Raw genomic sequence first — 111,678 nt, forward strand, 5'->3', positions numbered from 1 at the left:
CCACGGGCGTCGATCAGCTCCTCCACGATCACCACGCCGCCCAGCAGGCGGCCCGCAGCGCGGAAGCCTTCGCGCGCGCCGCGGCGGCGGAAGCCCGGGCCGCGGCCGAGCGCCACGCGGCGGCGGAAGCCGAAGCGCAGGCCGCCGCGCAGCGCCACACGGCCGCTGCCGCCGATGCCGAAGCCGCGCAGCGGCGCCACGCCGACGCCACCGCCGCCGCCGAAGCGGCTGCCCAACGTCATACGGATGCAGCCGCGCAAGCCGAAGCCGCTTCCCAGCGCCATGCGGAAGCCACCGCGCTGACCGAAGCGCTCGCGCAACGTCACGCGGATGCCGAAGCCGCATCGCAGCGCCACGCGGCGGCGATCGCCGAAGCCGAGGCCGCCGCGCAGCGCCATCACGCCGCCGCGACCGAAGCCGAAGCGGCTGCGCAACGCCATGCCGCGGCGACCGCCGAAGCCGAATCCGCCGCGAAGCGCCACGCGGAAGCGACCGCCGAAGCCGAGGCCGCCGCGCAACGCCACGCGGCCGCGATCGCCGAGGCCGAGGCGCTCGCCCAGCGTCACGCGCAGGCGCTCGCCGACACGCAGGCGGCCGCCCAGCGCCACGCCGAAGCCACCGCCGAGGCCGAAGCGATCACGCGGCGTCACGCCGAAGCGATCGCGCAGGCCGAAGCCGCCGCGCAACGCCACGCCGAAGCAACCGCCGAAGCCGAAGCCATCACGCGGCGCCATACCGAAGCGATCGCCCAGGCCGAAGCGGCCGCGCAGCACCACGCGAAGGCCATCGCCGACGCCGAAGCGCTGGTCGAGGCCGTCGTCACGGAAGCCGCGACGAGCGCGGTTACCGCCTCGGCCGCGACAGCCGACGTCGTCGAGCCGGCAGCGGCGGCACAAGCGCCCGTGAGCCCGGCCGCGCCGGCTGTGGTTGATGCGGTCGAAACGGTCGAAGCAGCCGACGCCCCCGCCGATACCGAGACCGCACCGATCCCGGCTGCACAAGCCGAAACCGCGGTTGAAGCCGGCGCTGCTGAGCCCGCCGACAAGGCGACGCTGCAAGTCGCGCGCCCGTCCCAGAATGAACTCACGCTGACCATCAACGGCGAATCGATCACGCTGCATCCGGAGCAACTGGGCCAATTGATTGAGGAACTCGCGCACGCGCGCGCGTCGATGCAGCCGGAGCCGCCGCCCGGCATCCCGGCCGGCTGGCGTTTCGTGACGACGAAGAACCCGATGATGGCCGTGCAGAAGCAGTCGAACGGCGACCGCCTGCTGGTCGCCCGCCATACGGGCTACGGTTGGGTGCCGTTCACGTTCTCGCCGGACGTCGTGATCCAGATGTACATGATGCTGACGCAGCGGTAAGCGCGCGCATCGGCCGGAAGCCGGCCGGAAAGCAAACAGCCCGAATCGGCTTGCGTCGATCCGGGCTGTGTGTTTTCAGGGTTCCGGTTGATCGGGACGGCCGGTATCCGTCGGCGTAACTCAGCGCTCCACCGGCGCCTGCACGCGCGCCTTCCACTGGCCGCCCTTGCCGCGCCAGTAACGCCACGCGGACGCGAACGTCGCGCCGACGTAGAACAGCGCGACGAGCGGCAGCGCGGGCGCCCACAGCGGCGAGCGACGGTAATAGCGTAGCATCGGCGCATACGCGGCGCACATCGACGCCCACGCGAGCCACGCCGGCCACGCGCGCGCGCCGTAGGCGAGCGCGGCGACGGGCGGCACCAGGTAGATGATCGTCATCCCGAGCAGCGTGCCGGCCAGCAGCAGCGGCGAATAGTGGAGCTGCGTGAACGCGGTGCGCGCGATCATGTTCCAGATGTCGCGCCAGCTGTCGTACGGGCGCAGCGACACGCTGCGATCGGCGAGATCGAGCCGGATCGGATGGTGGCCGCTGCCGCGATGCTTGATCTGCGCGGCGAGGCTGCAGTCGTCGATCAGCGCGCCGCGAATCGATTCGATGCCGCCCGCTTCCTCGAGCGCCGTGCGCTTCACGAGCATGCAGCCGCCGGCCGCGCCGGCCGTCCGATTGCGCGGGTTGTTGATCCACGAGAACGGATACAGCTTCGCGAAGAAGAACACGAACGCCGGGATCAGCGCCTTTTCCCAGAACGAGTCGCAGCGCAGCCGCACCATCAGCGACACGAGATCGCGATTCTCGGCCTGCGCGCGCGTAACGAGCTGCGCGACGGCATCGGCCGGATGGCCGATGTCGGCATCCGTCAGCAGCAGGTAGTCGGCCGGCAGGCCGAGCGTCTGCACCGCCGCGATCCCCTGCGACTGCGCCCACACCTTGCCCGACCAGCCGGCCGGCAGCGGCTTCGCGCTCAGCACCGTCAGCCGGTCGGCGCGGTTGATCGCGAGCGCGGCCGCGCGTGCCGCATCGGCGGTGCCGTCGTCGCTGTGGTCGTCGACGATGATCAGATGGAACGCGCCCGGATAATCCTGCTCGAGCAGCGAAGTCGCCGCGCGGGCAATCACGTCGGCTTCGTTGCGTGCCGGCACGACCGCCACGACGGCCGGCCAGCCGGCTTCGGCCGCGGCGCCGCGGGCGTCGGGCGGCAGCGGCCGCGCGGGCTGCGCGCGCCAGAAGCCGCCGCGCGCGACGAGCAGCACGATCCAGATCGCCAGCGACAGGCCGGACACCAGGAAAGCGATCGCCAGCATCATCGGCCTGCCTCCTGCCGGGCGCCGGCTTCGGCGGCGCGAATAAGGGTCGGAAACGAAACACCCAAATCCGCATGGGCGGACGGGCAATACGCGTAAGAATCGACGGTCATCGAATGGCCTTGAAATGAGCGCGATGGCGGGCAGCCGGAGCGGCCGACCGCGAAACCGCGCAGTTTACCGGGTTCCGCGCGGGCCAGCGCCGACGCCGCTCTCCCGCAATTGCAACGGTTCGACACGGCACCAAAGCAAGGACGGCGCGATAGGGTTAAAATGCGCGATTAATTCGGGGTTCCGGGGCCTGGCCGGCCGGTTCGTTCCTGCCTTCATAACACCAAGCCGGGGCGAGCAAGCGTGTGCCAGCGCCTCGACCCCGGCGTCTGTCGTCGGAGTTCGCTCACTTATGCGAGTCATCCTTGCCCAGCCCCGCGGCTTCTGTGCGGGGGTTGTCCGTGCGATCGAGATCGTCGATCGCGCGCTGCAACAGCACGGTGCGCCGGTCTATGTGCGTCACGAGATCGTGCATAACCGGCATGTCGTCGAAAATCTGCGTAATAAAGGGGCACGATTCGTTGAGGAACTCGACGAGGTGCCGCACGGCGCCGTCGCGATCTTCAGCGCGCACGGTGTCGCCCAGACGGTCGAGCACGACGCGCAAGCGCGCGGGCTCGACGTGCTCGACGCGACCTGCCCGCTCGTCACGAAAGTGCACGTGCAGGGCCGCCAGTACGTCGCGGCGGGCCGCCGGCTGATCCTGATCGGCCACGCGGGCCACCCGGAAGTCGAGGGTACGATCGGCCAGATTCCGGCCGAGGTGATCCTCGTGCAGAGCGAAGCCGAAGTCGATACGCTGACGCTGCCCGTCGATACGCCGGTCGCGTACATCACGCAGACCACGCTGTCGGTCGACGACACGCGCGGCATCATCGAAGCGCTGCAGCGTCGGTTCACCGACCTCGTCGGCCCGGACACGCGCGACATCTGCTACGCCACGCAGAATCGCCAGGCCGCCGTGCGCGAGCTGAGCGAACAGGTTGACGTGCTGCTCGTCGTCGGTGCGACGAACAGCTCGAACTCGAACCGCCTGCGCGAGATCGGCACCGAAAGCGGTGTGCCGAGCTATCTCGTCGCCGACGGCTCGGAAGTGAAGCCCGAATGGTTCGCGGGCGTGCAGACGGTCGGCCTGACCGCCGGTGCGTCGGCGCCCGAGGAAATGGTCGAGGATGTAATCGGCGCGCTGCGCGCGCTGGGGCCCGTCGATGTCGCGACGATGGCGGGCCGTGAAGAAAAAGTCGAATTCAAGTTGCCGGCGAAGCTCACGCAAGCTGTCGCCCGCGAAGTTTAAGGAGGACATCCCTTGTCTATTCCGCTGCTCCAGCAAGTCCGTGTCGGCGCCTACATCGTGCGCCAGCACCTGTCCGGCAACAAACGCTATCCGCTCGCGCTGATGCTCGAGCCGCTGTTCCGCTGCAACCTCGCGTGCAACGGCTGCGGCAAGATCGACTATCCGGATCCGATCCTGAACCAGCGCCTGTCCGTCGAGGAATGCCTGCAGGCCGTCGACGAGTGCGGCGCGCCCGTCGTGTCGATCGCCGGCGGCGAGCCGCTGCTCCACAAGGAGATGCCGGAAATCGTCAAGGGCATCATGAAGCGCAAGAAGTTCGTGTACCTGTGCACGAACGCGCTCCTGATGGAAAAGAAGATGGACGACTACCAGCCGAGCCCGTATTTCGTCTGGTCGGTCCACCTCGACGGCGACAAGGACATGCACGACCATTCCGTGTCGCAGGAAGGCGTGTACGACAAGGCGGTCGCGGCGATCAAGGAAGCGAAGCGCCGCGGCTTCCGCGTGAACATCAACTGCACGCTGTTCAACGATGCGATCCCCGAGCGCGTCGCGAAGTTCTTCGACACGCTGGGCCCGATCGGCGTCGACGGCATTACCGTGTCGCCGGGCTATGCATACGAGCGCGCGCCGGATCAGCAGCACTTCCTGAACCGCGACAAGACGAAGAACCTGTTCCGCGAAATCCTGAAGCGCGGCGAAGGCGGCAAGCGCTGGTCGTTCAGCCAGTCGTCGCTGTTCCTCGACTTCCTGGCCGGCAACCAGACGTACAAGTGCACGCCGTGGGGCAACCCGGCGCGTACGGTGTTCGGCTGGCAGAAGCCGTGCTATCTGGTCGGCGAAGGTTACGTGAAGACCTTCAAGGAACTGATGGAAACGACCGAGTGGGACAACTACGGCGTCGGCAACTACGAGAAGTGCGCGGACTGCATGGTCCACTGCGGCTTCGAGGCCACGGCCGTGATGGACACGATCTCCAACCCGCTGAAGGCGCTGCGCGTGAGCCGCAAGGGCATCAAGACCGACGGCCCGTTCGCACCGGACATCTCGATCGCGAAGCAGCGTCCGGCCGAGTACGTGTTCTCGCGCCACGTCGAGATCAAGCTCGAGGAAATCCAGCGCGCCGGCAAGGGCAAGCTGCAGAAGCCGGCGAAGTCGGCGACGGCCGCTTAAGCGCGCCGCGCCGTGCGAAGGTTCGCGCCTTCGCAGCGGCCACGCATCGAAAAGCGCCACGGAGTTCGCTCCGTGGCGCTTTTTGTTTTGACGGACGCCGAGTGACGCATTTGCGCTGGCGCGCCTGCGCGGAGGCGACCGTCGATTGCCTAGCTTCGCGACTCCGCTGCGGCGATCAGTTGCCACGCGGTCGGCCCCGGATCGAGCAGCGGGTCGGACGGCGGATCGAGATCGTGCGGATGCGCCTCCTCGGACGGCAACGTCTGCGCTTTCGCAATACCGATCTCGTCGCCGCACACGGTGCATCGATAGATGCCCGCCACCGTCACCTTGCTGCCCGGCGGCAGGTTCTCGCTGAATGCGCGGCCACTTCCGCACGTGAAGTAGCCGCCGCTCCTGTATAGCGCCATCGCTCCTCCTGACTGAAACGAATGCGTTCGCGTCGACACGCACGTTCGTCGCCAACGCGAGGATGGATCGTCATCGCCCGGCTCGCCGGGGTTCCAGTCATGTCATTAAACGGCGCGCGGCCGCGCGAAGGAATCAGACGCGTATGAAACACGGCCCGCGGGCCGCCACTCAATGCAGAACGGCCGGTTCCCGCATCTTCGCCGCGGCCTGCGCGACCAGCCCCGGCTGTTCGGCCGTAGCGAACGTGCAGACATGACGCCACAGCTCCGCCAGCCGATGCCGCGTGAGCGTCGCGACGCATGCGTCGTTCGCGGCGAGCACGCGTTCGAGCACCGCGCATTCGTCGTCGTGCAGCGTCCACGCCCCGCTTTGCGCGGCGCGCGCCACGCTCGCGTCCAGCGCGCGCTCCGCGTCGACGCACAGGTCGACGGTCGCATCGGGACAGACTGCATCGTCGAGCGCGAGGAACACCAGATACACGCTCGTGCGCAGCCGCATCAGCAACGTTTCGCTACCGTGCTCGCCGCGCAGCGCGACCAGCGCCATGTGGCACTTCAGCGAGATGTCGCGTGCATGCGCGGGCGGCAGCGGCAGCAGCCATTCGCGCGTCAACGGCGGATGGCGGCGGCCTTTTCGGGCAGCTTTCATGATTCGCCCTCGCGCGCGGACGCGCCGTCCTCCGCCGCCCCGGGCCACGCGCTGCGGCACGCGACGGCGCTGCGGCCCGCGTCGCGCAGGGCGTTCGCCCGGCGTCGCATGCCGTGCACATCGGCGCGCCGTCGCGTCGCGCACGCTTGCGGCAGCCTGCGTATCGCCGACGCACGCAACACGCCGCACCATCGGTCGGGGCATGCCATGTTCGTCTCCTGCGTCAAAACGTGTTCTCGCCCTTCAGGTAGTACGCGGTTTTCACGAAGAACGCCTTCACCGGATGGCCGCTCTGCGCGTCGCGGGCCGCCCGCGCTTCCATCGCGGCCTTTTCGTCGCGCCACCGGTCGGGCATCGGGTTGTTCACGCGCTCGAGCGCCCGCTGCATCGCGAGCGGATAGTTCTGGTTGCCGACCGTCGTCGCGCGATAGCCGGCACGCGTCATCTGCATCAGTTGCACATCGGTTTCGGCACGTGCCGCCGACCAGGTCAACGGCGCGGCATGCGGCGTGTCGCCGGCGCCGATCGACTGCGCGAAGCCGACGGCCGGCAGCGCAGCGAGTGCGCAGGAAAGAACGGTAACGGGAACGAGGGATCGCATAGTGGCCTCCAGATGGTTGTCCCCGCATCGATCCATCATCGATGCGTTGAAATCATCGTATGTCGGGGCGCATGTCGCTTGAATAGCCGAATCCGCAATTGTTATTTTCAGCCGCGCATTCGGCGTGCGGACGGCGTCGCTCGCGAATCCCGTCGAAATGGAATTTCTTTATTTCATTCAACGATCTGATCGGATCTTTACCGGCGATTCGGTAGGTGCTCATTCCGCTCTTTCGATTTCGGAAATGACGTGTTGCCGGTGCGATTCCGGCCGGCGCGCCTGCCCGCAAGGCTGCGGCGTGCTATCGCGCACACGGATACCGCGGAGACGACCTCATCGGATCAACCGATTCTTCGATATAGGACAAATCATCCGCATCGGCTTGCCGGATCGAGACGCGACGCAATCGACTAGGACGCGCGATAATCACGCATCGGCCGTTTCGCACGGCATCTCCGGCATTTCCCTTTTTAATCGAGTCTCTCCATGGCCGCCCTCGACACTACCGCCATCGACAGCTGGCACGCGCACGTCTATTTCGATGCGGCGAGCCGCGACGCGGCCTGGGCGTTTCGCCAGGTCGTCGACGCGCGGTTCGGCGCGGTCATCGAACTCGGCCGCTTTCATGAACGCCTCGTCGGCCCGCATCCGGCCTGGTCGTACCAGATCGCGTTCGGCGCCGCGCGATTCGACGACATCGTGCCGTGGCTCGTGCTGAACCACGGCGCGCTCGACATCTTCCTGCATCCGAATACCGGCGACGACCTGCGCGATCATCGCGATTGCGCGGTGTGGATCGGCAAGTCGCATGAGCTGAACCTCGGCGCGCTGGGCGGCTGACGTCCGGACCGAGCTGCCTTGGGCGCGAGGGGCTTGCGGGCGGCACGATCGTGTCCGGCACATGCGGCATCCACGTTTCGGCCCGCGCTGAAACGTCTGGCGGCATCGCGCCGATACAGTGGTTCCGTTATCCACGCGTGCCGCCACCGCCATGACCCTCGCCGACCACACCGATGCGCACCGCATTCATCAGAACTGGCACGCCGCCGTCGTCGCGCGCGATCTCGACGCGCTGATGTCGCTCTACACGGACGACGCGATACTCGAAACGCCGCTGATCGTCGTCGCGCTGCCCGGCCACGGCTCCGGCATGCTGCGCGGCAAGCCCGCGATCGGCGAATTCTTCGCGGCCGGCCTGCGCAATCCGGGAAACCGGCTCGGACGCTGGTACCGCACCGGCGTGTTCTTTTCGAACGGACGGCAACTGACGTGGGAATATCCGCGCGCAACGCCGGACGGCGATCAGGTGGATCTCGTCGAGGTGATGGATCTGCGCGACGGGTTGATCGCGCATCATCGCGTGTACTGGGGATGGGTCGGGTTCAACGTGCTGCGCGGCGCAGCATCGACGGCCGAGCGCGCATGACCGCCGCCGCGCCGAAGCGCTCGCCCATGCGGCACCGCGCGCTGCTCACGCGACATACATCGCGACGCTGACGAACTGGCACAGGCTGCCGGCCAGCACGAACAGATGCCAGATGCCGTGCCCGTGGCGAATGCGTTCGTCGTTGATGAAGAAGTAGATCCCCGCGCTGTAGATCACGCCGCCGGCCACGAGCCACGCGGTGCCGATCGGCGGCAGCGCATGGATCAGCGGCCGCACGGCGACGAGCGCGAGCCAGCCCATCAGCACGTACAGGATCATCGACAGCAGGCGCGTGCGACGCCCGAGCGTGAGTTCCTGCACGATGCCGAACACGGCAAGCCCCCAGCTCACGCCGAACAGCGACCAGCCCCACGGGCCGCGCAGCGTGACCAGCGTGAACGGCGTGTAGCTGCCGGCGATCAGCAGGTAGATCGCCGAATGGTCGCATTTCTGCAGGATCGCCTTCAGGCGCGGGTTGCGCACGCTGTGATACGCCGTCGAGATCGCGTAGAGCAGGATCAGCATCGCGCCGTACACGCTGAAGCTCACCACCTTGTACGGATCGCCTTCGAGCGCGCCCATCGTCACGAGCGCGACGAGACCTGCCACCGACAGCACCGCGCCGACGAGATGGGAAATGCTGTTGAAACGCTCACCGACATGCACGACGTGTTCTCCTGCGGGGGCCATCGGGAAAAAAAGAAGCCCTATGATACCGGCGGCCGGATATCGCCGTGCTGCGCCCCGGCAAACGGCTGGCGTGCGCCGTGTGATGCGCGGCCGGCCCGCCCCCCCAAAAAAAACGCCGCGATAGCCATCGCGGCGCTTTCCGTTTCGATACCGAACCGATTCGTCAGTTCATTGCAACATTGCAACGACCCGGTTCAGCAACACTTCCCCGCCCCCGACCCGTACCGCGCATTCTGACGCTCGCGGAAGAATTCCTCGTACGTCATCGGCTCGCGGTCCGGATGGGTGTCGCGCATGTGCGCGACGTAGGTATCGTAGTCGGGCAGGCCGACCATCAGCCGCAACGCCTGCCCGAGGTAACGCCCCGCGCTGCGCAGGTCGCTGCCAAGATCGGTGAACATCGCGGCCTCCCGTTATCGTCCGCTGCCGAGCGCCTGCGCGGCCGGCATCGCTTCGTACGGCGTCTCGCGCACGGTCGGCTTCGCTTCGCGGCGCGCGCGCAGCACGGCGATCAGCCCGTATACCGCGATGCTGACCACGACGAAGATGAACAGCCCGGCCAGCGCCGCATCGATGTAGTCGTTGAAGATGATGCGCTTCATCTGCGCGATCGACTTCGCCGGCGCGAGCACCTTGCCTTCGTCCACCGCGGCCTGCAGCTTCGCGGCGTGCGCGAGGAAGCTGACCTTCGGGTTCGCGTCGAAAATCTTCTGCCAGCCTGCCGTCAGCGTGCAGATCAGCAGCCACGCGGTCGGCACGATCGTCACCCACGCATAGCGCTCGCGCTTCATCTTGAACAGCACGACGGTGCCGAGCACCAGCGCGATCGCGGCGAGCATCTGGTTCGAGATGCCGAACAGCGGCCACAGCGTGTTGATGCCGCCGAGCGGATCGACCACGCCCTGGTACAGGAAGTAGCCCCACGCAGCCACGCACAGCGCGGTGGCGACGAGGTTCGCCGGCAGCGATTCGGTGCGCTTGAGCGCCGGGTGGAACGTGCCGAGCAGATCCTGCAGCATGAAGCGTCCCGCACGCGTGCCCGCATCGACGGCCGTCAGGATGAACAGCGCCTCGAACAGGATCGCGAAGTGATACCAGAACGCCATCATCGCTTCGCCGCCGATCACCTGGTGCAGGATGTGCGCCATGCCGACGGCCAGCGTCGGCGCGCCGCCCGCGCGCGCGATGATCGTCGTTTCGCCGACGGCCTTCGCGGTCTGCGTGAGCATGTCGGGCGTCAGCACGAAGCCCCATTGCGTGACGGTGTTCGCGACGGCTTCCGGCGTCGAGCCGAGCACGGCGGCCGGTGCGTTCATCGCGAAGTAGATGCCCGGCTCGATCACGCACGCGGCCACCAGCGCCATGATCGCGACGAACGATTCCATCAGCATCGCGCCATAACCGATGAAGCGCGCGTTGGTTTCGTTGTCGATCAGCTTCGGCGTCGTGCCCGACGAGATCAGCGCGTGGAAGCCCGACACCGCGCCGCACGCGATCGTGATGAACAGGAACGGAAACAGGTTGCCCGACCACACGGGGCCGGTGCCGTCGACGAACTTCGTCAGCGCGGGCATCTTCAGCTCCGGTGCGACGACCAGGATGCCGATCGCAAGGCCGAGGATCGTGCCGATCTTCAGGAACGTCGACAGGTAGTCGCGCGGCGCGAGCAGCAGCCACACCGGCAGCACCGACGCGACGAAGCCGTAGCCGATCAGGATCCACGTGAGCTGCGTGCCGCTGAACGTGAACCACGCGGCGAGGGTCGGCGAATCGTGCACGTGCTGACCGAACGCGATCGACGCCATCAGCAGCACGAAGCCGATGATCGACACTTCGCCGATGCGGCCCGGACGGATGAAGCGCGTATAGACGCCCATGAACAGCGCGATCGGAATCGTCGCGGCGACGGTGAACGTACCCCACGGCGAATTGGTCAGCGCCTTCACGACGATCAGCGCGAGCACCGCGAGGATGATCACCATGATCAGGAACGCGCCGAACAGCGCGATCACGCCGGGCACCGTGCCGAGTTCCATCTTGACGAGGTCGCCGAGCGAGCGGCCGTCGCGGCGCGTCGAGATGAACAGCACGATGAAGTCCTGCACCGCGCCGGCGAACACGACGCCGGCCAGGATCCACAGCATGCCGGGCGTGTAGCCCATCTGCGCGGCGAGCACGGGGCCGACCAGCGGCCCGGCGCCGGCGATCGCGGCGAAGTGATGGCCGAACAACACGTACTTGTTGGTCGGCACGTAGTCGAGGCCGTCGTTGTACTTGACCGCCGGCGTCATCCGCAGCCCGTCGAGCTGCATGACCTTGCTGGCGATGAAACGGCTGTAGAAGCGATACGCGATCAGATACACGCAGACTGCGGCGATCACGATCCAGAGGGCACTGACGCGCTCGCCGTGTGCAAGCGCGATCGTGCCGAATGCGAACGCGCCGAGCAGCGCGACCGCGATCCAGAGCAGGGTACTGGAAGCCCGATTCATGGCGTCTCCTGGTCTCCAATGTGTTTTTGAGTGGATGCGGCGAGAGGCCGAACCCGCGTGACGTCGATGCGTCGTGCCGCGGCCTCGCAGAGACCGCGGCGATGGGCCGTAGTATTCCGCGCGACGGGGGCCCCTTACAAGCGGATAACTACGTATGAGGATCTACGTAGAATTACGTAGATGCGTGGCGCCTGCATGCCGTCAGGCCGCGATTGCCCGCGACCGGCGAGCCACGTACAGTATTTGCCTGCCTCCATTCCGGAACCGCCATGCCGATCGGATTTCAGAAGATGAACGCGAATGGCGATGACTTCGTCATCGTCGACCTGCGCGGCCGGGAACACGATCCCGCGCAGCGCATCGATCGCGACCTCGTGCGGCGCATGGGCGACCGGCGTCGCGGCATCGGCTTCAACCAGCTCGCGGCGATCTCGAACGACGACGACGCAGCCGCGCGCGTCGCGTTCTGGAATCCCGACGGCTCGGCGCTCGATACCTGCGGCAGCGCGACGCGCGGCGTCGCATGGAAGCTGATGCGGGAAACCGGCGCGGCGTCGGTCGTGCTGCGCACGAATCGCGGGCGCCTGCACTGTGCGCAGGCGGCGGATGGGCTGATCGAGGTCGAAATGGGCGCGCCGCGGCTCGGCTGGCAGGACGTGCCGCTCTCGGAAGCCGTCGACACGCTCGCGCTGCCGCTGCCCGGTGCGCCGGCCGCCTGCAGCATGGGCAATCCGCACTGCACGTTCTTCGTCGACGACGTCGCTGCGCTCGACATCGAAGCGCTCGGCCCGCCGATCGAAGCGCATCCGCTGTTTCCGCTGAAGACCAACGTCCATTTCGTGCAGGTCCTCAGCCGCACGCATGTCCGTCTACGTATCTGGGAACGCGGCGGCGGCGTGCCGCTCGGCTCCGGCTCGTGTTCGTGCGGCGCGGTGGTCAACGGCGTCCGGCGCGGGCTGCTCGACGACACCGTGCGGGTGACGTGCGACGGCGGCGACGTCACCGTTCGATGGGACGGCGCAGGCAGCGCGTTCCTGAGCGGGCCGGTGACGTTCGGGTTCGACGGAGTGTGGCTGTGACGCCCGACGACGCACGAACTTTCCACGCGCTGCGCCCGCGCCTGCAGAAGATCGCGTACCGGATGCTCGGTTCCGTCGCGGATGCCGAGGACATCGTGCAGGACGTGTGGCTGCGCTGGCACGACGCGGCGCGCGACAGCATCGAGAACGCCGAGGCGTGGCTCGTCGCGGTCACGACGCGGACGTCGATCGATCGCCTGCGCGCGGCGAAGCTCCGGCGCGAGCACTATACGGGTATCTGGCTGCCCGAACCGGAGCTCGGCGAATCGCCCGCGACGCCCGAGGAAATGACGGAGCGCGCGAACGACGTGTCGGTGGCGTACCTGCTGTTGCTCGAACGGCTGACGCCGGAAGCGCGCGCGGCGTTCCTGCTGCACGAAGTCTTCGAGTTCGACTATGACCGGATCGCCGACGCGATCGGCAAGACCGAAGCCGCGTGCCGGCAGCTCGTCAGCCGGGCCCGGGCGCGGCTGCGCGACGATACCCTGCCGCGGCATGCGGTGCCGCACGAAACGCATCGCCGGCTCCTGAAGACGTTCACGCAGGCGCTCGCGCAAGGCGACTTCCCGTCGATCCAGGCACTGCTCGCCGAAGATGCGATGCTGATCGGCGACGGCGGCGGTCACGTCCAGAGCTTCCCGAAACCGATGGTCGGCGGCCGGCGCATCGCTCAACTGTTCTATGCGACGTGGTTGCGCTGCGGCAGCGGTGTCGAGATGCGGCCGGTCGTGCTCAACGGCCAGTGGGCGCTGCTGCGCTTCATCGACGGGCGGCTCGAAGCGGCGATGGCGTTCGAGACCGACGGTACGCGCATCGGCCGGATTCTCGTGCAGCGCAACCCCGACAAGCTCGCCCGGATCGCGGCTGCCTCCGCCGCCGGCTGACGCGTGCATCGCGCGCCGGCCGCGGTCGAGCGCGGATTGGTGCAGCGCGCGCAACACGATGCGTCCCCGTGCGTGGCTACCGCCCGCTAGCGCACACTCCTAAGATGATTTCGCGCGGCGCCCTGCCGCCCACGACACCCGCGCAGCGCGGGCCAGCCTCTTCGTCGCCAGGAGAAATCATGACGCAGCGTATCAACTACATTCAACAGTCGCCCGAGCTGTTCAAGAAATTCCTCGAACTCAGCAATCAGCTGCGCAACAGCGCGATCGAGGAATCGATCCGGGATCTCGTGTCGCTCCGCGCATCCCAGATCAACGGCTGCGCGTTCTGCGTCGACATGCACGTGAAGGAAGCGCGCATCCACGGCGAGCGCGAGCTGCGTCTGCACCATCTGACGACGTGGCGCGAATCGACGCTCTTCTCGCCGCGCGAGCGGGCCGCGCTCGCATGGACCGAAGTCCTGACGACACTGCCCGAGCACGGCGTACCGGACGACCTTTACGATCGCGTGCGCGGCCAGTTCTCCGAGAAGGAATTGTCGGACCTGACCTTCGAAGTGATGGCGATCAACGGCTGGAACCGCGCGAACGTCGCGTTCCGGACCGTGCCGGGCTCGTCCGACAAGGCGTTCGGCCTCGACAAGGCGAATCTCGCCTGACGGCCGCCCACCGCCCTCCTTCGCTGCCGGCCGTCGGCCGGCGGCCCACCGGAAGCCACCACCATGATTCGCAAGACACACGTGATCGCGTCCGCGCTCGTCGTCGCGAGCGCCGCGACCGACGCCGCTCGCGCGGCGCCCTCGGCCATCGTCACGCCGCTGATGACGAAGCCGCTCGACGCGTACCCGGGCAAGGAAGCGCTGATGATCTCAGTCGAGTATCCGCCCGGCGCGGTCGATCCCGTCCACCGCCACCACGCCGACGCGTTCGTCTATGTGGTCGAGGGTTCGATCGTGATGCAGGTGAAGGGCAGCGAGCCCGTCACGCTGAAGCCGGGCGACACCTTCTACGAGGGCCCGAACGACTTGCACACGGTCGGACGCAACGCGAGCCGGACCCGGCCCGCGAAGTTCATCGTGCTGCTGTTGAAGGACAAGGGCGCACCCGTGCTCGTGCCGGAAAAATAGCCGGCTCGCACGTCGCCCGCACCCTGTTTGAAAAAATGCGGCGGGCGGTGTCACAGGCAGCAGCGCTGAAACGTCTAGTCGCATACGGACACCACGATTCCAGCGCCTCCATGCCCGACACCTCCATTCGCCGCCCCGATGCCGACGATCCGTTCGCGCGCAGCTTCTCGACCTGCTATGCCGGCGTGGTCACCTTTCTGGCCGTCGTCACCGAAGGCAGCTTCGCGCGCGCCGCCGATCGCCTCGGCGTCGGCCGCTCGTCCGTCAGCCGCCACGTGCAACGGCTCGAGGACCGGCTCGACGCACGCCTGTTCCAGCGCACGACCCGCAGCGTGTCGCTGACGCGCGAAGGCGAGCTCTTCTACGAAAACTGCCGGCCCGGCATCGAGCGTCTGGCGCAGGCGCTCGAGGACATGCGCGAGCTGCGCAGCGGGCCGCCGAGCGGGCACCTGCGCATCGGCTCGACGCCGGGTTTCGGCCGCAAGGTCGTCGCGCCGCTGCTGCGCGATTTCCATGCGCGGTATCCGGACATCACGCTCGACCTGCTGCTGAACGACCGGCCGGCCGATTTCTCCGCCGACCGCATCGACGTCGCGTTTCGCGACGGCCGCATGGAGGACAGCGCGATCGTCGCGCGCCGGCTGATTCCGATGCAGATGATCGTCTGTGCGTCGCCGGCTTACGCGCACCGGCACGGCTTGCCGCGCCACGTCGACGATCTCGCCCGGCATCGCTGCATCAACCTGTGCACCGCGTCGGGCCGCGTGACGGAATGGGAATTCAGGATCGACGGACTGACGCAGCAGCGTCAGGTCGCCGCGCATCACACGTTCAACGACATCGACCTCGTCGTGCGCGCGGCGCTCGACGGGCTCGGCATCGCGCAACTGCCGGCGTATCAGGTGTGCGACCTGCTCGCCGACGGCCGGCTGGTAAGCTGTCTCGGCCAGCATGCGCCGGACGACGGCGGACACTACCTCTGCTACCTGAGCCGCAAGCACCTGCCCACGCGCATCCGCGTGTTCATCGACTACATGATCGAACAGACGCGTGCGCGCGACCTGCAGTGCCCGGCCACGATGACGACGATGGCGCCGCTGGAGACGATCGATTGATGCATTCGCAGCAACACGGTGAGGGCTTGCAGGCCTCTACCGGATCACGCGGCGCATGCCTACGATGCGGGCTGTTCGACACGCACGCGAGTACGGCGCTGCGCCGTTCGGCAAGATACCGGCCCGGTCGCGCGAGCGCGACGGTCGCCGGTTTCGGCAGGTTCAAGCGGCGTGCATGTCGCGCGCCCGTTCAAGGAGAGCAATCGTGAAAATCGTCGTGATTGGCGGTACCGGCCTCATCGGCAGCAAGGTCGTCAGGAACCTCATCGCACGCGGCCACGACGCGGTGGCGGCCGCGCCGTCGACCGGCGTCGATACGATCACGGGTACGGGACTGGACGACGCGCTCGCCGGCGCGGAAGTCGTCGTCGATCTCGCGAATTCGCCGTCGTTCGAAGAAGCGGCCGTGAAGGCCTTCTTCGAGGCGTCGGGGCGCAACCTGTTCGCCGCGGAGCGCGCGGCCGGCGTGCGCCATCACGTCGCGCTGTCGGTGGTCGGCACCGACCGGCTGCAGCAGAGCGCGTATTTCCGCGGCAAGATCATTCAGGAAAACCTGATCCGCGATGCAGGCGTGCCGTACACGATCGTGCGCTCGACGCAGTTCTTCGAATTCGTCGGGGCGATCGCGCAGGCTGGCACGCAAGGCGACACGGTCCGGTTGACCACCGCGCACTTCCAGCCGATCGCATCGGACGACGTCGCGGCCGCCGTGACCGACTTCGCGCTCGACGCGCCGCGCAACGGCATCGCCGAGATCGGCGGCCCCGAGCGCGTGCGGATCGCGGATCTGGTCGAGCGTTTCCTGGCGGCCACGCACGACGCGCGGACGGTGACGCGCGATGCGGGCGCCGACTACTTCGGCGCGATGCTGCAGGACGACACGCTCGTGCCGGCGCCCGGCGCACGCCTCGGCGCGACGACCTTCGACGCATGGTTCCGGCAGAACGCGCTCGTACGCTGAACGCCGCAGCCGGATCACGCACGCCATGACGCCGCTGCGCCCGCCGCCGCTGTCGCTGCTCGACCGGTATCGCGGACGGGAACCGCAGACGCTGTACTCGACGACGGTGACCGTCACGGGCGGGGCGGCCGAGCACGGCCGCGCATCGGGCGTCGCCCGTTCCGACGACGGGCGCCTGGACATCGAGCTGCGCCTGCCGTCCGCGCTGGGCGGGCCCGGCGACGGCCCGAACCCGGAACAGTTGTTCGCCGCCAGCTATGCGGCGTGCTTTCACGGCGCGCTGAGCCTGCTGGCTGCACGGGCGGGCGTGTCGATCGCCGGCGCATCGGTATCCGCATCGATCGACTTCTGTCGCGATCCGATGGACGGGCTGTTCATGCTGAACGCGAACATTCGCGTGCGGCTGCCAGGCGTCGAGCGCGCGGTGGCGGAAGAACTCGTCCGCAATACGGAGCGTTTCTGTCCGTACACGAAGATGGCGCACGAGGGAATCAGCCACGTCGTGGCGCTCGCGCCGGCGGACGATGCGCCCGAACGCTAAACGGCGCGCACATTCAACCCATCGTCTTCACGAGAAAGTCATGCAGTCATTCGACAACAAGGTGGTCCTCATTACCGGCGGCGGTGCCGGCATCGGGCTGGCAGCGGCCGTCGCGTTCGCACGCGAAGGCGCGCGCGTCGTCATCACGGGCCGCCGCGAAGATGCGCTGTCCGCGGCCGCGCGCAGCGCGCCGGGCATCGACTACGTGGTCGCGGATGCCGGCGATCCGGCCGACGCCGCGCGCACGATCGACGAAGCGGTCGCCCTGGCGGGGCGGCTCGACGTGCTGGTCAACAATGCGGGCGCGGGTGCAATCCTGCCGCTCGAGTCGGCTACCTTCGAAGCGATCAGTGCGATCTTCTCGGTCAATACGCTCGGACCGTCGATGCTCGCGACCGCCGCGTTGCCGCACCTGAAAGCAGCCCGCGGCAGCATCGTCAACGTGTCGAGCACGTTCGGACACAAGGCCGCGGCGCTGTTGTCGCACTATGCGGCGAGCAAGGCCGCGCTCGAGCATCTGACGCGCTGCTGGGCGCTCGAGCTCGCATCGGCGGGCGTACGCGTGAACGCCGTCGCGGCGGGTCCGACGGAAACGGATTTCCTGTCGGAACGGATGAAGCTGTCGGCACCCGAGATCGAAGCGATCAAGGCGCAGGAGCGCGCGCGCATTCCGCTTGGCCGGCGCGGCGAGCCCGCGGACGTCGCGAACTGGATCGTGTCGCTCGCGTCGCCACAGGCGGCATGGATGACGGGGCAGGTGATCACGGTCGACGGCGGACTCGACGCAACCTGACCGTCGCGAGAACGCGCGGCACGCGACGGACGACGCGTGCCGCGCGAGGTGGCAGATCAGTGCTTTTCGTCGAGCTTCTTCGGCTTCGGCGGCGACGGCACCTTCGCGTACTGGAACGCCGGCGTGGCCTTCAGCGCCTCCTTGGTCGCACCGGGCAGGTAGATGTTGCCGTTGCGCACGTCGAGCGACGCGATCGGCACCGCGACGTCGTGCGCGGCCACGCCGAGGAAGCCGCCGGCCGACACGATCGCGGCCGACACCGAGCCGTCCGGCGCGACGATCAGGTCGCGGACCTTGCCTACTTTCTGGTTCTCGTCGTTGTACACGGTCTTGCCGAGCACGCTCTTCTTCACGCTCCAGCCTTCGAGCAGCGCCTGCGATTGCTCGACGGTCACGCTGATCGGCTGCGCGCCCGCGATCTGCGCGTGCGCGCCGACGCTCGACGCGAGGACGGTTGCTGCGAGGAGGGTCTTGTAGAACTTCATATGCGTTGCACTCCGGTTCGGTTGTTGTGGATTCCGGGAACGAAGCGACGCGGGTGCAAAGGCCGATCGGTGAGCACCCTGCGGGTGGCCGCCCCGCGGGTGACCGCCCCGCGGATGGCCGCCCCGCGGATGGCCGCCCCGCGGATGGCCGCCCCGCGGATGGCCGCCCCGCGCTTCGTCAGTCGCGTGGCGGCCGACCGCGCCGCCACGGCGTGTGTGCGTGGCGGACCGACATGGCCGGGCCGCAGCGTGCAACACGGCGTTCATGGTAGCGGCAAACGACGGATCGTGCGTTCGGAGTGCGATGCAGCAGGTAGGGCGAACCGGATCGGGATCAAAGATCACGCAGAACAGACGGGCGCGCGGCACGAAAAAATGACGCCGCGGCCCGTCGATCAGGACAACCTCGCAGACGGCCACCCGATCTTCGCGGCGCGCCGAACGACGCGGTGGCCGGCACGCCGCCGCCCCGCTGCGTCACGCATTGCGCGAATACACCCTGCGATGCCGCACCGCCTCCGCCAGCACGTCGAGCACCGGCTCGGTCTGCGTCCAGCTCAGGCACGCATCGGTGATCGACACGCCGTACTGCAACGGCACGCCCGGCTTCAGATCCTGGCGGCCGGCCTCGAGATGGCTCTCCACCATCACGCCGACGATCCGGTGCTCGCCCTGCGACAGTTGCCGCGCGAGATCCTGCGCCACCTCGATCTGCCGCTCGTGCGACTTGTTCGAGTTCGCATGCGAGCAGTCGACCATCACCTGCTCGCGCAGGCCGGCCTTGCGCAGCACCGCGCAGCTCGCTTCGACGTGCGCCGCATCGTAGTTCGGCCCGTTCTTGCCGCCGCGCAGGATCACGTGCGCATCGTCGTTGCCGCGCGTCTCGAAGATCGCGGCCATCCCCATCTTCGTCATCCCCATGAACGCATGGCTCGCGGCTGCGGCGACGATCGCGTCCGACGCGACCTGCACGCCGCCGTCGGTGCCGTTCTTGAAGCCGATCGGGCAGCTCAGGCCAGACGCGAGCTGGCGATGGCTCTGGCTCTCGGTCGTGCGCGCGCCGATCGCGCCCCACGCGATCAGGTCGGCGATGTACTGCGGGCTCAGCAGATCGAGGAATTCGGTCGACGCCGGCAGGCCGAGCGCGTTGATGTCGAGCAGCAGTTGCCGCGCGGCGCGCAGCCCTTCGTTGATGCGGAAGCTGCCGTCGAGACGCGGATCGTTGATGTACCCCTTCCAGCCGACCGTCGTGCGCGGCTTCTCGAAGTAGACGCGCATCGTGATCAGCAGGTCGTCCTTTAACGCGTCGGCGGCGACCTTCAGGCGGCGCGCGTAATCGAGCGCCTGTTCGTGATCGTGGATCGAGCACGGGCCGACGACGAGCAGCAGCCGGTCGTCGCGGCCGTGCAGGATATCGCCGATCGCGCGGCGCGTATCCTCGACGAGCGTCTGCGTGGCGGCCGGCACCGGCAGTTCGTCGAGCAACAGCGCCGGGGAAATCAGCGGACGCACGGCGCCGATGCGGACGTCGTCGATGCGCGTGGTGTCCTGCGTCGCGTCGGCGCTGCCTACCTCGCGATCGTGGGAAGGATTGTCGAGGTTCTGCATGGCGATTCTCCGGGGACGTCTATCTGGAATGATGGGCAGGCTCGATTATGGCACCCGGGAGAGGCAGCAGCCGACACGCCGGCCGAAGACGCGCTGCATGGCATCGTCCACGACCTGTCGGAACAAGTTCGCACGGAACAGGGGTGGCGCGTCAACGCAGACTCGGCTCCACGCCCGAGACGGCCGCCGACGACATCGCGCTGAAGTAACGCGATGGTGCGCGCGCACCATCGCCATTGCGTCAGGAAGGGATCAGCCCGCGTCGCCCTGCGCGCCGACGTCGATCCCCAGTTCGCCGGCCATCCGCTGCACCAGCGCATTCAGCCGCGCCACTTCGTCCGCGAGGCGTTTCTGTTCGGCCTTCAGCGCTTCGAATTCGGAAGGCGGCACCGCCTCCGCACCGCCGGCATCCGTGCTCGCGAAATCGGCCACGTTCACCGCGCCGCACATCAGGTGCATCCAGCGGTTCTCACGCGCGCCCGGTGCACGCGGCAGCCGGACGACGAGGGGTTGCGCGCGCGCCGCGAGTTCGTCGAGGAACGCCTCGACCGACGAGATATCCGCGAAGCCGTGCAGGCGCGCGCTGTTCAGGCGCAACTCGGCGGCCGTCTGCGGGCCGCGCAGCAACAGGATCGTCAACAGCGCGATCGCCTGGCTCGGAATGCCGAGTACGCGGTTCATGTTGTGCTCGAAACGCGGCACGCGGCTGCTGCTGCCCTCCATCACGAGGCTCAAGTGCTTCAGCCCGTCGAGCGCGGTCGTGACTTCGTCCTCGCTGACGTTCATCACCGGCGAGCGCGCGGTTTTCTGGTTGCAGCCCGCGGTCAGCGCGTTCAGCGACAGCGGGTAGGTATCCGGCACCGTGTGCTGTTTCTCGACGAGCACGCCGAGAATGCGGGCCTCGAGAGGCGTGAGTTCGCGAAGAGCGCGGGGCGTGGGCGTATCCGGCGTGGTGTTCATGAGTGGCGTCGCAGCGTGCAGCAGGTGAAGGGAAACGGTCGCGGCCCGTCCGGCGTCGCGCACGGGCGAGCCATATGATAGCTCGCGACGCGCGGCCCGGCGCCACTCGCCGCACCGGCGCGCGCACGCGCCGCAGCGGGCTTTCGTCGGACGTAGCGGCGCGCCCGATAGCGGGCGACGACGCGGCGACCCATGTGCACGGCGCCGCAGATTCGTCCTTCGCGCACGCCCGGGCGTTTGCGCGATGCGCATGCCGGCGCTACGATAGACGTTCATCCCGATATCAGCGGCGCCGCGCGCGGCCTTCACACGTCGATACCACGCATCGCTCGCGTTGAACGCGCTGCACCATACCGCGCGCCGCTCGCCAAACCCGTTCACGTCCTCACCGGTTCACCACCATGACTGCATCTTCTCCCGCACCCGTGCGCGCCATCGTCACCGGACACACGCGCGGCGTCGGCGCGGCGCTCGCCGAACAACTACTGCAGGAAGGCATCGCCGTGCTCGGCGTGTCGCGCAGCCGTCATCCGTCGCTCGCGTCGCAGGCCGGCGAGCGCTTCGCCGAAGTCGAACTCGACCTGTCGGACTCGAAGACCATCGCGACCTGGCTGGCCGGCGACACCCTGCGCCACTTCGTCGACGGCGCGTCGCTCGTGCTGCTGTTCAACAACGCGGGCATCGTCGATCCGATCGGCCCGCTCGCCGCGCAGGACCCGGCGATCGTCGCCCGCGCGGTCGGCCTGAACGTCGCCGCGCCGCTGATGTTGTCGGCCGCGCTCGCACAGGCCGCGTCGGCCGCGACCGAATGCCGGATCGTGCACTTGTCGAGCGGTGCGGCCCGCAACGCGTATGCGGGCTGGAGCGTCTACTGCGCGACCAAGGCCGCGCTCGATCACCATGCGCGCGCCGTCGCGCTCGACACGAACGGCGCGCTGCGCATCTGCAGCGTCGCGCCGGGCGTCGTCGACACGGGCATGCAGGCCACGATCCGCGCGACCGGCAAAGACGATTTCCCGATGCGCGAGAAATTCGACGCGCTGAAGTCGAGCGGCGCGCTCGCGACGCCCGAGGCAACCGCCCGACAGCTGATCGGCTATGCGCTGAGCGACGCATTCGGCAACGAGCCGACGGCCGACGTGCGCAACCTGCCGACGAAGTAAGCATCGGACGCAGCGCGTCACCCTTCGAGCCGCTTCGTCCAGTCTTCGACCTGCCGCGCCGTCCGGCGCTTTTCCAGCATCCTGCGCCAGCCGGGCGGCAGCAACGGCACGTCGCACAGCGCATCGAGCGCGGCCATGTCGAGCGTGCGTCGATACAGCACGTCGAGCACCGTCGACAGCGGCCATTGCGGGTAGCGGCGCTCGTGCAGCGCCAGCACATCGCCCGCCGCCACCCAGCCCTCCTGCAACACGCGGTAGTACCAGCCGGTCCGGCCGCTTTGCTGCACGAGCGCCGCCATCCGCGGATGATCGAAACGCGCGTTGAGCTTCCAGCACGGCTGCCGCGACTGCGACACCTGGAGCACCGCGCCGCCGAGCATGAATACGTCGCCGAGACACACGTCGTGCTCGGTGATGCCGCGCGTCGACAGGTTCTCGCCGAACGCGCCCGGCCGGGCGAGCACGTCGCGCGCGCCGATCTGCCCGGCCCACCACGCATAGTGATCGTGCGCATAGTGATGAACGGCCTTGTCGGGGCCGCCGTGATGCCGCGCATCGGCCTGCGCGTCGCCGGCGAAGCCGAGCGCGCCCAGCCACAGGCGTGCATCCACCGGCTGCTTGTCGATCGCGCTTGCGTGCGGCGTGCCGGCGAGCGGACGGCTCGCGCCGATCCGCACCGCGCCGATGGCGGCCGCGATCGCCGGCCGGGCGTCGTCGCTCATGCGGCCACACCGTCCGGCAGCGCCGCGAGCAGTCGTTCGAGTTCGCGCGTGCGTGCTTCGCCGAGCGGCAGCAGCGGCCGCCTCGGTTCGCCGGCGTCGAAGCCGCGCAGCCTCAACCCGGCCTTCACGGTCACCGGCAACCCGCCGTTGACGATGAACTGCAGCAACGGCAACTGCGCGTGAAAAACCGATCGGGCGCGTGCGAGATCGCCAGTGCGCATCGCATCGAACAACGCGAGCGGCAACGCGGCATTCAGGTTCGGCGCGGCCGTGCACCATCCGGCCGCGCCCGCGGCCAGCGCGGCGAGCGCCATCGGATTGCTGCCGTTGTAGAACGGGATCGTCCCGTCGCTCAATTGCGCGAGCCGATGCATCCGGCCGATGTCGCCGGTGCTCTCCTTGACCATCGTCACGTTGTCGACGGTGCGGCAGATCGTCGTGATCAGGTCCGGCGACATGTCGACGCCGCTCGTCGCCGGGTTGTTGTACAGCATGATCGGGATGCCGATCGCTGCACCGATCGCGCGGTAGTGCGCGACGATCTCGTCGTTCCCGAGCTTCCAGTACGACACCGGCAGCACCATCACCGCATCGGCGCCGGCCTGCTCGGCGAAGCGGGCACGGCGCACCGCGCCCGCCGTGGTGAGATCGGAAATGCCGACGACGGTCGGCACGCGCCGGCGCACCGCGCGAATCGACGCGGTGGCGACGGCCTCCCATTCGGCATCGGACAGGTAGGCGCTTTCGCCGGTACTGCCCAGCGGCGCGATCGCGTGAACGCCGTCGGCGATCAGGCGCTCGATCAGCGCATCGAGCGCTGTCAGGTCGACGCCGCCGTCGGCGGAGAACGGCGTAACCGGGTAGGCAATGATGCCCTTCAACAGAATCGTCACGATTCGTATTCCTCAATGATTGTCTGACAGGAGCGGAACAGCACGCCCGCTTATGCGACGCAGTCCCGATGCGTCCGCAACGCGCGGCGCGCGTAGTAGTCGAACGTCACCGCATCGCGCTTCGGCTTGGAGATCCAGTCGTGCGCTTCGCGCGCGAGCGCCGGCGGCACCGGCTTGATCTCGCCGGCCGACATCGCGAGCAGTTGCAGCTTCGCGGCGCGCTCGATCAGCAGCGCGAGCATGCACGCCTCCTCGATCGTCTTGCCGACCACGAGCTGGCCGTGATGCGACAGCAGGATCGCGCGCTTGCTGCCGAGCGCCTTCGAGATGATCTCGCCCTCCTCGTTGCCGACCGGCACGCCCGGCCAGTCCTTCAGGAACGCGCAATCGTCGTACAGCGGGCAGGTGTCCATGTGCGACACCACGAGCGGCTGCTCGAGCATCGACAGCGCCGCGACATGCGCCGGATGCGTGTGGATGATGCAGTTCACGTCCGGGCGCTCGCGATAGATCCACGTATGGAACCGGTTGGCCGGGTTCGGAATGCCTTCGCCATCGACGACGTCGAGATCCTCGTTCACGCGCAGCAGGTTCGCGGCCGAGATCTCGTCGAAGCCGAGCCCGAGCCGCTGCGTGTAGTAGGTGCCGGCCGCATCCGCGCGGCAGGTGATCTGCCCGGCCAGGCCCGAGTCGTGGCCGGCGTCGAACAGGATCCGGCACGTCAGCGCGAGCTTTTGCCGCGCGGACCAGCCGCTGTCACCCACTTCGTTTTCAAGGCGCCGCTCCGCCAGCGCGACCAGCGCTTCCTTCGTCAAATTCAGCGTTTCCGCCATGTTCGCCTCCTGAATGCACCGGGTCTGCCACGCCGTCCGCGGCCGTTTCCCCGAGCGCATGACACACAATACACCGAATGACACTTTGTGTCATGCGTTACAATCGATTCTTCGAAGGACACTTGGCGCCCCCATGACGATTCGCCTGAAGCTGCTCAGAAAACAGAAAGGCTGGACGCTCGACGTGCTGGCCGACGAGACCGGCCTCACCAAGAGCTACCTGTCGAAGGTCGAGCGCGGCCTGAGCGTGCCGTCGATCGCGGTCGCGCTGAAGCTGTCGAAGGCGCTGAACGTCGACGTCGAGCAACTGTTCTCGGAAAGCCGCAACCGCGAGCTGATCACGGTCACGCGCGCCGGCGAGCGCACCGCGATGGGTGCAGCGGCCGACAGCCACGCCCACCGTTTCGAGAGCATCGCGGCCGGGGTCGCGCCGAAGAAGATGCTGCCGTTCGTCGTGCATCCGCCGCACGAATTCGTCGCGTCGACGTTCCGCGAGCACGAAGGCGAGGAATTCCTGTTCGTGCACAAGGGGCGGGTCGAAATCGAATTTCCGAACGAGACGGTGCAACTCAGGGCCGGCGATTCAGTCTATTTCAACGCACTCATTCCCCACCGCACGCGCAGCCTCGGCACCGCGCAGGCGGAGATTCTGGTCATCGTCAGCCACGACGACTAGCCTCGTCACTTCTTCGCGCAAGGATCTTCCGATGGTCACCAGGGCCACCGCACCGTTCCAGCAGATCAAGACGCTCGTTCGCCAGAACGTCGAGTCCGGCGACTGGCGCCCCGGCGACCGCATTCCGTCCGAACTCGATCTCGCCGCGCAGTTCGGCGTCGCGCGCATGACGGTCAACCGCGCACTGCGCGAGCTGACCGAGGAAGGCGTGCTGAAGCGCATCGCGGGCGTCGGCACGTTCGTCGCCGAGGTGAAGCCGCAGTCGAACCTGCTGATGATCGCGCATATCCGCGACGAGATCCGTGCGCGCGGGCACGAGTACCGCTGCCGCGTGCTCAGCCAGGCGCGCGAGCCCGCGTCGTTCGACGTCGCGGCCGCGTTCGGCCTGCCGGTCAATACGCCGGTCTTTCACGTGGTGTGCGTACACGAGGAAAACGGCCGCCCGATCCAGCTCGAGGATCGCTACGTCAATCCGGCTGCCGCGCCCGGCTTCATCGATCAGGATTTCCGGGTCGAGCCGCCATCCGAATACCTGTACAACAACGTGTCGCACTACGAACTGGAAATCGAGCACGTCGTCGACGCGTCGCTGCCCACCGGCGAACAGGCGCGGCTGCTCGACATGCGCGCCGACGAGCCGTGCCTCACGCTCACGCGCCGCACGTGGACGGACGGGCTGCCCGTCACGTTCGTGCACTTCCTGCATCCGGGCAACCGCTACCGGCTCGGCTCGCGCTTCAAGCCGGGCGCGGGGCGCCACCCGACCTGATCCTTCGTCGCACACCCCCGACGCGCACGGCGGCCGTTTCGTCCTGAAACGGCCGCCGTGTTCATTCACTCCTCGAGTCAGATCGCGCCAACCTGCCCCGCCTCGCGCGACCACACGACCGGAAACAGCGGGTGATCGAGCGGCGCGCCGTCGGCCAGCTGTTCCGCGAGCCCGGGAAAATCGGGCGACGTTTTCCAGCGGCGCGGCGCGTGACGGACATCGTCGCCGACGAAGCGGATCGAGAACGCGCGCCGGCGGTTCCGCGTGCCGCCCGACGCATGCAGCGTGAGCATCCGGAAGCACACCATGTCGCCGGGTTCGAGCGCCCAGCGGCGGATCGGGAAGGCCGCACGGTCGGCTTCGATGTCGGGCAGATCGGCGAGGCTGCCTTCCGGGAACCACTTCGCCTCCTTGTCCATGAACGTGCGCGGCATCAGCCACGGCCCGCGATGCGAGCCGGCGACGAATTCCAGCGTCGATTCGAGCGGCACCGGGTCGACCGGAATCCACATGCTGACGTTGTCGTCGCCTTCGATGTTGTAGTACGGCTGGTCCTGATGCCACGGCGTGCGCTGCCGCGTGCCGGGCTCCTTCACGAGCAGATGGTCGTGATGCAGCCGCACGTTGTCCGTGCCCATCAGCGCGGCGGCGACCGACGGCGCCGGCGAGCGCACGATGAAGTCGCGATACGCGTCGTTGTGCTGCCAGTTGCAGAAATCCTCGAAGAACCAGCCCGGATCGTCGGGCCGGCTCGCGACTTTCGCGCGTTCGCTCGGCTGCGCGAGGTTCGCGTCGATGCCGGCCCGCAACGCGGCCACTTCGTCGGGCGAAAAAATGCCCTTGATGCAGACCGCGCCTTCGTCGCGGAACGCGGCGATCAGTTCGGGCGTCACGGCTTGCGCGACGCGCTCCTGGATACTCGTCATGGTGTACCTGTCGATCGAATGGGTCACGGGGTCACGGCGCCGAAGTCAGTTGCTGCTTCGCGCCGTAGATGTCGAAGTCGAAGTATTTCGCGGCGATCTTCTGGTACGTGCCGTTCGCGCGAATCGCGGCGATCGCGTCGTTCAGCCGCTTCTTCATGTCGGCGTCGCCCTTGCGTATGCCCATCGCGACGCCGTAGCCGGTGATCCGCACGTCGGTCACGTCCGGGCCCGCGAACGCGTAGCCCTTGCCGCGCGGCGTCTTCAGGAACGAGTAGCCGGCTTGCGTCTTGTCCTGGAAGGTCGCGTCGAGGCGGCCGTTGACGAGATCCTGATACACCTGGTCCTGATTCTGGTACGAGACGATCGTCACGCCCTTGGTCGCCCATTCGGCCTTCGCGTACGCCTCCTGCGTCGTGCCCTGGTCGATCCCGACGCGCTTGCCGGCGAGCGACGCGGCGGTCGGCAGCAGCTTCGAGCCGACCGGCGCGACGAGCGCGCCCGGCGACGCATACAGCTTGTTCGAGAAGTCGATCTGCTTGAGCCGCTCGTCGGTGGCCGTCATCGCGGACATGATCACGTCGAACTTGCGCGCGCGCAGCGCCGGGATCATCCCGTCGAAGCCCTGCTCGACCCACACGCACTTCGCATGCAGTTGCTCGCAGATCGCATTGCGCAGGTCGATGTCGAAACCGGCGAGCGAGCCGTCGGGCTGCTTCGCCTCGAACGGCGGATACGTGGGATCGATACCCCAGCGGATCGTCGACGTGTCCTGCGCGAACGATGCGAGCGGCGCGAACGCCAGCGCGGTAACGAGGAACTTGGCGATACGGTTCATGGCGTGTCCTTGAAAGTCTCGACGCGGCGGGCGACGCCGGCGTCCGGTGAAGGCGCCGCGACGGACTGCCGGCGCGAGGCGCGAAAGACGGGGGACTTCGATGAAACTGCGATGCAGTCTAGACCGCCAGATTTCCGAGTGCAAGCGGAAGGAAGCGGAGACAGGATGGATGGAGGTCCAGCGGACGCGGAAAGACGGGGCGACGCTTTATTTATGGCCGATTTACGGGACTGTCAGGGTGTTTACCCTGTGCGTCGCGCGTCCCCCATAGCGGGCGTTTTTCCGGATGTCCACGGGGCAATGATGTCTATATATGCGATCTGAGCGACGCCTCGAACGAGGCGTGCCTCAGCGAAATCACGATGCGACCTATACCGCCTTGAAAACTCCCTGGGAGGCAGTAACCCGGTCGAAAATGTAATATATACTTTACATTGAAGCGCGACGAATCCGCGTGGGGAGGTGAACATGCAACTCTATGAAATCGGTCAGGCCATCGCCAGGCGGCGAGCCGAACTCGATCTCACGCAGGCCCAACTTGCCAAGCTCGCCGGGCTGTCTCGTCTTACCATCAACCAGCTCGAAAGCGGTAAGGTGAAGGATCTCGGCATCAACAAGCTCATCCCGTTGCTCAGCGTGCTCGGCATCGAACTCCTGGCGCTGCCGCGGCAGGCTCAAAACGGTCTCCACAAGGCCGTCGTGAGTGCGAACGTGAGCTACAAGGGCGAATTGACCGAAGGACTGCTGGCCGACGCATTGACCACCGGACGGATTCCTGAAGGATACGAATCGCAGTTCTCCGTCATCCTCGACGAAGTGCCGCTGCCTGTCGTCGTGAAAGCGGCCGAGGAAGCCGCCGAGCGCTCGGGCACCCCGCTTCGGACCATCTGGAAAAACCTTGCCGCGTGGTCGAAGGATCTCCATCTGTATCGGGAGGTATGGGTATGACCGCACCATCCACGTTGCCCGACGGACCGTGGCAGGGTCTTTTTCGCCACGCGCTGACACTGGTCGACGAGATACGGAAGCACGGCATGCCGAATCCGTTCTGGACGTTCGGTGGGGCACGGTTCTCATGCTGCGCCACGGCCATCGCGTCAGCAAGGACGTGGACATCTTCGTACCCGACCCGCAGTATCTCGGGTACGTGAATCCCCGCATCAGCGACGCCGCGTCCGACATCACGATGGACTACGAGGAACACGCCAGCTTCGTGAAGCTGGTGCTGCTCAACGGCGAAATCGACTTCGTCGTCTGCCGGAATCTGACGTCTCCCGGCTACGACGAATGGATGCTGATGAATCATGTCGTCAAGGTGGAGACTTCCGCGGAAATCGTCGCCAAGAAAATGTGGCATCGCGGCGATCGTCCGACCGCGCGGGATCTGTTCGACCTGTGCGTGGTCATCGAGCGCGAGCCGGAAAGCCTGATGGAAGCCGGTGCGTTCCTCGTTCGGCATCGCGACACGTTTCTGCGTCTGCTCAACGAACATCGCGCGTTCGTACAGCCGCGCTTCGACGCCATCCGGACACTCGACTACACGCCATCGTTCGACTATTGCGTCGAACTGGCCGAAGCGTTCCTGCGGAAACTCCCCGACAGCACGCCCGAACCAAAATCGCGCGCCCGCTAAGACTTGCGCCCCTCCCGCCCCCACCCGATCTCCGCCGCCAGTGGCGTCGCGCCCCCCCCGCCGGGTCCGGCGAAACCGCGATTGCCTGCGATGGGCGGCCATGTTAAAAGTCGTCGCACGCATTTGAAAACGAAATGCTCGAATTCACAGAAGTACAAAAATGAATAGACCCCTGTTCGACATCGACCTGTTGCGCGCGCTGGTGATGGTCGCCGACTGCGGCAGTTTCACGACGGCTTCCGCGCGCCTGCATTCGACGCAATCGACGGTCAGCCAGAAGGTGCGCCGGCTCGAGGAAATCGCCGGCCACCGCTTGCTCGACCGCGGCACGCGCGACGTGCGGCCGACCGACGCGGGCGTGACGGTGCTCAGCTATGCGCGGCGCATGCTCGCGCTGAACGACGAGATGCTGGAAGCGCTGTCGGGCGCGACGGTCGCGCTGACGATCCGGCTCGGCGTGCCCGACGATTTCGCGGCGGGCCGCACGACCCATGCGCTCGCGGCGTTCAAGCGCGAGCATCCGCAGGTGAAGCTCGAAGTGACGTGCGGATTGAGCCGCGACATCAGCGCCGCGTACGACCGCGGCGAACTCGATCTCGTATTGATCAAGCAGCGGCGCGACAGCCGCGAGGCGGTCGTGCGCTGGCCCGAGAAGCTGCGCTGGATCGACAGCGCGAAGCATCCGTCGATCGATCTCGACCCGGTGCCGATCGTCGTGTTCCCGCCGCGCGGGCTGTACCGCGACGACATGATCAAGGCGATCGAGGAGCGCGGCCGCCGCTGGCGGATCAGCTTCACGACGTCGAGCCTGAGCGGGATCCAGGCAGCCGTCGCGGACGGCCTCGGCATCAGCGTGCTGCCCGCGCGCGTGGTGACGGACGAGCACGTGGTGCTGACCGCGAAGCAGGGCTTCGCACCGATCGAGCACATGGACATCGCGATCCTGCACCGGCCGACGGCCGACCCGATGGTCGGCGCGCTGACGAAGACGCTCGCGGCGATGCTGGAACTCGAAGGGCGGTAAGCGAGACGCGCCCCCGATCCGGCCGCACGGCCGCGCGTCAGAACATCGTGTTGCCGTTCGCCGCCTGCTCGGGCACCGGCTGGTTGACGTCCCAGTGTTCGACGATCTTGCCGTGCTCGAGCCGGAAGATGTCCATGATCGCGCTGCCGCGCGTGCCGGGTTCGCGCACCGCGTGCACGTGCAGGATCACGTAGTCGCCGTCGACGAACGCGCGCTTGATCTCGCTGTGCGACTGCGGATATTTGTCGCGCAGAAACGCGACGAACTGGCGAAAACCGTCGCGCCCGTCGGCCGCGTTCGGATTGTGCTGCACGTAGCGATCGCCGACATACGCGAGCGCGGCGTCCGCATCCTTCTCGTTCAAGCCTTTCTCATAGAACGCCAGCACCGTCCGGCGATTGGCCTCCTGCTGCGTGTCGCTCGCGCCGGCGGCCGCAGCATGCGCGGCCGTCACCGCGAACGTCGCCGCCGCGATCCATCGTGTCGTCCGTCCTGCTGCCATGCGTCGCATCTCGATCTCCCGGTCGAATCGTTGAAGGCCCGATCATACCGAGGACACCGCCCATGCACGCCCGGACGCGTTGACGCACCCGAGCGGGCCGCCCGCACTCACACCAGCACGCCGTTGCGCGCGACGATCTTCCCGGACGACACGACGAGACGCCGCACCGGCCGCGCGACGACGGCCTCGGCGAACGTCAGCGCATCGACGAGCACGACGTCCGCGCGGCAGCCTGGCTGCAGCCCGTAATCCGCGAACCCGCAGCCGCGCGCCGCACCGTGCGTCACGCAGTCGAGCGCGACTTCGAGCGCATCGTCGCGGCGGAAATCGTTGCGCATGCCGATCAGCATCGCGCGCTCGAGCATGTCGGGCGAGCCGTACGGCGTCCACGTATCGCGCACGCCGTCGTTGCCGCCGATCACGGTCACGCCCGCCGCACGGCACGCGGCCACCGGCGGCACCGGCACTGCGGCCGGCGCAGTCGTGACGATCGCGACGCCGAGCTCGGCCATCCGCGCGAGCAGCGCATCGCGCTCGCGTTCGGCGATATCGCCGAGGCAGAAACCGTGGCTGATCGTGACCTTTCCCTGCATGCCGTGAGCCGCGGTACGCTGCAGGATCAGGTCGAGCGAGTACGCGCCCATCGACCCGCGCTCGTGCAGATGGATATCGAGCCCGCGGCCGTGGCGCGCGGCGATCGCGAACAGCACGTCCACCGCCTCGACCGGATCGCCTTCGATCGCACACGGATCGAGCCCGCCGAGCAGGTCGGCGCCGGCGTCGAGCGCGTCCGACAACAGCGCATCGGTGCCCGGCCGCTTAAGGACACCCGATTGCGGAAACGCGACGATCTGGATCTCGACCTGCCCGCGCAGCGTCTCGCGCGTGGCCAGCACGCCGTTCAGGTGGCGCAGCCCGGCCTGGGTATCGACGTCGACGTGGGTACGAATGCGCGTCGTGCCGGCCGCGAGGAATGCGCGCGCCAGCGCGAGCGATGCGGCGCCCGCGTCATGGCCGCTCGTCGCGCGATAGTGGCGCTCGTTCTCGATGCGGTCGACGAGGCGCGGCCCGACCTGGTTGCGATACCACGGCATCCCCCAGTGGGTCTTGTCGAGGTGCGTATGGCCTTCGACGAGGCCGGGCAGCGCCAACGCGCCCGCGCCGTCATCGATCGCGCAGCCGGCGGGCGCATCGAGCGACGGGCCGACGCGCGCGATGCGATCGCGTTCGATCAGGATATCGAGCGTGGCGTCGGCATTCGTGCGGACATTGCGGATCAGCAGGTTCGTCATGTCGGGTCCGGTCGGGTCGGTCGGTGCAAGGCGGGCACGGCGCGCGCCGTGCCGCCGCTCGGGTGGGTCAGCGCGTAAAGCGCAGCGACGGCGCGAACGGCGCGTCCGTATCGCTTTCGCCGCGGCGGAATACCCAGCGTTCGGCCGGCACGCCCGCGACGGCCGCCGCCGCATTCGGCGCGCGCACCGCGACGAAGCTCGCGTCGCAGCCGACCGCGATTCCGTAGTTCTCCTTGCCGATTGCGCGCGCGCCGGCGTGCGTCGCCATGTCGAGCGCGACGCCGAGCGCCTCGTCGGTGTAGAAGCCCGACCGGTAGCCGACCATCATCGCGCGCTGCAACATGTCGCCGTTGCCGTACGGCCACCACGCGTCGCGGATGTTGTCGTTGCCCGCGAACACGTGCACGCCCGCGTCGCGCAGCCGTTGCACCGGCGGGAACGCGCAGTCGCCCGGCGCATTCGTCAGGATCGATACGCCGGCTTCGGCCAACACCGCGGCCGTACGCCGCACGTCGTCATCGCTCACCTGGCCGAGCGCGTACGCATGGCTCACGTTCACACGCCCGCCGAGCCCGGCCGCGCGCGTGCGCGCCGCGATTCGCAGCAGTTGCGCGATGCCCGTTTCTCCCGGCTCGTGCAGGTGGATGTCGATTTTCGCGCCACGCTTCTCGGCGATGCCGAACACGATGTCGAGCTGGCCGTCCGCGTCGCCGTCGAGCGTCGTCGGGTCGATCCCGCCGACCACGTCCGCGCCTTCGCGCACGGCGGCATCGAGTATCTCGGCGGTGCCCGGGCACGTGATCACGCCGGCCTGCGGAAACGCGACCAGTTCGATGTCGACGATCCCGCGCCATCGTTCGCGCGCGGCCATCACCGCGTGCAGGTTCGACAGGCCCGTCGTCGCGTCGACGTCGACGTGGCTGCGCATCGCGATCGTGCCGAACGCGGCGGCCTGCGCGATCAACGCGTTCGCACGCTCGACGATCGGCGGCGCAGCCGCGAGCTGGCGCTTCTCGGCCGCGAGCCGCTCGCGCAGCGAGCCGGCCGGTTCGTGCGGCACCCAGCGATCGCCGACGAAGCTCTTGTCGAGATGGATATGGCCGTCGACGAAACCGGGCAGCACGACGCGGCCGTCGAGGTCGATCGTCTGCGCGCCGGGCGCGGCTGTGCAATCGGCGCCGATCGTGGCGAAGCGGCCGTCGCGGACGACGAGGTTGACGGGTTGGCCGCCGGCGTCGACGGCATTGATGAAGAATCGTTCGGTCATGGCCTGGAATAGGAGGTGGTCGCGGCGCGACACCGACGCGGACAGGGGAAGGAACCGCAGCCGGCGCGGCGCGACCGTTGGCAGGGAATCCGGCCACGATATCGGACGCCGCTGCCCGAGGCCAATTAAATGTCGCGATGCCGCGCATTCGATTTCGCGATGTGCGGCGCGCAGGCGCCCCGGACCGGGTGCGACGGCGGGCGCGATCGACGGGGAAAGGGCCGACCGGTCGGCGGCCGCGCATCACCCATCGCCCGTATCGCCCGTATCGCCCGTATCGCCTGCGTCGTCTTCGTCGTCCGCATGCGAGCGCCGGGAAGCCGCGTCGCCGCGTTGCCGGACGGGGTTTCGGCGCCCCGTCCGACCGGCGATTTACGCGGCAACAGACTTTACACGTTGTTACCCGGCCGCACCGGACGCGCATTCGCCCATTCCTTATACTCACGCCGAGTTCGCCACCCGTGTCGGGAATCCATCGGCGGACACGTTGCCGATGCAGGAAACACATGATGCGCATGCCTTCCACGAAGACCGTACTGTTCGCCTCGCTCGTCGCCGTGGCGGCGCTTCCGCTCACCGCGTGCGTCGCGCCGGGCTACTACGGCGCGCAGCCGGGCTATCCGCAGCAGCAGCAATACGCGACGCCCGGCTATGCGCAGCCCGCGTATTCGCAACCGGGCTACGTGCAGCAGCAGCCGGCGTATCCGAACCAGGCGCCGCAACCGTACGATCAATACGGCAACCCGTCGCAGTACGGCTCGCAGCCGTATGACCAGTACGGCAATCAGCAACAGCAATACGCGAACCCGTACGGCACGCAATACGGCACCGTCGCGAACATCCAGCCGGTCAACGGCTCGGTCGGCCCGTCGGGTGTCGCCGGCACCGTCGTCGGTGCGCTGGTCGGCGGCCTGGTGGGCAACCAGTTCGGCCGCGGTCATGGCCGCGATGCGGCAACGGTGATCGGCGCGCTCGGCGGTGCGGTGGCGGGCAACCAGATCGGCCAGCAGATGGGCGCCGCGCAAGGCCCCAGCAGCTACCGGATCGACGTGCAGGTCAGCGACGGCTCGATGCGCTCGTTCGACGTGCAGTCGCCGGGCAACCTGCGTCCGGGCGACCGCGTGCAGATCAACGGCAATCAGTTGTCGCGCTATTGATTCCCGTCGCGCGCGCGTGAGCGGATCTCGCGCGTGCCGAGCCTTCGGCGTCGGGCGCCGGTTCGGCGCAACGGCACATGTGCCAGGCGTTCCCTCGTCGATGGTGGCGCGCCCCGCCGTCTTCACCGTCTTCCCGGTTCACGATCGCGCCCGCACCGGGCATCGCCACGCGACATCCGGATTCCCGTTAGGATAAGGACGATGCATCCCGCGACCGCCGCGGCGGCGCGCGCGGGCATGCGCGTCCCTCAACCGGAATGCCCCCGATGACGATCACGATCCGCCTGCTCGACGCGGCCGACGCCGCCTCTTTCCGGACCGTCCGCCTGCGTGCGGTCGACACCGCGCCCACCTCCTTTCTGCCGACGCTCGACGAAGAATCGCAGGTGCCGGTCGACGAATTCGCGAAGCGCCTCACGCCGACGCAGGTACAGGCGGTGTTCGGCGCGTTCGACGGCGACACGCTCGTCGGCATCACCGGCGTGCGCCGCGATGCGCGCACGAAGATCGCGCACAAGGCAACGATCTGGGGCGTCTACGTCGACGCCGCATATCGCGGGCAACGCATCGCGCAGGCACTGCTCGACAGCGCGACCGCGCATGCGGCGAACGCGTGGGGATGCAGCCAACTGATGCTGTGCGTGAACGAGGCCAACCACACCGCGGAGCGGCTGTATGCCTCGCAGGGGTTCGTGCGGTTCGGCACGGAGCCGCGCTCGATGTGCGTCGACGACCGCTTCTACGACGAGCACTACATGATCAAGATGCTGGCATGACGCATCGGCGTTCGCGTGCAGGCGCCGACCGGTTGCACGCGAACGCCGCGACGTGACGTCATCTCATCGCGTGTCGGCGATCGTCGCGTTGACGACCTTCCCGGCGATCGTCACGTTCGTCAGCGTCATCGCGCTCACGTTGAACGCATAGATCGGCCCCGGCGACGTGACCGTCGGCGTGCCCGAAGCCACCGGCGTGCCGAAGTCGCAATTGGCGATCGTCACGCCGGAGATCGGCTGCACCGCAGGCGCGGGCGGCGTGCCGTTGTAGTCGAACGCGACCGGCCCCTGCGCGACGATCGCCTGGAAGCACGACGCGCTCACGCCGTTCAGCGTCACGTTGCTCGCCTTCACGTCGGCGATCGTCACGTTCTGCACGACCGGCGCGCGCGTGCGCACCGCGTCGTTCGCCGGCTGATAGTCGCAGTCGAACGTGACGATGCCGCCCTGCGCCGCGGACGGATTGCCGGCCGACGGCGTGACGACGCCGAGCGGGACGCTCGCGTTGACCGGGCTGCCCGCGAGCAGCGCACTGCCGTAGCCGCCGCCCTTCAGCGTCACGCCGTTCGGCAGCGTGACGCCCTTCACGTGGAAATCCTTCACGTAGCCGCCGCGGTTCATGTTGGTCTTCACGCGAATCGCGATGTTCAGCGGGTTGGTCTGCCAGTTCGCGTTCAGCATCGACAGGTTCGTCGCATAGATCTGCTCGACGCCGCCGCCCATCTCGCTGCCGAGCGTGATCCCGCCGTGCCCGCTGTTCATCGTGCAGTTGCGGATCAGGTGCCGCTTCGCGGGCCCGTATTCGGTGTCGCGGTCCTTGCCCGACTTGATCGCGATGCAGTCGTCGCCGGTGTTGAACGTGCAGTCCTCGCACAGCACGTCGGTGCACGCGTCCGGATCGAAGCCGTCGTTGTTCGGGCCGATGCTGTTGGTCGTCACGCCGCGGATCACGACGTTGCGACTCGCGGTCGGATGGTGCTGCCAGAACGGCGTGTTCTGGGTCTGGTAGTTCGCCATCAGCACGTTCGTGCAGCCGATGAATTCGACCATGCACGGCCGCAGGTAGTGGCCGAGGCCGAAGATGCGTTTCTCCACCGGCACGCCGGCCTCGGACAGCGCGGGCAGGTAGTTCTGGTCCTGCTGCCACGGCGTGACGGGCGACGTCAGCAGCGCATAGAGCGCGTCGGGAATCGCGGGCGCGACGATCCGCAGGTCGACGTTGTTCGGGTTCGCGTAGTTCTGGGCCGGCACCGTCGCGCCCGCGCCGTACGCGCCCGACGAGCCCTTGTAGGTCCACCAGCACACGCTGTTCGCGCCGCTGCCGGAGAACGGCGTCATCGCCTGCCCGTTGAGCACCGACGTCGGGCCTTCGCCGGTCAGCGCGATGTTCGTCGCGTTGCGCGCGTAGATGGGCGCACCGAAGTTCAGGCAATCGTTCGCCTGCCAGCGGCTGTAGTACAGCCGGCCGTTCGCGCCGCAATCGACCGGGCCGTCCTTCGCGTAATCGGCCGGGTTCGGGCTGAAGTAGATCGTGCAGTTCGCGCTCAGGTGGAACGTGACGTTGCTCTGCAGCACGATCGGCCCCGCGCAGTACCAGGTGCCGGATGGCACGACGACCCGGCCGCCGCCTTCACGCCGGCATGCATCGATTGCCGCGAGAAACGCCGGGCGCGCATCGAATGCGCCGGGCGCGACCGTCAGTTCGGAACCGGGGCTGACCGGCGATTTCGCTGCCGAGTACGGCGACGTCTGCGCGACCGTCGCGCACCGGCGCGCGCCGTACTGCGTCACGTCGAAGTCGCGCCCGCGCCGCGCGAGCCGCGACACGTGCGCGAGCGATGCCGCGATGCGCGCCGCCGCGCCGTGCTCGCCCCACACGAGATCGACCGCCGGCGCATTGGGCGTCGCGCCTGTCGCCAGCGCCCGGGTGGCCGCGAACGGACCGCCGAGCATCGCGCCGCCGGCGAGCGCGCCGGTCCAGCCGATGAAAGCGCGGCGCGATACCCGTTTCGACGCGGGCGATCGGGCGGACGAAGACGAACGGCGGCGATGGGCGGCCATGGGCACTCCTTCAGGGTAGAGGGTATCGATGCGCCGGTCGGCGGATCGTTATTTATACGTCGTCGTACTACATGACGCAGTCTAGACGCGATCGGCGCGGCGTATGTATTTGTCGTTTACCCTGTTATCTATGGAGTTACGTATCGTATGTGTGCGCACACTCACATCAATGAATGAGGCTCAAGAGATATGTTGTCGTATGTTTATGCGCAAAAACTTCCGCTCAATCCTCTCCGGCCAACACGCTCCAACGGTACGGTTCCTGCCCGTGCGCCGCCGACCCGCCTCGGTAATTTCGCCTCTGGTCAGCCCCGCGCCACCCGCGCTATCGTTTGTCCATTCCCACAGTCCAGGAGCTGCCTTTGCCTACCCGCCACGGAGTCGACCTCATCCGCGCCCGCGCGCTGTTCGATCGCGAGCGCCAGGCGTTCGCCGAAGCCATGCCGGTTTCCCGCGCGCTGTCCGCGGAAGCGTCCGAGCACTTGCTGTTCGGCGTGCCGTTGCACTGGATGCAGGACTGGTCGACCCCGTTCTCGCTCTACGTGAAGGAGGCCCGCGGCGCGACCTTCACCGACGTCGACGGTCATCGCTACGTCGATTTCTGCCTCGGCGATACGGGCGCGATGTTCGGCCATGCGCCCGACCCCGTCGCCCGCGCGCTCGCCGAGCAGGCCACGCGCGGCTACACGACGATGCTGCCGAGCGAGGACGCCGCCTGGGTGTCGCGCGAACTCGCGCGCCGCTTCCATCTGCCGGTCTGGCAATTCGCGCTGAGCGCGAGCGACGCGAACCGCTTCGTGCTGCGCTGGGCGCGCGCGGCCACCGGCCGCAACACGATCGTCGTGTTCAACGGCTGCTATCACGGCACGGTCGACGACGTGTTCGTCGATCTCGTCGACGGCCGCCCGGTGCAGCGCGACAGCCTGCTCGGGCAGTCGTACGACCTGCTCGCGAACACGCGTGTCGTCGAATTCAACGATCTCGACGCGCTCGAAGCGGCGCTGCAGGACGGCGATGTCGCATGCGTGCTCGCCGAGCCCGCGATGACGAACATCGGCATGGTGCTGCCCGACCCGGGCTTCTGGGAGGCCGCACGCGCACTGACGCGCCGCCACGGCACGCTGCTGGTGATCGACGAGACGCACACGATCAGCAGCGGCCCCGGCGGCTACGCGGTCGCGCACGGTCTCGAACCGGACATGCTGGTGGTCGGCAAGCCGATCGCGGGCGGCGTGCCGTGCGCGGTGTACGGGTTCAGCGCCGAATTCGCGGAACGCGCGAAGCAGGCGAAGCTGAACGCGCCGCCCGGCCATTCGGGAATCGGCACGACGCTCACCGCGAACATGCTCGCGATGCATGCGATGCGCGCGACGCTCGCCGAAGTCGCGACCGACGCCGCGTATGCGCACATGTTCGCGCTTGCCGCGCGGCTCGCGACGGGCCTCGAACACGCGATCGCGAAACACGGGCTGCCGTGGTGCGTGACGCGCATCGGCGCGCGCACCGAGTTTCAGTTCGCGCCCGTACCGCCGCGCAACGGCACGCTGGCCGGCGCGCAGCTCGACAGCGAACTCGAGCACATCGTGCACCTGTACCTGCTGAATCGCGGCGTGCTGATCACGCCGTTCCACAACATGATGCTCGTGTGCCCGCAAACGACCGCCGACGATGTCGACCGGCTCGTCGCGCAGTTCGATGCGTGTCTGGGCGAGCTGGTGTGAGGTGACGCAAGGCACGGTACTCGCGCAAGCGCGTAGCGGGCCCACCCGCCCGCTACGCGGCCCGCAACGCGCGCCGCGCCACTTCCGCGAAATACCGGGCGCCGACCGGCAAAATGTCGTCATTGAAATCGTACGTCGCGTTGTGCAGCGGCACGCCGCCCTGCCCCGCTGCTTCGCCGTTGCCGATAAACATGAAATTGCCCGGCACCGCCTGCAGGAACGCGCCGAAATCCTCCGAGATCATCATCGGCTGCACGTCGGCGTTCACCGCGTCGGCGCCCGCGACCTGCGCGGCGGCCTGCACGGCCGTCTCGACCCATTCCGGCGAGTTCACCGTCGGCGCGAACTCGTGCGTGTACTCGAACGTGCAGGTCGCGCCGTGCGCGTGGCAGATTCCTTCGCCGATCTCGCGCATTCGCGTGGCCAGCAACGTCTGCACGTCGCACGAATAGCTGCGCGTGTCGCCCTTGATCGTCACGGTCGACGGCAGCACGTTGCGCAGCCCGTCGGTGATGAATTCCGTGCACGACACCACCGCCTGCCGGCCCGGGTCGAGATTGCGCGACACGATCGTCTGCAGCGCGAGCACGATCTGCGCGCCGATCACGATCGGGTCGATGCCCATGTGCGGCCGCGCCGCATGCGTGCCGCGCCCGTCGATCCGGATCACGAAATTGTCTTCGCTCGCCATGATGCCGCCCGCACGCGTCGAGAACGTGCCCGCGCGCATGCCCGGCATGTTGTGCGCGCCGAAGATCGCGTCGACCGGAAAGCGCTCGAACAGCCCGTCGGCCATCATCGCCTTCGCGCCGCGGCCGTGCTCTTCCGCCGGCTGGAAAATGAAGCGCACCGTGCCGTCGAAATCCTTGCGTTCGGCCAGCAACTGCGCGGCGCCGAGCACCATCGACATGTGGCCGTCGTGCCCGCACGCATGCATCTTGCCCGGCGTGCGCGACGCGTGTTCGCGGCCCGGCGCGTGCTCGGCGATGTTCAGCGCGTCCATGTCCGCGCGAATGCCGATCGCGCGCGTGCCCGTGCCGGCCGTCAGGTTCGCGACGAGCCCGGTGCCGCCGATGCCGCGATGCACGTCGAGCCCGAGCGTGGTCAGGATGCGCGCGACGTAGTCCGACGTGTTCACCTCTTCGAAACCCGTCTCCGGGTACCGGTGCAGATGGCGGCGCCAGGTCTTCAGTTGGCCGTGCAGCGTGCTTGCTTCGATTGCGTCGGTTTCGTCCATCGCGTTCGCCTCGTCGGTCGTCATGTCGTTCAGGCCGCCACCGCCGCGCGGCCGAGCCACGCGCGCTGGCGCGCGAGCACCGCGTCGGCCGTCTCGCCGACGCACTTCCGGTACACGGACGGCGCGGTCGCCCCTTCCGTATTGATCGCCAGCACTCGCGCATGCGCATCGAGCCCGACCTGCCGCGCGAGCGCCGGGTCGCGCATCAGCACGTCCAGCCCGGCCACGCCGGCCGCGCCCGATTCGCCGGCGACGAGCGGCACGTCGCGTTCGCTGCCGGCCGCGAGGCTGCGCATCGCCTGCACCGCGTCTTCGTCGTCGATCAGCATGAAGTGATCGATGCACATCTCGAGGAAATCCCACGCGAGCGGCGACGCCTCGCCGCACGCGAGCCCCGCCATCACCGAATCGACGCTGCCGGTGGCCTTCGTCGCGCGCCCGGCCAGCGCGCTCTGGTACAGACAATCGGCCTGGCGCGGCTCGACGACGACGAAGCGCGGCCGCTGCACGCCGTGGCGCTCCCACAGGTAGCTCGCGACGCCTGCGGCCAGGCCGCCCACGCCGCCCTGCAGGAATACGTGCGTGAACGGTCGCCCGTCGTCCGCTGCCGCCTGCGCGGCCGCTTCGGCGGCGATCACGCCGTAGCCCTGCATCACGTCGCGCGGAATCGCTTCGTAGCCGTCGTACGACGTATCCGACACGACGTACCAGCCGTTCGCCTGCGCGAGCTGCGCCGCGCAGACGACCGATTCGTCGTAGTTCCCCGCGATGCGCACGATCCGCGCGCCGTACGCCGAGATCGCGCGTTCGCGCTCGGCGTCGACGTTCGCGTGCAGCACGATCACGCACCCGCAGCCGATCGCGCGCGCGGCGGCGGCCAGCGCACGGCCGTGGTTGCCGTCGGTCGCGCTGATCACCGTCAGGTCGGCCAGCGCCGACGCATAGCGGCCGGTGACGAGCCCCCGCGGATCGAGTTCCTGCGTGCGCCGCAGCCGCTTCACGAGCCGCACCAGCGCGATCGGCGCGCCGAGCGCCTTGAAGCTGCCGAGCGGCGAGCGGCACGACTCGTCCTTCACGCTGACGCTCGCGACGCCGAGCCGCGCGGCGAGATCGGGCAGCGCGCGCAGCGGCGTGCGCGCGTGGCCGACGAGCGGCCAGTGCGACAGCCACGCGCCGCTTTCGTCGGCCGACGCGATGTTCATCACGCGGCGCAGCGCGTTCGGGTAGGCAGTGCGCGACGCGCGCGGGTTGGCGATCAGCATGGCAAAGGGCTCCGGAGCGGGACCGCTGACGGTCCGTCGGGTAAGTCGGATCAGGCAGACGCAGGTTGCGCTCGCCATCGGTTGGAAAAATAATATTGCGTACACTGATGAACGAAATCGCCAAATCGACGGCTCATACGCAAAAATTTCTCATTCTTTCGAGGTTCGACCCGCCATCATGACGACCCCGCTCGATGCGTTCGATCGCAAGCTGTTGATGGAAGTCCAGCGCGACGCGCAGACGCCGCAGGCCGAGCTCGGCGCGCGCGTCAACCTGTCGACCGCCGCCGTGAACCGGCGGCTGCGGCGCCTCGCGGAAGACGGCGTGATCGTGCGCTATACGGCCGTCGTCGCGCCGGACAAGGTCGATCATCCGCTGACGATCGTCGTGAACGTCGAGGTCGAAAGCGAGCAGATCGACCAGCTCGACGCGATGAAGCGCACGTTCGAGCGCTGCCCGCAGATCCAGCAGTGCTACTACGTGACGGGGGAATGGGATTTCGTGCTGATCCTCGCGGTGCGCAACATGGATCAGTACAACGCGCTCACGCGCGAGCTGTTCTTCGCGAACAACAACGTGAAGCGGTTCAAGACGCTGGTGAGCATGAGCCGCGTGAAGGTCGGGCTCGACGTGCCGGTCGACGCCGGCGAGTAAACGCTGCGATGAAACGGCCGGCGCACGACTGCCTGCGCCGGCCGCTTCCCATCGACGGCTACGTCAGCGACAACTGAAGCTCGCCGCCGAATTCAGGTCGCCCGAGCCGTTGTAGCGCGCGGTCTGCGGATACGGGCACAGCGGCCGCGTGCGCCCCGCACCCCACGATGCGGGCACGTCCGCGTTCGGCACCGCGTTCGTCGTGTCGCGCGCGGCGGCAACGATCGCCGTCGGCGCCTGCCCCTGTTCGACCCACGCGACGAGCGGCGTCAGCATGTCGAACTGGTCTGCGGCCGGCCCGCCCGAGCAGTGATTCATCCCCGGCACCGGATAGAAGCGTGCAAAGCTCGACGCATCGCCGCCGTTCGCCTGCGCGACCTGCGCGTACCAGTCGCGCGTGTCGTTGAACGAGAACACCGGGTCGCCCGTGCCGTGATAGACGAGCAGCTTCGCGCCGCGCGCCTTCAGCGCGGACAGGTTCGTCTCGTCGGGCGGCGTCATGAACGACCACGCCGATTGCGTGTACATGCCATTCGTCGCGAAGATCGCCGGCGCGTCGTTGTCCATGTCGAAGCCGAGCGCGAAACCGGGCAGGTTCGCGAGCGCCGCGGCGGTTTTCGGCGGCGTCATGAACGTGAACGCCATCGCGGCCGGATCGAGCGTGATCGACGCCGATTGCTTCCACGACGCCCAGCCGCCGGCAGCCACGCCCGGATCGTATGGAAAGCTCGCGTACAGCGCCGTGCCCGCGCCGTTGCGCGCCCCGGCGAACACGTTCTCCAGCGCGGTTTTCTGCGCGGGCGTCAGGCAGGAGCCGGTGCGCGTGCCGTTCGCGCAGGTCGGGATATCGGCATCGACGCTGAAATGCGCCTGGCACGCGGCGACGTCCTGCACCATCCCGTCGGCCGCGCCGTCGAGCGCATCGCATTTGTCGAGGATCTTCGCGCCGACGAACTGGCGCTCTGCATCGTTGAAACCGCTGCGGATATCCGGCAACCCGTTCGATCCGGTGGCCGACGCGATCTTCGCGAACTGCTGCGCGCCGTACATCTCGCCGATCGCCGCCTTCGGCAGATGGAAGCCCGGATCGCCCGCGATGATGCCGTCGTAGTCGGCCGGGTTGCGCACCGCCGTGACCATCGCGTGACGGCCGCCGTTCGAGCAGCCGCCGAAATAGCTGCGATCGGGCGCCTTGCCGTACGCGAGCCGGATCACCTGCTTCGCCATCGGCGTCAGCGCATCGACGGCGCCGTAGCCGTAGTCGATCCGCGCCTGCGGATCGAGGCCGAACAGCGGATTCTGCGCGGCGCTGTGCCCGGAATCCGAGCTGATCACCGCGAAACCCTGGTTCAGCGCGTTGGTCAGCGGCCCGCCGCCGCCGATCTCACCGGTCGCGGTCACGACGTTGCCGTCGAGCCCGCCGTTCGCCTGGTAGAAGAAGCGGCCGTTCCACGCTTTCGGCAAGCGCATCTCGAAGCCGATCGCATAGGTCTTGCCGTCCACCGCGCTCACGCGCTCGTTCATCTTCCCTGCGATCACGCAGTGCTCGGCGACCGGCTTGCCGGCCACCGTCAGCGCGCCGGCCGCCGCGGTCGTCACCGACGTGAACGACGTGTTCACATACGCGAGCTTCGCGGCGAGCGCGTCGCAGGTCTGCGCCATCGCGGCCGGCGTCGCGGCGCTCAGGTGCGTGGGCGCGGCACCGATCGAATCGTCGCCGCCGCAACCGGCGAGCATGGCGGCGGCCGACAGCGGCGCAATGCAGAGGATTGCAGATTTTCTGTTCAAGATAACTCCCGTTCGGTTCGTCACGCCGGTGAATCAGAACATGTGCCGCACGCCGACCATCGCGCCGAGCTGCCCCATCCCGGCGCCGGGCGTCGTGCCCGGCCCACCGCCGCTGACCGAGTAGCGGGCATGCGCGCTGTTCCACAGATACGACGACTGCGCGTAGACGGCCGTGCGCTTGCTCAGCAGATAGGTCGCACGCAGCGTCGCCATCGTCGCGCGCGTGTCGTGCGCGCTGTTGACGATCCGGTAGCCTTCGCCGTCGACGATGAAAGCGGGCCTCACCGCATACGACGCACCGACGAAGAACAGGTCCGAATGCGCGCCGGCCGCGGCCGGCGAACCGGTCGACACGCGCCGTCCGATCCAGCCCGCGCCGATCTTCGCGCCGCCCGCCTGCGCATACGCGCTCACGTGCGTGCGCGCGTCCTTGCCGCCGCTGCTCGTGAAGGGGACGGGCGCGACGCCGTCGAAGAAGTTGGCGGCCGCGCCGGTGCCGCCGCGCTGCTCCTCGTACGACGCCGCCGCGCCGAAATACGCGCTGTCGTACTTGAGCATCACCGACCAGTTGCGGCACTGCACCGCGTCGCCGGGCACTTGCCCCGCGCACGTGCCTTGCCCCGGCGAGTTGCCGGTGCCCGCACCGTCGCGGCCGAACGAATACGCGGCGCCGAGCGTCACGCCGCGGTACGTGCCGAGGTAGGTCACCGCGTTGTCGGCGCGGCCGTTCGGCACGTACGCGTCGAACGAGCCGAGCCCGTAGATGTCGGGGCCGATGATGTCCGCGCCCTGCAGCGCGAGATAGGTCATCGTGTACTGACGGCCGAACGCGAGCGTGCCGAAACCGCTCTTCAGCCCGACGAACGCCTGCCGCCCGAACAGCCGTCCGCCCTGCCCGAGATCGCCGCCGCGCACGTTGAAGCCGCTTTCGAGCGTAAACACCGCCTGGTAGCCGCCGCCGAGATCCTCGGTGCCGCGCAGCCCCCAGCGCGACGGCAACTCGCCCGTCACGCCCGGCATCCGCACCACGTGGTCGCCGGCCGCGTTCGCGTGCGACACGAATTCGACGCCCGTATCGATGATCCCGTACAGCGTCACGCTCGACTGCGCGTGTGCAGCCGGTGCGACGAGCGCGCAGCACGCGCCCGCGGCCAGCAGGCCGTTCCTTGTCTTCGTTTTCATTTCGTTGCGTCTCCAGACCTTGTTGAATCGCGCGCTCTGACGGCGCGCATTGAAAAAACGAAACCTCAGTCGCCGGCTTGCGGCCGGCGAATCAGCACGAAGGCAGCGAAGGCTGCGACGAGCGTGACGGGAATGCTCGCGCCGATCACGACGGGCGCGCTGCGGCCGGCGGCCAGCAGCGTCGCGGCCGCGAGCGGCCCGACGACGGAGCCGAGCCGGCCGACGGCCACCGCCGCGCCGACGCCGGTGCCGCGCATCGCGGTCGGGTAGTAGATCGCCGCGAGCGCATACAGCACCGACTGCCCGCCGACCACGAACATCCCCGCCGCGAACGCGGCCGCCGCGAGCGACGCGAAACCGGGCGCGGCCGCGAGCGCGGCGAGCGACAGCACGATCCCGACATACATGCCGCCGACCACGCGCGACGCGCGCATCCGGTCGAGCGCCGCGCCGATGCCGAGCGCGCCGAGCCCCGCGCCGACGTTGAACGCGATCTGCACGAGGCCGACGTGCGCGCGATCGAGCCCGCGCGAGGCCATCAGCGACGGCAGCCAGTTCAGCAGGAAGTAGAGGACGATCAGCGTGCAGAAGTAGCTGACCCACAACGCGACCGTCGACGTCGTGCGGCCGTCGCCGAACAGCGTGCGGGCGACGCTCGTGCGCGCGGCCGGCGTGCCCGCGACGTCGAGATACGCGCGCGATTCCGGCAGGAACCACACCAGCAGCGGCACGAGCAGCAGCGGCCCCACGCCGCCGACGTAGAAGATGTGCCGCCATTCGGTGTCGCCGGCGAGCAGCACGCCGATCACCGACGCGATCACGCCGCCGAACGGGATCCCGCAGTACATCGTCGCGACCGCGCTGCTGCGCGAGCGCGGCTCGACCGCTTCGGACGACAGCGCGATCAGGTTCGGCATCGCGCCGCCGAGGCCGATGCCGGTCAGCACGCGCACGACGACGAGCATCGCGAAGCTCGAGACCTGCGCGGTCGCGATCGACAGCAGCCCGAACAGGATGGTCGAAGCGATCAGCACGCGCTTGCGGCCGATCCGGTCGGCGAGCCGCCCGCCGAGCATCGCGCCCGGCAACAGCCCGAAGGTGCCCGCGCTGAACGCGATGCCCATCTGCGACACGGACAGCCCGAATTCGCGCGCCATGCGCGGCGCGGCAACGCCGACCGATTGCAGGTCGAGCCCTTCGAGGAGTGCGATCGCGAAACACAGCGCGAGCGTGGTCGCGACCGTGGGTTTTTCGGCAACGTAAGTGTTCATGCTGTCTCCAAATCCGATGTCTTGTAGTCGGTCAGCCTTGCAACGACCTTCGCGCGCCGCCGCCAGCCAATGGCGGTTCGGCGCGCGAGGTGTCGCGTGAACGGCCGCCCTTATCAGGCAACCTGATTCACTGGCCGCAAAATTGCCTGCCGGTGTCGTGGCCGGCCGGTCGTTGTGCCTGCTTGTCGATGCTCGTTACTGCTTGCTGCTCGTTACCGCGCGTGCGTGCTGCTTACGCGTAAATCACGTCGGGATCGCGCCGCGCCGGATCGTACAGCGCATCGATCGTCGCCGCGCGATGCTTCTGCACGGCCGCCTGGTTCAGCGAACCCTTGTCGGTCACTTCGCCGAGATCGAGCGACGGCGGCGTGTCGATCAGCCGGATCCGCGCGACGAACGTCGAGCCGCCGCTCGCGTGCCGGTTCAGCTCGGCGAGCCACGCCGCGAACGCCGCCCGCACGGCCGGCGCGCGCAGCACGTCGGCCACCGACGCATCGGCGGCGAGCCCCGCGAGCGCACGGCACGCATCGACGCGCGGAAACACCAGCAAGCCGATGTCGTCGCGATCGATCCCGGTCACGACCACGTCCTGCACGTACGGCGCGCCCGTCGACACGGCATTCGCGCGCAACGGCCCGACGCTGACGAACGTGCCGCTGCTCAGCTTGAAGTCCTCGGTGAGCCGCCCGTCGAACAGCAGCCCGAGCTCCGGTCGCGCCGGATCGGCAAAGACCCCCGCGTCGCCGCTGCGGTAATAGCCTTCTTCGTCGAACACGTCGCGCGGATCGACGTCGGCATGCCAGTAGCCGCGCATCACGTTCGGCCCCTTGAAACGCAGTTCGTGCTTGCCGCCGCACGGCACGAGCTTCGCGTCGCAGCCGGGCGCGGGCAGCCCGATATAGCCGGCGCGCATCAGCGGCCCCGTCGTGAACAGGCACGACGGCGACGCCTCCGTCATCCCGAGGCCGGCCATGATCCGGATGCGCTCGCCGCAATGCGCTTCGGTCACGCGGTCGAGCCGATCCCACGCGGCTTGCGACAGCCCCGCGCCGCCGAAGAAATACAGCTTCACGCGCGAGAAGAACGTGTCGCGCAACGCGGCATCGCGTTCGAGCGCGGCGGTCAGCTCCTCCCAGCCCTTCGGCACGTTGAAGTAGATCGTCGGCGCGATCTCGCGCAGGTTGCGCACGGTTTCGTCAAAACGGCCGGGCATCGGGCGGCCGTCGTCGATATACAGCGTGCCGCCGTTGTACAGCGCGATGCCGAGGTTGTGACTGCCGCCGAACGTGTGGTTCCACGGCAACCAGTCCACCAGCACCGGCGGTTCGCGCGTGAGTTCGGGCATCGTCTGGCGCAGCATCTGCTGGTTGCTGCACAGCATCCGGTGCGTGGTCGGCACGGCCTTCGGCAGCTTCGTCGAACCGGACGTGAACAGGATCTTCGCGAGATGGTCGGGGCCGACCGCATCGTGAATCGCGTCGATCGTGCGCGGAGCGGTGGCGAGCAGGCGCGACAGCGGCACCGCGCGGCCCGCGCCGCGGGTGTCGGCATGCTCCTGTGCATCGGCATCGCGGGCGACGATCAGCGCCGCATCGGCCGGCAGCGTCGCGTCGAGCGCGCGCGCGAACGGTGCGCGCTCCGCGACGAACACCGCACCCGGCCGCAGCACGCCGAGCGTGTGACGCAGCTTGCCGTAGTCGGTCGACACCAGCGAATACGCGGGCGAGATCGGCGAGTACGGCACGCCGGCCAGCATCGCCGCGAACATCAGCTGCAGATGCTCGAGATCGTTGCCGGACAGCACCGCGAGCGGACGGTCGGCCGACAGCCCGAGATCGACGAGGCCCTGGCCGAGCGCGCGCGCGCGTTCGAGCATCCGCGCGTACGTGATCTCGATCCAGCGCCCGTCGGCGCCGCGCCGCGCGGCCAGCACGCGGTCGGGGTGCGCTTGCGCGCCGCGCACGAGGCAGTCGGTGAGGCGCGTCGGATAATCGCCGAGCGGCTCGCGCGAGCGCAGGTACCAGGTGCCGTCATCGTCACGGCGAATCTCGGCCGCGCCGACCGCGACGGCGGCCGCGCGATAGCGCACGCCGCCCGTGTCGGCCGCCGACCCGCCGGCGGGGTGCGAGACGTTCATCGTGACCTCGCTCATATCGGGTAGTGCCGCGGCGCGGTCTGCACGGTGATCCAGCGCAGTTCGGTGAATTCGGCGATCGACGCACGGCTGCCGAAGCGGCCGTAGCCGCTCGCCTTCGTGCCGCCGAACGGCATCTGCGCTTCGTCGTGCACGGTCGGCCCGTTGATGTGGCAAATCCCCGATTCGATCCGCCGTGCGACCGCCATCGCACGTGCGACGTCGCGGCTGAACACGCTCGCCGACAGCCCGAACTCGCTGTCGTTCGCGAGCGCGACCGCGTCGTCGTCGCTATCCGCACGCAGGATGGCGACGACCGGCGCGAACGACTCCTCGCGATAGAGCCGCATGTCGCGCGTGACGCCGTCGACGATCGCGGGCTGCATCGTCGCGCCTTCCACACGGCAGCCGAGCGGCAGTTGCGCGCCGTGCGCACGCGCATCCTCGACCAGCGACGCCGCGCGCGCGGCGGCCCGCGCATCGACCATCGTGCCGAGCGGACGGCCGGCCAGCGGATCACCCGCGACCAGCGTGCGCGCCTTCGCGGCGAGCCGTTCGACGAGCGCATCGGCGATCGGCCGCGCGGCGATCACGCGCTCGGTCGACATGCAGATCTGCCCCTGGTTGAAGAATGCGCCGAATGCGATCGCGTCGACGGCCGCGTCGAGATCCGCGTCGTCGAGCACCAGCACCGGCGCCTTGCCCCCGAGTTCGAGCAGCACGGGCTTCAGGTGCGCGGCCGCATGGCGCGCGACGATGCGGCCGACGTGCGTCGACCCGGTGAAGTTGATCCGCTTCACGTGCGGATGCGCGATCATCCGCTCGACGAGTTCCGGTGCGTCGGCCGCCGCGTGCATGATCACGTTCACCACGCCCGCACCGAGCCCCGCTTCGTCAAGCACCGCGCCGATCAGCGCATGCACGCCCGGGCACGCCTCGGACGCCTTCAGCACGACCGTGTTGCCGCACGCGAGCGGCATCGCCAGCGCGCGCGTGCCGAGGATCACCGGCGCGTTCCACGGCGCGATGCCGAGCACCACGCCGCACGGCACGCGCATCGCGAGCGCGAGATTGCCCGGTACGTCGGACGGAATCACGTCGCCGGCGATCTGCGTCGTCATCGACGCGGCCTCGCGCAGCATGTTCGCCGCGAGCGTCACGTTGAAGCCGAGCCAGCCGGGCGTCGCGCCGGTTTCGGCGACGCCGGTTTCGATGAACGCGTCGATGCGCGCATCCATCAGGTCGGCCGCCTTCAGCAGCCGGCGGCGCCGCTCGGTCGGCGCGAGCGCCGCCCACGCCGGGAACGCGCGGTGCGCGGCGTCGATCGCCGCGTCGGCGTCGGCGATGCCGGCCGCCGGCGCGCGCGACGCGAGCGCGCCCGTCGCGGGGTTGAGGCGGTCGAAGGTCCGCCCGTCGCGGGCGGCGCACCACTCGCCGCCGATCAGCATCCGTCTGTCGGTCATGTCGTCTCCTGCCTTGCCTGTCTCTTGGGATTACACCGGCGGTGACGCCGGCGGCTGCGTCGGCGCTTGTCTCAGCGCTTGTATGCCTGCAGGCCCGGCTTGATCGTCTTGTCGTCGAGGAACTGCTTCAGCCCCTGCTCGCGGCCGCGCTCCGGGTCGCGCAGCTGCGCCTGGTCGAGCTTCGCATACAGGTAATCCTCGCACTGTTCCCACGTGAGCTCGCGCGACCGCTTGAAGCCGTGCTTCGCGGCGCGCAGCACGACCGGGTTCTTGTCCATCAGCCGCGCGGCGAGCGCGATCGTCGCGTCGCGCAGGCCGGCGAGCGGCACGCTGCTGTTCACGAGGCCCATTTCAGCCGCTTCCGCGCCGGTGAACGTGTCGCCGGTCATGATGTAGTGCAGCGCGCGGCGATGCCCGACCGTATCCGCCATCGCCTTGCTGACGAGGTTGCCCGGCGGGATGCCCCAGTTGATCTCCGACAGCCCGAACACCGCTTCGTCCGCCGCGATCGCGAGATCGCACGCGACGAGCGGCGAGAACCCGCCGCCGAAGCACCAGCCGTTCACCATAGCGATCGTCGGCTTGTTGTACATCCGCAGGCGGCGCCACTGCCATTCCGATGCGTCGCGGCGCACCTTTTCCTGCAGCGCGTCGGGGCCGCCGTCGATCTCGCGGAAATATTCCTTCAGATCCATGCCGGCCGTCCACGCGGCGCCCGCGCCGGTCAGCACCAGTACCTTCGCCTCGTCGTCGAACTCGATCGCGTCGAGGACGTCCAGCATCTCCCGGTTCAGCGTCGGGCTCATTGCGTTGCGCTTCTCGGGACGGTTCAGCGTGACCCACGCGATGCCGGCCTCCACCTTCACTTCAACGGTCTGCCAGCGATTGTCGTACTTGCTCATGTCTGTTCCTGTCGTTCGTTCCTGTGCGATTCGGTGCGCAGCATCCCTGCTGCGGACGACTTCATTTAATATCAGGCTACCTGATATTGCAAGCGGCACGAGCGCCGGTGTAAACCCGGAGCGGAAAGCGGGGAAAGCGTCGGGGAAATCGGGGAGCGGTCGGGCGAGCGCCGCGGGCGCGTACGAAGCGAGCGGGCCCGGCGGGCCCGCGTCGCGGCAATCGAGGAAGCGGTCAGCCGCGCAGGTTGCGCGAGAACAGTTCGAGCGCGCGCTGCACGTGCGCGGCGTCATCGGCCGAGATGTCGCCGAGCATGCGCGCCTCGAGCGGGCGCAGCACGGCTTCGCATTCGCGCAGCATCGCCGCGCCTGCATCAGTCAGCGTCAGCAGGATGATGCGGCCGTGCGACGGGTCGGCTTCGCGCGTGACGAAACCGCGCGCGGCCATCACGCTCATCACCTCGTTCGCCGATTGCGGCGTGATCCACGAGCGCTCGGCCAACTGCGCGTTCGACGATGCGCCGCGCGCCTCGAGCACCGACAGCGCCGTGTATTGCGCGAGCGTGATGCCGAGCGGCGCGAGCGCATCGGTCATGTGACGGCGCAGCAGCCGGTCGAGGCCGCCGATCACGTAGGTCAGGCGTTGTTGCACGCGCGCTTTCGGCTTGTCGCCCGTCGCGCGGGCGTTCTTCACGGCGTTCTTCACGGCGTCTGCCGTGGCGCGCGTGGCAGCGTTTTTCGGATTCGCGGGCTTGGTCGGTGCGGAACTCATGGCGCTGGCGGGATGGAATTGCGGGCCATCTTACCAGCAGGCGGGGAGAGGGACGGATGTTCGGAGATGACGGTCGGCCGCCGTGCGCTCGTGCATGTGCGGCGGATCGCGGGCCTGACCGCGAAGTCCGCCGCGTCGGCAGGATCCCATGGACGGGAACCCGTATGCGACGACGCGATCAACCGTGCGGCGTGCCCGCGAACCGCGCGGTCGGCAGCCCCGCATGCCGCGTCTGCGTGACGAACACGCCGCCCGCGTGCGCGTCGCCGGCCAGCGCGTCGTCGCTCAGCCCGACACGCGCACTCGTCACGTACAACCGGCCTTCACCATCGATCGCGACGCAACTCGGCTGCGCGGTCGGCACCTCGACGCGGTCCGTCTCGGTCCCGTACAGCCCATAACGCACCACCCTTCGGCCGCCCCACTGCGCGTTCCACAGCCCACCGTCGCGATCGACGATCGAGCCGTCCGGATCGCCGTCCGCATCCGTCAGCCGCGCGAACGGCCGCACGTTCGCGACGTCGCCACCGGCACGGTAATCGCACACGAGAATCTCGCGCACCAGCGAATCGCAGAAATACAGCTTCGTGCCGTCCGGCGAGAACCCGATGCTGTTCGCGATCGCGGCCGGCGGCAACGCGAGCCGTTCGAGCGTGAGATCGGGATTGAGCCGGTAGAACCCGCCGATCGCGCGCGGCGGCTCGGCGCCCTCGTCCTTCATCCCGAACACGAATGCGCCGAACGGATCGCAGCGCCCGTCGTTCAGCCGCGTGGGCAGATCGGGCTCGACGTCGACGATCCGCGTGAATGCGCCACGGCGCAGGTCGAAGAACGCGAGATGGGTCGCGAGCCCGACGAGCAGCACGTCCGGGTCGTCGGTCAGCGCGAAGCACGCGAGCCGTTCGGGCATCGGCCATTGCGTGAGGTCCGAACCGTCCGCGCGGCAGCGCCACAGCTGCGCGCCCTCGATGTCCACCCAGTACAGCGCGTGCGTCCTGTCGCACCACGTCGCGCCTTCGCCGAGCGTGTTGCGGCTGTCGACCAGCAGCGCCGCCGCCGTGCCCGGTTGAGTCTGTTGCATGCCGTCTCCCGATATTGGTCGTAAGTACAAGCGGCCGCGCGTGGGTCGAAGTCAGATCTTCATCGCGCGCCGCTGGTTGCGACGATACTGGTCGAACAGCACCGCGAGCAACAGAATTCCGCCGCGTATCAGATATTGGTAAAAGGTCGGCACGTTCAGCAGGCTCATCGCGTCCTGCACGGAGCCCATGATCAGCACGCCCACCAGCACGCCCGAGATCGTCGCGACGCCGCCCGTCAGCGACACGCCGCCGAGCACGCACGCGGAGATCACGCCGAGCTCGAGGCCGACCGACGTCTTCGGATCGCCGAGGCTCATCCGCGACGCGAGCATCACGCCGGCAAAGCCCGTCACGAGCCCCTGCAGCACGAACACGGCGATCTTGATGCGCATCACCGGCAGCCCCGCGAGCAGCGCGGCCTCGCCGTTGCCGCCGACGGCCAGCACGTTCTTGCCGAACACCGTCTTGCGCAGCAGGAAGCCGAACACGACGAAGCCGACGATGTTGCTCCAGATCGGGTACGAGATGCCGAGGAACGACCCGCCGCCGAGATCGAAGAAGCGCTCCTCGGAGATCATCACCGCGTCGCCGTTCGACGTGATGAACGCGAGCCCGCGCACGACTTCCATCATCGCGAGCGTGACGATCAGCGAGTTGATCCGGTAGCGCGCGATCAGCACGCCGTTCACGAGCCCGACCGCGCCGCCCGCGAGCACGCCGGCCGCGATGCCGAGCACGACGCTGTGCGTCGCGGTGATCAGCGTCGACGCGACGACGCCCGCGAACGCGACGATCGACGCGACCGACAGGTCGACCTCGCCGAGCGCGAGCACGAACATCATCGTCACCGCGATCGAGCCGATCAGCGTGACCGACAGCAGCAGGCCCTGGATGTTGCGCGGCGTGAGGAAGTCCGGCACCGTCAGCGACAGCGTCGCGAACAGCACGAGAAACACCATCACGATGCCGGAGCGGTTGATCAGCTGCCACACGCCGCCGCGCGGGCGTGCGGGCGTGGCGGCGGCGGCGGCCGCATCCGGGGACGGGGAGGTACGTTGAGGTTGCATTGCCTGGCTCATATCAGTTGCTTTCCGGTTGACTGCTCGCCGCTAGCGCGGCAGCGCGAGCTTGATCAGCGCGTCGGGCGTCGCGTGCGCCTTCGCGACCTCGCCCGCGATCCGCCCTTCCTTCATCACGACGATGCGGTCCGACACGCCGATCACCTCGGCCAGATCGCTCGACACGAGGATCACCGTGCGGCCCGCTTCCGCGAGTTCGTAGAACAGGTTGTAGATTTCCGCGCGCGCACCGACGTCGATGCCGCGCGTCGGCTCGTCCATCAGGAACACGTCGATGCGCTCGGCCAGCCAGCGCGCGAGCACGACCTTCTGCTGATTGCCGCCCGACAGCGCGCCGATCGGCGTTTCGCCGTCGCGGGTCTTGATCGCGAGCCGCTCGATGTATTGTTGCGCGAGCTCGCGTTCGCGCCGCCCGTCGAGCAGCACGCGCGCCGGGCTGAAATGACGCCGCGCGCTGATGTTCAGGTTGTCGGCCACCGACGCGATCGCGACGATGCCTTCCTGCTTGCGGTCTTCCGGGCACAGCGCGATGCCGGCGCGCACCGCGTCGCGCGGGCTGCCGAACGCCACCCGCTTGCCGTTCAGCTCGACGTACCCGGCGCTCGGCCGCACCGCGCCGTACAGCAGCTTCATCAGCTCCGAACGGCCCGCGCCGACGAGCCCGAAGAAGCCGACGATCTCGCCGCGCCGCGCGGCGAACGACACGGGCTCGGCCAACCCCGGCCCCGTCAGCCCCTTCGCTTCGATCAGCACGTCGCCGGCCGGGCGCGGCCGATAGCCGTACACGTCCTCGATCGAACGGCCGACCATGCAGCCGATCAGCCGGTCGCGGTCGAGATCGGCGACGGATTCGAACGTGTCGATGCGGCGACCGTCGCGAAACACCGTCACGCGGTCGCACAGTTCGTAGACTTCCTCCATCCGGTGCGTGACGTAGATGATCGCGCGGCCTTCCGCGCGCAGCGCGCGGATGATCCGGAACAGTTGCGTGGTTTCGCGCGCGGACAGCGAACTCGTCGGTTCGTCGAACGCGATCACGCGCGCGTCGCGCATCAGCGCCTTGCCGATCTCGATCATCTGGCGCTGGCCGATCGACAGATACTTCACCGGGATGCCCGGATCGATGTGCTCGCCGAGCCGCTCCAGCGCATCGAGCGCGCGCGCGGCGAGCGCACGCTCGTCGACCACGCCGAGCCGGCTCGGCAATTGCCCGAGCATCAGGTTTTCCGCGACCGTCAGCTCGGGCACCAGATGCAGCTCCTGGTAGATGATCGCGATGCCGGCCTCGAGCGCCGCGCGCGTCGACGCGAAGCGCTGCACCGTGCCGTTCAGCGTCAGCGTGCCGGCCTGCGGCTGGTTCACGCCGGACAGCACCTTCAGCAGCGTCGATTTCCCGGCGCCGTTTTCGCCCATCAGCCCGTGCACTTCGCCCGCACGCACCGACAGCGACACCGCGTCGAGCGCACGCACGCCCGGAAACGTCACGGTGATGCCGTCGAGCGCGAGCAGCGGGCCGTCCGGCGGCGTGGCCGCTTCGGCGTCGTGGCCGGACGCGGCCGTCATCGTCTGCATCGTCATCGCGTTCTCGCCTCGCCCCGCTCAGATGCCGAGTTCGGCGCGCACGGCCTGCCAGTTCGCGCGCGTCATCAGCTTGCCGCTCGTCTGCGTGTCGGCGGGCGGCACCTTGCCGTTACGGATCCAGTCGACGAGGTTCTGCGTGCTGTCCTTGCCGTGGTTCGTCGAGCTGACCGCGATCGTCCCGTAGAAGCCGGTCGGCTCCTTCTTCTGGAATTCCGCGAACGCCTCGCCCGCGCCGTTGATGCCGACGCCGATCACGTCGGCCGCCGGGATGTGCAGCTGTTCGGTCGCGCGCACCGCGCCGAGCACGGTTTCCTCGTTGAGCGCGTAGATCACCCACTTCTTCACGTTCGGATGGCGGGCGAGCACCGGCGCCGCCGCGCTGAAGCCGCCTTCGTCGTCGGTCGTCTTCTGCGGCGCATCGAAGATGTTCTCCTTGCGGAAGCCGTTCGCGAGCAGCGCCTGCGTCGCGCCGTCGGTGCGCAGCTTCGCCGTCGGCAGCTCGTAGTTGGTGACGCGCAGCGCGCCGACTTCCTCCGGCTTCCAGCCGCGGCGTTTCATCTCGTCGGCGATCGCCTGGCCGACCTGGTTGCCGATCTTGGTCGCCGACATCCCGAGGTGCGGCACGTTCGGCAGCGGCTTGCCGGTCGAGTCGACGAGCTGGTCGTCGACCGTCACGAACTTCATGTTGTAGCGCTTCGCGCGCGACGCGATCGCCGGCCCGAGGCGCACGTCCGGCGCGCAGATCACGAAGCCCTGCGCGCCCTGCGAGCCGAGGTTGTCGATCGCGGCCAGCACCTTCTCGCCGTCCGGCGTGCCGATCTTCACGACCGAGAAGTTCTCCTTCTGGCCGAGCGCGGCAGCGGCGTTCTGTTCGTTGATGAACCATGCCTGCTCGGGCATCTTCACGAGGAAGCCGATCTTCAGCGGCGCATCGGCGCGCGCGGCGCCCTGCATGCCGAGCGGTGCGATGCAGAGCGCGGCGAGCAGCGCGCGCAGGGTATGTCGGCGAATCGTTTGGTTCGTGCGGTTCATGCGTGTCTCCTTGTAATGGCTTGGGTCTTCAACATCCGTCGTGCTCATCGCTCGCGTTGGCGCGCGCCGGCACAGTGTCAGCGGCCGAACGCGTCGGTCCCGACGCGCCGCCCGAACAGGAACGCGTCGGCGACGAGCCGCAACGGCCGTACGTCGACGTCGCTTTCGCCGCGCGCGATCAGCGTGCGGAAATGCGCATACAGCGCCGGATACTCGCGCTCCGGCCCGATCTCGACCGGCGCGCCGTCGATCGACAACTGCGCGCCGCCGCGGCTGATCGCGAGCACGCCGTCCGACGTGTCGACCGCGATCTCCCACTGTTCGACGGGGCCGTGGCGCCAGTCGAATTCCGCGTGCACCGGCACGCCGTTCGTATCCGCGCAATCGAGCTCGGCCGCGATCGGCATCTGCGCGTCGCTCGGCACGTAGAGCGTCGCTTCGCGCAGCACGAGTTCGCGCGGCAGGATCCGCGTGACGATCGACAGCGCGTTGATGCCCGGATCGAACACGCCGAGGCCGCCCGGCTCCCAGATCCACTGCTGCCCCGGATGCCAGCGGCGCACGTCTTCCTTCCAGCGCACCTGCACCGCGCGGATCGTGCGCGTCGCGAGCCATGCGCGCGCCGGTTCGACCGCGCTCGCGCAGCGCGAATGCCAGGTCGCGAACAGCGTGAGGCCGCGTTCGCGCGCGAGCGCGTCCAGCGCGGCCACTTCGCCCAGCGTCGCGCCCGGCGGCTTCTCGAGCATCACGTGCTTGCCGGCTTCGAGCGCGGCGCGCGCCTGCGCGTAGCGCACTTGCGGCGGCGCGCACAGCGAGACCGCGTCGAGCTCGCGCTCGGCGGCCAGCAGCGCGGTCAGATCCGGATAATTGCGCACGCCGTTGACTTCCGCGTGACGGCTCGCACAGGCAGTCAACGCGAAGCCCGGTTCGGCGGCGATCGCCGGCAAATGCTGGTCGCGCGCGATCTTGCCGATCCCGACGACGCCCAACGAAATCACATCGCTCATCGTGCTTTCCTCCTTCGCCACTCGCTCAGTGCGCCCAGCGCAGCACGAGCGGATCGAGCCGGCGCGCGATCGCGAGCAATTCCGCGCGCGTGTCCGGGTGCAGTTCCGGCATCGGATGCCGCGGCCGCTCGCACGCGATCACGCCGCCTTCGCGCATCAGCGCCTTCGCGGTCAGGATCCCGGACTGGCGGTTCTCGTGGTTGATCAGCGGCAGCCACGTCTGATAATGCGCGAACGCATCGTCGTGCCGCCCTTCGCGGAACGCTTCGAGGATCGGCCGGATGCCGTCCGGAAAGCCGCCGCCCGTCATCGCGCCGGTCGCGCCCGCATGAAGATCGGCGAGCAGCGTGATCGCCTCCTCGCCGTCCCACGGCCCCTCGATCGCGTCGCCGCCGAGCCGGATCAGCTCGCGCAGCTTGTTCGCGGCGCCCGGCGTCTCGATCTTGAAGTACGCGACCTGCTCGATCTCGCGCGCCATCCGCGCGAGGAACGGCGCGGACAGCGCGGTGCCGCTCGCGGGCGCGTCCTGGATCATGATCGGGATGTCGATCGCATCCGATACGCGCGCGAAGAAATCGAAGATCTGCGCTTCCGGCACGCGGAACGTCGCGCCGTGATACGGCGGCATCGCCATCACCATCGCCGCGCCGAGCTGCTGCGCGCGCAGGCTGCGCGCCGCACACACCTGCGTGCTGTAGTGCGACGTCGTGACGATCACCGGCACGCGGCCTGCGACGTGCTCGAGGATCGTGCGCGTGAGCACGTCGCGCTCGTCGTCGGTAACCGCGAATTGCTCGGAGAAGTTCGCGAGAATGCACAGCCCGTCCGAGCCGGCGTCGATCATGAAATCGACCGCGCGCTTCTGGCTCGCGAGGTCGAGCTCGCCGGTCTCGGAAAAGGTCGTCGGGACGACGGGGAAAATGCCGCGATAGCGCGGCGTGCTGCTCGATGTCATGGTTGGTCCTGCATCAGTCGAATCGGCGTTCAGCCGGAAAACAAGGCGTTCAGGATTCGCCGGCGAACGCGCCGGCGGCCGGTTCGGGCACGCGCAGCGCGGCGCGGACCACGAACGTCATCAGCACCGCGAACAGCAGCGTCGCCGCGAGGAAGTACAGGCCGGCCGCGAGGCTGCCGGTCGATGCCTTGATCAGTCCGATCCCGTACGGCCCCAGGTAACCGCCGAGATTCGCGAGCGAATTGATCGCGGCGATGCCGACCGCGGCGCTCGTGCCGGTCAGGAATTCGCCGGGCAGCGCCCATACGACGGCCTGGATCGAATAGAGCGAAAACGCGGTGAGGCAGATGAACAGGAATTGCAGCGCGGGCTGCCGTACCCATGCGCTCGCGGCCATCGTCACGGCGGCGGCGGCCGACACGACGACGATGTGCCAGTAGCGCTCGCGCTTGCGGTCCGAATGGCGCGGCACGACGAGCAGGCCGACCACCGCGAACAGGTACGGCACGGCGGACAGCAGGCCGGTCGCAGCATCGCCGGTGCCGAACGCGTGAATGATCGTCGGCAGCCACAGCGACAATCCGTAGATGCACAGCGGGAACGGCAGGAACAGCGCGGCGAGCAGCAGCACGCGGCGGTCGCGCAACGCGGCGAGCGGATTGCCGTGCGAATCGGGGCGATAGGTGTCGCGGTCGGCGGCGAGTTGCCGGGCGATCCAGCGGCGTTGGCCGTCGTTCAGCCAGCGCGCATGCGCGGGCGACTCGGGCAACAGCCGCAGCGTCGGCCACGCGAGCAGCACGGCCGGCAGGCCGCTGACGACGAACAGCGTCTGCCAGTCCGACAGGCCGAGCCACCCGTGCGTCGACAGCAGCCAGCCGGCGAGCGGCCCGGTCACGATGCCGGCGAGCGGTTGCGCGAGCACGAGCAGGCCGATCACCCGCGCGCGATCGCGCATCGGGAACCATTGCGTGAGGAAGTACAGGATGCCGGGATAGAGGCCGGCTTCGGCCGCGCCGAGCAGGAAGCGCAGCACGTAGAAACTGGTCGGCCCCTGCACGAGCGCCATCGCCATCGTGATCGCGCCCCAGGTCGCGAGGATGCGCGCGAACCATACGCGTGCGCCGAAGCGGCCGAGTGCGAGGTTGCTCGGCACCTCGCACAGGAAGTAGCCGATGAAGAACAGTCCCGCGCCGAGCCCGTACGCGGCGTCGCCGAGGCCGATCGCCGCGTTCATGTGGAGCTTCGCGAAGCCGACGACGGTACGGTCGACGTAGGCGACCACGTAGATCAGCGCGAGGAACGGCACCAGCTTGCGCGTGAGCAGGCGGGTCAGGTGCCGTTCGTCGACGGCTGCCGTCGAATCGGACTGTTCCGCCGCGTCCTGCGCGCTCGTGTACTGCGTCGTCATCTTGTCTCCTGTCGGCCCACGTTAGCGCTTCAGCGCTTACGTGGATCCCATGCTTCGCGGTCGACGCACGTTAGTGCTTTCGCGCTTACGTGCGTCCCATTCTTCGCGGCCGGTATGCATTTGCGCTCGGGTGCTTGCGCATACCGCATGCTTCGCGGCTGATCCCCGTTGGCGCTTCTGCACTCATACCCCATGCTTCACGGTCGGCCGTCGTTGGTGCGTGAACGCTTACGCAGCGCTTCCTTCGCGCTCGGCCGCATCCGGCGCGTCACCGTGTTTCCCTCGTGCCCCGCCTCGGTCCGTTCCCGGAATGCTTGTTCCCGCCGCTCAATGCGAATGGCTCGGCACGTCCGCGCCGCGCGTGCCGACCAGGAAGTCGAGGTCGCACCCCTCGTCGGCCTGCAGCACGTGATCGATGTACAGCCGTGCATAACCGCCCTTGCCGAGCTGGCCTGCCACACCCGGCGCCGCGGTCGGATCGACGTCCGACAGGCGGCGCTGCAGCTCTTCGTCCGTAATGTCGAGATGCAGCGTGCCGGCCTCGCAGTCGAGCTCGATCCAGTCGCCGTTGCGCACGGCCGCGAGCGGCCCGCCGGCCGCGGCTTCCGGCGCGACGTGCAGCACGACCGTGCCGTACGCGGTGCCGCTCATCCGCGCGTCGGAAATCCGCACCATGTCCTTCACGCCCTGGCGCAGCAACTTCGGCGGCAGCCCCATGTTGCCGACCTCGGCCATGCCCGGATAACCGCGCGGCCCGCAGTTCTTCAGCACCATCACCGAGCTGGCGTCGACGTCGAGCGCTTCGTCGTTGATCGTCGCCTTGTAGTGGTCGAGGTTCTCGAACACCACCGCGCGGCCGCGATGCTTGAGCAGTTCGGGGCTCGCCGCCGACGGTTTCAGCACCGCGCCGCGCGGCGCGAGATTGCCGCGCAGGATGCAGATCCCGCCGTCCGCGATCAGCGGCCGGTCGAGCGGGCGGATCACCTCTTCGTCGTAGTTCGGCGCTTCGCGCACGTTGTCCCACAGCGACTTGCCGTTGACCGTCAGCGCATCCGGATGCGGCAGCAGCCCGCCTTCGCCGAGCCGGCGCAGCACGGCCGGCAGCCCGCCCGCGTAATAGAACTCCTCCATCAGGAAGCGCCCCGACGGCATCAGGTCGACGATCGTCGGCGTGTCGCGGCCGATGCGCATCCAGTCTTCCAGTTCGAGCGGCACGCCGATGCGGCCGGCGATCGCCTTCAGGTGAATCACCGCATTCGTCGAGCCGCCGATCGCCGCGTTCGCGCGGATCGCGTTCTCGAACGCCGCGCGCGTCAGGATCTTCGACAGCACGAGCCCTTCGAGCGCCATCTCGACGATCCGGATGCCCGACATGTGCGCGAGCACGTAGCGGCGCGAATCGACGGCCGGAATCGCCGCGTTGTGCGGCAGCGCGACGCCGAGCGCCTCGGCCATGCACGCCATCGTCGAGGCGGTGCCCATCGTGTTGCAGGTGCCGGCCGAGCGCGACATGCCGGCTTCGGCCGACAGGAAGTGATGCACGTCGATCTCGCCGGCCTTCAGCGCTTCGTGCAACTGCCACACGGCCGTGCCCGAACCGATGTTCTTGCCTTCGAGCTTGCCGTTCAGCATCGGGCCGCCCGACACGACGATCGCCGGCACGTCGCAACTGGCCGCACCCATCAGCAGCGCGGGCGTCGTCTTGTCGCAGCCGGCGAGCAGCACGACCGCGTCGATCGGGTTGCCGCGGATCGCTTCCTCGACGTCCATCGACGCGAGGTTGCGCGTGAGCATCGCCGACGGCCGCAGGTTCGATTCGCCGTTCGAGAACACCGGGAACTCGACCGGGAAGCCGCCCGCCTCGGAGATCCCGCGCTTCACGTGCTCGGCGAGCTTGCGAAAATGCGCGTTGCACGGCGTCAGTTCCGACCATGTGTTGCAGATGCCGATGATCGGCCGGCCGTCGAATTCGTGATCGGGAATGCCCTGGTTCTTCATCCAGCTCCGGTACATGAAGCCGTTCTTGTCGTTCGTGCCGAACCATTGAGCGGAGCGCAGCCTGGGTTTTGTTGCCGACATCGTCAGTCCTGTGGTGACGGGATACCGGCGCAGTCTAGGCAGAATTTTGATAACTGGCTAATGACGATTTAGGCGATTACGATATCCATTCCGATATCGATATAAACCCGTACGATGCCCGAAGCCAGCCCATGGGGAAACCGCGCCCGCCTGAAGACGCGCCAGTTGCTGCTGCTCGTCGCGCTCGCCGACGAAGGCAGCATTCACCGCGCGGCGGCGGCGCTGAACATGACGCAGCCGGCTGCGTCGAAGCTGCTGCGCGAACTCGAGGAATCGATCGGCGCGGTACTGTTCGAGCGCCTGCCGCGCGGGATGCGGCCGACGCTGTACGGCGACGCGCTGATCCGCCACGCGCGCGCGGCGCTCGGCAGCCTCGACCAGGCGCACGAGGAGCTGGCCGCGCTGAAGGCCGGCCATCTCGGCCACGTGGCGGTCGGTGCGATCACGTCGCCGGGCCTGCGCCTCGTGCCGCCGGCCGTCGCCGCCGTGAAAGGCACGCATGCCGGCCTGCACGTGTCGGTCGAGATCGACACCAGCAACGTGCTGCTCGAACACCTCGCACAGGAAAAGATCGACATCGTGCTCGGCCGGCTATCGGCCGAACACGACAAGCTGCGCCTGCGCTACGAGCCGCTGACCGGCGAGTCGGTGGCGGCCGTGGTGCGCCCGGGCCATCCGCTGCTCGCGCACGCGCCGCTGTCGCTCGCGGACGTGCAGCGCGCCGCCTGGGTCGTGCCGCCGGCCGGCAGCGTGCTGCGCCACCGCTTCGATCTCGTGTTCCAGCGCGCGAGCCTCGCGCCGCCGGCGAACGTCGTCGAAACGGCCGCGCTGCTGTTCATCACGCAATTGATCGAGCAGAGCGACATGATCGCGGTGCTCGCCGAGGACGTCGCGCGCTACTACGCGCGGCACGGCATCGTCACGGTGCTGCCGCTCGAGATGGACTGCCGGATGGACGATTTCGGGATCATCACGCGCACCGACCGGCTGCATTCGCCGGCGGTGACGGTGATGGTTGATGCGATTCGGACGGCGGCGCGGGAGGTGTACGACGTCGCGCTGTGACGCGGGCGCCGCGGTTTCTTATTCCGCTGCACACGCGATCACCGGTTCGCAGCGAATCGGAAAGTTCACCGAATTCGCGATATAGCACTGCGCATGCGCGTCGTGATGCAGATGCGTCGCCCGTTCGCGATCGTCGCCCGCCCGGATCGTCACCTGCGGACGCAGCACGATTTCGGTGAAGCGCCCCGCTTCGGCGCCGTCGAGCATCGTGCCTTCCGCGTGGTCGACATAGGCCAGCACGCGGATGCCGGCCTCGGAACACAGGTGCAGATACCAGAGCTTGTGGCATGCCGACGCCGACGCGAGCAACAGGTCTTCGGGGTTCCAGCGCGTCGCGTCGCCACGGAACGCCGGATCCGACGAACCGGGGATATCGGGCTTGGAACCGGCCCGGATCACGTGATCGCGGCCGTACTCGCGATACCCCGACGTGCCGGTGCCCCGATTGCCCGTCCACTCCACCGCGACGCGATACGTGTGTTCGCTCGATGCCATCTCGCTCTCCATTGAAGTCGGTGTCTCGACCGGCCCGGACGCCGTTGCGTGAGGCCCGCCGGTGGTCGCTATTGTGGCACCGGATCGTCGTTTGGTATACCATTATTCCAAGTCAACGAAACACGCAGGCATGGAAACCAGACTCGACTCCACGGCGGACGCGGTTGCCGCGTCGCTGCGCGACATGATCGTCAACGGCGAGTTGGCGGCCGGCGAGCGGCTCGTCGAGCGCGATCTGGCCGAACGGTTCGGCATCAGTCGGATTCCGATGCGCGAGGCGATCCAGCGGCTGGAACGCGAAGGCCTGCTCGACATCTTCAGGAATCGCGGCGCCGTCGTGCGCATGCTCAGCGCGTCGGACGTGCAGGAAATCTACGACTTGCGCGTGCTGCTCGAAGGCGATGCGATCTACCGCAGCGTGAAACGGCTCGACGACGAAACGCTCGCCCGTGCCGAACTCGTGCATCGCCTGCTCGGCGACGCAACCGTGCCGCGCCGGCAAGGCGAGCTGAACCGCGAATTCCACGCGTTGCTGTATTCGTGCTGCGGCAACGTGCGGCAGTTGAAGTCGATCGCCGAGCTGCGCAGCCAGGTGGAACGCTACGAGCGCCTGCAGGCCACGCTGCTGGCGGACACGCCATCGTTTCAGGTCGAGCACGACGAGATCCTGCAAGCATGCCGCGAACGCAATGCACGCAGCGCCCGCGCGATGACCGTCGCGCATCTCGAGTCGGCCCGACGCATCGTGTTGCGGCTCGTCGAAGGCGAGTAGGGCCGGCGCGCGAAGGGCGTGCTTCACGCGCACCGGCCGGCATGCCGGACGACGCTACTCCATGCGCATCCCGATACGAAGCTGATTGCGGAGCACCGTCACACCGGCAACCTGCTGCGCCGCATTGACCGCCAGCGGAATCTGCATGTTGTCCGGCACGGTGCCCGACAGCGTCACCGTGCCGTCGGCCGCGCGAATCAGGATACGGCTCGAATCGAGCCCGCGCGTGCGCGCGAGCACCGCGGCCACGCGCTTGACGAGTTGCCGGTTCGCCTTGCGCCGCGCGCGCGCAGCATCGCGGCTCGAGCCGGCAGTACCGGAAACGCCGGCATCGCTCGTCACGGCGGCCGCCGGCACGGCGGGCGATGCTGGCGGCTGTGCAAATGCCGGCATCGCGGTCGCGACGAGCAACGCGACGAGCGCCGCAACTGATCTGGAGTTCGAATTGATCATCTGTGAATTCCGCAAAATGAGGGAGAGCGAACGACACACCGGCCGCTGGAGCCGTGGCATCAGAACTGCGTGATCATGCCGACCGACACGCCGGTCACCGTGCGTCCGTCCGGTCGCAGCGACAACCCGCCGATGTTGGTCGGATCCTTCTTGTAGGCGCCCGAGAAGCCGTTTCGATCGAACTCCGCATACAGGCTCGTCCGCTTCGACAGGAAGTACTGCAGCATCGCGTACGACGTGAGCTTGCGCCCATCCGCACCGGCGACGTTCTTCAGGTTCTGCCCGAAGTCGTAATAGGTCGCCCCGGAAAATTGCAGGAACGGCGTGATCTGATAGACGATCCCGATCGCCGGCACCCGGTCGCGCCGTTGCGGCGCACCGGCGTTCGCGGCGCTGACCGCGAGATCGCTGTAGCTCAGGTATGCGCGGGCCGGGCCGATCTGCCAGCTCGCGCCGCCCATGACCGTGCGCGCCCACTGCGATGCCTGCGGATCCCACGTCGTCTGGTACGCGACGCCGAGCGACAGCGTCTGAAACCGGTAGCTCGCGCCGACCGCGACGTTCGAACCCGCGCGCTGGTTGCCGGCGGTTCCTCCAGGCGAGTAGCTGCCGCGCACGGTCGCGCCGCCAAACGTACCGACGTACTTGATCGTGTTGTTGAAGCGCGAATCGAGCGTGAAGAAGTTGCCGGCCCACACGGCGCCCGGATTCGTCGCGAACGTCACCCCTTGCGCGTAATTCGGGTCGAACGCGATACCGATGTCCTCGGCCGCGTTCAACTGTCGCCCGAGCGTGACGCGGCCGAACGTGCCGCTCAGACCGACATAGGACACCTGTGAAAACAGGAGTCCCGGCGATTTCGCCGACGCCCCGGTGCCCGTCAGGAATCCGCTCTGCAACAAGAAGATCGCCTGCAGGCCGCCGCCGAGATCCTCGGCACCCTTGAGACCGAAAATGTTGCCCGATATCGCGTTGTTGTCGAAACCGACCTGGCTTCCGCCTTTCACGCCGTCGGTCCAGCGCACGCCGCCGCCGACATAGCCGAACAATGTCACACTCGATTGCGCGACGGCGTCTGCTGCAACGCATGCCAACACCGCAACCATGATGATTCGTTTCATTTGTCTCCATCCATATATTTCGTTTTACTTATTATCAAGACATCGCCGAGGTATGTTCCTGGTCGATGCAACAGCTTCGTCCGGCTCACGGGATCGCCTCGCGGCGGTCCGCGCGGGCCGAACGTCATGCGCGCCGGCGGCGTCCGCGCGGCCAACGGCTCCCGCAAGATGCTTCGTTGCGGCGCAACGGGCCGTGCCGCGTCACGCCACCGCGTTCTGCGCGATGCAGCGCGCGTAGTACGCGAGGCTGCGTTTGGGCGTACGAACCTGCGTGTCGAGATCGACATGCACGAGGCCGAACTTCTTCGTGAACCCCTTCCCCCATTCCCAGTTGTCGGTGGCGGCCCAGTAGAACAGGCCCTTCAGCCGCACGCCCTGGCGATACGCGTCGTGCGCCGCGCGCAGATAGCGCGCCAGGTAATCGCTGCGCGGGCCGTCGTCGACCGCGCCGTCGCGCGGCGGCGGATCGTTCAGTGCGAACCCGGTTTCGGTGATGTAGATGTCCGGCGCGCCGTAGTCGCGATGTACTCGAACGAGCATCTCGGTCATGCCGTCCGGTTCGACCCAGAAAGCCGCCGTGCGCGGCAGGTCGGCCGGCGGCTCGCTCTGTTCGACGCCGAACGGTGCAGCCGGGTTGGCGCGAACGTAAATGCGCGAGTAGTAGTTCATGCCGAGGAAATCGGGCTTCGCCGCGACGACGTTCATGTCGTCGGGCCTGACGAATGCGGACAACGACCGCTCGAGCGCGTCGGGATAACCTTTCCCGTACAACGGATCGAGAAACGCACGATTCCAGAGCATGTCGACGAGCTGCGCCGCCTTGCGATCTTCATCGCGGCTCCCTGCGGCACGCACCGGCTGCAGGTTGATCGTCGTGCCGATCCGCGCGTCGCGCAGGTTCGCCCGCAGCGCCTGGAACGCGAGGCCCTGGGCCAGATTCTGGTGATGAACCGCGGCGAACGCGGCTTCCGGCGAACGCAAACCGGGTGCATGCACACCCAGGCCGTAGCCGCTAAACGCCACGCTGTTGGGCTCGTTCAGCACGATCCAGCGGCGCACGCGGTCGCCGAGCCGGCGCGTCACGCGATCCGCGTAGTCGGCAAGCCGGAACGCTATGTCGCGGCTGCGGAAATCGCCGGCCCAGACCGGCGTATCCCAGTGAAACAGCGTGGGAACGGGCTCGATGCCCCGCGCCAGCATCGCGTCGATCATCCGTTCGTAAGTCGAGAGGCCCGCATCGCTCGCCGCGCCGGGCCCTTGCGGCTGCACGCGCGGCCATGCGATCGAGAACCGCAACGCGCGAATCCCGGCGGCGGCCATCCATTCGAGGTCGGCCGGGTAGCGCCGCTCGAATTCCGTGCAGCGCGCGTTCGTCGAGCCGTCGGCGACATTCCCGGCACGATCCGCGAACACGTCCCAATTGCTTCGCCCGCGCCCGTCGCGACTTTCGGTTTGTGCGGCGGATGCCGCAACGCCCCAGACGAAATCGTCGGCGAAGCGCGCGTCGTTGTCGCGGGCAAACGCCGGCATGCAGGCCAAGCCGGCCGCCGCCGCACCGGCCTGCAGGATGGCACGGCGCCCCGGGGATTGCGGGAGGGAAGTGTCGATCGTCATTCATGTCTCCGAATGGGGCGCCCGAATCGCGTCGGGTGAACCCCGGTTTAAAAAAGCAGTTCATCCTGCTTGTAAATGACGTGCGTTCCGCGATGGAAACCGGGCGGTGCCGGCGGTATCGCCGCTGCGAACCTACCGTATCGACAGCATGCCGCCCGGCTCACGCCGAGGCGGTGTGCCATCGGCACGGCCGCCGCCTTCGGTACGAATGCTTCGCAACATACAAGTAGCGCATATTGCTTGTCAACGAAGCGAACCGAACGATGTCTCGAAATACGAATGCCGGCCCCTGCGCCGCTTCCGCAATCCGGGCAGCCGCCGGCCAGCGTCGGGCGAATGCGTCACGCGATGCGGTCGGCGTTCGCGCGAGCCCGCCCGATACGCGCGTCAGCGCGACACGCGGCGCTTGGCGGCCTTCGCCGCGGCCGGCACCGCCTGCGCCATGTCGTCCGCCAGTTGCCGAAGTACCATTTCGCACCAAAACCGGAACGCGGCTCGCGCCGTGGCGAGTTCGGCTCCGCGGACGACATCGACGGTCAGGCCGCGAATCGTTGCCCCGGCGAGCAATTGAAACTGATTGATCTTGTGCACGATCGCCGCGTCGAGGCCGGCGGTGACTTCATCCATCATCGTACGAAACCGCGCTTCGAACGGTGCGAGGATGCGGGTCGCCGCTTCGTCGAGTTCCTCGTCGGCGCGACGTGCGAGCTGGATCTCCATGCTCGCGGCGAACAAAGGCGAGCCGATCAGCGCACCGGCGGCGTCGAGCAAGCCATCGATGCGCTCGAGGGGGGTCTCGGCGCCGCGCAACGCGTGCTCGAGTTTCGCCAGGCGCTCGCCGGTGAGTCGCTCAAGCACCGCCGCCATCAGCTCCGCCTTGGTCGGGAACTGATGCTGCATCGCGCCCATGCTGACGTCGGCTTCGCGCCGGATCGCAAGCGTCGTCGCGCCCGAATAGCCTTCCTTGTGAAGCAGCGATATCGCGGCGGCAATTACGCATTCACGAGTCGCCTGGCTGCGCTCCGCCTGCGTCGGCCGGCGTGTGCGCGCGGGGCCGGAAGTCGTTGCCGCGCCTGTCTTGACGGTTTTCTTCATTCACGTGTTGGGTCGGGTGCCGGAACGGGCGTGAGTCGGCCGCCGGGCGCGGCCGGCGTTCGACGATGGCGATCGATGACCGTCGCCGCGCTCGCTGCGCCAAACGCGCGGCACGCACCGCGGACGACGGCGCATCGGAGCGTGGCGCAGCCGTCGACGGAATCGATCGCGATCGGCGGCGGTCTACGGAGGCAAATTCTATCAACGAACCTCGCATCGGCACATGACTGGCGCATGGCCAATATTCGGCCGGCTCGCGCTTCAGGTCCGCGGCGACCGCGCGGCACGGTGCGGTGCGCGGCCGCCGGCCGGCCCGGTCGTGCCGCGCACCACCAGCGTCGGCAGCGATGCGACCCGCACGCGCGACGCGTCGTCGCCCTGCCCGCCCGCCTCGCGCAACGTATTGAGCAATTCGACCGCGATGCCGGCCGCTTCGGCGGTCGGAATCGCGACGGTCGTCAGCGTGGGCCGCGTGTCGCGGGCGAGATGGATGTCGGTGATGCCGACGATCGACAGATCCTCCGGCACGCGCAGGCCGCGATCGGCCGCCGCGTGCAGCGCGCCGATCGCCGGCAGGTCGTTGGTCGCGACCAGCGCGGTCAACCGCGGGTGCGCATCGAGCAGCCTGCCCGCCGCGCGCAGGCCGCCTTCGATCGAATCGTGTCCGGTCGCGACGATCGACGCGTCGAGCCCCGCGTCGCGCATCACGTCGACGAAGCCGTCATAGCGCGCCGCCTGCACGCCGCTCGCCGCGCCGCCGACGATCACGCCGATTTTCTCGTGACCGAGTTCGAGCAGATGCCGCGTCGCGATCCGTCCCGCCTCGCGGAAATCGATCGCCACGCACGGCAGCCCTTCGGGCGGCGCTTCGGGCCGCTCCCACAGGCACAGCACGACCGGCACGCCGCGCCGCGCGACGTCGAGCAGATCCGGCAGATGCAGGTTCGCGTTGGTCACGAGAATGCCTTCGGAGATCGTGCCGGCGATCTGGTCGAGATACGCACGCCCCTGCAACGGATCTTCGTTCGTATTGCAGACGATCAGGAACTGCCCGTTGCGGCGCACCGCACGCTCGACCGCCAGCGCGAATTCCGGATAGAACGGGTTCGCGATGCTCGATACCATCAGCGCGACCGTCGGCGCACGCCCTTCCGCCAGCGCCCGCGCGGCAAGGTGCGGCCGATACCCGAGCGCGTCGACCGCTTCGAGCACCCGCGCCCGCGTCGCGTCGCCGACCCGGCCGCGGTCGCGCAGCACGTTCGACACCGTCGCGGCCGTCACGCCGGCGCGGCGCGCCACTTCATCCAGAGTTGCCATCGTTTGCCCACTATATGAGACGTCGATCCAATATTTGCTTCGCTCACCGAAGCGGCGCACTATCGCCGCACACCTTGCCGCCCGACCGACGGGCGCGACTCGGCCGCGATCACGTCGCCTCTTTTTTTGATCGCGATGATTAAGCGCTTAATCATGCAGTAAGGCGCATTAAAACATGGAGCGGAGACAATGGCGAGCATCTCGATGCGACGCGTGCAGAAAGCCTATGGCGAGCATGCGCCGGTCATTCTCGACGTCGATCTGGAGATCGGCGCGCACGAGTTCTGCGTGTTTCTCGGGCCGTCCGGATGCGGGAAATCGACGCTGCTGCGCATGATCGCCGGGCTGGAGGATCTGAGCGCGGGCGAGCTGTCGATCGACGGCCGCCGCGTCGACGACGTGCCGGCCGCCGAGCGCGGCGTCGCGATGGTGTTCCAGAGCTACGCGCTGTTTCCGCACATGACGGTGTACGAGAACATGGCGTTCGGGCTGAAGCTCGCGCGCGTGCCGAAGGCCGAGATCGACCGGAAGGTGCGCGACGCCGCGCGGATCCTGCAGCTCGACACGCTGCTCGAACGCAAGCCGAAGGCGCTGTCGGGCGGCCAGCGACAGCGCGTCGCGATCGGCCGCGCGATCGTGCGCGAGCCCGGCGTGTTCCTGTTCGACGAACCGCTGTCGAATCTCGACGCAGCGCTGCGCGGCCAGACCCGCATCGAGATCGCGCGGCTGCACCGGCAGTTCGAACGCGCGAGCGTCGTCTACGTGACGCACGACCAGACCGAGGCGATGACGCTCGCCGACAAGATCGTGCTGCTGCACGCCGGCGCGGATACCGCGCGGCACGGCAGCATCGCGCAGGTCGGCGCGCCGCTCGACCTCTACCACCACCCGGCCAGCCGCTTCGTCGCGGGTTTCATCGGCTCGCCGCGCATGAACTTCCTGCCGGCCGTCGTGACCGCGTGCGACGCGCATCGCACGACCGTCTCGCTCGTGCCGTCCGGCGAAATCTTCGTGCTGCCGCGCGACGGCTCGGCGCTCGGCGCCGGCGCCGCCGTGACGCTCGGCATCCGCCCCGAACACCTGACGCTCGGCGCCGCGCCCGATGCGACGACGCTCGCGCGCGACGTCGCGCTCGTCGAACGCCTGGGCGAGCAGACCTACGTGCACCTCGATCCGTGCGGCCAGCCCGGTGCGACGCCGCTGATCGCGAAGGTGCCGGGCGACGCGCAGGTGCGCACCGGCGAACGCGTGCCCGTGCACGCGTCGGCCGCGGCCTGCCATCTGTTCACCGAAGACGGCCGCGCGGTGCCCGCGTGCGCCGACGTCCACGTTCACCACTACGCATAAGGATCGGCATGCGCCTCGGAGTCTGCTACTACCCGGAACACTGGCCGGAATCGATGTGGGCCGACGACGCCCGTCGGATGAAAGCGCTCGGCATCGCGCAGGTACGGATCGCCGAATTCGCGTGGAGCCGCATCGAGTCGTCGCCGGGCGAATACGACTGGGGCTGGCTCGACCGTGCGGTCGACGTGCTCGGCGCGGCCGGCCTCGAAATCGTGATGTGCACGCCGACCGCCACGCCGCCGAAATGGCTGGTCGACCGCCATCCCGACATCCTCGCGATCGGCGCCGACGGCCGGCCGCGCGCATTCGGTTCGCGCCGCCACTACGATTTCTCGTCGCCGACCTATCTCGAAGCGTCGCGCCAGATCTGCACGGCGGTCGCCGAACGCTACGGCCGTCATCCGGCCGTGCGCTACTGGCAGACCGACAACGAGCTGGGTTGCCACCAGACCGTCGTCAGCTACTCGCCGGCCGCGCTCGTGCGCTTCCGTGCGTGGCTGCAGGCGCGCTACGGCACGATCGATGCGCTGAACCGTGCGTGGGGCACCGTGTTCTGGAGCATGGAGTATCGCCATTTCGACGAAGTGGACGCGCCCGTGGGCACCGTGACCGAAGCCCATCCGTCGCACCGCCTCGACTACCGGCGCTTCGCGTCCGACGAACTCGCGCGCTATCACCGGATGCAGGTCGACGTGATCCGCGCACACTCGCCCGGCCGGCCGGTCGCGCACAACTTCATGCAACTGTTCACCGAGTTCGATCACTACGAAGTCGCGCGCGACCTCGACGTCGCGACGTGGGACAGCTACCCGCTCGGCGCGCTCGAGGAGCTGTGGTTCGCGCCCGACGTGAAGGCGCGCTGGCTGCGCACCGGCCATCCCGATTTCGCGTCGTTCAATCACGACCTGTACCGCGGCATGTCGAAGCTGCCGTTCTGGGTGATGGAACAGCAGCCGGGCCCCGTGAACTGGGCGCACTGGAATCCCGCGCCGCTGCCGGGCATGGTGCGGCTGTGGAGCTGGGAAGCGTTCGCGCACGGCGCCGGCTGCGTATCGTACTTCCGCTGGCGGCAGGCGCCGTTCGCGCAGGAGCAGATGCACGCGGGCTTGAACACCCCCGACAACCGGCTCGACGAAGGCGGCCGCGAAGCGCAGCGCGTCGCGCAGGAGATCGCCGCCGTGCTCGACGCCGGCGCGGATGCCGACGCGAACGGCCCCGTGCGCGCAGCGGTCGCGCTGGTCTTCGACTACGAGGCGAAGTGGCTGTTCGAAGTGCAGCCGCAGGGCGCCGACTTCCACTACCCGCGTTTCGCATTCGAGTACTACTCGGCGCTGCGCTCGCTCGGCCTCGACGTCGACATCGTGTCGACGCACGCGCCGCTCGACGGCTACCGTCTCGTCGTCGTGCCGCCGCTGCCGATCGTACCGGACGATTTCGCGTCGCGGCTCGCCGCGTCGGGCGCGCATGCGGTGTTCGGGCCGCGCACCGGCTCGAAGACCGCCGACCTGCAGGTTCCGCCGACGCTGCCGCCCGGCCCGCTCGCGTCGATCCTGCCCGTGCGGGTATGGCGCGTCGAATCGCTGCGGCCGAACGTGACCGAACGGATCGACGGCACGTTGCGCGACGGCGCGCCGTTCGCGGGCGACGCGCGTCACTGGCGCGACCTCGTCGAATTGAACGACGGCGGCGCACACAGCGTCGTGCGCGCGCGCTTCGCCGACGGCCATCCGGCGTGCATCTCGCACGGTACGCTGCACTACTGGGCCGCGCCGTTCGACGATGCGACCACCATGCGACTGTTCGCCGATGTCGCGGCCGAAGCGGGCCTCGCGCCGACGCCGCTCGGCGACGCCGTACGCGTGAGCCGGCGCGGCGGGCTGACATACGTGTTCAACTACGCGAACACACCGCACACGATCGACGCGGTGCCGCCGTCCGCGTTCGTGGTCGGCGCGGCCCGGGTCGAGCCGCAAGGCGTGGCCGTTTATCGAAGCCGTTCGTAGCAACCGCCCCGGCGCCGCCGCGCGCCGGTCACGCACAAACAACGACACACAGGACTGGAGACACTCATGACCCATCGCCCTCTTCGCGTCGCTGCCCGCCTGGCGAGCGCCGCCGCCATCGCGTTCGCCTCGTTCGGCGCGACGACGCCCGCCGACGCCGGCACGCTGACGATCAACATCGCGTTCAAGGGCGCGAGCCAGCGCGCCGTGTGGCAGTCGACGATCGAAGCGTTCCACAAGGCGCATCCCGACATCGACGTGAAGCCGACCTTCGTCGACGAGGAAGCGTACAAGGTGCAGCTCCCCGCGTGGCTCACGACCGTCGCGCCGGACGTCGTGAACTGGCACGCGGGCGAGCGGATGGCGTACTACGCGAAGCGCGGGCTGTTCGAGGACCTGAGCGGCGACTGGACGAAGAACGGCTGGGATGCGATGTACGCGTCGACGCGCAGCGCATCGTCGTACAACGGCAAGCAGTACGCGGCGCCGACCGTCTACTACTCGTGGGGGCTGTTCTACCGCAAGGACCTGTTCCGCAAGGTCGGCATCGCCGACGAACCGAAGACGTGGGACCAGTTTCTCGATGCGTGCAAGAAGCTGAAGGCCGCGGGCATCACGCCCATCGCGATCGGCGGCCGCGATGCGTGGACGCTCGCCGGCTGGTTCGACTATCTCGACCTGCGGCTGAACGGCAACGCGTTCCACCAGCAACTGATGGCCGGCGACGTGCCGTACACCGACCCGCGCGTGAAGAAGGTCTACACGACGTGGAAATCGCTGATCGACGCCGGTTACTTCATCGACAACGCGCTGTCCTACGATCTCGACGGCGCGCAGCCGTTCCTGTTCCAGGGCAAGGCCGCGATGATGCTGATGGGCACCTTCATCGCGGCGGGTTTCCCGCCGAACGTCAAGCAGGAAATGGGCTACTACCGCTTCCCGATCATCGACCCGAAGGTGCCGACCGCCGAAGACGGCCCGGTCGAATCGCTGCACATCCCGACCAAGGCGAAGAACAAGGCCGACGCGCACACGTTCCTCGCGTTCGTCGAAACGCCGGAGATCGGCGCGAAGCTGGCCGAAGGGCTCGGCTCGCTGTCGGCCAACAGCAAGTCGCCGGAGCCGGCCGATCCGATCTCGCGCATCGGCTTCCGGATCCTCGCCGACACGAAGGGCGGCGTCGCGCAGTTCTACGATCGCGACATGACCAAGGAAATGGCCGACGAAGGGATGAAGGGCATGCAGCAGTTCCTCGCGAATCCCGCGCAACTCGATACGGTGCTCGCGCAGCTCGAACAGACCCGCAAGCGGATCTACAAGAAGTGACCGCGTGACCCAACCGGCGGCCGCGCGCCGCCGTGTCCGTTCAGGAGGCTTGCCGTGTCCAGTCCGATCGCGTCCCCCCCGCCCGCCGGCACCGCGCCGCCGCGCGGCCCATCCGCCGCCACGCTGCCCGCGCGCCGCCCGTCGCCCGCCGTGCGGCGGCAACGGCGCGCCGCGTGGCTCTTTCTCGCGCCGGCCTGCGCGATGGTGGCCGTCTATGTGATCTGGCCGATCCTGTCGACGCTGTGGCTGAGCCTGTACAACTGGGACGGGATGACCGAGCGCACCTTCGTCGGTCTCGCGAACTACGCGGAGCTGCTGCACGCGCCGACGTTCTACACGGCGCTGCGCAACAACGTGATCTGGCTCGTGCTGTTCATGCTCGCGCCGCCGCTCGGCCTCGCGCTCGCGCTGTACCTGAACCAGGCGGTCGGCGGCATCCGGCTCGTGAAGTCGCTGTTCTTCGCGCCGTTCGTGCTGTCGGGCGTGGTCGTCGGGCTGATCTTCTCGTGGTTCTACGATCCGACTTTCGGGCTGCTCGCGCTGCTCGCCGGGCATGGCATCCCGGTGCTCGGCGACGCGCGCTATGCGACGTTCGGCATCGTGTTCGCCGCGCTGTGGCCGCAAACGGCGTACTGCATGATCCTGTACCTGACCGGGCTCACGTCGGTCAACCCGGAACAGATCGAGGCCGCGCGGATGGAAGGCGCGCGCGGTTTCGCGCTGCTGTGGCACGTCGTGCTGCCGCAACTGCGGCCGACCACCTTCATGGCGATCGTCGTCACGGTGATCGGCGCGCTGCGCAGCTTCGACCTGATCTCGGTGATGACGGGCGGCGGCCCGTTCGAAAGCTCGACCGTGCTCGCGTATTACATGTACGACCAGGCGATCAAGTACTACCGGCTCGGCTATTCCGCGTCGATCGCGGTCGTGCTGTTCGCGATCATGCTCGTCTACATCGTGTTCCAGTTGCGCCGCATGCTGCGCAACGAGCAGTGATTTTCGGGAGTGCGCTCATCATGTTTCCGACACCCGTCGCCCACTGGAAGCCGGTATCGCGCCGGCTGTACAAGCTGTCGCTGCCCGTCGCGCTGCTCATCTGGTTGCTGCCGATGATCGCGGTGTTCGTCACGTCGGTGCGCTCGACCGAGGAGCTCGTCGAAGGTCACTACTGGGGCTGGCCGCGCCGCTTCGCGATGATCGAGAACTATCGCGACGCGCTGACCACGTCGCCGATGCTGCATTACTTCTGGAACAGCGTGCAGATCACCGTGCCGTCGGTCATCGGCTCGATCGCGCTCGCGGCGATGGCCGGCTTCGCGCTCGCCACCTATCGGTTTCGCGGCAATACCGCGCTGTTCGGCACGTTCGTCGCCGGCAATTTCGTGCCGGTGCAGGTGTTGATGATTCCGGTGCGCGACCTGTCGCTGCGGCTCGGCGTGTTCAATACCGTCGAAGCGCTGATCCTGTTTCACGTCGCGTTCCAGACGGGCTTCTGCACGCTGTTCCTGCGCAACTTCATCAAGCAGTTGCCGTTCGAGCTGATCGAGGCAGCGCGCATCGAAGGCGCGGGCGAATGGACGGTGTTCTGGCGAATCGTGCTGCCGCTGATCCGGCCGGCGCTCGCCGCGCTCGCGATTCTCGTGTTCACGTTCGTGTGGAACGATTACTTCTGGGCGCTGTGCCTCACGCAAGGCGACGAGGCGGCGCCGATCACAGCGGGCGTCGCGGCGCTGAAGGGGCAATGGACGACGTCGTGGAATCTTGTATCGGCCGGATCGATTCTCGCCGCGCTGCCGTCGGTCGCGATGTTCTTCGCGATGCAGAAGCATTTCGTCGCCGGGCTCACGTTCGGTGCGACGAAGGGCTGAACGCGCGCCGGCTGCATTTTCGTATCTCCCCCTCCGCATCGTGAGGTTGCCCGCTTCGGCGGGCTTTTTTCGTTGCGGATTTTGTTGCAGATCCGGGTAGGGTCGCCTGGCGAACCCGGCCCGCCGTCCAGGCTTCGACGTCATCGACCGATCGAACTCGTCGCTCGGCGGAGCTTCGACGCGCGTGGGCGTCAGGGCACGACTTTGCCCGACATCGATTCAACTAGGCATACTTGTCGCCGACCGTACTGCGAATCGGATGGGTGTCGTACACGATGACCATCCGTTCGATGAGCCCCGCCGTGTCGAACTCGAACACGTCGACGCATTCGAAGCGCGCCACCGAACCGTCTTTCAGGGTCCAGTCGTAGATGAAGTAACCTGTCGCACGTCGAGCCCCGCTCGTGCTGACGCAGATATCGATCGGCGTGATCCTGCTTGCTCCCGATGCGGCAGCGACCTTCGAAAAGAAGGGCCCGGGATGCATCCAGCCGAGAAATGGCGAGAAAATCTGCGCGTCCGGCGTAAACAGCGCGCAAATGGCGCTGACGTCGCCTCGCTCCAGCTCCCGAAGGTAAGCGCGAACCTGTTCCGTGTAGAGTGATTCCGACGTTGAGCCCAAAATTATCCTCCGATCATTCGTCGACGACCCCGTTCATTCGCGAGAACAGGGCATCCGGTAGACGCACGATAGCGACGCACCGATGACCGAACAATCGAAAAATTTGCAACCCGGGTATGCGGCGCATGCATATCCGCTGGCCGATCTGACGCGGCCGCTCCCGCCGCTGGCGGCGATTCAGTCGTTCGTCGCCGCGGCGCAGCTGGGCAGCGTCAGCAAGGCCGCGGATCATCTCTGCCGCACGCAGGGCGCAGTGAGCCGCCAGATACAGCAGCTGGAAACGCATTACCGATGCGCACTGTTCGTGCGCCATGTATCGGGGCTGACGTTGACGCCGGAAGGCAATGCACTGCTGACGGTCGCGGTCGACGTGCTCGCGCAATTGGTCGGGCATGCGGATGCCCATGCACGGGCGACCTCGGTGCTCACGTTGAAGTTGCCGTCCACGTTCGCCGTTCGCTGGTTGCTCCCACGGCTGCCGGACATTCATCGCGCGATGAGCGGGACGGAGCTGCGTATTTCGACATCCGCGGACGACACGCCGGATTTCGCCACGTCCGACGTCGACGCCATCATCGTGCGGGGCACGGGACAATGGACCGGCACGGAAGCGATACCGCTGTTTCCCGAGCGGCTCACGCCAATGTGCGCGCCCGCATTGGCGACATCGCTGCGATCCGTTGCCGACCTCGCGCATGTCGATTTGCTCCATCCCGGGCCCAGCCGCGCAGAGTGGCGATGCTGGCTCGATCACGTGGGGGCACGCCAGATCGATGCGGGACGCGGGCTCGTATTCGATACCCTCGAATTGACGCTCGCGGCATCGACGGAAGGACACGGAATTGCAATCGGCGACCCGCGCATGGCGCGAGACCGACTCCGTGCCGGATCGCTCGTGACACCGTTCGAGGATGTGGCTGAAGACGGCCTTTCCTACTTCCTCGTCTATCCGCCGCAACGGGCGGCACAACCGAAAATTCGCGCCCTCGCCGATATCCTGCTACGACTGGCGCGAGAAGATTGATCGACAGGCGAGCGTCCGATACGCGGTGCGGCGCCGACCTTCGAATGGCGCCCCCAAACCTGTCGACGAATGACGGTCCCGGTCAGAGATCTCCGCGCACTTCACCGGTTCCCAGCGCGCTGCGCTGCCGGTTGACTTCCGCCCAAAGCGCATCGCTGTCGTCTTCGCGCAGCACGGCAATGCAGTCCAGTTGATCGTCGGTCACGCCGAAGTACGCCAGAATTTCCCGCCGAACGCCGTCGATGAACTCCGCGTATTCCGGCGTGGCCTGCGCCTGCGCGTGCAGCGCGTCGTATTCCGCATCGTCCACGCCGCCGCCATGCTCGTCGATATAGCGCGAGATCCACTGGTCTCGTTCGCGGTCGTAATCGGCCTCGGCGCGCATCGCTTGCGCGGCCGTGTAGAAATCCAGTTGGGCAAAGGCGGCGATCGCCGCCGTCGTCGTCTTGTCGAATTTCGTCGTCATTCCATCTCTCACTTCAGTCATCGCCCATCATGGGTCACGCGGGGAAGCCGCGATCGCGCGCGGTTTCAGGTCGCGAACGAGAAAACCGGCAGCGCGGTTCCGAACCGCGGTCACTGCATCGGACGGTTCGATCGTATCGGGCACGTTGAAAGGGAAGGGTTCAGTCTACCTGGACGGTTTGCCAGGTTTGCCACGCCCGCCGGCAGATTTGCCGGCAGCCTTCCCCGCCGGCGGCTTGGCCGCAGGTTTGCTGCGCGGCTTCTGCACGCTGAACGGGCTACCGATGGTGTAGTCCCGATCCTGACCCGCGGCCGTCGCATGCTGCGCGCCGGACTTGCGCTTGGCTTCGCCACCTTGCGTACGCGGCTGCTTGCCCGGCGCCTGCCTGGCGACCGGCGCAGCGTGCGGCACCTTGGGCTTCTTCGGCTTTTTCGGTTTCTTGATGATCTGGCCCGTCGCGCTGGTTTCCGGCACGCGGTGTTCGGCTTCGAAACCCGGCTCTTCTTCCCGCCGCAGCGTCTGCCGGATCAGTGCTTCGATCGCGGCCAGTTGCGGCGCTTCATCGGCGCACACGAGAGACACCGCCACGCCGCTGGCGCCCGCGCGACCGGTGCGGCCGATACGGTGCACGTAGTCTTGCGCGACGATCGGCAGATCGACGTTGATCACCAGCGGCAGATCGTCGATATCCAGCCCGCGCGCCGCCACGTCGGTGGCGACCAGCATCTGCACCTCACCCGTCTTGAATCGCTCCAGCGCGCGCGAACGCGCGGGTTGCGGCTTGTCGCCGTGGATCGTATCGACCGCGTAGCCCGCTTTCTCCAGCATGAGCGCCAGATAATCGACGCCATTGCGGGTCTTGACGAATACCAGCGCGTGCTCCCACTTGTTTTGCGCCACCAGGTGCATGAAGAGATCGGGCTTGTTCCGCTTGTCGACCGGCACCACCCATTGCTTGATCTTGCTCGCCGTGGCGTTGGGCAGGCTGACGCTGATATCGACCGGGTTGCGCAGAATGCCCGCCGCCATCTTCCGGATTTCGTCGGAGAACGTGGCCGAGAACAGCAGCGTCTGGCGCTTGTCGGGCAATGCGGCAAAGACCGCGTCGAGTTCGCGCGCGAAGCCGAGATCCAGCATGCGGTCGGCTTCGTCCAGCACCAGCGCCTGCACCTGATCGAACTGCACGGCGTTCTGGCGATGGAGGTCGAGCAAGCGGCCCGGCGTGGCAACGAGCACATCCACGCCCTTGCGCAGCTTCATCATCTGGGGATTGATGCTCACGCCGCCGTACGCGGCCAGAAATCGCAGATCGAGCCCTTTGCCGTATTCGACGAAGCTTTGCAGCACCTGTTCGGCCAGTTCCCGCGTGGGCACCAGCACCAGCACGCGCGCGCGGTTGCTGGACACCGCCGGGCCGTGTTGCACCAGCCGTTGCAGCAGCGGCAGCGCAAAGCCGGCCGTCTTGCCGGTGCCGGTCTGCGCCGCGGCCATGACGTCCTTGCCGCCGAGCACGGCGGGAATCGCCTTGGCCTGCACCGGCGTGGGTGTCTGGTAATTGAGGCTCTGCACATTACGCAGCAACGGCTCGATCAGGCCAAGCGAGGCAAAAGACATGGACGTATTCCGGGCGAAAACCGCAATTCTAGCGGTTGCCGCCGAGGTTGCGCCCCATCCGCGCCGCCGCGCAACCGCCTGTCCACCGCCCCGATATTCATCTCTTGCGCAACCGGCATCGGCGACAACGCGCGCGGCGGCGCGCGGCCGTCGCGAGACGAAGGCGTATGAGGATATGATCGACGGTGGCCGCACCGCGTTCCTGAGCGCGCCGCCGACGGGATCGCTCGAAGGCGGCGTGCCGGTCGCGGTCGGCGGCCGGATAACGGGCGCGATCGGCGTGTCTGGCGTAAAGTCCGAACAGGACGCGCAGATCGCCCGCGCCGGCACACGAAGCGTCGCGGAATAACCAGCCAAGCCGCACGCGTTTTTCATTCCCCGGGAGGATTCACGATGATCGACCAAGCAGGACTGCAAGTCGCGCCAGCGCTGAGCCAGTTCATTGAAAACGAAGCGCTGCCGGGCACCGGCATCGACAAGGCCGCGTTCTGGAGCGGTTTCTCGGCCCTGGTGCACGATCTCGCGCCGCGCAACCGCGAGCTGCTCGCCGAACGCGACCGCCTGCAGCAGGAACTCGACGCGTGGCATCGCGCGCACCCCGGCCCGGTACGCGACCATGCCGCGTATCGCGCATTCCTCGAACAAATCGGCTATCTCGTGCCGGTCCCGTCGAACGTCGCGGCAGCCACCGCGAACGTCGACAGCGAGATCGCCACGCAGGCCGGCCCGCAGCTCGTCGTGCCGCTGTCGAACGCGCGCTATGCGCTGAACGCCGCGAACGCGCGCTGGGGCAGCCTGTACGACGCGCTGTACGGCACCGACGCGTTGCCGGAAGACGGCGGCGCCGAACGCACCACCGCGTACAACCCGACGCGCGGCCAGCGCGTGATCGACTACGCGCGCGGCGTGCTCGACAACGCCGCGCCGCTCGCGAGCGGCTCGCACCGCGACGCGCTGCGCTACCGCGTGCAGGACGGTCAGCTTGCGGTCGAAACCGGCAAGGGCGTCGTGCATCTCGCGCAGCCCGCGCAATTCGTCGGCTACCAGGGCGCGGCCGATGCGCCGTCCGCGATCCTGCTGAAGCACAACGGCCTGCACCTCGAGATCCAGATCGATGCGTCGACGCCGATCGGCCGCGCCGATCTCGCGAACGTGAAGGACGTCGTGCTCGAAGCCGCGGTCAGCACGATCATCGACTGCGAGGATTCGGTCGCGGCGGTCGACGCCGACGACAAGGTCCAGCTCTACCGCAACTGGCTCGGCCTGATGCAGGGCACGCTCGCCGAGGAAGTCGCGAAGGGCGGCAAGGTCTTCACGCGCCGCCTGAACGCCGATCGCGAGTACACGACGCCGGCCGGCGGCACGCTGTCGCTGCACGGCCGCTCGCTGCTGTTCGTGCGCAACGTCGGCCACCTGATGACCAACGGCGCGGTGCTCGACCGTGACGGCAACGAGATTCCGGAAGGGATCCTCGACGGCGTCGTCACGACGCTGTGCGCGCTGCACGACCTGAAGGCCAAGCGCAATTCGCGCACGGGCTCGATCTACATCGTGAAGCCGAAGATGCACGGCCCGGCCGAAGTCGCGTTCGCCGACACGCTGTTCGCGCGCATCGAGGATCTGTACGGCCTGCCGCGCAACACGCTGAAGATGGGCATCATGGACGAGGAGCGCCGCACCAGCGTGAACCTCGCCGCGTGTATCGCCGCCGCCGCCGCGCGCGTCGCGTTCATCAACACCGGCTTCCTCGATCGCACCGGCGACGAGATGCACACCGCGATGGAAGCGGGCCCGATGATCCGCAAGGGCGACATGAAGTCGTCGGCGTGGATCCAGTCGTACGAGCGCAACAACGTGCTCGCGGGCCTGTCGGCCGGCCTGCGCGGCCGCGCGCAGATCGGCAAGGGCATGTGGGCGATGCCGGACCTGATGCACGCGATGCTCGAGCAGAAGATCGCGCATCCGCGCGCCGGCGCGAACACCGCATGGGTGCCGTCGCCGACCGCCGCGACGCTGCACGCGCTGCACTACCACCTCGTCGACGTGCAGGCCGTCCAGCAGGAACTCGAGAAGACGCCGTACGCGAGCGAGCGCGACGCGCTGCTCGAAGGGCTGCTGACGGTGCCGGTCGTCGAGCGCGCCGCGTGGAGCGAGGCCGAGATCCTCAGCGAAGTCGAGAACAACGCGCAGGGCATTCTCGGCTACGTCGTGCGCTGGGTCGAACAGGGCGTCGGCTGCTCGAAGGTGCCGGACATCCACGACGTCGGCCTGATGGAAGATCGCGCGACGCTGCGCATTTCGAGCCAGCACATCGCGAACTGGCTGCGCCACGGCGTGATCACCGAGGCATTCGTGCTCGACGTGTTCAAGCGGATGGCCCGCGTCGTCGACCAGCAGAACGCCGGCGACCCGAACTATCGCCCGATGGCGCCCGGCTACGACCAGTCGACCGCGTTCCAGGCCGCGTGCGCGCTCGCGCTGCAAGGCACGTCGCAGCCGAGCGGCTATACCGAGCCGCTGCTGCATCGGTTCCGGCTCGCGTTCAAGGCGCAACGGCACGGCGCATGATCCTGCGCATGCGGGCGCGCCCGCATGCCGGGTGCCGGCCGTACGCCGGCCTCGCGAAACGGGCAGCCTCGCGGCTGCCCGTTTTCATATTCGCGCTCACCCGAGCGTTGAAACCGATAATGGGCGCCTGTCGTGCGCTTTCGCGGACGACGCCCGCCGGCCGTTGATTCGCCGGGGTTCGCAACCGTCTGCCGCGCGACCTGTCCCGCCGCCCCGCAAAGCCTTGCGCCACAACGCTCCGCCCGATATCGGCAAGCGCCGGATCATGCCGTAATTTGACCCTGATCAATGGCTTGCGACATTTTCCGCGCACGCAAACACGCGCGTTATACTCCGTGGCATTCGCGCCGCGCAATTCGTCGGATCGTCGAATTGCGGCAGATGTTAACAGTGAATACAGGATTTATCGGTTTATCCGGCCGCGATTGCCGATAATCGGCGCCGGTTTTCTCCGCTGAACGGCAGGCATGCACGGAAAGGGCCGCGCACCGGGTCGCCACCCGCAGTCATACGAATAATCGCATCGGCCCGCCGCCCGGCGACGATGCCTCTCCGATCCACGGACCATGGCAGAAACCGACTACGCAGTGCCCAGCGAATCCGGCCTGACGAGCCGTGTCGCCGCTCATCTGCGCCGGTTCCTGCTGCCGCATCTGATCTTCTACACGGGGCTGCTGATCGCGCTGATCCTGCTGCTCCTGTGCGGGATCGTGCTGTACGAAGGCCGGATCGATGCGCGCGACCGTTCGCGCAGCATGCAGCAAAATCTCGCGCTGATCGCGTCGTGGGACATCGAACGCAACATCGAGATCTATTCGCTGTCGCTGCAGGCCGTCGTCGAAGGCATGAACGACCCCGCGGTCGTCGCCTTGCCGATGCCGCTGCGCCGCCAGGTGCTGTTCGACCGCGCGACGACGGCCAAGTACCTCGGCGGCATTTACGTGCTCGACGCGAAAGGCGACATCGCGGTCGACGGCAAGAGCGACGTGCCGCGCCAGGCCAACTTCGGCAACGAGCCGTATTTCACCGTGCACCGCGACCGGCCCGACGTCGGCCTGTACGTCAGCGATCCATATCATTCGCGGCTGCGCGGCGGCTCGCCGAGCATCGCGCTCAGCCGACGCATCACGCGGCCCGACGGCTCGTTCGGCGGCGTCGCGGTGATGTCGATCCGACTCGAATATTTCCAGAACCTGTTCTCGCGCCTGTCGCTCGGCGATCGCGGCTCGGTCGCGCTGATCAACACGGACGGCAGGATGGTCGCGCGCGAGCCGTACGACCCCAAAATCGTCGGCCGCGACATCAGCCGCGCGAGCACGTTCCGGCAATTCATGACCGCCAGCGAAGGCAGCTTCGCCGATACCGCGTCGATCGACGGCGTGCGGCGCCTGTACGTGTTCCGCCACCTCGAACACCTGCCGCTCATCGTCATGGTCGCGCGCTCCGAAGCGGACACTTACGCCGCGTGGTACGACCGTGCGATCCCGATCGGCTCCGCGATGGTCGTGCTCGCGATCGGCTTCGTCGGCCTGTCGCTGCTGCTCGACGTGCAATTGCGCAAGCGCCATCGCGCGGAAACCGAGCTGCAGGCACTCGCGCGCACCGACGGCCTGACGGGGCTCGACAACCGCCGGATGCTCGACGTCACGCTCGCGCGCGAATGGCGGCGTGCCGCGCGCTCGCAACATGCGCTGTCGCTGCTGTTCATCGACGTCGATTACTTCAAGCGCTACAACGACACGCAGGGCCACCAGGCCGGCGACGACGCCCTCGCCGCGGTCGGCCACTGCATCGCCGGCTGCCTGCGCCGCCCGGCCGACTATGCGGCGCGCTACGGCGGCGAGGAATTCGTCGTGGTGCTGCCGGACATCGACACGGACGGCGCGGTGACGATCGCCGAAACGATCCGCACCGGCATTCTCGATCTCGGCATCCGGCACGACGCCGGCACGGCCGGCCGGCTGACGGTGAGCATCGGCGTGACGACCAGCTATCCCGAACGCGACGACAACATCCAGGCCGCGCTGAAGCTGGCCGACGATGCGCTGTACCGCGCGAAGGAAGGCGGGCGCAACCGCATCGTCGTGCAGGCGGCCACACCGCCGGACGAACTCGCATCGCGGCGCGCCTGAGCATACGGGCAGCAGTGGGGCGACCGCCGTCCGCAGGCAAAATCGCCGACAATATCGGCTCGATACGCCACCGCGCCACCGCGGGCCCAGCCCGCGGTCGGCCCGCGCCAAGCCGGCCGCCCCTCGCCGGCCGCGCGGGCTCGCGGCCGCTTCGCACCACCATGAGACTCAAGGCAAAGATCTTCCTTCTGGCCATCGTGCCGTTCCTGCTCGCGATCGCCGGCATCGGCTTCGGCGTGCGCCAACAGGCGACGTCGCTCGCGCGCACGCAGCACGCGACGATCCAGGCCGCGTACCTGTCGAGCAAGGAAGTCGAGCTGAAACACTACGTCGAGCTCGCGACCAGCGCGATCATGCCGCTCTACGACGCGAGCGGCCGCAACGCGCGCGACGACGCGCTGCTGCGCACGCAGGCGCTCGCGATGCTGCAGAAGATGGATTTCGGCCCCGACGGCTATTTCTTCGTCTACGACCTGCACGGCAATTCGCTGATGCATCCGCGCGAGCCCGAGCGCGTCGGCCACAACTTCTGGTCGATGCGCGATCCGCAAGGCGCGCTGACCATCCAGAAGCTGATCGGCGCGGCTTCGCAGGGCGGCGGCTACGTGCGCTACGCATGGCAGCGGCCGTCGACGGGCCGCGTCGCGCCGAAACTCGGCTACGTCGTCGCGCTCGAGCGCTGGGGCTGGATGGTCGGCACCGGCATCTATCTCGACGACGTCGACACCGCACTGCAGCGCATCGACGCGCGCGCGTCCGCGAACATCGAGCGCACGATGAGCTGGCTCACCGCGATCGCGCTCACCGGCGCGGCGGCGATCGCCGTGTGCGCGCTGGTGCTGAACGTCAGCGAGTCGCGCAGCGCCGATGCGAAACTCAAGCTGCTCGCGCAGCGCGTCGTCGAATCGCAGGAGCAGGAGCGCGCGCGGCTGTCGCGCGAACTGCACGACGGGATCAGCCAGATGATGGTGTCCGCGAAGCTGATGCTCGAATCCGCGCTCGCGCGCTTCGAGCGCGGCACGTCGCGCGTGCCCGAAGCCGAGCAGGCGCTCGCGTCGGGCGTCGGGCGGCTCGGCGACACGCTGCGCGAAGTCCGGCGCATCTCGCATGCGCTGCGGCCGTCGATGCTCGACGATCTCGGCCTCGCGGCCGCGCTCGAGCAACTCGTGCGCGAGCTGGGCGCCGAAAGCGGCATCGACATCGGCTATACGCAGGTCGCGCACAGCGGCACGCGGCCGCTGCCCGAAGCCGTCAACACCGCGCTGTTCCGGATCGCGCAGGAAGCGCTGAGCAACATCGTGCATCATGCACGGGCGTCGCGCGCGGCCGTCACGCTCGACGTCGGCACGCAAACCGTCACGCTGACGATCGCCGACAACGGCTGCGGCTTCGACGCCGAACGCTCGCAGGCCGACGCGCGCCGCGGCATCGGCCTGCGCAACATGCGCGAGCGCCTCGACGCGCTCGGCGGCACGCTGTCGGTCACGTCGCAGGTCGGCCATACCGTCGTGGCCGCACGCGTGCCGCTGCAGCGCGCCGCCGCCTGAACACGCGCCCCCTGACCGGAGACCTTTGCCCATGAGCGCCCCCGATACCGTCCGTCCCGCCGCCCGGCTGCTGCTCGTCGACGATCACCCGCTCGTGCGCGACGGCTTGCGGATGCGGCTCGAAGCGGCCGATCTGTCGGTGGTCGGCGAGGCCGGCAACGCGGACGAGGCGCTCGCGCTGGCCGCGTCGCTCGAACCCGATCTCGCGCTGATGGACGTCGGCATGAACGGCATGAACGGCATCACGCTCGCCGGCGTGTTCCACGAGCGTTTTCCGGGCATTCGCGTGCTGATGCTGTCGATGCACGACAACATCGAGTACGTGACGCAGGCGGTGCGCGCCGGCGCGAGCGGCTATCTGCTGAAGGATTCGCCCGCGAGCGAGATCGTCCGGGCGATCGGCGCGGTGCTGGCCGGGCAGACGTTCTTCAGCGAAGGGCTGGCCGCGCGGATGATCCAGGCCAGCGCGACCGCGTCGCCGCTGGATCGATTGACGCCGCGCGAACGCGACATCCTCGACGCGCTGGCCGAAGGACTGTCGAGCAAGCAGATCGCGCAACAGACGGGGCTGTCGGTGCGCACGGTCGAGACGCACCGGCTCAACCTGAAGCGCAAGCTGGAGATCGAGGGGCAGGCCGAACTGATCAAGTTCGCGGTCGAGCATCGGCGGCGGTAGGCCAAGCGCGCCCGGATTGCTCGCGCGACGCGCAATTCACCTTCCAATTTCATACTTGTCCAATCGATCTCACCCTGGGGCGATGGAATCCTTTCGCTTGCCGCAGCGGGCGACATCTTCATGAGCCGCGCATTCGAGTGCGTGACGTCGTCATGCGGCACACGGTATCGCCGACACGGGTTGGCGACCAGAACCGAGGAGCGAAATCATGATGCGCCGTATCGCGGTGGTCGGAGACGCGTTGGAAACCGGGGGAAGCATTCTTGCCTACGCGGGGCCGACATTCACTTTCGGCAGCCCCGGCCGTCAGGTTGCGTTGATCGGCGGTCTCGCGTTCTGCGATGCATGTCAAGGTACCGGACCGATCGCCAAGGCCGGCGGGCCACGACGCCTCAAATTCATGGGCGAAACAGCCGCGGACGGTGATGTCGTCTTATGCGGCTGCCCAACCCCACCACGCATCGTTGCGGTTCTCGCCGGCGAATCATGGTGCGACGACATGGCGGAAACGTCAGGTGTTATGACATCCGGAAGAAATCGGGATGGCAGCGTCGTGTCGATCATCGCAGGCACTTACGACGAATCCGTCCACGTCATCGGAAGTGGTGCGTCAATCGGTTATCCGTACGTTATCGAAACGTCGGACGGACGCATCCACTCGGGCCACCTCGACGACCGCGGTTATCTGCCGCGCATTCACACTGCGAGTGAGGATGAATACATCGTCTACTGGGGCGACGAAGCCCTCGCCAGATTGAGCGGGGACGCATAATGCCGAACCCGAGAACAGCCGTGAAGACGACCGCCGTGCCGAAATCGCACAAGGTAGTCGAGTTGAAGTCCGTGACGTTTTCCGAGCTCTGGAACAACTACCCGCACGGAAACCCGTACGATGATCCGAACGGACAGTACAAGAACCAGTGTGCGATCCGGATAAGTGTGACGCTGCACAAGGTCGGCATCGCAATGAAGTCGTTTTCGCAGAAACAGGTTCGGCCGATGCCTGGCAAACCGACGCTGGGCCGACTTCTGATCGACGGCAAGCCGACCGCGACTCGCGCATACGAGCTCGCGGAGTGGTTGAAGCTGCGGCCGGTCGCGGGCGTACTGGCTCCCGAGAACATCACGGGACCGAATTGGGCGCGTAAGGTATCCGGGCGGACCGGAATCATATTCTTCGACGGCTATTGGCTGCAGGATGGCGACTCACCAGACAACTTGAGTGGCGGTCACATCGACCTCTGGAACGGGAGCAAACTCACCGGCTTCGGATCGGGCGTGCGGATTTCATGGAATATAGTCTTACCGGGCATCTGGTCGGATTTCCGAAATTCGAAAACTATCTTGTTTTTTCCCGTCCAATGAAACTCGTGACTGTGGTAGTAGGCGCACTTGTCGGTGGGGCACTCGCGACAATGATCTGTTGGGGAGCGCTCTACGTGTACGGGGCATTCGTCCTGCGCGGCAAGGGAAGCCTCTTCGACACGAACCCCGAGATCGCGAATCTGTTTTTCGCCGCATGGGGCGGATTGATTTTAATTTTCGCAATGGCCGCCGCAGTTGTCGTGACTCGCAGGAAATCCCATTAACCATCCGGCCCACGGGCAATGCAAAATGAGACGCGTCGGATACTCGCCCCTGTACTGGATCGCCGGCCTGATCGCGACTTGGCTCGCATGCTGGATCGGAAGCCGGATCAACTGGCGAATTCATATCGGCTTGCGACTGCCTTCGGGCCGGTTGCCATGAGATCGACCTGTGCTCACCGCCGTGACCGCTTGTCGCTCTGCTAGTCGGGTTTCAGATTGGGCCATCGCTCGAGTTTGCCTTCGCGGGCTGGAGAGTAGGGCGGCGACGAGCAACACCGCAAAAGGTACCGTGCTCCTTGGCCACATTGATTACCGCTACGATGCTGTTTTTCTCGCTTCGTATGTAATTCGCTGAGTCAGCATCGCGCAGTAACCCATCCCCTCTCTACCGCTCGACCGACCTACGAACAGAAAAGGCGCCCGAAGGCGCCTTCCTTGCATCCGAACGACGCGCAACAGCCGTCAGTTCGTCCGCGAATTGTGCTTCTGCAAATACGCGATCAGCCCGTCGATCCCGCCCGTCGCGATCTGGTTCTTGAACTGACCCTGGTAGACCTGGATCAGCCACGCACCCGACATGTCGATGTCGTAGATCTTCCAGTCGTTGCCGACCTTGCCGAGACGATAGCCGACCGACTGGCTGTCGCCCGGCGTCGTGACCGTCGACTGCACGAGCGCGTCGGCGCCCGACGCGCCGCCGGCCTTGAACGAGAACTTCGCGTCCTGGTTGCCGAGCTGCGCGAGCGACGCGGCATAGGTGCGCGTCATCAGCAACCGGAACTGCTTGTACAGCTCCTGCTGCTGTTGCGGCGTGGCCTGCTTCCACGCGTCGCCGATCGCGATGCGCGTCGTGCGCTCGAAGTTCGTCACGGGCAGGAAACGCTGCTCGACGACTTGCGTGATTTTCGCCATGTCGCCGCCGCGCGCGGCCGGATCGGCCTTCATCGCATTGACGGTGCCCTCGACCGCGGTGCGGACGACGTCGACCGGCGCGCTCTGCGCGAAAGCGGAAACTGACACGGCGGCCGCCGCGACGAAAGCAAACAAATGACGTTTCATACGAATTTCGCACTCGATGGGAAAAAACGGCCGGCGCTTTGCATCGGCCGGTGGAGCAAAGTATACCGGGCCTGACGCCGCGTTGCCGCCCGGTGACCGACTGTTACCTTTCAGCGCCGTTTGTCACAGGCCCGCGAACGGGGCGTCGACGCCCTGCCGCGCCGATTATGTCAATATCCTCATACAAATGAACCGGCCGCGCGATCCGTTTGCCGCGCCGGGAGCAAATATCCTTCCCGCCCCGAATCTCCCAACGTCACGACCGTCGCGTCGTCGCGCCGGTATACTTGGCTACTTTGCCCTTGCCAGCCGCTCCCCACCGCCACATGGTGACATCTCTCATCGTCCGACTCGTTGCGTGGTCGGTGCGCCGCCCCGTCTGGGTCGTCGTCCTGTCGCTCGTCATCGCCGCCTTCAGCGGCGTCTACGTCGCGCAGCATTTCAAGATCAACACCGACATCAGCAAGCTCGTCGATGCGGAACCGCAATGGGCCGCGCTCGGCAAGGCCGTCGATAAGGCGTTCCCGCAACGCAACGGCACGATCCTCGCGGTCGTCGAGGCGCCCGCGCCCGAATTCGCGACGGCCGCCGCGCATGCGCTGACCGAAGCGCTGCGCAAGGATGCCGACGCCGGCCGCATCGGCCCGGTCGCCGAACCGGGCGGCGGGCCGTTCTTCGAGCACAACGGGCTGCTGTTCCTGTCGCCGCAGGATGTTTCCGATACGACCGAGCAACTCGCGAGCGCGCGTCCGCTCGTCAATGAACTCGCGAAGAACCCGAGCCTCACCGGGCTCGCCACCACGCTGTCCACCACGCTCGGCCAGCCGCTCCTGACCGGCCAGGTGAAGCTGCCCGCGATGGCGAAGCTGCTCGCGCGCAGCGCGGCGACGGTCGACGACGTGCTGGCCGGCAAGCCGGCCGCGTTCTCGTGGCGCGCGCTGGTCGACAACGATGCCGCGCGGCAGCCCGCGCGCGCGTTCGTCACCGTGCAGCCGGTGGTCAACTACGGCGCGCTGAAGGCCGGCGCGGCAACGAGCCAGGTGATCCGCGACGCCGCCCGCTCGCTCGACCTCGAAAAACGCTACGGCGCGGTCGTGCGCCTGACCGGCGAACAACCGCTCGCCGACGACGAATTCGCGTCGGTCGAAGACGGCGCCGCGCTCAACGGCGCGCTCACACTGCTCGCCGTGCTCGTCATCCTGTGGCTGGCGCTGCGCTCGAAGCGGATGATCGGTTCGGTGCTCGTCACGCTGTTCGTCGGCCTCGTCGTGACGGCCGCGCTCGGCCTCGCGATGGTCGGCTCGCTGAACATGATCTCGGTCGCGTTCATGGTGCTGTTCGTCGGCCTCGGCGTCGACTTCTCGATCCAGTACGGCGTGAAGTACCGCGAGGAACGCTTCCGCGACGCGCGCATCGATCACGCACTGATCGGCGCCGCGCACTCGATGGGCATGCCGCTCGCGCTGGCCACCGCGGCCGTCGCGGCGAGCTTCTTCTCGTTCATCCCCACCGCCTATCGCGGCGTATCCGAGCTCGGCATGATCGCGGGCGTCGGGATGTTCGTCGCGCTGCTGACCACGCTCACGCTGCTGCCCGCGTTGCTGCGTCTGTTCGCGCCGCCGGGCGAATCGAAGACGCCGGGCTTTCCGTGGCTCGCGCCGGTCGACGATTACCTCGATCGCCATCGCAAGCCGATCCTGATCGGCACGCTCGCGGTCGTGATCGGCGCGCTGCCGCTGCTCGCGTTCCTGCATTTCGACTTCAACCCGCTGCACCTGAAGGATCCGAACAGCGAATCGATGGCGACGCTGCTCGCGCTGAAGGATTCGCCGCAAGCCGCCGTCAACGACGTCACGCTGCTCGCGCCGTCGCTCGCGCAAGCCGATGCGGCCGCGAAGCGCCTCGACGCGTTGCCCGAAGTCGGCCGCACGACCACGCTGTCGACCTTCATCCCCGCCGACCAGCCGGCCAAGCGCGCGGCGATCGCCGGAGCCGCGAGCGAGCTGCTGCCCGCGCTGACGCAGCCGGCCGCGCCGCCCGCGACCGACGCGCAGCGCGTGGCCGCGCTCAAACGCGTGTCCGACCTGCTGAGCTATGCGGCCGAAGATCACCCGGGCCCGGGCGCCGCGGCCGCGCAGCACCTGTCCGCGTCGCTCGCGAAGCTCGCCGCCGCCGACAGCGCGACGCGCGATCGCGCCGAACGTGCGTTCTCCGATACGCTGCGCATCGCGCTCGACCAGCTCGCGTCGCTGCTGCAGCCGCAGGACATCACGCGCGAATCGCTGCCGCCGGCGCTCGTGCGCGACTGGGTCGCGCCGGACGGCCACGCGCTCGTGCAGATCTCGCCGAAGGTGCCGAAGGGCGTCGACCCGAACGACGACACGATGCTGCGCCGTTTCGCGAAGGCCGTGAAGGCCGCGGAGCCGGGCGCGACCGGCGGGCCGATCTCGATCCTGCATTCGGCCGACACGATCATCAACGCGTTCCTGCACGCGGCGCTGTGGTCGATCATCTCGATCACGATCCTGCTGTGGGTCACGCTGCGCCGCTTCGGCGACGTGCTGCGCACGCTGGTGCCGCTGCTCGTGTCGGGCATCGTGACGCTCGAGATGTGCGTCGTGCTCGGCATGTCGCTGAACTTCGCGAACATCATCGCGCTGCCGCTGATGCTCGGCGTCGGCGTCGCGTTCAAGGTGTATTTCGTGATGGCGTGGCGCGCGGGGCAGACGGGGCTGCTGCATTCGAGCCTCACGCACGCCGTGCTGTTCAGCGCCGCGACGACGGCGACCGCATTCGGCAGTCTGTGGCTGTCGCACCATCCGGGCACGTCGAGCATGGGCAAGCTGCTCGCGCTGGCCCTGACCTGTACGCTGATCGGCGCCGTGGTGTTCCAGCCCGTCCTGATGGGCAAACCGCGCGTCAAACGCGCCAAGAACCAATCGCAAGGAATCAATGAATAAGGTGCGAATCATTGCGGCGACCGTCGCCGCCAGCGCGATGCTGACCGGCTGCGCGACGGGACCGAACCGCAATCCCAACGACCCGCTCGAGCCGATGAACCGGGCGATGTACAAGTTCAACGACACGGTCGATTCGAACATCGCGGTGCCGATCGCGAAGGGTTACCAGAAGATCACGCCGACGCCGGTGCGCACCGCGATCAGCAACTTCTTCTCGAACCTCGGCGATCTCGGCAACATGGCGAACAACCTGCTGCAGTTGCGCATCACCGATGCGACGCAGGATCTGATGCGCGTGGCGATGAACTCGGTGTTCGGAGTCGCCGGCCTGATCGACATCGCGACGCCGGCCGGGCTGCCGAAGCATCATCAGGATTTCGGGCTGACGATGGCGCGCTGGGGCATGCCGTCCGGCCCGTACCTCGTGCTGCCCGTGTTCGGGCCGAGCACGATCCGCGACGGCGTCGGCCGCGCGGTGGACGTGCGCTTCAACCTGCTGAACTACATCGAGCCGGCCGCGCGCAATCCGATGTACATCGCGCAGTTCATCAGCGCGCGCTCGGACCTGCTCGGCGCGACCGACCTGCTGAAGCAGGCCGCGCTCGACCCGTATTCGTTCGTGCGCGACGCGTACCTGCAGCAGCGCAAGTCGTTGACGTACCGGAGCCAGTCGGCGTCGGCCGCGCCGCCGAGCTACAACGAACCGGGCGAATCGGGTGCCGTGCCGGCGGCCGCGCCGGGCGTGCCGGGGCTCCCGAACTACGAGGATCCGGGCGACGCGGGCGGCGCATCGGGCGCCACGCCGAACAACGCACCGGCCGCGCCGGGATTGCCGCAGTACGACGATCCGGGTGCCGACAACGCGATGCCCGCAAGCGCACCGGCGGCCGCTTCGGCCGGTGCGACGACGGCGCCGGCCGCCAACGGCGCGCCGATCGCGCCGGCGATGCCGACGCTGCCCGCGAGCAGCCCGGCCGCGCGGTAACGCCGCAACCGCGGTCGCGCAAAAGCAAAGAGCGCTGCATGGTGAACTGACCCCAAGAAGTTGGATGGTCGGAACGGGCGGTTAAGCCGATGAGGGCTGGGTCCTGTACTGCACGGGACTCAGCCCTTTTAGTTTGGTCTTGATGCGTTGGTGATTGTAGTAGTGGATGTATTGGCGCAAGCCGTCTCGAAGCTGCTCGATGCTGGCGAACTTGTTCAGATAGAAGAACTCCGCCTTCAGCGTCCCAAAGAAGCTTTCCATCGCGGCGTTGTCCAGGCAGTTGCCTTTGCGAGACATGCTTTGGGTTAAGCCGCGAGCTGCGAGCTGCCGTCGATACGCCGGCATCTGGTACTGCCAGCCCTGATCGGAATGGAGAAGCGGTGCATCCAGTGGAGTCAGCTTGACCAGGGCCTTCTTGAGCATGTTCCCCACGAGTCTGAAATGCGGGCGTCTCTGCGTCTCATAAGCGATGATCTCCCCGTTGTAGAGATCCATAACCGGGGAGAGATAAAGTTTGTCGCCCTGTACATTGAACTCCGTCACGTCGGTAACCCACTTCTGATTCGGCCGTTCGGCGCGGAATTGCCTTTCCAGCCGATTCGGCACCTGAGCCCGTTCCCCGCGGTAGGAGCGATACTTCTTGGGCCGCACTAGGGATTTCAACCCAAGTACTTGCATCAAGCGCTGCACGGTCTTGTGATTGATCGCTTGTCCCGCCCGGCGCAGTTCGGCCGTCACACGCCGGTAGCCATAGCGGCCCTTGTGGCGTTCGTAGATTTGCCGGATGCGCACTTTCAGGTTGGCGTACTTATCGCCGGCCATCTGCACTTTGGCTTGATAGTAGAACGTGCTGCGAGCTAGTCCGGCAGCCCTCAGCAGGTCCGATAAATCGTGGTCTTGCCTCAGTTCAAGCACTAACTGCGCTTTTTCTGCGCAGCGGCCTCTTTGGCCTGAACCAAGGCATTCCATTTTTTTAGGTACGCCACCTCCGCGCGCAGATATTTGAGTTCCGCGAGTAGTGCTTCACGCGTAAGCGTGTCCTTGGTCTCAACATCTGTCGGCTTGGCGGGCGGTATCGGCGTCGGCATTTTTCTCGGGCGTCCTTTGGGCTTGGGCGCCAATGCGCCCAGACCACCTTCATGATACTGGCGTTCCCATCCGCTTACGGCATCCCTGCCTCGAAGGTTAAACAGTGCCGCGACCTGACGATAAGACAACTGATCGCGCCACATCCTGCGCAGCACCCTGAGCTTGAATGCCGCACTGTATCGGCTGTATTTCTTGCGCAGCCCGGCAGCCCCATGCTGCTCATAGCTTGATACCCAGCGCTGTACCGTCCCGGGATGCAAGCCAAACTCCCGAGCGATGCTCTTGTAGCCGTATCGGCCAGGTGCGTAACGCCTCACCACTTCTCGCTTAAATTTCTCGTCGTACTTCGCCATGAAAAACACCCCACAGGTTGGATTCGCATCCAACTTTTGGGGTGCAGTTCACATGGCAGCGCTCTTTTTTCGTCCGCGCGAAACGCGAACCGGAAAGCGGGAAGGAGGGGGGCGCCGCTCAGACGATCCGCATCGCGCCCGCCCGCTCGAACGCGTGCCGCGCCTGGATCAGGGTCGTGCGCGCCGCGCGCGCGTCACTGGCGACCTGCAGCAGCGGGCCGAGCTGCGACGGCTGCTTCAGCAGTTCGCGCAGGATCGGCAGGATCGCCGTGCTGCCGTCGTCGCGCAGGCCGGCCGTTGCCGCACGCGGCAGCGTGCGCCACGCCGGATCGACGATCGCGCGACACACCGCGAACGGCACGCCGCGCGCGGCCGCGAACGCGGCGGCGATGTGCGACTCCATGTCGACGGCCAGCGCGCCTTTCGCGCGATGCAGCGACGCCTTGTCCTGTTCGCCGACGACCGGCGCACCGACGGCCGCGACCGTGCCGCGCGCGACACGCGCCCACAACGGCGTGTCGTGCAGCGCGGCGACGAGTCGCGTGCTCCAGCCCGCATCGGTCTCCACGCGGCCGAACGGCCCGTCGATCGCGCTCGCGATCACGAGCGCGCCCGGCGCCAGATCCGGCGCGAGGCCGCCCGCCGTGCCGAAGCTGACGATGCCCGCGCAACCGCGCGCGGTCGCGTCGGTCAATGCGCGCTCGAGCCGGTCGGCCCGCGCGGCGAACACGGCCTCGACGCCGTCGCCGCGCGCGATGCGCGCCTCGAACGCCATCCCCGTCACCGCGATGACGGGCAATGCGCCGTTGTGCCGTGACACGCCCACGCGTTACATCCCGACCGTGACGCGCGTCGCGTTCGCGCGCTTCAGGTTGCGGTAGCGCGCGAGCGCCCACAGCGGGAAGAACTTGCGATAGCCGTGGTAGCGCAGGTAGAACACGCGCGGGAAGCCGGTCGCGGTGAAGCGCGTCTCGTCCCACAGGCCTTCTTCGTTCTGCCGCGCGACCAGGTAGTCGATCCCGCGCGCCACGGCCGGGTTGTTCACTTCGCCGGCCGCCATCAGGCCGAGCAGCGCCCACGCCGTCTGCGACGCCGTGCTCGGCGCCTGCTCGAAGCCGCGATAGTTCAGCTTGTAGCTGTCGCCGTCCTCGCCCCAGCCGCCGTCCTTGTTCTGGATCGACAGCAGCCACTGCGCCGCGCGCTTCATGCGCGGATCGTCCGGCGTCAGGCCGGCCGCGTTCAGCGAGCACAGCGCGGTCCACGTGCCGTACACGTAGTTCATCCCCCAGCGGCCGTACCAGCTGCCGTCCGGCTCCTGTTCCTTCAGCATGTAATCGAGCGCGCGGCGAGCCGGCTCGCTGTTCAGCGGCGTCTCGCCGAGCTGCGACAGCATCGACAGGCAGCGGCCCGATACGTCGGCCGTCGGCGGATCGAGCAGCGCGCCGTGATCGGAGAACGGGATGTTGTTCAGGTAGTACTGCGTGTTTTCCGGTTCGAACGCGCCCCAGCCGCCGTCGCTGCTCTGCATGCCGACGACCCATTCGCGCGCACGCGCCATCGATTCACGATACGTGTCCGACTGCGTGAGCTTCTGCGCGCGATCCATCGCCATGACCACCACGGCCGTATCGTCGACGTCCGGGTAATACGCGTTCGCGTACTGGAACGCCCAGCCGCCGGGCCGAACGTGCGGGCGACGCGAGATCCAGTCGCCGCGCACGTCGAGGATCTGCAGCGGACGCAGCCATTCGAGGCCGCGCAGCACGGCTTCCTGCGCACGCGCATCGCCGGTTTCGAGCAGCGCATGCGCGGCGAGCGACGTGTCCCATACCGGCGACAGGCACGGCTGGCAATACGCTTCGTCGTCGTGCACGACGAGCAGCTTCTCGACCGACTTGCGCGCGAGCGCGCGGTTCGGATGGTCTTCCGCATAGCCGAGCACGTCGTACATCATCACCGCGTTGGCCATCGCCGGATAGATCGCGCCGAGGCCATCCTCGCCGTTCAGGCGCTCGTCGACGAACGACACGGCCTGACGGATCGCGCGTTCGCGCGTATAGCTCGGGAACAGGCCGTCGACCGCGCGCAGCGCATGGTCGACCACGCGGAAGAACGCGAACCAGCCGGCGCTCTGGTGCCCCTGGCGCGGCAGCAGCCCGGCGTTGACGGGCGGATCGATGAACAGCTCGTCGATGCGCACGCCGCGCGGGTTCTTCGCGAGCGGACGCTTCGCGTTCAGCACCAGCAGCGGCACGATCACGGTGCGCGCCCAGTACGACACTTTCGACAGGTGGAACGGGAACCACTGCGGCAGCAGCATGATCTCGACCGGCATCATCGGCACCGCGCGCCACGGAATCGCACCGTACAGCGCGAGCTGGATGCGCGTGAACACGTTCGACATCTCGGCGCCGCCCATCGCATGGATGGCCTTGCGCGCGCGCTGCATGTGCTCGGCGTTCTCGTCGTCGCCGATCACCTTCAGCGCGAAATACGCCTTCACGCTCGCGCTGATGTTCGGCGCGCCATCGGTGAACAGCGGCCAGCCGCCGTCGGCCTGCTGGATGCGGCGCAGATATTTGCCGATCTTCCGTTCGAGCTCGAGGTTCGGCGTCTCGCCAAGATAGTGGACGAGCAGCACGTATTCGGCGGGAATCGTCGAATCGGCTTCGAGTTCGTAGACCCAGTGCCCGTCCGGTTGCTGGGCGGCCAGCAGCGCGTCGGTCGCACGCGCGACAGCCGCGTCGACGCCGGCCGGCACGGCGCCGGCGGACAAGGTAGCCATTTCGGTGAGATCGTTCATCGGTCCCTCTGTTTATTGCGTCTGGAGCACGTCCGCGGCCAGCTGGCCGGAACGGATCGCGCCCTCGATCGTGGCGGGCAAGCCGGTGGCAATCCAGTCGCCCGCGAGTACAAGATTGGTCCAGCGCGTGCGCACGGCCGGCCGTTTCATTTCCTGCGACGGCACCGCCGCAAAGCCCGCGCGCGGCTCGACGACGAGCTGCCACGCGGGGATGGTTTCCGGGTTCGCGCCGCTCACGCGTGCGACGTCTTCCCAGATGCGTCGCGCGAGTGTGTCGCGCGGCAGGTCGAGCCAGCGGCCCGCATCGCGGATCGTCGCCGCGAGCAGACCGTCGCCGGTCCGCACCGCATCGACGACACCGTTGACGACGGTCGTCTGCAGCGAATCGCCGGCCGGCTTCTCGAGCGCGAAATACGCGGTCACGACCGCGCTGAACGTATCGGGCGCGGCGAGCTCGGGCACGAGCGGCTGCGCGACTTCGGGCGGCACGGCCAGCACGACCGCGTCGCCCGGCGCGAGATCGATGCGCTCGCCGCCGACCGACACCGCATCCACCGCATTGCCGTGCGCGCCGAATTCGAACGCGTCGAGCCGCGAATTCAGGCGGATCTGCGCACCGCCGTGCTGCAGCATCCGCAGCGCCGGTTCGACGAACGCGCTGCCGAGCCCGCGACGCGCGACGAGCGGACGGCAGCCGGGCCCGCCCGCCGCAAACGTGCCGCACAGCGCGGCACGCGCGAGTTCGGCGCTCGCGTGGCGCGGCTCGATATTCAGCACCCCGACGAAAAACGGCCGCAGCCAGCGATCCCACAGCACGCCGTCGCATCGCATCGTCTGCGCGAGCGAGCGGCCCGTGCGCGCGAACGCGAGCGGCGCGAGCGCGAGGTAGTCGAGCGGCGTCGTGCCCGGCGCGCGCGACGCGGCATCGAACAGCCACGACGGCCAGCGGCCGTTGCCGAAACGCAGCGTCCAGCGCTGCTGCGACGCGATGTCCACAACCGGGCATTCAGCCAGCGCGGGCCCCGCGAGCTGATCGGCCGCGCCGATCGCGCGCAGGTAGCGCTGCGTCGCGGGCTGTCCCGCGAAAACCGTGTGCAGCCCGCTGTCGAGCGTCGTGTTCAGCGTCCCGTCGAACCACGAGCGGCAGCGGCCGCCCGCGTGTGCGTGCGCGTCGTGCAGCACGATGCGCCGCCCGCGACGTTGCAGTTCGACCGCGGCCGACAGACCCGCGAGTCCTGCGCCGATCACGTGGACGGTTCTGGGCATCGCGTCGGTCGACTCAGAACAGCGCGTAGCGCGCGGCGATCATCAGCATGCGCGCCTTCGGCTTGCGCAGCGGCGCGCGCGGCGCGGCAAAGCCGCGTGCGATCGCGGCGTCGAGAATGCAGCGATACGCGCCCGACATGATGCGCGGCGCCTTCACCTGCGCACGCGGGCAGGTGTCCATCACCGCGTCGGCCTGACGGAAGTGCTCGAGCGCGCGCTCGACGAGCGTCGCGCACACGCGCGGCAGCGCCGGATCGCGCACGATCGTCGCCGGATCGGTGATCGCGATGCCTTCGCGCGCGAGCAGTTCGCGCGGCAGGTAGCACCGGTTGATCGCCGCGTCGTCGTCGATGTCGCGCAGGATGTTCGTCAGTTGCAGCGCGCGGCCGAGGTGGTGCGACAGCGCGATCCCTTCGGCTTCCGGCATCCCGAAAATGCGCACCGACAGCCGGCCGGCCGCGCTCGCCACGCGATCGCAGAAGAGGTCGAGCGTCGGTTCGTCGGGCGCGCAGATGTCTTGCTCCGCGTCCATCGCCATGCCGTCGATCATCGCGTGGAAATCGGCGCGCTGCAGGTTGAACGCGCGGATCTCGCGATCGAGCGCGGCCAGGTGGCGCGGGGGGCGCCCGGCGAAGCATGCGTCGATGTCCGCGCGCCAGCGATCGAGGCCCGCGTTGCGCTCGGCGCGCGGCAGGTCGCTGTCGGCGATGTCGTCGACCGCGCGGCAAAACGCGTAGACCTGGAACATCGCATCGCGCTGCGCGGCCGGCAGGATGCGCATCGCCAGATAGAAGGAGCTGCCCGATGTGACGGCAGCGGCGTCGGTTTCTTGTTCGTCCACGACGGAATGGGAAACGGCCAAGACGAGCTCCACGGAGACACCCACGCGGGGCGATTGAAGAAGCCATGCCCGGCTGGGATGGTCAGGGCGTCAAATGCGTGCGAGATATGCGAACGATCGACGCAGACAGGCACAAATTACCGGCCGGAAGCCGGAATTGGCCGAAAGTATAGCAATCTTTGAAGTTCGATGGCGGACACGCGCCAGGTGGGGCGGGGTGCCGAGCGCCGTCTGGCGCGCGTGCGGCCCGCTTTGGCGAACGAACGCCGCGCGGCGCGTCAGCCGTACACGATGTCGCGCTGCAGATCGAGCGCGATGAGCCCCATTTCGCGGGTGAGCTGCAGCATCGAGCGGCGCTCGAGGCGCGAGCCCATGAAGCTCGTCACGCGGCCGTCGGGCTCGGCGGTGAACTGGAAAACCGCGCCGCCCGTGCCGAACCACGCGCCCGGCACGTCGGGCGATTCCTGCCAGTCGATCTGTTCGAACACCCGCGCGATGCCCGCGCGCACCTGGTCGCCCGGGCCGATCGGCGGCGCGACGTCGCCCAGATCGTCGAGCGAATAGGGGCCGGGTTTGTTCGGCTTCCGGTAGAAGAGATAGTCGACGTTCATGGGGCGCAATCGCAGGCAAAGCAACAAATTAGCGCGCTTCGGCACAAATTCAAATCGGATCCGGACGAAATGTCGCCTGCGCGACACAACGGGACGGTTCGTTGCCGGTCGGGAAACGTGGGCGCGCGATCGCGTCTCGATGCCGGCGGGTTCGTCTAAGATGACACCTTTCTCGAAAAAATACGGACACCATGGAGACGAACGCCCCCGCCACCCCGCAGTCCGATCATCCCGTTTTCGTGCTCGTGCACGGCGCGTGGCATGGCGCGTGGTGCTACGCCCACGTGGCGGCCGCGCTCGCCGCGCGCGGCTACCTGTCGATCGCGCGCGACCTGCCCGCGCACGGCATCCATGCCCGCTTTCCCGCGTCGTATCTCGCACGGCCGCTCGACAAGGACGCGTTCGGCGCCGAGCCGTCGCCGGTCGCGAACACGACGCTCGACGACTACGCGACGCAGGTGATGCAGGCCGTCGACGACGCGTACGCGCTCGGCCGCGGCAAGGTCGTGCTGGTCGGGCACAGCATGGGCGGCCTCGCGATCACCGCGGCGGCCGAACGCGCGCCGGAGAAGATCGCGAAGCTCGTCTATCTCGCGGCGTTCATGCCCGCGTCCGGCGTGCCGGGCCTCGACTACGTGCGCGCGCCGGAAAACCGGGGCGAGCTGCTCGGCCCGCTGATGCTCGCGAGCCCGCGCGCGGCCGGTGCGCTGCGCATCGATCCGCACAGCGGCGACGCCGCGTATCGCGAATCGATGCAGCGCGCGCTGTACGAAGACGTGTCGCAGGCCGACTTCGACGCGGTCGCGAACCTGATGAGCTGCGACGTGCCGGCCACGCCGTTCGCGACCGCGATCCCGACGAGCGCCGCACGGTGGGGCGCGCTCGACCGCCACTACATCAAGTGCCTGCAGGATCGCGTGATCCTGCCCGCGCTGCAGCAGCGCTTCATCGACGAAGCCGACGCGTTCGCGCCCGGCAACCCGACCCACGTGCACCAGCTCGACAGCAGTCATTCGCCGTTCGTGTCGCAGCCGGCCGTGCTGGCCGGCGTGCTCGCCGACATCGCGAAAAGCTGAGCGGGACGGGCGCGCTCGGTCAGGCGTACGCGACCGACCGATCGCGCCCGAGCCGTTTCGCACGATAGAGCGCGGCGTCGGCTTCGTTGACGAGCACGTCGCAGGTCAACGCGCCGGCTTTCGCGCACGCGGCGCCGACGCTCGCCGTGACCGGCACGCCGACGCCCTCGGCATCGACCGGCATGCTGCCGATCGCCTCGCGGACCTTGTCGGCCACCCGCATCGCCTCGTCGAGATTCGTGCACGGCAGCAGCAGCGCGAATTCCTCGCCGCCGAAACGGCCGAACGTATCCTGTGCGCGCACGATCGACGCGACCCGGCGCGCCGTCTCGCGCAGCACGGCGTCGCCGGCCGCATGCCCGAAGCGGTCGTTGATCGTCTTGAAGTGGTCGAGGTCGAACAGCAGCACCGACAGGTCGCCGCCGTAGCGCTGCCAGCGCAGGAATTCGTCGCCGAGCCGCGCCTCGAAGAAGCGCCGGTTCGCGATGCCGGTCAGCCCGTCGCGATTCGCGTGTTCGCGCAGCTTCGCGACCGCTTCCTCGCGCTCTCTTTGCATCACGCTCACGTGCGTGACGTCCGAGATCGTCACGCACACGGCCTCGACGTCGCGGCCGCGCGTGAGCGGCATGAACGTGCAGTCCTGCTGCATGTAGTCGACGCCGCCCGTGATCGGCCGGTCGTGCTCGAAGCGGAACAGATAGGGCCGCTGCTCCCACGAGCTGAAGGCGAAGCTGCCGAGCTGAAACACGCTCTCGAGCTTGCGCGACAGCCACGCGCGCGGCAGGTCCGGAAAGCAGTCGAACAGGTTGCGGCCGATCACGTCGGCGGCCGGGATGCCGCTGTGGTCCTGCATGAAGCGATTCCACATCAGGACGGTCATCGAACGGTCGAGCACGAACAGGCCGAAGCCGACCCGCTCGATCACGAGGTCGCTCAGCGACGGGGCGGCGGCCGTCATAGCGCGGACAGCAACGCGTCGAGCGCGTCGCCCATCAGCCGGATCGAATCCTCGGCCATCAACATCACGAAATGCGCGCGGAACGTGTGGTCCTCGAGCCCGAAGTTCACCTCGAGCAGCAGCGCGACGCTCCACCCCAGTTCGTTCGGCTGGAAGACGTCGTCGAACGACACGTTCGCGCCGAGCAGCCCCGGCGGAAAGAACACCGGCTTGCGGCCGAGTTCGTCGAGGATCGACGCGACGCAGGCGCCCATCAGCACGTTCGCGACGTCGAACACGAGCTCGTCCGGCGTCGCCATCCCGCCGTACACGCCGTCGCCGAACGTGCGGTCGACGACCGACATGAGCCGCGCAACGCCCGCGGTGCGGCACAGCACGATCGCCTCGCCCTTGATGTCGGAACGGAAGCCCTGGCGCACCGCGGTCACGTTGTCGTGGATGCCCGTCATCTCGCGCAGCGCGGCGCCCGCGTCGGCCGCTTTCACGACGCGCACGCGCGGCACCGACAGCTCGATGAAGTGCCCGAGCAGCAACGCAAGCCGCGCGGCGGCGCGGCCCATTGCAAGGTTGGCGATTTCCTGCAACGCGTCGCGTTGCTCCGCCGTGAACACCGATTCAGGCATACAACCCATACTCCTTGAGAATGGGCAGCAATGCCTCCGACGTCACGGGCTTGGCAACGAATGCGATCGCGCCCAATTCGCGCACGCGTGCTTGCGCCTGCGGCTGGATATCGGCGGAAACCACGATCACGAACGTGTTCAGATCTTCGTGGCGCAGTGTTTCCAGGACCTGATATCCGCTCATGTCGGGCATCGTCAGGTCCAGAAACATCACGGAAGCTTTGCCGTCACGATAGAGCGCCAAGGCCTCGCGACCATTCGCTGCATACGCGACGTCAACGTCCCAATCTCCCGGCAGCGCCTTTGTCAGAAGTTTGCGAGCGAGCAGCGAATCGTCGGCAATCACAATCGGCAAAGGCATGGGGCGATGCGGTATACGGAATGGTCTCTCTCGCGTTAACGACCGCGCGGCGCATTTCTTGAGTGCCATGCGTTTCGGGCGCGGGGCAACCGCCTTGCGGCCGCGCACGGGCGCCGCGACGCAGGTGCGCGCGACGCACCGCGCGGCAATCGCCGGCGGGCGCATGTATCTGTCATAGGGGAAAGCAAGGCGCGATTCTCGGAGTAAACCGGAGGCGATGCAACTCGCCATTTTTCACCATTTCGAACAGAATCGGTCCGATCGCGCGCCATTCCGAAAACAGCCGCGACCATTTTCGAGATAAGCACGCAAAATTTTTCCTTGTGTACGTTTGCGCTGCCGGATTCGTCGCGTTTTCAATCTGACGGAATCTGACGGTTTCCGGCGGGCGGATTCGACGGATCGCGTGCGTACGGCGCCGCACGGCGGGCCACCGCAACTCGTTTATGATGGCAGGCACCTCTGCTTCACCCCCTTTCCTCGATGACGTCCGAACGGCCTGCCGCTCCCCAAGCTTCCGCCCCCCCTCCCGCCGACGACTGGCAGGACGACGGCAGCTACGCGTCCGGCGCCCCCGAGCACGATTTCGCGGTGCGCCGCGTGACGCTGATCGTGCTGCTCGTCGCGGCCATCGTGCTGCCGTGCATCTACGTGGTGGTGATGGCGTACAACGACCTGAAGGCGCGCGAGGCCGCCGCGAGCGACGTGACGATGCGCACGGTGCGCGTCGCCGAGGAGCATGCGCTCAAGGTGTTCGACCTGAGCGAAACGCTCGATGCGCGCATCGTCGACCTCGTGCAGGACATGGACGACGCGACCGTGCGCAGCAAGGAATCCGACATCCACGAAGCGCTGAACACGATCGGCGGCGGCTATCCGCAGGTGGCGGCCGTGTCGATCTTCGGCGCGAGCGGCATGCTGCTCGCCAACAGCCTCTACTATCCGGCGCCGTACGCGTCAATCGCGAACCGCGACGACTTCGCCGGCATCCGCGACGGCAAGGTCATCGAACACATCTCGCGGCTGATGATGGGGCCGCTCAAGCTCGAGAACATTCCCGTGTTCAACACGGGCGTCGCGCGACGCCATAGCGACGGTTCGTTCGCCGGCATGGTGTCGATCGCGCTGAAGTCGTCGTATTTCAACGCGTTCTACCGCGACCTGCTCGGCGGCGCGAACACGCCGATGACGATGGCGCTCGCGCGCTCCGACGGCGCGGTGATCGCGTCGTATCCGCCGCCGCCGTCGCTTGCGCACACCGACCGCTCGGTCACGTTCGGCAATACGCACAACGATCCGCGCGCGGGTGTCGTGCGCGTGCGCCACAACGGCGCGAGCAGCGAGATCGTCGCGTATCGCCAGGTCGGCAGCTATCCCGTCTACGTGAGCTGCGCGTACCGCACGTCGGCGATCTGGCATGAATGGTACGAACACCTGAGCGTGCTGTTCCTCTCGATGTTCGCGCCGTCGGTCGCGCTGTGGTCCGTGATCTGGCTATCGCTCAAGCGGCTGAAGGCGGAAGAGCAAGCGTGGGACCGCTGGCAGGCCGAAGCGTCGATGCGGCGCTCGATCGAATCGGCCTACCGGCAGTCGCGCAAGATGCAGGCGCTCGGCAATCTCGTCGGCAGCGTCGCGCACGACTTCAACAATCTGCTGATGATCATCTCGAGCAACGTGCAGATCGCGCGGCGGCGCGGCGTGCAGCATCTCGACAAGGAGCTCGACGCGATCGAACGCGCACTGAAGAACGGGCAATCGCTCACGCGCCAGTTGCTCGGCGTCGCGCGCAAGCAGCCGCTGCACAACGAAACGATCGACGTCGGGCAATGGGTCGGCACGTGCCGCGAACTGCTGAAGACGTCGCTCGGATCGAAGTCGTCGCTGGTCGTCTCGATCGAGCCGGGCGTCTGGCCGATCCGCGTCGACGTCGCGGAGCTCGAGCTCGCGGTGATCAATCTCGCGGTCAACGCGCGCGATGCGATGACGACCGGCGGACGCTTCACGGTCGGCGCGCGCAACGTCACGCTGCGCCGCGAGGACGGCTTTCCGCTGACCGGCGATTTCGTGCAGATCTCGCTCGACGACACGGGTTCGGGCATGGCGCCCGACGTCCTCGCCCGCGCATTCGAACCGCTGTTCACGACGAAGCCGCAGGGGATGGGGACGGGGCTGGGCCTGCCGCAGGTATTCGCGTTCTGCGAACGCTCGGGCGGCCTCGCGACGATCGACAGCGCGGTCGGCGCGGGTACGTCGGTGCGTCTGTACCTGCCGCGCGCGCGCGCCGAGGATGTCGTCGCGCGGCCGGCGGCCGGCGCGCACGACGCGGGGGGCGGCGCACACGCGGGCTTGCACGTGCTGCTCGTCGAGGACAACGGCGAAGTCGCGGCCGGCACGGAAGCGCTGCTGTCGCTGCTCGGGCATCGCGTGACCTATGCGCCCACCGCCGACGACGCGTTGCGCCTGATCGAAAGCGCCGCGGCGAACGACGCGTTCGATCTCGTGATTTCGGACATCCACATGCCGGGACGCCTGAACGGCATCGACCTGGCCGAAGCGATCGAAAAGCGGCCGGGGAAGCTGCCCGTGATTCTCGTCACGGGTTACGCGGAGGAACTCGACCGTACGCGCACGGTCAACGTCCGCGTGCTGTCGAAGCCGTTCGACATCGCGCTGCTCGACGAGATCCTGCTGGGCATCCGCGAAGCGCGCGACGCACGACACACCGGCGCGTGACCGACTGCGTGCGGCCGGCGCGACGGCGTGAACGGGCGCGTCGATCGGCCCGCCGACGTCAGGCCGATTTCAGCAGGCGCACCCAGCCCGCATAGCGATCGACGAAGGCCTGCAGGAACTTGCGGGTGTCCTCGCTGACGATCTGCCCCTGGTCGTCGATGCGCGCCGGATCGTGCTTGATGAACATCTCGGGCTGACCGAGCGTCTTCACGTCGAGGTACGCGAGCACGTTGCGCAGGTGCTGCTGCGCGAGCGCGGTACCGACTGCGCCCGGCGACGTGCCGAGCACCGCGCCCGGCTTGCCCGACCACGAGTTGGAACCCCACGGGCGCGAGCCCCAGTCGAGCGCATTCTTCAGCACGCCCGGAATCGACCGGTTGTACTCGGGCGTGACGAACAGCAGCGCGTCGGCGGCTTCGATCAATTGCTTGAAGCGTTTCGCGACTTCGGGGAAATCCGCGTCGTAGTCCTGGCTGTACAGCGGCAGCTCGCCGATCTCGACGAACTCGAACGAAAAATCGGCGGGGGCGAGCGAGATCACGGCGTGCGCGAGCGCGCGGTTCGTCGAAGCGCTGCGCAGGCTGCCGACGACGACCGCAATACGATAGGACATGGCATTCTCCTTCCGGTGAGTGAGGAATCGGATCGATTGCTTCCGAACGGGCGACAAAGGTCTGTTTATAGGCAAGCCAGCCCGCGAGCCGTCCCACGGGGCCGTCCGGCCGACTTTCCACAAGGTTTTCCACAGAAATTGTGGATAACTCGACCGTTATGTTCCGACGTTACAGATTGCCGCCGCGCGGCGATGTCGACGCGCGCGACAACGCGCGACACGGTTCGGCAAGCATAGCGCAGCGCGGCGGCCGGTTTCGTGAATTCGTGACGGAACATTGCGTTGCAGGCCGGCACCGCGCCCAGTAAGCTGCTCGCACCGCGACGCGCCCGCTGCGCGACACTCGCGCGATTCGCTTCGAGACACTGCCAACCAGACATGCCGTCCGCATACGACGACCCCACCTATCTCGCGCAACTGCGGCGCGACCTGCTACGCTTCGCGCGACTCCAGCTCCGCGATGCCGACGCGGCCGAAGACGCCGTGCAGGAAGCGCTGGCCGCCGCGTGGTCGCATGCCGGCGATTTCGCCGGGCTGTCGGCGCACAAGACCTGGGTATTCGGCATCCTGCGCAACAAGCTGATCGACGTGCTGCGCGCACGGCAGCGGATGGTGAGCCTGAGCGCGCTCGATGCGGAGCTCGACGGCGAATCGGTACTCGATCGCGAACTGTTCAAGGAGAACGGACACTGGGCCGCGCATGCGAAACCGCGACCGTGGCCGAAACCCGAAACGCTATTGCAGCAACAGCAGTTCTGGACGCTGTTCCAGGTCTGCCTCGACCATCTGCCCGAGCAGATCGGCCGCGTGTTCATGATGCGCGAATTCCTCGACGTCGAGATCGCGGACATCTGCAGCGAGTTGACGTTGACGACGAATCACTGCAGCGTGCTGCTGTACCGGGCGCGTACGCGCCTGCGAACCTGCCTGAGCGAAAAAGGAATGACGACCGAAGATGCTGCCGGGGAAATGTACTGACGTGACACGACTGCTGTCGGATGCGCTCGACCGGCATCTGACGCTGCACGAGCGCCTGCAGGTGCGCGTGCATTTGCCGACCTGCAGCGGATGCCGCGCCTATCGCGGACAGATCGCGCTGTTGCGGACGGCCGCGAAAGCGGCGGCGGGGCAAGGCCCGGACGATGACGATGGGTCGCCCGGTGGAGCGTAGGCGCCGCGGTGTCGACGTAGCGTTCCGGCGGCGGCGAGCAGATTGCCCGGCGATCGCGTCGGCCTGGACTGCCGTTGCGTGTGCCGGGTTGGACCCGGCCACGTTGACGCAATAAGAAAAATACGCCGGGCAAGAATTATTCGAACAGCGCTTTCACCGACTCGGGCGGGCGACCGATGGCCGCCTTGCCTCGGTACACGACGATCGGGCGTTGCAGCAAAATCGGATGAGCGACGATCGCCGCGTAGGCTTCGGCGTCGGTCAAATCTGCGCGGGCCAGATTCAACGTCTGGTACGGCTCCTCGCCGTCGCGCAGCATGTCGCGAACCGGACGGCCGAGCTGCCGATGCAGCGTTTCCAGTTCCTCGACCGTCGGCGGCGTCTTCAAGTACTGACGACGTTCAGCGGCGCGCCGGCGGTATTCAGCGACTCGACCAACGTCAGCGTCTCGCGGGACTTCGAGCATCGGGGGTTGTGGTAGATCGTGATCATCATTCAAGCCTGGATGGTGGAGCCCTGTATTGTAGCCAGTCTGCATCGGGCGCTCGGTGGGGTGGTTCGACCGAGATCGGGGTGGCTTTCCTTTCGACAGGTCGCTGAGACGGTTCGGTTTGGCGATGCGCGGTGATCGGGAGAGGGACGTGCGTCAGGTCCGGGAAGACGCCTCAAAGAGTGGTTCTGTTTATGCGCATAAAGTCGAGGCGGCGTGCTTCGCGGACGAGGAATCGCGGTTAGCCCAGCCAATGCTTCGTGGGCGCTGCCTGTTCGGAAGGCATGCATGATGGTGAGCAAGGCGGTTGGTTTATGCGCATAAAGCCCGTGATCGTCGAGCGACATACTGGCGTGACGCTAGGTCGGGTCGAGACACATGTCGAAGCGATACAACACCCGGCAATCGCTGTATCGATAGGCCGGGCTGCCACGGCATCGTCGCGCGACTGACCCGAGCGAGGTTTCCGTGTGCGGGCACTTCGTCGCGCGCACCCGTTGCGTCTGGTTTATGCGCATAAACACTGCGGCCCGACCGGACGTTGCCTCGATGCGTGTCATTCCTCTCAACCACACCCCTTGTGGGCACGCATCGCACTCGGGCTCGCAGGTCACTCCTCTCCCTTGCGAATGTCGGGTGCTCCCGCGACGGCGTTACTCGCCTCGGCCCTCCGGCGACTTTATGCGCACAAACTCCCGGCTTGCAGGTAACGCCGCTCGTCCAGCGAAAGGGCAGCGCACCGAGGCATCTTCGCGACGAGCAGCGCACCGACACAGTAGTCGCGAGGGTCAACATCGAGCGGTCTGCCTTCGGCATCCGCCTCGTCGTCGCCAGCACAACACTCAACCGCGCCACCCATCGCCATCACCTCGTTTATGCGCATAAACCGATAGCCCGAATGGCCAACGCGTAGTTGTTGAACGACAATTTCATTGAAATTCAAATATCGTCCTGTAGAATTCCAACGACCCAAACAGGAGTGAAAATTGGCCGCGGAAATCATTGCAGTCACTCAACAAAAAGGCGGCGTCGGCAAAAGCACGATTGCCATGCATCTCGGCGCCGCGTTCCATGAAAAGGGGAAGCGCGTCCTCGTCATCGACGCAGACCGCCAAAACACGCTGGTTCACTGGTCGAGCGCATCCGGCGACAGCGACAACGGCATCCCGTTTCCGGTCGTCAATCTTGCCGAAGCCGACGGCCAGATCCATCGCGAGATCAAGAAGTTCATCAACGACTACGACATCATCGTCGTGGACTGCCCGCCGTCGATCACCGAGAAAGTCTCCGGCGTCGTCCTGCTGGCCGCATCGATTGCCGTGATCCCGACATCGTCGTCGCCGGCCGATTACTGGTCGAGCGTCGGGCTGGTCAAGCTGATTCAGCAGGCGCAGGTGATGAACGAAGACCTCCGCGCGGTCTTCCTGCTGAACAAGACCGAAGAGAAGCGCATGCTGACCCGCGAGCTCAAGCGTGCACTCGAGGAACTCGGCTTCCCGCTGCTGAAGACGCAGATTCCGACTCGGGAAGCGTACAAGCAGGCGATGGCGCTCGGTCAGACCGTCCTGCAGATGAACGATCGCGGCGGCAAGCTGGCCGCCGCCGAAATTCGCGCATGTGCCGACGAAATCGTCGCCATGCTGCCCTGACTTTATGCGCATAAAGGAGTCACATGAAACCTTCCCAATTTGCCAAAGGATTCCAAGCGCGCCCGGATATCACGACGAGCGAAAAGCGCACGGCGCTTGATCGGCTCAATGCGATCGACGGCATCGTCAAGTCCGAGACACCCGCCGCCGCGCCGACCAAATCCGCGAAGAAAGACATCGCCCCGCCGCCTGCTCCGGAATTCACGATCGATCCGTCGATCGACGAATCGCAACAATATCGCGCGTGGCGCCTCGAGAATCGCTATGCGCCGGGGCAGGTGATCGAGCTCCCGCTGAAGGCGATCAAGCACAGCCCGTTCAACCCGCGTCACTTCTACCTGAAGTCGTCGATTGCCGAACTCGCGGTCAACCTCGCGAAGCAGGGGCAGCAGCAGGCGATCCACGTGATCCCCGATTACGACAATCCGGGCACGTATTTCGTGAGCGACGGCGGCCGTCGCGTGCGGGCGCTGAAGGAGGCGAACAAGGAGTCGGTCAAGGCAATCGTGATCGACGTGCCGATCGGCATCCAGAGCTACAAGCTCGGCTACGATCTCAACGTTCAGCGCGATTCGCAGACGGTGTTCGACAACGCTGTCGTGTGGCGCCGCTTCCTCGACGAAAAGCATTTCCAGAGCCAGAAAGAACTCTCCGAGCATCTGGGTCTCGACGAGTCGACGGTGGCCGTCGCGCTGTCGATTGGCAAGTTGCCGGAAGCGATCATGCAGGAAATGGTCGCGCGCCCCGATCGCTTCGGGTCGAACATGGCCTATCAGGTCGGCCGCTATCACAATGCGCGCGGCACCGAGGCGACGCTGCGGCTGATCAACAAGATCGTGTCGGACGATCTCAGCACGCGCCAGGTGTCGGACATCGTCAAGGGCCGCGTCGCGGCGCAGGAGACGCCGAAGGCCGCGGGCCGTCAGCGCTATGCGCAGCGTCTCGAGATCAAGCTCGGCGGCAAGTCGGTCGGCGACCTGAAGTCGTATGGCGAAGACCGCATCGAACTGCGCCTGCGCGGCCTGCCGAAAGACAAGCGTGACGCGATCCTCGAGCAGCTCGAGCGGATGCTGTTGTCGGAGTGATGGAAGCGGCCGGCAGGGCCCGATGAGGACGCCGGCCCCACCCAGGCAGGGTTAGGACCGGCGGCGGCCCGTCAGCGGGCCTGAGCGGGCC

General features: G+C 67.6%; 104 protein-coding genes and 1 pseudogene (1 of these 105 cut by a window edge). 46 read left to right on the top strand and 59 right to left on the bottom strand.

Annotation, left to right across the window (positions count from 1 at the left end):
* Nucleotides 1–1,367, top strand: the 3' portion of a protein-coding gene (locus tag WS54_RS12430) for a hypothetical protein (RefSeq protein WP_059780151.1). The gene continues 31 nt to the left of window position 1, outside the view; the window shows 1,367 of its 1,398 coding nt (coding positions 32–1,398); its start codon lies off the left edge, out of view; the stop codon is at nucleotides 1,365–1,367.
* Between the two features lie 120 nt (nucleotides 1,368–1,487).
* Here the strand turns inward: WS54_RS12430 and WS54_RS12435 are convergent, their stop codons facing one another.
* Complete coding sequence (locus WS54_RS12435) at nucleotides 1,488–2,675, bottom strand: glycosyltransferase (RefSeq protein ID WP_059780152.1); 1,188 nt, start codon at nucleotides 2,673–2,675, stop codon at nucleotides 1,488–1,490.
* A gap of 400 nt (nucleotides 2,676–3,075) precedes the next feature.
* Here WS54_RS12435 and ispH point away from each other — a divergent pair, with 400 nt between their 5' ends.
* Both ispH and hpnH read left to right on the top strand, forming a co-directional pair.
* On the top strand, nucleotides 3,076–4,017 hold the full coding sequence (gene ispH / locus WS54_RS12445; RefSeq protein ID WP_034205903.1) for a 4-hydroxy-3-methylbut-2-enyl diphosphate reductase: 942 nt from the start codon (nucleotides 3,076–3,078) through the stop codon (nucleotides 4,015–4,017).
* A gap of 12 nt (nucleotides 4,018–4,029) precedes the next feature.
* Nucleotides 4,030–5,190, top strand: coding sequence for an adenosyl-hopene transferase HpnH (gene hpnH / locus WS54_RS12450; protein ID WP_006480287.1), 1,161 nt, complete (start codon nucleotides 4,030–4,032; stop codon nucleotides 5,188–5,190).
* Between the two features lie 149 nt (nucleotides 5,191–5,339).
* Here hpnH and WS54_RS12455 read toward each other — a convergent pair whose 3' ends face one another.
* The 4 genes from WS54_RS12455 to WS54_RS33645 all read right to left on the bottom strand — a co-directional run bounded on the left by WS54_RS12455 (nucleotide 5,340) and on the right by WS54_RS33645 (nucleotide 7,073).
* Nucleotides 5,340–5,600: a hypothetical protein gene (locus WS54_RS12455; RefSeq protein ID WP_006485063.1), complete on the bottom strand. Its 261-nt coding sequence runs from the start codon at nucleotides 5,598–5,600 to the stop codon at nucleotides 5,340–5,342.
* Nucleotides 5,601–5,769: 169 nt separating this feature from the next.
* Nucleotides 5,770–6,249 (bottom strand): hypothetical protein, encoded by a 480-nt coding sequence (locus WS54_RS12460; RefSeq protein WP_034205902.1) that lies wholly within the window; start codon nucleotides 6,247–6,249, stop codon nucleotides 5,770–5,772.
* Nucleotides 6,250–6,472: 223 nt separating this feature from the next.
* A complete protein-coding gene (locus WS54_RS12470) occupies nucleotides 6,473–6,850 on the bottom strand; it encodes a hypothetical protein (RefSeq protein ID WP_059780154.1) in 378 nt (125 codons plus the stop codon).
* A 52-nt stretch (nucleotides 6,851–6,902) separates the two neighbouring features.
* Nucleotides 6,903–7,073 carry a hypothetical protein gene (locus WS54_RS33645; protein ID WP_159086673.1) on the bottom strand — a complete coding sequence of 57 codons (171 nt, stop codon included), beginning with the start codon at nucleotides 7,071–7,073 and terminating at the stop codon, nucleotides 6,903–6,905.
* Between the two features lie 263 nt (nucleotides 7,074–7,336).
* Here WS54_RS33645 and WS54_RS12475 point away from each other — a divergent pair, with 263 nt between their 5' ends.
* Both WS54_RS12475 and WS54_RS12480 read left to right on the top strand, forming a co-directional pair.
* Complete coding sequence (locus WS54_RS12475; RefSeq protein ID WP_059780155.1) at nucleotides 7,337–7,690, top strand: DOPA 4,5-dioxygenase family protein; 354 nt, start codon at nucleotides 7,337–7,339, stop codon at nucleotides 7,688–7,690.
* A gap of 151 nt (nucleotides 7,691–7,841) precedes the next feature.
* Entirely contained in the window at nucleotides 7,842–8,276 is a 435-nt protein-coding gene (locus WS54_RS12480; RefSeq protein ID WP_059780156.1) for a nuclear transport factor 2 family protein, read from the top strand.
* Between the two features lie 45 nt (nucleotides 8,277–8,321).
* Here WS54_RS12480 and trhA read toward each other — a convergent pair whose 3' ends face one another.
* From trhA to WS54_RS12495, 3 genes are all read right to left on the bottom strand, one after another.
* Nucleotides 8,322–8,942, bottom strand: a complete 621-nt coding sequence (gene trhA, locus WS54_RS12485; RefSeq protein WP_059499534.1) for a PAQR family membrane homeostasis protein TrhA — start codon at nucleotides 8,940–8,942, stop codon at nucleotides 8,322–8,324.
* A 218-nt stretch (nucleotides 8,943–9,160) separates the two neighbouring features.
* Nucleotides 9,161–9,367, bottom strand: a complete 207-nt coding sequence (locus WS54_RS12490) for a YbdD/YjiX family protein (RefSeq protein ID WP_011881067.1) — start codon at nucleotides 9,365–9,367, stop codon at nucleotides 9,161–9,163.
* 12 nt (nucleotides 9,368–9,379) lie between these two features.
* A complete protein-coding gene (locus tag WS54_RS12495) occupies nucleotides 9,380–11,458 on the bottom strand; it encodes a carbon starvation CstA family protein (RefSeq protein WP_034205896.1) in 2,079 nt (692 codons plus the stop codon).
* 269 nt (nucleotides 11,459–11,727) lie between these two features.
* Here WS54_RS12495 and dapF point away from each other — a divergent pair, with 269 nt between their 5' ends.
* The 8 genes from dapF to WS54_RS12540 all read left to right on the top strand — a co-directional run bounded on the left by dapF (nucleotide 11,728) and on the right by WS54_RS12540 (nucleotide 17,958).
* Nucleotides 11,728–12,537 carry a diaminopimelate epimerase gene (gene dapF, locus WS54_RS12500; RefSeq protein WP_059780157.1) on the top strand — a complete coding sequence of 270 codons (810 nt, stop codon included), beginning with the start codon at nucleotides 11,728–11,730 and terminating at the stop codon, nucleotides 12,535–12,537.
* Nucleotides 12,534–13,421: an RNA polymerase sigma-70 factor gene (locus WS54_RS12505; RefSeq protein ID WP_059780158.1), complete on the top strand. Its 888-nt coding sequence runs from the start codon at nucleotides 12,534–12,536 to the stop codon at nucleotides 13,419–13,421. The genes dapF and WS54_RS12505 overlap by 4 nt, the downstream gene beginning before the upstream one ends.
* A 179-nt stretch (nucleotides 13,422–13,600) precedes the next feature.
* Nucleotides 13,601–14,080 carry a carboxymuconolactone decarboxylase family protein gene (locus WS54_RS12510; protein WP_059780159.1) on the top strand — a complete coding sequence of 160 codons (480 nt, stop codon included), beginning with the start codon at nucleotides 13,601–13,603 and terminating at the stop codon, nucleotides 14,078–14,080.
* A gap of 63 nt (nucleotides 14,081–14,143) precedes the next feature.
* Entirely contained in the window at nucleotides 14,144–14,548 is a 405-nt protein-coding gene (locus tag WS54_RS12515; protein WP_059780160.1) for a cupin domain-containing protein, read from the top strand.
* A gap of 110 nt (nucleotides 14,549–14,658) precedes the next feature.
* Nucleotides 14,659–15,663: a LysR family transcriptional regulator gene (locus WS54_RS12520; protein ID WP_059780161.1), complete on the top strand. Its 1,005-nt coding sequence runs from the start codon at nucleotides 14,659–14,661 to the stop codon at nucleotides 15,661–15,663.
* 205 nt (nucleotides 15,664–15,868) lie between these two features.
* Nucleotides 15,869–16,624 carry an SDR family oxidoreductase gene (locus WS54_RS12530; protein ID WP_059780162.1) on the top strand — a complete coding sequence of 252 codons (756 nt, stop codon included), beginning with the start codon at nucleotides 15,869–15,871 and terminating at the stop codon, nucleotides 16,622–16,624.
* Nucleotides 16,625–16,649: 25 nt separating this feature from the next.
* On the top strand, nucleotides 16,650–17,165 hold the full coding sequence (locus WS54_RS12535) for an Ohr family peroxiredoxin (protein WP_059780163.1): 516 nt from the start codon (nucleotides 16,650–16,652) through the stop codon (nucleotides 17,163–17,165).
* A 40-nt stretch (nucleotides 17,166–17,205) separates the two neighbouring features.
* Nucleotides 17,206–17,958 (top strand): SDR family NAD(P)-dependent oxidoreductase, encoded by a 753-nt coding sequence (locus WS54_RS12540; protein WP_059780164.1) that lies wholly within the window; start codon nucleotides 17,206–17,208, stop codon nucleotides 17,956–17,958.
* A gap of 56 nt (nucleotides 17,959–18,014) precedes the next feature.
* Here WS54_RS12540 and WS54_RS12545 read toward each other — a convergent pair whose 3' ends face one another.
* The 3 genes from WS54_RS12545 to WS54_RS12565 form a co-directional block, all read right to left on the bottom strand.
* Nucleotides 18,015–18,443 carry a PRC-barrel domain-containing protein gene (locus tag WS54_RS12545; protein WP_034205887.1) on the bottom strand — a complete coding sequence of 143 codons (429 nt, stop codon included), beginning with the start codon at nucleotides 18,441–18,443 and terminating at the stop codon, nucleotides 18,015–18,017.
* 477 nt (nucleotides 18,444–18,920) lie between these two features.
* Complete coding sequence (locus WS54_RS12555) at nucleotides 18,921–20,051, bottom strand: 3-deoxy-7-phosphoheptulonate synthase (RefSeq protein ID WP_059780165.1); 1,131 nt, start codon at nucleotides 20,049–20,051, stop codon at nucleotides 18,921–18,923.
* A 252-nt stretch (nucleotides 20,052–20,303) separates the two neighbouring features.
* Complete coding sequence (locus WS54_RS12565; protein ID WP_059780166.1) at nucleotides 20,304–21,011, bottom strand: YceH family protein; 708 nt, start codon at nucleotides 21,009–21,011, stop codon at nucleotides 20,304–20,306.
* A gap of 401 nt (nucleotides 21,012–21,412) precedes the next feature.
* Here WS54_RS12565 and WS54_RS12570 point away from each other — a divergent pair, with 401 nt between their 5' ends.
* Complete coding sequence (locus tag WS54_RS12570; RefSeq protein ID WP_059780167.1) at nucleotides 21,413–22,174, top strand: SDR family oxidoreductase; 762 nt, start codon at nucleotides 21,413–21,415, stop codon at nucleotides 22,172–22,174.
* 17 nt (nucleotides 22,175–22,191) lie between these two features.
* Here WS54_RS12570 and WS54_RS12575 read toward each other — a convergent pair whose 3' ends face one another.
* The 3 genes from WS54_RS12575 to WS54_RS12585 are packed head-to-tail and all read right to left on the bottom strand — an operon-like array spanning nucleotide 22,192 to nucleotide 24,622.
* A complete protein-coding gene (locus tag WS54_RS12575) occupies nucleotides 22,192–22,896 on the bottom strand; it encodes an MOSC domain-containing protein (protein ID WP_059780168.1) in 705 nt (234 codons plus the stop codon).
* Entirely contained in the window at nucleotides 22,893–23,789 is an 897-nt protein-coding gene (locus WS54_RS12580; RefSeq protein WP_059780169.1) for a dihydrodipicolinate synthase family protein, read from the bottom strand. Before WS54_RS12580 ends, WS54_RS12575 begins: the two co-directional genes overlap by 4 nt.
* Nucleotides 23,790–23,839: 50 nt before the next feature.
* Nucleotides 23,840–24,622 (bottom strand): aldolase, encoded by a 783-nt coding sequence (locus tag WS54_RS12585; protein WP_059780170.1) that lies wholly within the window; start codon nucleotides 24,620–24,622, stop codon nucleotides 23,840–23,842.
* A gap of 133 nt (nucleotides 24,623–24,755) precedes the next feature.
* Between WS54_RS12585 and WS54_RS12590 the strand changes: the two genes are divergently transcribed.
* Nucleotides 24,756–25,298 (top strand): helix-turn-helix domain-containing protein, encoded by a 543-nt coding sequence (locus WS54_RS12590; RefSeq protein ID WP_059644440.1) that lies wholly within the window; start codon nucleotides 24,756–24,758, stop codon nucleotides 25,296–25,298.
* A 31-nt stretch (nucleotides 25,299–25,329) separates the two neighbouring features.
* Entirely contained in the window at nucleotides 25,330–26,067 is a 738-nt protein-coding gene (gene hutC / locus WS54_RS12595) for a histidine utilization repressor (RefSeq protein ID WP_059780171.1), read from the top strand.
* Nucleotides 26,068–26,144: 77 nt separating this feature from the next.
* On the opposite strand, the gene WS54_RS12600 is transcribed toward hutC, so the two are convergent.
* The gene (locus tag WS54_RS12600) at nucleotides 26,145–26,993 is read right to left on the bottom strand and encodes a phytanoyl-CoA dioxygenase family protein (RefSeq protein ID WP_059780172.1); all 849 of its coding nucleotides are present in this window, start codon (nucleotides 26,991–26,993) and stop codon (nucleotides 26,145–26,147) included.
* A gap of 31 nt (nucleotides 26,994–27,024) precedes the next feature.
* Entirely contained in the window at nucleotides 27,025–27,828 is an 804-nt protein-coding gene (locus tag WS54_RS12605; RefSeq protein ID WP_034205878.1) for an ABC transporter substrate-binding protein, read from the bottom strand.
* 468 nt (nucleotides 27,829–28,296) lie between these two features.
* On the opposite strand from WS54_RS12605, the gene WS54_RS12610 reads away from it, so the two are divergent.
* The 3 genes from WS54_RS12610 (at nucleotide 28,297) to WS54_RS12620 (ending at nucleotide 30,485) form a co-directional block, all read left to right on the top strand.
* Entirely contained in the window at nucleotides 28,297–28,776 is a 480-nt protein-coding gene (locus tag WS54_RS12610) for a helix-turn-helix domain-containing protein (RefSeq protein WP_034205877.1), read from the top strand.
* 28 nt (nucleotides 28,777–28,804) lie between these two features.
* Nucleotides 28,805–29,461, top strand: coding sequence for a nucleotidyl transferase AbiEii/AbiGii toxin family protein (locus tag WS54_RS12615; RefSeq protein WP_236872720.1), 657 nt, complete (start codon nucleotides 28,805–28,807; stop codon nucleotides 29,459–29,461).
* A gap of 160 nt (nucleotides 29,462–29,621) precedes the next feature.
* Nucleotides 29,622–30,485 carry a LysR family transcriptional regulator gene (locus WS54_RS12620; RefSeq protein WP_034205875.1) on the top strand — a complete coding sequence of 288 codons (864 nt, stop codon included), beginning with the start codon at nucleotides 29,622–29,624 and terminating at the stop codon, nucleotides 30,483–30,485.
* A gap of 37 nt (nucleotides 30,486–30,522) precedes the next feature.
* Here the strand turns inward: WS54_RS12620 and WS54_RS12625 are convergent, their stop codons facing one another.
* The 3 genes from WS54_RS12625 to WS54_RS12635 form a co-directional block, all read right to left on the bottom strand.
* Complete coding sequence (locus WS54_RS12625) at nucleotides 30,523–30,987, bottom strand: nuclear transport factor 2 family protein (protein ID WP_442861309.1); 465 nt, start codon at nucleotides 30,985–30,987, stop codon at nucleotides 30,523–30,525.
* A gap of 107 nt (nucleotides 30,988–31,094) precedes the next feature.
* Entirely contained in the window at nucleotides 31,095–32,279 is a 1,185-nt protein-coding gene (locus WS54_RS12630; RefSeq protein WP_059780174.1) for an amidohydrolase family protein, read from the bottom strand.
* A 67-nt stretch (nucleotides 32,280–32,346) separates the two neighbouring features.
* Nucleotides 32,347–33,546 carry an amidohydrolase family protein gene (locus WS54_RS12635; protein ID WP_059780175.1) on the bottom strand — a complete coding sequence of 400 codons (1,200 nt, stop codon included), beginning with the start codon at nucleotides 33,544–33,546 and terminating at the stop codon, nucleotides 32,347–32,349.
* 506 nt (nucleotides 33,547–34,052) lie between these two features.
* On the opposite strand from WS54_RS12635, the gene WS54_RS12645 reads away from it, so the two are divergent.
* Nucleotides 34,053–34,703 (top strand): glycine zipper 2TM domain-containing protein, encoded by a 651-nt coding sequence (locus WS54_RS12645; protein WP_059780176.1) that lies wholly within the window; start codon nucleotides 34,053–34,055, stop codon nucleotides 34,701–34,703.
* Nucleotides 34,704–34,969: 266 nt separating this feature from the next.
* Entirely contained in the window at nucleotides 34,970–35,479 is a 510-nt protein-coding gene (locus WS54_RS12650; RefSeq protein WP_059780177.1) for a GNAT family N-acetyltransferase, read from the top strand.
* Nucleotides 35,480–35,542: 63 nt separating this feature from the next.
* Here the strand turns inward: WS54_RS12650 and WS54_RS12655 are convergent, their stop codons facing one another.
* Nucleotides 35,543–37,540, bottom strand: coding sequence for a glycoside hydrolase family 28 protein (locus tag WS54_RS12655; RefSeq protein ID WP_059780178.1), 1,998 nt, complete (start codon nucleotides 37,538–37,540; stop codon nucleotides 35,543–35,545).
* A 362-nt stretch (nucleotides 37,541–37,902) separates the two neighbouring features.
* On the opposite strand from WS54_RS12655, the gene WS54_RS12660 reads away from it, so the two are divergent.
* On the top strand, nucleotides 37,903–39,261 hold the full coding sequence (locus WS54_RS12660) for an aspartate aminotransferase family protein (protein ID WP_059780179.1): 1,359 nt from the start codon (nucleotides 37,903–37,905) through the stop codon (nucleotides 39,259–39,261).
* Between the two features lie 52 nt (nucleotides 39,262–39,313).
* Here WS54_RS12660 and WS54_RS12665 read toward each other — a convergent pair whose 3' ends face one another.
* Both WS54_RS12665 and WS54_RS12670 read right to left on the bottom strand, forming a co-directional pair.
* Nucleotides 39,314–40,498 carry a M20 aminoacylase family protein gene (locus tag WS54_RS12665; protein ID WP_059780221.1) on the bottom strand — a complete coding sequence of 395 codons (1,185 nt, stop codon included), beginning with the start codon at nucleotides 40,496–40,498 and terminating at the stop codon, nucleotides 39,314–39,316.
* Nucleotides 40,499–40,527: 29 nt separating this feature from the next.
* On the bottom strand, nucleotides 40,528–41,760 hold the full coding sequence (locus WS54_RS12670) for a diaminopropionate ammonia-lyase (protein WP_059780180.1): 1,233 nt from the start codon (nucleotides 41,758–41,760) through the stop codon (nucleotides 40,528–40,530).
* A 178-nt stretch (nucleotides 41,761–41,938) separates the two neighbouring features.
* Between WS54_RS12670 and WS54_RS12675 the strand changes: the two genes are divergently transcribed.
* Nucleotides 41,939–42,415 (top strand): Lrp/AsnC family transcriptional regulator, encoded by a 477-nt coding sequence (locus tag WS54_RS12675; protein ID WP_059780181.1) that lies wholly within the window; start codon nucleotides 41,939–41,941, stop codon nucleotides 42,413–42,415.
* A gap of 63 nt (nucleotides 42,416–42,478) precedes the next feature.
* On the opposite strand, the gene WS54_RS12680 is transcribed toward WS54_RS12675, so the two are convergent.
* The 15 genes from WS54_RS12680 to WS54_RS12750 all read right to left on the bottom strand — a co-directional run bounded on the left by WS54_RS12680 (nucleotide 42,479) and on the right by WS54_RS12750 (nucleotide 62,147).
* A complete protein-coding gene (locus WS54_RS12680; protein ID WP_059780182.1) occupies nucleotides 42,479–44,203 on the bottom strand; it encodes a tannase/feruloyl esterase family alpha/beta hydrolase in 1,725 nt (574 codons plus the stop codon).
* 33 nt (nucleotides 44,204–44,236) lie between these two features.
* Nucleotides 44,237–45,385 (bottom strand): porin, encoded by a 1,149-nt coding sequence (locus tag WS54_RS12685; protein WP_034205865.1) that lies wholly within the window; start codon nucleotides 45,383–45,385, stop codon nucleotides 44,237–44,239.
* A 65-nt stretch (nucleotides 45,386–45,450) separates the two neighbouring features.
* Nucleotides 45,451–46,656, bottom strand: a complete 1,206-nt coding sequence (gene mhpT, locus WS54_RS12690; protein ID WP_059780183.1) for a 3-(3-hydroxy-phenyl)propionate transporter MhpT — start codon at nucleotides 46,654–46,656, stop codon at nucleotides 45,451–45,453.
* Between the two features lie 232 nt (nucleotides 46,657–46,888).
* Complete coding sequence (locus WS54_RS12695) at nucleotides 46,889–48,808, bottom strand: feruloyl-CoA synthase (protein WP_059780184.1); 1,920 nt, start codon at nucleotides 48,806–48,808, stop codon at nucleotides 46,889–46,891.
* Nucleotides 48,805–50,253 carry an aldehyde dehydrogenase gene (locus WS54_RS12700; RefSeq protein ID WP_059780185.1) on the bottom strand — a complete coding sequence of 483 codons (1,449 nt, stop codon included), beginning with the start codon at nucleotides 50,251–50,253 and terminating at the stop codon, nucleotides 48,805–48,807. The genes WS54_RS12695 and WS54_RS12700 overlap by 4 nt, the downstream gene beginning before the upstream one ends.
* A 71-nt stretch (nucleotides 50,254–50,324) precedes the next feature.
* The gene (locus WS54_RS12705; protein WP_059780186.1) at nucleotides 50,325–51,155 is read right to left on the bottom strand and encodes a p-hydroxycinnamoyl CoA hydratase/lyase; all 831 of its coding nucleotides are present in this window, start codon (nucleotides 51,153–51,155) and stop codon (nucleotides 50,325–50,327) included.
* 232 nt (nucleotides 51,156–51,387) lie between these two features.
* The gene (locus tag WS54_RS12710) at nucleotides 51,388–51,924 is read right to left on the bottom strand and encodes a MarR family winged helix-turn-helix transcriptional regulator (RefSeq protein WP_059780187.1); all 537 of its coding nucleotides are present in this window, start codon (nucleotides 51,922–51,924) and stop codon (nucleotides 51,388–51,390) included.
* A 178-nt stretch (nucleotides 51,925–52,102) separates the two neighbouring features.
* Nucleotides 52,103–53,005 (bottom strand): SMP-30/gluconolactonase/LRE family protein, encoded by a 903-nt coding sequence (locus WS54_RS12715; protein ID WP_059780188.1) that lies wholly within the window; start codon nucleotides 53,003–53,005, stop codon nucleotides 52,103–52,105.
* A 51-nt stretch (nucleotides 53,006–53,056) separates the two neighbouring features.
* Nucleotides 53,057–54,085, bottom strand: a complete 1,029-nt coding sequence (gene araH, locus WS54_RS12720; RefSeq protein WP_059499571.1) for an L-arabinose ABC transporter permease AraH — start codon at nucleotides 54,083–54,085, stop codon at nucleotides 53,057–53,059.
* Between the two features lie 30 nt (nucleotides 54,086–54,115).
* Nucleotides 54,116–55,663, bottom strand: a complete 1,548-nt coding sequence (araG, locus tag WS54_RS12725; protein ID WP_059780189.1) for an L-arabinose ABC transporter ATP-binding protein AraG — start codon at nucleotides 55,661–55,663, stop codon at nucleotides 54,116–54,118.
* A 21-nt stretch (nucleotides 55,664–55,684) separates the two neighbouring features.
* The gene (locus WS54_RS12730) at nucleotides 55,685–56,698 is read right to left on the bottom strand and encodes an arabinose ABC transporter substrate-binding protein (protein WP_034205855.1); all 1,014 of its coding nucleotides are present in this window, start codon (nucleotides 56,696–56,698) and stop codon (nucleotides 55,685–55,687) included.
* Between the two features lie 77 nt (nucleotides 56,699–56,775).
* Complete coding sequence (locus WS54_RS12735) at nucleotides 56,776–57,705, bottom strand: Gfo/Idh/MocA family protein (protein ID WP_034206296.1); 930 nt, start codon at nucleotides 57,703–57,705, stop codon at nucleotides 56,776–56,778.
* A gap of 25 nt (nucleotides 57,706–57,730) precedes the next feature.
* Nucleotides 57,731–58,660: a dihydrodipicolinate synthase family protein gene (locus tag WS54_RS12740; RefSeq protein ID WP_059780190.1), complete on the bottom strand. Its 930-nt coding sequence runs from the start codon at nucleotides 58,658–58,660 to the stop codon at nucleotides 57,731–57,733.
* A gap of 49 nt (nucleotides 58,661–58,709) precedes the next feature.
* Nucleotides 58,710–60,068 carry an MFS transporter gene (locus WS54_RS12745; RefSeq protein WP_059780191.1) on the bottom strand — a complete coding sequence of 453 codons (1,359 nt, stop codon included), beginning with the start codon at nucleotides 60,066–60,068 and terminating at the stop codon, nucleotides 58,710–58,712.
* A gap of 327 nt (nucleotides 60,069–60,395) precedes the next feature.
* A complete protein-coding gene (locus WS54_RS12750; RefSeq protein WP_034205852.1) occupies nucleotides 60,396–62,147 on the bottom strand; it encodes an IlvD/Edd family dehydratase in 1,752 nt (583 codons plus the stop codon).
* Between the two features lie 114 nt (nucleotides 62,148–62,261).
* Here WS54_RS12750 and WS54_RS12755 point away from each other — a divergent pair, with 114 nt between their 5' ends.
* A complete protein-coding gene (locus WS54_RS12755; RefSeq protein WP_059780192.1) occupies nucleotides 62,262–63,212 on the top strand; it encodes a LysR family transcriptional regulator in 951 nt (316 codons plus the stop codon).
* Between the two features lie 18 nt (nucleotides 63,213–63,230).
* On the opposite strand, the gene WS54_RS12760 is transcribed toward WS54_RS12755, so the two are convergent.
* On the bottom strand, nucleotides 63,231–63,707 hold the full coding sequence (locus WS54_RS12760; RefSeq protein ID WP_059780193.1) for an OsmC family protein: 477 nt from the start codon (nucleotides 63,705–63,707) through the stop codon (nucleotides 63,231–63,233).
* Nucleotides 63,708–63,837: 130 nt separating this feature from the next.
* On the opposite strand from WS54_RS12760, the gene WS54_RS12765 reads away from it, so the two are divergent.
* Complete coding sequence (locus WS54_RS12765) at nucleotides 63,838–64,479, top strand: GntR family transcriptional regulator (protein WP_059780194.1); 642 nt, start codon at nucleotides 63,838–63,840, stop codon at nucleotides 64,477–64,479.
* A 54-nt stretch (nucleotides 64,480–64,533) separates the two neighbouring features.
* On the opposite strand, the gene WS54_RS12770 is transcribed toward WS54_RS12765, so the two are convergent.
* The 5 genes from WS54_RS12770 to WS54_RS12790 all read right to left on the bottom strand — a co-directional run bounded on the left by WS54_RS12770 (nucleotide 64,534) and on the right by WS54_RS12790 (nucleotide 70,079).
* On the bottom strand, nucleotides 64,534–64,932 hold the full coding sequence (locus tag WS54_RS12770) for a BON domain-containing protein (RefSeq protein WP_059780195.1): 399 nt from the start codon (nucleotides 64,930–64,932) through the stop codon (nucleotides 64,534–64,536).
* Between the two features lie 59 nt (nucleotides 64,933–64,991).
* Nucleotides 64,992–66,053 (bottom strand): porin, encoded by a 1,062-nt coding sequence (locus WS54_RS12775; RefSeq protein WP_059780196.1) that lies wholly within the window; start codon nucleotides 66,051–66,053, stop codon nucleotides 64,992–64,994.
* A 201-nt stretch (nucleotides 66,054–66,254) separates the two neighbouring features.
* Nucleotides 66,255–67,667, bottom strand: a complete 1,413-nt coding sequence (locus WS54_RS12780) for a glycoside hydrolase family 1 protein (protein WP_059780197.1) — start codon at nucleotides 67,665–67,667, stop codon at nucleotides 66,255–66,257.
* Between the two features lie 387 nt (nucleotides 67,668–68,054).
* Nucleotides 68,055–68,762 (bottom strand): TetR/AcrR family transcriptional regulator, encoded by a 708-nt coding sequence (locus tag WS54_RS12785; RefSeq protein WP_059780198.1) that lies wholly within the window; start codon nucleotides 68,760–68,762, stop codon nucleotides 68,055–68,057.
* A 261-nt stretch (nucleotides 68,763–69,023) separates the two neighbouring features.
* Entirely contained in the window at nucleotides 69,024–70,079 is a 1,056-nt protein-coding gene (locus WS54_RS12790) for a LacI family DNA-binding transcriptional regulator (RefSeq protein ID WP_059780199.1), read from the bottom strand.
* A 189-nt stretch (nucleotides 70,080–70,268) separates the two neighbouring features.
* On the opposite strand from WS54_RS12790, the gene WS54_RS12795 reads away from it, so the two are divergent.
* The 5 genes from WS54_RS12795 to WS54_RS12815 all read left to right on the top strand — a co-directional run bounded on the left by WS54_RS12795 (nucleotide 70,269) and on the right by WS54_RS12815 (nucleotide 76,623).
* A complete protein-coding gene (locus WS54_RS12795) occupies nucleotides 70,269–71,426 on the top strand; it encodes an ABC transporter ATP-binding protein (protein ID WP_059780200.1) in 1,158 nt (385 codons plus the stop codon).
* An 8-nt stretch (nucleotides 71,427–71,434) separates the two neighbouring features.
* The gene (locus WS54_RS12800; protein WP_059780201.1) at nucleotides 71,435–73,429 is read left to right on the top strand and encodes a beta-galactosidase; all 1,995 of its coding nucleotides are present in this window, start codon (nucleotides 71,435–71,437) and stop codon (nucleotides 73,427–73,429) included.
* A 66-nt stretch (nucleotides 73,430–73,495) separates the two neighbouring features.
* Nucleotides 73,496–74,755 (top strand): ABC transporter substrate-binding protein, encoded by a 1,260-nt coding sequence (locus WS54_RS12805; protein WP_059780202.1) that lies wholly within the window; start codon nucleotides 73,496–73,498, stop codon nucleotides 74,753–74,755.
* A 54-nt stretch (nucleotides 74,756–74,809) separates the two neighbouring features.
* Nucleotides 74,810–75,751, top strand: coding sequence for a carbohydrate ABC transporter permease (locus WS54_RS12810; protein WP_059780203.1), 942 nt, complete (start codon nucleotides 74,810–74,812; stop codon nucleotides 75,749–75,751).
* Between the two features lie 20 nt (nucleotides 75,752–75,771).
* Nucleotides 75,772–76,623, top strand: a complete 852-nt coding sequence (locus WS54_RS12815; protein ID WP_059780222.1) for a carbohydrate ABC transporter permease — start codon at nucleotides 75,772–75,774, stop codon at nucleotides 76,621–76,623.
* 223 nt (nucleotides 76,624–76,846) lie between these two features.
* Here the strand turns inward: WS54_RS12815 and WS54_RS12820 are convergent, their stop codons facing one another.
* Nucleotides 76,847–77,245, bottom strand: a complete 399-nt coding sequence (locus WS54_RS12820; RefSeq protein WP_179949010.1) for a nuclear transport factor 2 family protein — start codon at nucleotides 77,243–77,245, stop codon at nucleotides 76,847–76,849.
* Between the two features lie 82 nt (nucleotides 77,246–77,327).
* Here WS54_RS12820 and WS54_RS12825 point away from each other — a divergent pair, with 82 nt between their 5' ends.
* A complete protein-coding gene (locus WS54_RS12825) occupies nucleotides 77,328–78,269 on the top strand; it encodes a LysR substrate-binding domain-containing protein (protein WP_034205837.1) in 942 nt (313 codons plus the stop codon).
* A gap of 82 nt (nucleotides 78,270–78,351) precedes the next feature.
* Here WS54_RS12825 and WS54_RS12830 read toward each other — a convergent pair whose 3' ends face one another.
* A complete protein-coding gene (locus WS54_RS12830) occupies nucleotides 78,352–78,735 on the bottom strand; it encodes a hypothetical protein (RefSeq protein WP_059780204.1) in 384 nt (127 codons plus the stop codon).
* A 165-nt stretch (nucleotides 78,736–78,900) separates the two neighbouring features.
* On the bottom strand, nucleotides 78,901–80,349 hold the full coding sequence (locus WS54_RS12835; protein WP_059780205.1) for a DEAD/DEAH box helicase: 1,449 nt from the start codon (nucleotides 80,347–80,349) through the stop codon (nucleotides 78,901–78,903).
* Between WS54_RS12835 and WS54_RS12840 the strand changes: the two genes are divergently transcribed.
* The 7 genes from WS54_RS12840 to WS54_RS12875 all read left to right on the top strand — a co-directional run bounded on the left by WS54_RS12840 (nucleotide 80,348) and on the right by WS54_RS12875 (nucleotide 88,637).
* The gene (locus WS54_RS12840; protein ID WP_082725017.1) at nucleotides 80,348–80,698 is read left to right on the top strand and encodes a heme-binding protein; all 351 of its coding nucleotides are present in this window, start codon (nucleotides 80,348–80,350) and stop codon (nucleotides 80,696–80,698) included. The genes WS54_RS12835 and WS54_RS12840 overlap by 2 nt on opposite strands.
* A 44-nt stretch (nucleotides 80,699–80,742) precedes the next feature.
* A complete protein-coding gene (locus tag WS54_RS12845) occupies nucleotides 80,743–82,917 on the top strand; it encodes a malate synthase G (RefSeq protein ID WP_059780206.1) in 2,175 nt (724 codons plus the stop codon).
* Between the two features lie 566 nt (nucleotides 82,918–83,483).
* Entirely contained in the window at nucleotides 83,484–85,049 is a 1,566-nt protein-coding gene (locus WS54_RS12855) for a sensor domain-containing diguanylate cyclase (protein WP_059780207.1), read from the top strand.
* Nucleotides 85,050–85,210: 161 nt separating this feature from the next.
* Nucleotides 85,211–86,596, top strand: coding sequence for a cache domain-containing protein (locus WS54_RS12860; protein ID WP_059780208.1), 1,386 nt, complete (start codon nucleotides 85,211–85,213; stop codon nucleotides 86,594–86,596).
* 31 nt (nucleotides 86,597–86,627) lie between these two features.
* The gene (locus tag WS54_RS12865) at nucleotides 86,628–87,272 is read left to right on the top strand and encodes a response regulator (RefSeq protein WP_034205831.1); all 645 of its coding nucleotides are present in this window, start codon (nucleotides 86,628–86,630) and stop codon (nucleotides 87,270–87,272) included.
* Between the two features lie 208 nt (nucleotides 87,273–87,480).
* Nucleotides 87,481–88,044, top strand: a complete 564-nt coding sequence (locus tag WS54_RS12870; protein ID WP_059780209.1) for a PAAR domain-containing protein — start codon at nucleotides 87,481–87,483, stop codon at nucleotides 88,042–88,044.
* Nucleotides 88,044–88,637 (top strand): type VI secretion system amidase effector protein Tae4, encoded by a 594-nt coding sequence (locus tag WS54_RS12875; protein WP_034205829.1) that lies wholly within the window; start codon nucleotides 88,044–88,046, stop codon nucleotides 88,635–88,637. The genes WS54_RS12870 and WS54_RS12875 overlap by 1 nt, the downstream gene beginning before the upstream one ends.
* A 686-nt stretch (nucleotides 88,638–89,323) precedes the next feature.
* On the opposite strand, the gene WS54_RS12885 is transcribed toward WS54_RS12875, so the two are convergent.
* Nucleotides 89,324–89,920 (bottom strand): MlaC/ttg2D family ABC transporter substrate-binding protein, encoded by a 597-nt coding sequence (locus tag WS54_RS12885; protein ID WP_059780211.1) that lies wholly within the window; start codon nucleotides 89,918–89,920, stop codon nucleotides 89,324–89,326.
* 326 nt (nucleotides 89,921–90,246) lie between these two features.
* Between WS54_RS12885 and WS54_RS12890 the strand changes: the two genes are divergently transcribed.
* Nucleotides 90,247–92,880: an MMPL family transporter gene (locus WS54_RS12890; protein WP_059780212.1), complete on the top strand. Its 2,634-nt coding sequence runs from the start codon at nucleotides 90,247–90,249 to the stop codon at nucleotides 92,878–92,880.
* Nucleotides 92,873–93,865 carry an MlaA family lipoprotein gene (locus WS54_RS12895; RefSeq protein ID WP_059780213.1) on the top strand — a complete coding sequence of 331 codons (993 nt, stop codon included), beginning with the start codon at nucleotides 92,873–92,875 and terminating at the stop codon, nucleotides 93,863–93,865. The genes WS54_RS12890 and WS54_RS12895 overlap by 8 nt, the downstream gene beginning before the upstream one ends.
* A gap of 81 nt (nucleotides 93,866–93,946) precedes the next feature.
* Here the strand turns inward: WS54_RS12895 and WS54_RS12900 are convergent.
* From WS54_RS12900 to WS54_RS12925, 6 genes are all read right to left on the bottom strand, one after another.
* Nucleotides 93,947–95,307, bottom strand: a protein-coding gene (locus WS54_RS12900; RefSeq protein WP_108041851.1) for an IS3 family transposase whose coding sequence is annotated in 2 segments (ribosomal slippage) — nucleotides 93,947–94,833 and nucleotides 94,833–95,307 — 1,362 coding nt in all. Because the reading frame shifts where the segments join, the coding sequence is not laid out codon by codon here.
* A gap of 118 nt (nucleotides 95,308–95,425) precedes the next feature.
* Nucleotides 95,426–96,082, bottom strand: a complete 657-nt coding sequence (locus WS54_RS12905; RefSeq protein ID WP_052100230.1) for a phosphorylase — start codon at nucleotides 96,080–96,082, stop codon at nucleotides 95,426–95,428.
* A 54-nt stretch (nucleotides 96,083–96,136) separates the two neighbouring features.
* A complete protein-coding gene (gene shc, locus WS54_RS12910; RefSeq protein ID WP_059786231.1) occupies nucleotides 96,137–98,110 on the bottom strand; it encodes a squalene--hopene cyclase in 1,974 nt (657 codons plus the stop codon).
* 12 nt (nucleotides 98,111–98,122) lie between these two features.
* The gene (gene hpnE, locus WS54_RS12915; protein WP_059786234.1) at nucleotides 98,123–99,376 is read right to left on the bottom strand and encodes a hydroxysqualene dehydroxylase HpnE; all 1,254 of its coding nucleotides are present in this window, start codon (nucleotides 99,374–99,376) and stop codon (nucleotides 98,123–98,125) included.
* A gap of 13 nt (nucleotides 99,377–99,389) precedes the next feature.
* A complete protein-coding gene (gene hpnD / locus WS54_RS12920) occupies nucleotides 99,390–100,238 on the bottom strand; it encodes a presqualene diphosphate synthase HpnD (RefSeq protein ID WP_034205821.1) in 849 nt (282 codons plus the stop codon).
* 257 nt (nucleotides 100,239–100,495) lie between these two features.
* Nucleotides 100,496–100,828, bottom strand: coding sequence for a hypothetical protein (locus WS54_RS12925; protein ID WP_059786237.1), 333 nt, complete (start codon nucleotides 100,826–100,828; stop codon nucleotides 100,496–100,498).
* 191 nt (nucleotides 100,829–101,019) lie between these two features.
* Here WS54_RS12925 and WS54_RS12930 point away from each other — a divergent pair, with 191 nt between their 5' ends.
* A complete protein-coding gene (locus WS54_RS12930; protein WP_034205819.1) occupies nucleotides 101,020–101,904 on the top strand; it encodes an alpha/beta fold hydrolase in 885 nt (294 codons plus the stop codon).
* A 19-nt stretch (nucleotides 101,905–101,923) separates the two neighbouring features.
* On the opposite strand, the gene WS54_RS12935 is transcribed toward WS54_RS12930, so the two are convergent.
* From WS54_RS12935 to WS54_RS12945, 3 genes are read right to left on the bottom strand one after another with little or no spacing between them, the layout of a single operon-like run.
* On the bottom strand, nucleotides 101,924–102,862 hold the full coding sequence (locus WS54_RS12935) for a GGDEF domain-containing protein (protein ID WP_059786239.1): 939 nt from the start codon (nucleotides 102,860–102,862) through the stop codon (nucleotides 101,924–101,926).
* The gene (locus WS54_RS12940) at nucleotides 102,859–103,485 is read right to left on the bottom strand and encodes a chemotaxis protein CheC (RefSeq protein ID WP_034205817.1); all 627 of its coding nucleotides are present in this window, start codon (nucleotides 103,483–103,485) and stop codon (nucleotides 102,859–102,861) included. Before WS54_RS12940 ends, WS54_RS12935 begins: the two co-directional genes overlap by 4 nt.
* A complete protein-coding gene (locus WS54_RS12945; RefSeq protein ID WP_011548759.1) occupies nucleotides 103,478–103,846 on the bottom strand; it encodes a response regulator in 369 nt (122 codons plus the stop codon). Before WS54_RS12945 ends, WS54_RS12940 begins: the two co-directional genes overlap by 8 nt.
* A 483-nt stretch (nucleotides 103,847–104,329) precedes the next feature.
* Here WS54_RS12945 and WS54_RS12955 point away from each other — a divergent pair, with 483 nt between their 5' ends.
* Nucleotides 104,330–106,579: a hybrid sensor histidine kinase/response regulator gene (locus WS54_RS12955; protein WP_059786241.1), complete on the top strand. Its 2,250-nt coding sequence runs from the start codon at nucleotides 104,330–104,332 to the stop codon at nucleotides 106,577–106,579.
* 58 nt (nucleotides 106,580–106,637) lie between these two features.
* Here WS54_RS12955 and WS54_RS12960 read toward each other — a convergent pair whose 3' ends face one another.
* Complete coding sequence (locus tag WS54_RS12960) at nucleotides 106,638–107,192, bottom strand: NADPH-dependent FMN reductase (protein WP_059786243.1); 555 nt, start codon at nucleotides 107,190–107,192, stop codon at nucleotides 106,638–106,640.
* Nucleotides 107,193–107,570: 378 nt separating this feature from the next.
* On the opposite strand from WS54_RS12960, the gene WS54_RS12965 reads away from it, so the two are divergent.
* Nucleotides 107,571–108,170, top strand: a complete 600-nt coding sequence (locus tag WS54_RS12965) for an RNA polymerase factor sigma-70 (protein WP_034205814.1) — start codon at nucleotides 107,571–107,573, stop codon at nucleotides 108,168–108,170.
* Nucleotides 108,148–108,363, top strand: coding sequence for a zf-HC2 domain-containing protein (locus WS54_RS12970; RefSeq protein WP_034205813.1), 216 nt, complete (start codon nucleotides 108,148–108,150; stop codon nucleotides 108,361–108,363). Before WS54_RS12965 ends, WS54_RS12970 begins: the two co-directional genes overlap by 23 nt.
* Nucleotides 108,364–108,499: 136 nt before the next feature.
* Here WS54_RS12970 and arsC read toward each other — a convergent pair.
* Nucleotides 108,500–108,855, bottom strand: a pseudogene (gene arsC, locus WS54_RS12975) (arsenate reductase (glutaredoxin)).
* A gap of 677 nt (nucleotides 108,856–109,532) precedes the next feature.
* Nucleotides 109,533–109,796, bottom strand: coding sequence for a hypothetical protein (locus tag WS54_RS33855; protein ID WP_162499607.1), 264 nt, complete (start codon nucleotides 109,794–109,796; stop codon nucleotides 109,533–109,535).
* Between the two features lie 43 nt (nucleotides 109,797–109,839).
* Between WS54_RS33855 and parA the strand changes: the two genes are divergently transcribed.
* Both parA and WS54_RS12990 read left to right on the top strand, forming a co-directional pair.
* Nucleotides 109,840–110,502, top strand: coding sequence for a ParA family partition ATPase (gene parA / locus WS54_RS12985; protein ID WP_006480195.1), 663 nt, complete (start codon nucleotides 109,840–109,842; stop codon nucleotides 110,500–110,502).
* A 23-nt stretch (nucleotides 110,503–110,525) separates the two neighbouring features.
* Complete coding sequence (locus WS54_RS12990) at nucleotides 110,526–111,587, top strand: ParB/RepB/Spo0J family partition protein (protein WP_034205811.1); 1,062 nt, start codon at nucleotides 110,526–110,528, stop codon at nucleotides 111,585–111,587.
* Nucleotides 111,588–111,678: the final 91 nt, after the last annotated feature.

The organism is Burkholderia sp. NRF60-BP8 (genome assembly GCF_001522585.2).
Taxonomy (GTDB): domain Bacteria; phylum Pseudomonadota; class Gammaproteobacteria; order Burkholderiales; family Burkholderiaceae; genus Burkholderia.

Bases quoted from the DNA above. Each gene is read 5' to 3' on its own strand.
- WS54_RS12685 (WP_034205865.1), bottom strand. From the start codon at position 45,385: ATGAAAACGAAGACAAGGAACGGCCTGCTGGCCGCGGGCGCGTGCTGC.
- WS54_RS12795 (WP_059780200.1), top strand. From the start codon at position 70,269: ATGGCGAGCATCTCGATGCGACGCGTGCAGAAAGCCTATGGCGAGCAT.
- WS54_RS12600 (WP_059780172.1), bottom strand. From the start codon at position 26,993: ATGACGAGTATCCAGGAGCGCGTCGCGCAAGCCGTGACGCCCGAACTG.
- WS54_RS12495 (WP_034205896.1), bottom strand. From the start codon at position 11,458: ATGAATCGGGCTTCCAGTACCCTGCTCTGGATCGCGGTCGCGCTGCTC.
- WS54_RS12515 (WP_059780160.1), top strand. From the start codon at position 14,144: ATGATTCGCAAGACACACGTGATCGCGTCCGCGCTCGTCGTCGCGAGC.
- WS54_RS12990 (WP_034205811.1), top strand. From the start codon at position 110,526: ATGAAACCTTCCCAATTTGCCAAAGGATTCCAAGCGCGCCCGGATATC.
- WS54_RS12930 (WP_034205819.1), top strand. From the start codon at position 101,020: ATGGAGACGAACGCCCCCGCCACCCCGCAGTCCGATCATCCCGTTTTC.
- WS54_RS12625 (WP_442861309.1), bottom strand. From the start codon at position 30,987: ATGGCAGCAGGACGGACGACACGATGGATCGCGGCGGCGACGTTCGCG.
- WS54_RS12510 (WP_059780159.1), top strand. From the start codon at position 13,601: ATGACGCAGCGTATCAACTACATTCAACAGTCGCCCGAGCTGTTCAAG.
- WS54_RS12885 (WP_059780211.1), bottom strand. From the start codon at position 89,920: ATGAAACGTCATTTGTTTGCTTTCGTCGCGGCGGCCGCCGTGTCAGTT.
- WS54_RS12790 (WP_059780199.1), bottom strand. From the start codon at position 70,079: ATGGCAACTCTGGATGAAGTGGCGCGCCGCGCCGGCGTGACGGCCGCG.
- araH (WP_059499571.1), bottom strand. From the start codon at position 54,085: ATGAGCCAGGCAATGCAACCTCAACGTACCTCCCCGTCCCCGGATGCG.
- WS54_RS12540 (WP_059780164.1), top strand. From the start codon at position 17,206: ATGCAGTCATTCGACAACAAGGTGGTCCTCATTACCGGCGGCGGTGCC.
- WS54_RS12755 (WP_059780192.1), top strand. From the start codon at position 62,262: ATGCCCGAAGCCAGCCCATGGGGAAACCGCGCCCGCCTGAAGACGCGC.
- WS54_RS12735 (WP_034206296.1), bottom strand. From the start codon at position 57,705: ATGAGCGATGTGATTTCGTTGGGCGTCGTCGGGATCGGCAAGATCGCG.
- WS54_RS12750 (WP_034205852.1), bottom strand. From the start codon at position 62,147: ATGTCGGCAACAAAACCCAGGCTGCGCTCCGCTCAATGGTTCGGCACG.
- WS54_RS12475 (WP_059780155.1), top strand. From the start codon at position 7,337: ATGGCCGCCCTCGACACTACCGCCATCGACAGCTGGCACGCGCACGTC.
- WS54_RS12825 (WP_034205837.1), top strand. From the start codon at position 77,328: ATGACCGAACAATCGAAAAATTTGCAACCCGGGTATGCGGCGCATGCA.
- WS54_RS12555 (WP_059780165.1), bottom strand. From the start codon at position 20,051: ATGCAGAACCTCGACAATCCTTCCCACGATCGCGAGGTAGGCAGCGCC.
- WS54_RS12965 (WP_034205814.1), top strand. From the start codon at position 107,571: ATGCCGTCCGCATACGACGACCCCACCTATCTCGCGCAACTGCGGCGC.
- hpnE (WP_059786234.1), bottom strand. From the start codon at position 99,376: ATGCCCAGAACCGTCCACGTGATCGGCGCAGGACTCGCGGGTCTGTCG.
- WS54_RS12545 (WP_034205887.1), bottom strand. From the start codon at position 18,443: ATGAAGTTCTACAAGACCCTCCTCGCAGCAACCGTCCTCGCGTCGAGC.
- WS54_RS12455 (WP_006485063.1), bottom strand. From the start codon at position 5,600: ATGGCGCTATACAGGAGCGGCGGCTACTTCACGTGCGGAAGTGGCCGC.
- WS54_RS12620 (WP_034205875.1), top strand. From the start codon at position 29,622: ATGAATAGACCCCTGTTCGACATCGACCTGTTGCGCGCGCTGGTGATG.
- WS54_RS12610 (WP_034205877.1), top strand. From the start codon at position 28,297: ATGCAACTCTATGAAATCGGTCAGGCCATCGCCAGGCGGCGAGCCGAA.
- WS54_RS12775 (WP_059780196.1), bottom strand. From the start codon at position 66,053: ATGAAACGAATCATCATGGTTGCGGTGTTGGCATGCGTTGCAGCAGAC.
- WS54_RS12535 (WP_059780163.1), top strand. From the start codon at position 16,650: ATGACGCCGCTGCGCCCGCCGCCGCTGTCGCTGCTCGACCGGTATCGC.
- WS54_RS12765 (WP_059780194.1), top strand. From the start codon at position 63,838: ATGGAAACCAGACTCGACTCCACGGCGGACGCGGTTGCCGCGTCGCTG.
- WS54_RS12830 (WP_059780204.1), bottom strand. From the start codon at position 78,735: ATGACGACGAAATTCGACAAGACGACGACGGCGGCGATCGCCGCCTTT.
- WS54_RS12875 (WP_034205829.1), top strand. From the start codon at position 88,044: ATGCCGAACCCGAGAACAGCCGTGAAGACGACCGCCGTGCCGAAATCG.
- hutC (WP_059780171.1), top strand. From the start codon at position 25,330: ATGGTCACCAGGGCCACCGCACCGTTCCAGCAGATCAAGACGCTCGTT.
- WS54_RS12715 (WP_059780188.1), bottom strand. From the start codon at position 53,005: ATGCAACAGACTCAACCGGGCACGGCGGCGGCGCTGCTGGTCGACAGC.
- WS54_RS12700 (WP_059780185.1), bottom strand. From the start codon at position 50,253: ATGACCGACAGACGGATGCTGATCGGCGGCGAGTGGTGCGCCGCCCGC.
- WS54_RS12675 (WP_059780181.1), top strand. From the start codon at position 41,939: ATGACGACCCCGCTCGATGCGTTCGATCGCAAGCTGTTGATGGAAGTC.
- WS54_RS12710 (WP_059780187.1), bottom strand. From the start codon at position 51,924: ATGAGTTCCGCACCGACCAAGCCCGCGAATCCGAAAAACGCTGCCACG.
- WS54_RS12760 (WP_059780193.1), bottom strand. From the start codon at position 63,707: ATGGCATCGAGCGAACACACGTATCGCGTCGCGGTGGAGTGGACGGGC.
- WS54_RS12805 (WP_059780202.1), top strand. From the start codon at position 73,496: ATGACCCATCGCCCTCTTCGCGTCGCTGCCCGCCTGGCGAGCGCCGCC.
- WS54_RS12460 (WP_034205902.1), bottom strand. From the start codon at position 6,249: ATGAAAGCTGCCCGAAAAGGCCGCCGCCATCCGCCGTTGACGCGCGAA.
- WS54_RS33645 (WP_159086673.1), bottom strand. From the start codon at position 7,073: ATGAGCACCTACCGAATCGCCGGTAAAGATCCGATCAGATCGTTGAAT.
- WS54_RS12705 (WP_059780186.1), bottom strand. From the start codon at position 51,155: ATGAGCAAGTACGACAATCGCTGGCAGACCGTTGAAGTGAAGGTGGAG.
- WS54_RS12565 (WP_059780166.1), bottom strand. From the start codon at position 21,011: ATGAACACCACGCCGGATACGCCCACGCCCCGCGCTCTTCGCGAACTC.
- WS54_RS12480 (WP_059780156.1), top strand. From the start codon at position 7,842: ATGACCCTCGCCGACCACACCGATGCGCACCGCATTCATCAGAACTGG.
- WS54_RS12935 (WP_059786239.1), bottom strand. From the start codon at position 102,862: ATGACGGCCGCCGCCCCGTCGCTGAGCGACCTCGTGATCGAGCGGGTC.
- WS54_RS12925 (WP_059786237.1), bottom strand. From the start codon at position 100,828: ATGAACGTCGACTATCTCTTCTACCGGAAGCCGAACAAACCCGGCCCC.
- WS54_RS12940 (WP_034205817.1), bottom strand. From the start codon at position 103,485: ATGCCTGAATCGGTGTTCACGGCGGAGCAACGCGACGCGTTGCAGGAA.
- WS54_RS12895 (WP_059780213.1), top strand. From the start codon at position 92,873: ATGAATAAGGTGCGAATCATTGCGGCGACCGTCGCCGCCAGCGCGATG.
- shc (WP_059786231.1), bottom strand. From the start codon at position 98,110: ATGAACGATCTCACCGAAATGGCTACCTTGTCCGCCGGCGCCGTGCCG.
- WS54_RS12575 (WP_059780168.1), bottom strand. From the start codon at position 22,896: ATGAGCGACGACGCCCGGCCGGCGATCGCGGCCGCCATCGGCGCGGTG.
- WS54_RS12960 (WP_059786243.1), bottom strand. From the start codon at position 107,192: ATGTCCTATCGTATTGCGGTCGTCGTCGGCAGCCTGCGCAGCGCTTCG.
- WS54_RS12970 (WP_034205813.1), top strand. From the start codon at position 108,148: ATGCTGCCGGGGAAATGTACTGACGTGACACGACTGCTGTCGGATGCG.
- WS54_RS12890 (WP_059780212.1), top strand. From the start codon at position 90,247: ATGGTGACATCTCTCATCGTCCGACTCGTTGCGTGGTCGGTGCGCCGC.
- ispH (WP_034205903.1), top strand. From the start codon at position 3,076: ATGCGAGTCATCCTTGCCCAGCCCCGCGGCTTCTGTGCGGGGGTTGTC.
- WS54_RS12605 (WP_034205878.1), bottom strand. From the start codon at position 27,828: ATGAACCGTATCGCCAAGTTCCTCGTTACCGCGCTGGCGTTCGCGCCG.
- WS54_RS12815 (WP_059780222.1), top strand. From the start codon at position 75,772: ATGTTTCCGACACCCGTCGCCCACTGGAAGCCGGTATCGCGCCGGCTG.
- WS54_RS12785 (WP_059780198.1), bottom strand. From the start codon at position 68,762: ATGAAGAAAACCGTCAAGACAGGCGCGGCAACGACTTCCGGCCCCGCG.
- WS54_RS12955 (WP_059786241.1), top strand. From the start codon at position 104,330: ATGACGTCCGAACGGCCTGCCGCTCCCCAAGCTTCCGCCCCCCCTCCC.
- WS54_RS12855 (WP_059780207.1), top strand. From the start codon at position 83,484: ATGGCAGAAACCGACTACGCAGTGCCCAGCGAATCCGGCCTGACGAGC.
- WS54_RS12780 (WP_059780197.1), bottom strand. From the start codon at position 67,667: ATGACGATCGACACTTCCCTCCCGCAATCCCCGGGGCGCCGTGCCATC.
- WS54_RS12835 (WP_059780205.1), bottom strand. From the start codon at position 80,349: ATGTCTTTTGCCTCGCTTGGCCTGATCGAGCCGTTGCTGCGTAATGTG.
- WS54_RS12860 (WP_059780208.1), top strand. From the start codon at position 85,211: ATGAGACTCAAGGCAAAGATCTTCCTTCTGGCCATCGTGCCGTTCCTG.
- WS54_RS12630 (WP_059780174.1), bottom strand. From the start codon at position 32,279: ATGACGAACCTGCTGATCCGCAATGTCCGCACGAATGCCGACGCCACG.
- WS54_RS12870 (WP_059780209.1), top strand. From the start codon at position 87,481: ATGATGCGCCGTATCGCGGTGGTCGGAGACGCGTTGGAAACCGGGGGA.
- WS54_RS12740 (WP_059780190.1), bottom strand. From the start codon at position 58,660: ATGACATCGAGCAGCACGCCGCGCTATCGCGGCATTTTCCCCGTCGTC.
- WS54_RS12865 (WP_034205831.1), top strand. From the start codon at position 86,628: ATGAGCGCCCCCGATACCGTCCGTCCCGCCGCCCGGCTGCTGCTCGTC.
- WS54_RS12470 (WP_059780154.1), bottom strand. From the start codon at position 6,850: ATGCGATCCCTCGTTCCCGTTACCGTTCTTTCCTGCGCACTCGCTGCG.
- WS54_RS12800 (WP_059780201.1), top strand. From the start codon at position 71,435: ATGCGCCTCGGAGTCTGCTACTACCCGGAACACTGGCCGGAATCGATG.
- WS54_RS12730 (WP_034205855.1), bottom strand. From the start codon at position 56,698: ATGAACCGCACGAACCAAACGATTCGCCGACATACCCTGCGCGCGCTG.
- mhpT (WP_059780183.1), bottom strand. From the start codon at position 46,656: ATGAACACTTACGTTGCCGAAAAACCCACGGTCGCGACCACGCTCGCG.
- WS54_RS12435 (WP_059780152.1), bottom strand. From the start codon at position 2,675: ATGATGCTGGCGATCGCTTTCCTGGTGTCCGGCCTGTCGCTGGCGATC.
- WS54_RS12490 (WP_011881067.1), bottom strand. From the start codon at position 9,367: ATGTTCACCGATCTTGGCAGCGACCTGCGCAGCGCGGGGCGTTACCTC.
- WS54_RS12585 (WP_059780170.1), bottom strand. From the start codon at position 24,622: ATGGCGGAAACGCTGAATTTGACGAAGGAAGCGCTGGTCGCGCTGGCG.
- WS54_RS12665 (WP_059780221.1), bottom strand. From the start codon at position 40,498: ATGGACGAAACCGACGCAATCGAAGCAAGCACGCTGCACGGCCAACTG.
- WS54_RS12570 (WP_059780167.1), top strand. From the start codon at position 21,413: ATGACTGCATCTTCTCCCGCACCCGTGCGCGCCATCGTCACCGGACAC.
- WS54_RS12650 (WP_059780177.1), top strand. From the start codon at position 34,970: ATGACGATCACGATCCGCCTGCTCGACGCGGCCGACGCCGCCTCTTTC.
- WS54_RS12635 (WP_059780175.1), bottom strand. From the start codon at position 33,546: ATGACCGAACGATTCTTCATCAATGCCGTCGACGCCGGCGGCCAACCC.
- WS54_RS12745 (WP_059780191.1), bottom strand. From the start codon at position 60,068: ATGACGACGCAGTACACGAGCGCGCAGGACGCGGCGGAACAGTCCGAT.
- dapF (WP_059780157.1), top strand. From the start codon at position 11,728: ATGCCGATCGGATTTCAGAAGATGAACGCGAATGGCGATGACTTCGTC.
- WS54_RS12905 (WP_052100230.1), bottom strand. From the start codon at position 96,082: ATGGCGTTCGAGGCGCGCATCGCGCGCGGCGACGGCGTCGAGGCCGTG.
- WS54_RS12770 (WP_059780195.1), bottom strand. From the start codon at position 64,932: ATGATCAATTCGAACTCCAGATCAGTTGCGGCGCTCGTCGCGTTGCTC.
- WS54_RS12645 (WP_059780176.1), top strand. From the start codon at position 34,053: ATGATGCGCATGCCTTCCACGAAGACCGTACTGTTCGCCTCGCTCGTC.
- araG (WP_059780189.1), bottom strand. From the start codon at position 55,663: ATGACGATGCAGACGATGACGGCCGCGTCCGGCCACGACGCCGAAGCG.
- WS54_RS12845 (WP_059780206.1), top strand. From the start codon at position 80,743: ATGATCGACCAAGCAGGACTGCAAGTCGCGCCAGCGCTGAGCCAGTTC.
- WS54_RS12520 (WP_059780161.1), top strand. From the start codon at position 14,659: ATGCCCGACACCTCCATTCGCCGCCCCGATGCCGACGATCCGTTCGCG.
- WS54_RS12695 (WP_059780184.1), bottom strand. From the start codon at position 48,808: ATGAGCGAGGTCACGATGAACGTCTCGCACCCCGCCGGCGGGTCGGCG.
- WS54_RS12670 (WP_059780180.1), bottom strand. From the start codon at position 41,760: ATGCTGATCGCCAACCCGCGCGCGTCGCGCACTGCCTACCCGAACGCG.
- WS54_RS12590 (WP_059644440.1), top strand. From the start codon at position 24,756: ATGACGATTCGCCTGAAGCTGCTCAGAAAACAGAAAGGCTGGACGCTC.
- WS54_RS12945 (WP_011548759.1), bottom strand. From the start codon at position 103,846: ATGCCTTTGCCGATTGTGATTGCCGACGATTCGCTGCTCGCTCGCAAA.
- WS54_RS12655 (WP_059780178.1), bottom strand. From the start codon at position 37,540: ATGGCCGCCCATCGCCGCCGTTCGTCTTCGTCCGCCCGATCGCCCGCG.
- WS54_RS12840 (WP_082725017.1), top strand. From the start codon at position 80,348: ATGGACGTATTCCGGGCGAAAACCGCAATTCTAGCGGTTGCCGCCGAG.